General features: G+C 61.8%; 110 protein-coding genes and 2 tRNA genes. 54 read left to right on the top strand and 58 right to left on the bottom strand.

What is annotated here, in order from left to right; all coding sequences use genetic code 11:
• Window positions 1-205: 205 nt before the first annotated feature.
• The 3 genes from X750_RS0133920 to X750_RS136100 all read left to right on the top strand — a co-directional run bounded on the left by X750_RS0133920 (window position 206) and on the right by X750_RS136100 (window position 2435).
• Window positions 206-685 (top strand): MgtC/SapB family protein, encoded by a 480-nt coding sequence (locus X750_RS0133920; RefSeq protein ID WP_027050850.1) that lies wholly within the window; start codon window positions 206-208, stop codon window positions 683-685.
• A 440-nt stretch (window positions 686-1125) separates the two neighbouring features.
• Window positions 1126-1959, top strand: a complete 834-nt coding sequence (locus X750_RS136095; protein WP_023748826.1) for a hypothetical protein — start codon at window positions 1126-1128, stop codon at window positions 1957-1959.
• A 2-nt stretch (window positions 1960-1961) separates the two neighbouring features.
• Entirely contained in the window at window positions 1962-2435 is a 474-nt protein-coding gene (locus X750_RS136100) for a Panacea domain-containing protein (protein WP_023748825.1), read from the top strand.
• Between the two features lie 52 nt (window positions 2436-2487).
• On the opposite strand, the gene X750_RS136105 is transcribed toward X750_RS136100, so the two are convergent.
• The gene (locus tag X750_RS136105; protein WP_023748824.1) at window positions 2488-2703 is read right to left on the bottom strand and encodes a hypothetical protein; all 216 of its coding nucleotides are present in this window, start codon (window positions 2701-2703) and stop codon (window positions 2488-2490) included.
• A 167-nt stretch (window positions 2704-2870) separates the two neighbouring features.
• Between X750_RS136105 and X750_RS136110 the strand changes: the two genes are divergently transcribed.
• Together X750_RS136110 and X750_RS1000000166130 are read left to right on the top strand one after the other, a co-directional pair.
• Window positions 2871-3011 carry a hypothetical protein gene (locus X750_RS136110; protein ID WP_348524495.1) on the top strand — a complete coding sequence of 47 codons (141 nt, stop codon included), beginning with the start codon at window positions 2871-2873 and terminating at the stop codon, window positions 3009-3011.
• A complete protein-coding gene (locus X750_RS1000000166130) occupies window positions 3008-3175 on the top strand; it encodes a hypothetical protein (protein WP_023748822.1) in 168 nt (55 codons plus the stop codon). Before X750_RS136110 ends, X750_RS1000000166130 begins: the two co-directional genes overlap by 4 nt.
• 170 nt (window positions 3176-3345) lie before the next feature.
• On the opposite strand, the gene X750_RS136115 is transcribed toward X750_RS1000000166130, so the two are convergent.
• The 12 genes from X750_RS136115 to X750_RS136165 all read right to left on the bottom strand — a co-directional run bounded on the left by X750_RS136115 (window position 3346) and on the right by X750_RS136165 (window position 12887).
• Window positions 3346-3705, bottom strand: a complete 360-nt coding sequence (locus X750_RS136115) for a hypothetical protein (RefSeq protein ID WP_023748821.1) — start codon at window positions 3703-3705, stop codon at window positions 3346-3348.
• An 82-nt stretch (window positions 3706-3787) separates the two neighbouring features.
• On the bottom strand, window positions 3788-5098 hold the full coding sequence (locus X750_RS136120) for a hypothetical protein (RefSeq protein ID WP_023748820.1): 1311 nt from the start codon (window positions 5096-5098) through the stop codon (window positions 3788-3790).
• Entirely contained in the window at window positions 5095-5412 is a 318-nt protein-coding gene (locus tag X750_RS136125) for a hypothetical protein (protein ID WP_023748819.1), read from the bottom strand. The genes X750_RS136120 and X750_RS136125 overlap by 4 nt, the downstream gene beginning before the upstream one ends.
• Entirely contained in the window at window positions 5409-8399 is a 2991-nt protein-coding gene (locus tag X750_RS01860) for a phage tail tape measure protein (RefSeq protein ID WP_023748818.1), read from the bottom strand. The genes X750_RS136125 and X750_RS01860 overlap by 4 nt, the downstream gene beginning before the upstream one ends.
• Before the next feature lie 2 nt (window positions 8400-8401).
• Window positions 8402-8998 (bottom strand): hypothetical protein, encoded by a 597-nt coding sequence (locus X750_RS136130; RefSeq protein WP_023748817.1) that lies wholly within the window; start codon window positions 8996-8998, stop codon window positions 8402-8404.
• The gene (locus X750_RS136135; protein ID WP_031243673.1) at window positions 8998-9498 is read right to left on the bottom strand and encodes a hypothetical protein; all 501 of its coding nucleotides are present in this window, start codon (window positions 9496-9498) and stop codon (window positions 8998-9000) included. Before X750_RS136135 ends, X750_RS136130 begins: the two co-directional genes overlap by 1 nt.
• Before the next feature lie 204 nt (window positions 9499-9702).
• Window positions 9703-10920: a hypothetical protein gene (locus X750_RS136140; protein WP_023667641.1), complete on the bottom strand. Its 1218-nt coding sequence runs from the start codon at window positions 10918-10920 to the stop codon at window positions 9703-9705.
• Window positions 10921-10979: 59 nt separating this feature from the next.
• Entirely contained in the window at window positions 10980-11351 is a 372-nt protein-coding gene (locus tag X750_RS136145; protein ID WP_023748815.1) for a hypothetical protein, read from the bottom strand.
• 28 nt (window positions 11352-11379) lie between these two features.
• Window positions 11380-12036, bottom strand: coding sequence for a helix-turn-helix domain-containing protein (locus X750_RS136150; RefSeq protein ID WP_023748814.1), 657 nt, complete (start codon window positions 12034-12036; stop codon window positions 11380-11382).
• Window positions 12014-12232, bottom strand: coding sequence for a hypothetical protein (locus X750_RS136155; protein ID WP_023748813.1), 219 nt, complete (start codon window positions 12230-12232; stop codon window positions 12014-12016). Before X750_RS136155 ends, X750_RS136150 begins: the two co-directional genes overlap by 23 nt.
• Window positions 12233-12507: 275 nt before the next feature.
• Window positions 12508-12705, bottom strand: a complete 198-nt coding sequence (locus tag X750_RS136160) for a hypothetical protein (protein ID WP_023748812.1) — start codon at window positions 12703-12705, stop codon at window positions 12508-12510.
• Entirely contained in the window at window positions 12705-12887 is a 183-nt protein-coding gene (locus X750_RS136165) for a helix-turn-helix domain-containing protein (protein WP_023748811.1), read from the bottom strand. Before X750_RS136165 ends, X750_RS136160 begins: the two co-directional genes overlap by 1 nt.
• A 164-nt stretch (window positions 12888-13051) precedes the next feature.
• Here X750_RS136165 and X750_RS136170 point away from each other — a divergent pair, with 164 nt between their 5' ends.
• From X750_RS136170 to X750_RS136180, 3 genes are all read left to right on the top strand, one after another.
• A complete protein-coding gene (locus X750_RS136170; protein WP_023748810.1) occupies window positions 13052-13567 on the top strand; it encodes a hypothetical protein in 516 nt (171 codons plus the stop codon).
• Window positions 13557-14714: a site-specific integrase gene (locus tag X750_RS136175; protein ID WP_023748809.1), complete on the top strand. Its 1158-nt coding sequence runs from the start codon at window positions 13557-13559 to the stop codon at window positions 14712-14714. The genes X750_RS136170 and X750_RS136175 overlap by 11 nt, the downstream gene beginning before the upstream one ends.
• Before the next feature lie 97 nt (window positions 14715-14811).
• Window positions 14812-14901 (top strand) — tRNA-Ser (locus tag X750_RS136180).
• Window positions 14902-15048: 147 nt separating this feature from the next.
• Here the strand turns inward: X750_RS136180 and X750_RS1000000166585 are convergent.
• Window positions 15049-15210, bottom strand: coding sequence for a hypothetical protein (locus X750_RS1000000166585; protein WP_084567205.1), 162 nt, complete (start codon window positions 15208-15210; stop codon window positions 15049-15051).
• Window positions 15211-15396: 186 nt separating this feature from the next.
• Between X750_RS1000000166585 and X750_RS136185 the strand changes: the two genes are divergently transcribed.
• A complete protein-coding gene (locus X750_RS136185) occupies window positions 15397-15588 on the top strand; it encodes a DUF3606 domain-containing protein (protein ID WP_023668952.1) in 192 nt (63 codons plus the stop codon).
• Window positions 15589-15935: 347 nt separating this feature from the next.
• On the opposite strand, the gene X750_RS136190 is transcribed toward X750_RS136185, so the two are convergent.
• Window positions 15936-16667 carry a hypothetical protein gene (locus X750_RS136190; protein WP_023730597.1) on the bottom strand — a complete coding sequence of 244 codons (732 nt, stop codon included), beginning with the start codon at window positions 16665-16667 and terminating at the stop codon, window positions 15936-15938.
• Window positions 16668-17098: 431 nt separating this feature from the next.
• On the opposite strand from X750_RS136190, the gene X750_RS1000000163890 reads away from it, so the two are divergent.
• From X750_RS1000000163890 to rimO, 6 genes are all read left to right on the top strand, one after another.
• Entirely contained in the window at window positions 17099-17488 is a 390-nt protein-coding gene (locus X750_RS1000000163890; RefSeq protein WP_023748808.1) for an FdtA/QdtA family cupin domain-containing protein, read from the top strand.
• 43 nt (window positions 17489-17531) lie between these two features.
• Window positions 17532-18752, top strand: a complete 1221-nt coding sequence (locus X750_RS136195; protein WP_198021020.1) for an FAD-dependent oxidoreductase — start codon at window positions 17532-17534, stop codon at window positions 18750-18752.
• The gene (locus X750_RS136200) at window positions 18752-19678 is read left to right on the top strand and encodes a glycosyltransferase family 2 protein (protein ID WP_031243667.1); all 927 of its coding nucleotides are present in this window, start codon (window positions 18752-18754) and stop codon (window positions 19676-19678) included. Before X750_RS136195 ends, X750_RS136200 begins: the two co-directional genes overlap by 1 nt.
• Window positions 19679-19797: 119 nt before the next feature.
• On the top strand, window positions 19798-20205 hold the full coding sequence (locus tag X750_RS136205; RefSeq protein ID WP_032904882.1) for a DUF930 domain-containing protein: 408 nt from the start codon (window positions 19798-19800) through the stop codon (window positions 20203-20205).
• Between the two features lie 263 nt (window positions 20206-20468).
• Window positions 20469-21128, top strand: coding sequence for a TerC family protein (locus X750_RS136210; RefSeq protein WP_023668959.1), 660 nt, complete (start codon window positions 20469-20471; stop codon window positions 21126-21128).
• Between the two features lie 141 nt (window positions 21129-21269).
• Entirely contained in the window at window positions 21270-22583 is a 1314-nt protein-coding gene (gene rimO, locus X750_RS136215) for a 30S ribosomal protein S12 methylthiotransferase RimO (protein ID WP_023691314.1), read from the top strand.
• Window positions 22584-22721: 138 nt separating this feature from the next.
• On the opposite strand, the gene X750_RS136220 is transcribed toward rimO, so the two are convergent.
• From X750_RS136220 to X750_RS136255, 8 genes are all read right to left on the bottom strand, one after another.
• Window positions 22722-23789, bottom strand: a complete 1068-nt coding sequence (locus X750_RS136220) for a BMP family ABC transporter substrate-binding protein (RefSeq protein ID WP_023682527.1) — start codon at window positions 23787-23789, stop codon at window positions 22722-22724.
• 50 nt (window positions 23790-23839) lie between these two features.
• Window positions 23840-24760 (bottom strand): ABC transporter permease, encoded by a 921-nt coding sequence (locus X750_RS136225; protein ID WP_023748805.1) that lies wholly within the window; start codon window positions 24758-24760, stop codon window positions 23840-23842.
• Complete coding sequence (locus X750_RS136230) at window positions 24760-25884, bottom strand: ABC transporter permease (protein ID WP_031243665.1); 1125 nt, start codon at window positions 25882-25884, stop codon at window positions 24760-24762. Before X750_RS136230 ends, X750_RS136225 begins: the two co-directional genes overlap by 1 nt.
• Entirely contained in the window at window positions 25881-27458 is a 1578-nt protein-coding gene (locus tag X750_RS136235; RefSeq protein ID WP_023668964.1) for an ABC transporter ATP-binding protein, read from the bottom strand. The genes X750_RS136230 and X750_RS136235 overlap by 4 nt, the downstream gene beginning before the upstream one ends.
• A gap of 210 nt (window positions 27459-27668) precedes the next feature.
• Entirely contained in the window at window positions 27669-28646 is a 978-nt protein-coding gene (locus tag X750_RS136240) for a quinone oxidoreductase (protein WP_023748803.1), read from the bottom strand.
• Between the two features lie 17 nt (window positions 28647-28663).
• A complete protein-coding gene (gene pcsA / locus X750_RS136245) occupies window positions 28664-29494 on the bottom strand; it encodes a phosphatidylcholine synthase (RefSeq protein WP_023668966.1) in 831 nt (276 codons plus the stop codon).
• The gene (locus X750_RS136250) at window positions 29491-30105 is read right to left on the bottom strand and encodes a DUF1326 domain-containing protein (protein ID WP_023691317.1); all 615 of its coding nucleotides are present in this window, start codon (window positions 30103-30105) and stop codon (window positions 29491-29493) included. The genes pcsA and X750_RS136250 overlap by 4 nt, the downstream gene beginning before the upstream one ends.
• Before the next feature lie 14 nt (window positions 30106-30119).
• A complete protein-coding gene (locus X750_RS136255; RefSeq protein WP_023748802.1) occupies window positions 30120-31007 on the bottom strand; it encodes a DUF2182 domain-containing protein in 888 nt (295 codons plus the stop codon).
• Window positions 31008-31102: 95 nt separating this feature from the next.
• On the opposite strand from X750_RS136255, the gene X750_RS136260 reads away from it, so the two are divergent.
• The gene (locus X750_RS136260; RefSeq protein WP_023748801.1) at window positions 31103-32314 is read left to right on the top strand and encodes a UbiH/UbiF family hydroxylase; all 1212 of its coding nucleotides are present in this window, start codon (window positions 31103-31105) and stop codon (window positions 32312-32314) included.
• Here the strand turns inward: X750_RS136260 and X750_RS136265 are convergent.
• Window positions 32291-33253, bottom strand: coding sequence for an AEC family transporter (locus X750_RS136265; protein WP_023730586.1), 963 nt, complete (start codon window positions 33251-33253; stop codon window positions 32291-32293). The two genes, X750_RS136260 and X750_RS136265, sit on opposite strands and share 24 nt — an antisense overlap.
• A 224-nt stretch (window positions 33254-33477) precedes the next feature.
• On the opposite strand from X750_RS136265, the gene hspQ reads away from it, so the two are divergent.
• Window positions 33478-33801 (top strand): heat shock protein HspQ, encoded by a 324-nt coding sequence (hspQ, locus tag X750_RS136270; protein ID WP_023668971.1) that lies wholly within the window; start codon window positions 33478-33480, stop codon window positions 33799-33801.
• Between the two features lie 81 nt (window positions 33802-33882).
• Here the strand turns inward: hspQ and X750_RS136275 are convergent, their stop codons facing one another.
• Window positions 33883-34506 carry an invasion associated locus B family protein gene (locus X750_RS136275; RefSeq protein ID WP_023668972.1) on the bottom strand — a complete coding sequence of 208 codons (624 nt, stop codon included), beginning with the start codon at window positions 34504-34506 and terminating at the stop codon, window positions 33883-33885.
• Window positions 34507-34767: 261 nt separating this feature from the next.
• Between X750_RS136275 and X750_RS136280 the strand changes: the two genes are divergently transcribed.
• Window positions 34768-36588 (top strand): extracellular solute-binding protein, encoded by a 1821-nt coding sequence (locus tag X750_RS136280; protein ID WP_023748800.1) that lies wholly within the window; start codon window positions 34768-34770, stop codon window positions 36586-36588.
• A gap of 49 nt (window positions 36589-36637) precedes the next feature.
• Entirely contained in the window at window positions 36638-37318 is a 681-nt protein-coding gene (locus X750_RS136285) for a DsbA family protein (RefSeq protein ID WP_023730583.1), read from the top strand.
• Between the two features lie 6 nt (window positions 37319-37324).
• Here the strand turns inward: X750_RS136285 and X750_RS136290 are convergent, their stop codons facing one another.
• Complete coding sequence (locus X750_RS136290; protein ID WP_023748799.1) at window positions 37325-37759, bottom strand: hypothetical protein; 435 nt, start codon at window positions 37757-37759, stop codon at window positions 37325-37327.
• A gap of 601 nt (window positions 37760-38360) precedes the next feature.
• On the opposite strand from X750_RS136290, the gene X750_RS136295 reads away from it, so the two are divergent.
• Both X750_RS136295 and mgtE read left to right on the top strand, forming a co-directional pair.
• A complete protein-coding gene (locus X750_RS136295) occupies window positions 38361-40247 on the top strand; it encodes an ABC transporter ATP-binding protein/permease (protein ID WP_023696128.1) in 1887 nt (628 codons plus the stop codon).
• Window positions 40248-40536: 289 nt separating this feature from the next.
• Entirely contained in the window at window positions 40537-41904 is a 1368-nt protein-coding gene (gene mgtE / locus X750_RS136300; RefSeq protein WP_023748798.1) for a magnesium transporter, read from the top strand.
• Window positions 41905-41978: 74 nt separating this feature from the next.
• On the opposite strand, the gene gor is transcribed toward mgtE, so the two are convergent.
• The 3 genes from gor to rpiA all read right to left on the bottom strand — a co-directional run bounded on the left by gor (window position 41979) and on the right by rpiA (window position 44830).
• Entirely contained in the window at window positions 41979-43370 is a 1392-nt protein-coding gene (gene gor, locus X750_RS136305; protein WP_023748797.1) for a glutathione-disulfide reductase, read from the bottom strand.
• Window positions 43371-43494: 124 nt separating this feature from the next.
• A complete protein-coding gene (locus X750_RS136310) occupies window positions 43495-44112 on the bottom strand; it encodes a DUF2059 domain-containing protein (RefSeq protein WP_023668979.1) in 618 nt (205 codons plus the stop codon).
• On the bottom strand, window positions 44099-44830 hold the full coding sequence (gene rpiA, locus X750_RS136315; protein ID WP_023748796.1) for a ribose-5-phosphate isomerase RpiA: 732 nt from the start codon (window positions 44828-44830) through the stop codon (window positions 44099-44101). The genes X750_RS136310 and rpiA overlap by 14 nt, the downstream gene beginning before the upstream one ends.
• A 155-nt stretch (window positions 44831-44985) precedes the next feature.
• Between rpiA and X750_RS136320 the strand changes: the two genes are divergently transcribed.
• Together X750_RS136320 and X750_RS136325 are read left to right on the top strand one after the other, a co-directional pair.
• The gene (locus X750_RS136320) at window positions 44986-45669 is read left to right on the top strand and encodes a phosphoglycolate phosphatase (RefSeq protein ID WP_023736611.1); all 684 of its coding nucleotides are present in this window, start codon (window positions 44986-44988) and stop codon (window positions 45667-45669) included.
• A gap of 128 nt (window positions 45670-45797) precedes the next feature.
• A tRNA-Val gene (locus tag X750_RS136325) sits at window positions 45798-45872 on the top strand.
• A 38-nt stretch (window positions 45873-45910) separates the two neighbouring features.
• Here X750_RS136325 and X750_RS0133905 read toward each other — a convergent pair.
• Together X750_RS0133905 and X750_RS1000000163885 are read right to left on the bottom strand one after the other, a co-directional pair.
• Window positions 45911-46183, bottom strand: coding sequence for a hypothetical protein (locus X750_RS0133905; protein ID WP_023748795.1), 273 nt, complete (start codon window positions 46181-46183; stop codon window positions 45911-45913).
• A gap of 248 nt (window positions 46184-46431) precedes the next feature.
• On the bottom strand, window positions 46432-48612 hold the full coding sequence (locus tag X750_RS1000000163885) for a DNA/RNA non-specific endonuclease (RefSeq protein ID WP_023748794.1): 2181 nt from the start codon (window positions 48610-48612) through the stop codon (window positions 46432-46434).
• 621 nt (window positions 48613-49233) lie between these two features.
• Here X750_RS1000000163885 and X750_RS136330 point away from each other — a divergent pair.
• Window positions 49234-49920 carry a Crp/Fnr family transcriptional regulator gene (locus X750_RS136330; RefSeq protein WP_023706835.1) on the top strand — a complete coding sequence of 229 codons (687 nt, stop codon included), beginning with the start codon at window positions 49234-49236 and terminating at the stop codon, window positions 49918-49920.
• A gap of 7 nt (window positions 49921-49927) precedes the next feature.
• On the opposite strand, the gene X750_RS136335 is transcribed toward X750_RS136330, so the two are convergent.
• Both X750_RS136335 and X750_RS136340 read right to left on the bottom strand, forming a co-directional pair.
• The gene (locus X750_RS136335) at window positions 49928-54250 is read right to left on the bottom strand and encodes a cytochrome P450 (RefSeq protein ID WP_023748793.1); all 4323 of its coding nucleotides are present in this window, start codon (window positions 54248-54250) and stop codon (window positions 49928-49930) included.
• A gap of 129 nt (window positions 54251-54379) precedes the next feature.
• Window positions 54380-56152 (bottom strand): adenylate/guanylate cyclase domain-containing protein, encoded by a 1773-nt coding sequence (locus X750_RS136340; RefSeq protein ID WP_023726586.1) that lies wholly within the window; start codon window positions 56150-56152, stop codon window positions 54380-54382.
• A 356-nt stretch (window positions 56153-56508) separates the two neighbouring features.
• Between X750_RS136340 and X750_RS136345 the strand changes: the two genes are divergently transcribed.
• The 3 genes from X750_RS136345 (at window position 56509) to X750_RS136355 (ending at window position 58150) form a co-directional block, all read left to right on the top strand.
• Complete coding sequence (locus X750_RS136345; protein WP_023726587.1) at window positions 56509-56766, top strand: PepSY domain-containing protein; 258 nt, start codon at window positions 56509-56511, stop codon at window positions 56764-56766.
• Between the two features lie 207 nt (window positions 56767-56973).
• Window positions 56974-57588, top strand: coding sequence for a lysozyme inhibitor LprI family protein (locus X750_RS136350; protein ID WP_023748792.1), 615 nt, complete (start codon window positions 56974-56976; stop codon window positions 57586-57588).
• 91 nt (window positions 57589-57679) lie between these two features.
• Window positions 57680-58150, top strand: coding sequence for a hypothetical protein (locus tag X750_RS136355; RefSeq protein WP_023668992.1), 471 nt, complete (start codon window positions 57680-57682; stop codon window positions 58148-58150).
• Window positions 58151-58246: 96 nt separating this feature from the next.
• Here X750_RS136355 and X750_RS136360 read toward each other — a convergent pair whose 3' ends face one another.
• Both X750_RS136360 and X750_RS136365 read right to left on the bottom strand, forming a co-directional pair.
• Complete coding sequence (locus X750_RS136360) at window positions 58247-60127, bottom strand: murein L,D-transpeptidase (RefSeq protein ID WP_023745073.1); 1881 nt, start codon at window positions 60125-60127, stop codon at window positions 58247-58249.
• 212 nt (window positions 60128-60339) lie between these two features.
• Window positions 60340-61086, bottom strand: a complete 747-nt coding sequence (locus tag X750_RS136365) for a 3-oxoacyl-ACP reductase family protein (protein WP_023748791.1) — start codon at window positions 61084-61086, stop codon at window positions 60340-60342.
• 99 nt (window positions 61087-61185) lie between these two features.
• Between X750_RS136365 and X750_RS136370 the strand changes: the two genes are divergently transcribed.
• On the top strand, window positions 61186-61794 hold the full coding sequence (locus tag X750_RS136370) for a TetR/AcrR family transcriptional regulator (protein WP_023748790.1): 609 nt from the start codon (window positions 61186-61188) through the stop codon (window positions 61792-61794).
• Window positions 61795-61856: 62 nt separating this feature from the next.
• Window positions 61857-62255, top strand: coding sequence for a rhodanese-like domain-containing protein (locus X750_RS136375; RefSeq protein ID WP_023688500.1), 399 nt, complete (start codon window positions 61857-61859; stop codon window positions 62253-62255).
• A gap of 45 nt (window positions 62256-62300) precedes the next feature.
• Here the strand turns inward: X750_RS136375 and X750_RS136380 are convergent, their stop codons facing one another.
• Entirely contained in the window at window positions 62301-63209 is a 909-nt protein-coding gene (locus X750_RS136380) for an alpha/beta fold hydrolase (protein WP_023702270.1), read from the bottom strand.
• Between the two features lie 48 nt (window positions 63210-63257).
• Here X750_RS136380 and X750_RS136385 point away from each other — a divergent pair, with 48 nt between their 5' ends.
• Window positions 63258-63710 (top strand): MarR family transcriptional regulator, encoded by a 453-nt coding sequence (locus X750_RS136385; RefSeq protein ID WP_023748789.1) that lies wholly within the window; start codon window positions 63258-63260, stop codon window positions 63708-63710.
• Between the two features lie 26 nt (window positions 63711-63736).
• On the opposite strand, the gene X750_RS136390 is transcribed toward X750_RS136385, so the two are convergent.
• Window positions 63737-64348 carry a pyridoxamine 5'-phosphate oxidase family protein gene (locus tag X750_RS136390; protein ID WP_023696145.1) on the bottom strand — a complete coding sequence of 204 codons (612 nt, stop codon included), beginning with the start codon at window positions 64346-64348 and terminating at the stop codon, window positions 63737-63739.
• Window positions 64349-64413: 65 nt separating this feature from the next.
• Window positions 64414-64767, bottom strand: coding sequence for a DUF971 domain-containing protein (locus tag X750_RS136395; protein ID WP_023668999.1), 354 nt, complete (start codon window positions 64765-64767; stop codon window positions 64414-64416).
• A gap of 200 nt (window positions 64768-64967) precedes the next feature.
• On the opposite strand from X750_RS136395, the gene moaA reads away from it, so the two are divergent.
• From moaA to X750_RS136460, 13 genes are all read left to right on the top strand, one after another.
• Window positions 64968-65963, top strand: coding sequence for a GTP 3',8-cyclase MoaA (gene moaA, locus X750_RS136400; protein WP_031214771.1), 996 nt, complete (start codon window positions 64968-64970; stop codon window positions 65961-65963).
• A gap of 52 nt (window positions 65964-66015) precedes the next feature.
• Window positions 66016-66516, top strand: coding sequence for a hypothetical protein (locus X750_RS136405; protein WP_023696147.1), 501 nt, complete (start codon window positions 66016-66018; stop codon window positions 66514-66516).
• Window positions 66517-66612: 96 nt separating this feature from the next.
• Window positions 66613-66969, top strand: coding sequence for a hypothetical protein (locus X750_RS136410; protein ID WP_023696148.1), 357 nt, complete (start codon window positions 66613-66615; stop codon window positions 66967-66969).
• A gap of 227 nt (window positions 66970-67196) precedes the next feature.
• Window positions 67197-68117, top strand: coding sequence for a DMT family transporter (locus X750_RS136415; protein ID WP_023696149.1), 921 nt, complete (start codon window positions 67197-67199; stop codon window positions 68115-68117).
• Between the two features lie 7 nt (window positions 68118-68124).
• A complete protein-coding gene (gene mobA, locus X750_RS136420; protein WP_023702271.1) occupies window positions 68125-68754 on the top strand; it encodes a molybdenum cofactor guanylyltransferase MobA in 630 nt (209 codons plus the stop codon).
• Window positions 68751-69254 (top strand): molybdopterin-guanine dinucleotide biosynthesis protein B, encoded by a 504-nt coding sequence (gene mobB, locus X750_RS136425; protein WP_023682492.1) that lies wholly within the window; start codon window positions 68751-68753, stop codon window positions 69252-69254. The genes mobA and mobB overlap by 4 nt, the downstream gene beginning before the upstream one ends.
• Before the next feature lie 318 nt (window positions 69255-69572).
• Window positions 69573-70358: an ABC transporter substrate-binding protein gene (locus tag X750_RS136430; RefSeq protein ID WP_023682491.1), complete on the top strand. Its 786-nt coding sequence runs from the start codon at window positions 69573-69575 to the stop codon at window positions 70356-70358.
• 75 nt (window positions 70359-70433) lie between these two features.
• Window positions 70434-71150 carry an ABC transporter permease gene (locus tag X750_RS136435; RefSeq protein WP_023669007.1) on the top strand — a complete coding sequence of 239 codons (717 nt, stop codon included), beginning with the start codon at window positions 70434-70436 and terminating at the stop codon, window positions 71148-71150.
• A 71-nt stretch (window positions 71151-71221) separates the two neighbouring features.
• The gene (locus tag X750_RS136440) at window positions 71222-72052 is read left to right on the top strand and encodes an ABC transporter permease (RefSeq protein ID WP_023696151.1); all 831 of its coding nucleotides are present in this window, start codon (window positions 71222-71224) and stop codon (window positions 72050-72052) included.
• A 104-nt stretch (window positions 72053-72156) separates the two neighbouring features.
• A complete protein-coding gene (locus X750_RS136445; protein ID WP_023682488.1) occupies window positions 72157-73026 on the top strand; it encodes an NAD(P)-dependent oxidoreductase in 870 nt (289 codons plus the stop codon).
• A gap of 9 nt (window positions 73027-73035) precedes the next feature.
• Entirely contained in the window at window positions 73036-73740 is a 705-nt protein-coding gene (locus X750_RS136450; protein ID WP_023682487.1) for a DNA alkylation repair protein, read from the top strand.
• Window positions 73700-74284 carry a GNAT family N-acetyltransferase gene (locus X750_RS136455; RefSeq protein WP_023682486.1) on the top strand — a complete coding sequence of 195 codons (585 nt, stop codon included), beginning with the start codon at window positions 73700-73702 and terminating at the stop codon, window positions 74282-74284. Before X750_RS136450 ends, X750_RS136455 begins: the two co-directional genes overlap by 41 nt.
• A 46-nt stretch (window positions 74285-74330) precedes the next feature.
• Entirely contained in the window at window positions 74331-74900 is a 570-nt protein-coding gene (locus X750_RS136460) for a DUF3299 domain-containing protein (protein WP_023682485.1), read from the top strand.
• 48 nt (window positions 74901-74948) lie between these two features.
• Here X750_RS136460 and X750_RS136465 read toward each other — a convergent pair whose 3' ends face one another.
• The 4 genes from X750_RS136465 to X750_RS136480 all read right to left on the bottom strand — a co-directional run bounded on the left by X750_RS136465 (window position 74949) and on the right by X750_RS136480 (window position 77475).
• Window positions 74949-75440, bottom strand: a complete 492-nt coding sequence (locus X750_RS136465) for an Lrp/AsnC family transcriptional regulator (RefSeq protein ID WP_023669013.1) — start codon at window positions 75438-75440, stop codon at window positions 74949-74951.
• A 143-nt stretch (window positions 75441-75583) separates the two neighbouring features.
• Window positions 75584-76201 (bottom strand): uracil-DNA glycosylase family protein, encoded by a 618-nt coding sequence (locus X750_RS136470; protein ID WP_023682484.1) that lies wholly within the window; start codon window positions 76199-76201, stop codon window positions 75584-75586.
• Window positions 76201-76812: a glutathione S-transferase gene (locus tag X750_RS136475; protein WP_023682483.1), complete on the bottom strand. Its 612-nt coding sequence runs from the start codon at window positions 76810-76812 to the stop codon at window positions 76201-76203. The genes X750_RS136470 and X750_RS136475 overlap by 1 nt, the downstream gene beginning before the upstream one ends.
• A 39-nt stretch (window positions 76813-76851) precedes the next feature.
• The gene (locus X750_RS136480; protein ID WP_023682482.1) at window positions 76852-77475 is read right to left on the bottom strand and encodes a thermonuclease family protein; all 624 of its coding nucleotides are present in this window, start codon (window positions 77473-77475) and stop codon (window positions 76852-76854) included.
• Window positions 77476-77550: 75 nt separating this feature from the next.
• Between X750_RS136480 and X750_RS136485 the strand changes: the two genes are divergently transcribed.
• Window positions 77551-79074, top strand: coding sequence for a HAMP domain-containing sensor histidine kinase (locus tag X750_RS136485; RefSeq protein WP_023682481.1), 1524 nt, complete (start codon window positions 77551-77553; stop codon window positions 79072-79074).
• A gap of 9 nt (window positions 79075-79083) precedes the next feature.
• Here X750_RS136485 and X750_RS136490 read toward each other — a convergent pair whose 3' ends face one another.
• A complete protein-coding gene (locus tag X750_RS136490; RefSeq protein WP_023682480.1) occupies window positions 79084-80082 on the bottom strand; it encodes a nicotinate-nucleotide--dimethylbenzimidazole phosphoribosyltransferase in 999 nt (332 codons plus the stop codon).
• A 186-nt stretch (window positions 80083-80268) separates the two neighbouring features.
• On the opposite strand from X750_RS136490, the gene X750_RS136495 reads away from it, so the two are divergent.
• Both X750_RS136495 and X750_RS136500 read left to right on the top strand, forming a co-directional pair.
• Complete coding sequence (locus X750_RS136495; protein WP_023824914.1) at window positions 80269-80502, top strand: DUF1289 domain-containing protein; 234 nt, start codon at window positions 80269-80271, stop codon at window positions 80500-80502.
• A 13-nt stretch (window positions 80503-80515) separates the two neighbouring features.
• On the top strand, window positions 80516-81220 hold the full coding sequence (locus X750_RS136500) for a TIGR02281 family clan AA aspartic protease (RefSeq protein WP_023682479.1): 705 nt from the start codon (window positions 80516-80518) through the stop codon (window positions 81218-81220).
• 5 nt (window positions 81221-81225) lie between these two features.
• Here X750_RS136500 and dusA read toward each other — a convergent pair whose 3' ends face one another.
• Both dusA and X750_RS1000000167205 read right to left on the bottom strand, forming a co-directional pair.
• Window positions 81226-82221, bottom strand: a complete 996-nt coding sequence (gene dusA / locus X750_RS136505; protein ID WP_023748788.1) for a tRNA dihydrouridine(20/20a) synthase DusA — start codon at window positions 82219-82221, stop codon at window positions 81226-81228.
• 175 nt (window positions 82222-82396) lie between these two features.
• Window positions 82397-82612, bottom strand: a complete 216-nt coding sequence (locus X750_RS1000000167205; RefSeq protein WP_245271250.1) for a hypothetical protein — start codon at window positions 82610-82612, stop codon at window positions 82397-82399.
• A gap of 84 nt (window positions 82613-82696) precedes the next feature.
• On the opposite strand from X750_RS1000000167205, the gene X750_RS01000000163425 reads away from it, so the two are divergent.
• Together X750_RS01000000163425 and X750_RS01000000163420 are read left to right on the top strand one after the other, a co-directional pair.
• A complete protein-coding gene (locus X750_RS01000000163425) occupies window positions 82697-83395 on the top strand; it encodes a site-specific integrase (protein WP_245271251.1) in 699 nt (232 codons plus the stop codon).
• Between the two features lie 158 nt (window positions 83396-83553).
• Complete coding sequence (locus X750_RS01000000163420; RefSeq protein ID WP_050587745.1) at window positions 83554-84261, top strand: CapA family protein; 708 nt, start codon at window positions 83554-83556, stop codon at window positions 84259-84261.
• Window positions 84262-85031: 770 nt separating this feature from the next.
• On the opposite strand, the gene X750_RS1000000163880 is transcribed toward X750_RS01000000163420, so the two are convergent.
• Complete coding sequence (locus X750_RS1000000163880; RefSeq protein ID WP_023748787.1) at window positions 85032-85889, bottom strand: DUF2066 domain-containing protein; 858 nt, start codon at window positions 85887-85889, stop codon at window positions 85032-85034.
• On the opposite strand from X750_RS1000000163880, the gene X750_RS1000000163875 reads away from it, so the two are divergent.
• Entirely contained in the window at window positions 85880-86518 is a 639-nt protein-coding gene (locus tag X750_RS1000000163875) for a CGNR zinc finger domain-containing protein (protein WP_245271255.1), read from the top strand. The genes X750_RS1000000163880 and X750_RS1000000163875 overlap by 10 nt on opposite strands.
• 709 nt (window positions 86519-87227) lie before the next feature.
• Here X750_RS1000000163875 and X750_RS136510 read toward each other — a convergent pair.
• Genes X750_RS136510 through X750_RS01000000163410 form a run of 3 tightly spaced genes read right to left on the bottom strand, consistent with a single transcriptional unit; the run spans window position 87228 to window position 91190 of the window.
• Entirely contained in the window at window positions 87228-87488 is a 261-nt protein-coding gene (locus tag X750_RS136510; protein ID WP_023706858.1) for a DUF4242 domain-containing protein, read from the bottom strand.
• A gap of 49 nt (window positions 87489-87537) precedes the next feature.
• Complete coding sequence (locus X750_RS1000000167200) at window positions 87538-88263, bottom strand: hypothetical protein (RefSeq protein WP_031243659.1); 726 nt, start codon at window positions 88261-88263, stop codon at window positions 87538-87540.
• A 5-nt stretch (window positions 88264-88268) separates the two neighbouring features.
• A complete protein-coding gene (locus X750_RS01000000163410; protein ID WP_245271916.1) occupies window positions 88269-91190 on the bottom strand; it encodes an adenylate/guanylate cyclase domain-containing protein in 2922 nt (973 codons plus the stop codon).
• A 277-nt stretch (window positions 91191-91467) separates the two neighbouring features.
• Here X750_RS01000000163410 and X750_RS136515 point away from each other — a divergent pair, with 277 nt between their 5' ends.
• From X750_RS136515 to X750_RS136530, 4 genes are all read left to right on the top strand, one after another.
• Window positions 91468-92841: an FAD-binding oxidoreductase gene (locus X750_RS136515; protein WP_023748786.1), complete on the top strand. Its 1374-nt coding sequence runs from the start codon at window positions 91468-91470 to the stop codon at window positions 92839-92841.
• Window positions 92842-93331: 490 nt separating this feature from the next.
• Window positions 93332-93913 (top strand): EF-hand domain-containing protein, encoded by a 582-nt coding sequence (locus X750_RS136520; RefSeq protein WP_023748785.1) that lies wholly within the window; start codon window positions 93332-93334, stop codon window positions 93911-93913.
• Between the two features lie 1211 nt (window positions 93914-95124).
• A complete protein-coding gene (locus tag X750_RS136525) occupies window positions 95125-95784 on the top strand; it encodes a L,D-transpeptidase (protein WP_023748784.1) in 660 nt (219 codons plus the stop codon).
• A gap of 10 nt (window positions 95785-95794) precedes the next feature.
• Window positions 95795-96307, top strand: coding sequence for an OmpA family protein (locus tag X750_RS136530; RefSeq protein WP_023667764.1), 513 nt, complete (start codon window positions 95795-95797; stop codon window positions 96305-96307).
• 306 nt (window positions 96308-96613) lie between these two features.
• On the opposite strand, the gene X750_RS136535 is transcribed toward X750_RS136530, so the two are convergent.
• The 9 genes from X750_RS136535 to X750_RS136575 all read right to left on the bottom strand — a co-directional run bounded on the left by X750_RS136535 (window position 96614) and on the right by X750_RS136575 (window position 104414).
• Complete coding sequence (locus X750_RS136535) at window positions 96614-97483, bottom strand: SDR family oxidoreductase (protein ID WP_023748783.1); 870 nt, start codon at window positions 97481-97483, stop codon at window positions 96614-96616.
• A 1-nt stretch (window position 97484) separates the two neighbouring features.
• Window positions 97485-97649, bottom strand: coding sequence for a hypothetical protein (locus X750_RS1000000166580; RefSeq protein WP_023695159.1), 165 nt, complete (start codon window positions 97647-97649; stop codon window positions 97485-97487).
• Window positions 97650-97672: 23 nt separating this feature from the next.
• Window positions 97673-99439 (bottom strand): thiamine pyrophosphate-dependent enzyme, encoded by a 1767-nt coding sequence (locus X750_RS136545; RefSeq protein WP_023695158.1) that lies wholly within the window; start codon window positions 99437-99439, stop codon window positions 97673-97675.
• A 10-nt stretch (window positions 99440-99449) separates the two neighbouring features.
• Window positions 99450-99611, bottom strand: coding sequence for a hypothetical protein (locus X750_RS1000000166125; protein WP_023695157.1), 162 nt, complete (start codon window positions 99609-99611; stop codon window positions 99450-99452).
• Window positions 99612-100092: 481 nt separating this feature from the next.
• Complete coding sequence (locus X750_RS136555; protein ID WP_023686880.1) at window positions 100093-100338, bottom strand: hypothetical protein; 246 nt, start codon at window positions 100336-100338, stop codon at window positions 100093-100095.
• Between the two features lie 13 nt (window positions 100339-100351).
• Window positions 100352-100567, bottom strand: coding sequence for a hypothetical protein (locus X750_RS136560; RefSeq protein WP_023686879.1), 216 nt, complete (start codon window positions 100565-100567; stop codon window positions 100352-100354).
• A 180-nt stretch (window positions 100568-100747) separates the two neighbouring features.
• Window positions 100748-101875: an FAD-binding oxidoreductase gene (locus X750_RS136565; protein WP_023695155.1), complete on the bottom strand. Its 1128-nt coding sequence runs from the start codon at window positions 101873-101875 to the stop codon at window positions 100748-100750.
• Window positions 101876-101935: 60 nt separating this feature from the next.
• On the bottom strand, window positions 101936-103477 hold the full coding sequence (locus X750_RS1000000167455) for an amino acid ABC transporter permease/ATP-binding protein (RefSeq protein ID WP_023695154.1): 1542 nt from the start codon (window positions 103475-103477) through the stop codon (window positions 101936-101938).
• A 94-nt stretch (window positions 103478-103571) separates the two neighbouring features.
• Window positions 103572-104414, bottom strand: coding sequence for an ABC transporter substrate-binding protein (locus tag X750_RS136575; protein ID WP_023748782.1), 843 nt, complete (start codon window positions 104412-104414; stop codon window positions 103572-103574).
• A 212-nt stretch (window positions 104415-104626) separates the two neighbouring features.
• Between X750_RS136575 and X750_RS136580 the strand changes: the two genes are divergently transcribed.
• Window positions 104627-105721, top strand: coding sequence for a LacI family DNA-binding transcriptional regulator (locus X750_RS136580; protein WP_023667753.1), 1095 nt, complete (start codon window positions 104627-104629; stop codon window positions 105719-105721).
• The last annotated feature ends 132 nt before the right edge of the window (window positions 105722-105853 follow it).

Here is a 105853-nt window from a genome sequence, read left to right as displayed (position 1 = left end):
ATACATCAACATGGACGACCTGCGCGAGCACAAGAAGCTCGCTCTGCGCCAAGCCGCATGACCAGCATCATGGCTGCCCCATTTTGCAGAACTTGACGCACACAACCTTCGAGACCTAGCCCAGGCCCTTGGAGTCTGAATGTGAATCTATGGCACGAAGCGCGGCTGCCTGGAACCGACCGACCCGAGATACGTTCTGCGCCTCATGGATGAATTCATTGAACGTTTTGGGCAACAGACGTGGCTGCCTTTTTCCGTAATTTCAGCCAGGCTTTTGCTCGCGGCCGTCCTTGGCTCCATCGTTGGCATCGAACGCGAATGGCGCAACCGGCCGGCCGGATTGAGGACACACATCCTCGTCTGTGTTGCGACGGCTCTAATTGCCATCCTCACGATCGAGATTACTCACCTTCACGTCTTCGACGGTCAGGAAATCGCCATTGATCCTATCCGCTTGATCGAAGCCACGACTGCCGGCGTGGCATTTCTGGCCGCCGGCTTGATCTTCTTCTCCAAGGGCGAGGTTCAAGGGCTTACCACTGGGGCGGGCATGTGGCTGGCAGGCGCCATAGGCCTGGCGGTTGGGCTCGGGTTCTGGCAGATCGCGGCTTTGGCTACCTTGCTCGCACTTGTCGTGCTGGGTCTTCTGCAACTTGTGCAGGTCGGCAGCAAGGATCGTAATTAGATCCCGGCTCCTTCGAAAACGGGTTCGCAGCTCCGTTCGGGTAACGAACGCCACCCCCTATTATCCATGGCAGCGCCGATGGTTGACTTGGCGATGGGCAACGCTCTAGAGAAATGAACCGCAAGCTGGTCCGGAAGGACAGGTATCATTCGATACCAACTGTCGTTCACTGGGTCGGTTGATGTTCCTAGATGATTGAAAAGTCACGTTGGAGGGATGGCCGAGCGGTTTAAGGCACCGGTCTTGAAACGTGGTGAAAGCCATCCCGACTTGTCGTTGACCGTCCCGAATAGCCCGGTTTTCCGGGCTTTTTCTTTGGCGCAATCCATCTGCCGTCCTACCCAGTCCCTGCCCTTCCCTCGCCGTCCGGTGCCAATTGCGGTGCCAATCCTTTCCTGCAAGGATTGGTAGCTGCACGACTCAGAACATTCGAGGGGTTGATGGGTGGAATTGAGCGGGCTCTTAGGAGGGTTGGGCGCTATCTCGATCGCAACCTACTCACCGTTGCTCTGGCGGTGTCTGCTGTCGGACTGACGTTCGCCACCGATCTCTTGGACATCGTCCCCGATCCCACCCTAGCTTGGCATACAAGAGCACTTGCTGGTCTAGCTTTATTCGTTACGGTCTTCGGTGTCGTATATAGTACCAGCCGGCAAGGGTCTCTAGAACACGGGCTCGCGGCTTCCAAAGACGAGGTCGTTAAGCTTCAAAGTTTGATCGCCAGTTTTGGTACCGACTATTTCGATACATGGACGAAGCGCCTGCAGGCTTTGGCTGAAGAGCTCAAATTCGACGGCCAAGATCGCATCAGCGTTTACCGATATGCTGATGACGCGTTCATGATGGTCGGTCGGTTCTCCATTAGGCCAGAACTCGCCAAACCCGGCCGCAGCGTTTATCCGGCCAACCAGGGCGTAATCGGTGCAGCATGGCGATCGGGCGATGGAAAATGTGTTGTCACTGATCTTCCCGATCCTGAGGCCGATTCTCAAGCTTATCTCGCTAGGTGCGAAGCTGATTGGCAACTCCCTAGTGCGATTGTCCAAGCAATGACAATGAAGCCCCGTTCTATAGCCGCTTTTGCCCTCAATAATTCGCAGAAGACAGGCAGAAATGCTATAGTCGTTTTTGAAAGCACGGCTGCGGACCGCTTTTCCGCAGCTACATTGGATCGGCGCATGCGCGGCGGCTCTGGGAAGGAACTCGTGCTCTTACTCGAGGTGCTCCAGGTGCACGAACCGTCACTTGAATATGCTCATGGGAAGGGGTTCTGAGGATGGCTGACCTTCGCAACGTCATGACTTATCTGATACGCAACTATCCTCATAAGCATGAGCTGTCCAAAGCTCGTCTGACTAAGATGATCTACTTGGCCGACTGGAAATCTGCGATCGAGTATCAGCAGCAGATGACCGATATCGCCTGGCAGTTTAATCATTTCGGTCCTTACGTTGATGACGTCCATAAGACTGCACTCGAAGACCCGGCCTTTGCCGTGAAATCTGAATACAATATGTTCGGCAAACCCAAGGAAACCATCGTTCTAGCTGACAAGCAGGCCGATGATCGGGTCTCGAATGCCGAAGCGCAAATACTTGACCACGTCATCGAGCAGACGAAACGCTTGCACTGGGATCCCTTCATTAAACTCGTCTATTCGACTTATCCCGTGTTGACAGGTGTACGCGGTGCACGGCTGAACCTGGTGAAGTCGGCAGAGATTTACCGGGACATCGAGGGTATTCTTTAGGCAAGAGCCCCGCCACAATCGGCAGCTGGCCAATGGGTTGGGGCCCCCGGACCTATTGGATGCAAGAGCCCGGCGGGTAATGCTCCGGGTCGTAGCTGGTCGGCGAGACGAGCATTAAATGCCGGTCGGTGTGGACAGGGATCATGCCGAAGTCGTTGCTGTAAGCGTGGTGGAACGGCATAACGATCATGTCGTTGCTCGGCGCTGTCGCTGCTGAGACGGCGCCAGGCATAGCTTCGCCGGCCGCCAGAACAGTGGTGTTCGGCATTGTAAATCCCCTTTGGGTTCGATATGCTGTTTACAGTGTAAACATGCCATCGCCTGTATACAGTGTCAACAGGGGCACGAATGATCACACCATCACAGTGCCGAATGGCTAGAGCCGCGCTTCAGATCGGCGTGCGCCAATTGGCTCACAAAGCCGGCATCTCATCCATGACGGTGACTCGCTTCGAAAACGGCCATTCTGCCGGCGCACCTGAGACGATCGAGGCACTGCGCGCCGCCCTCGAATCTGCCGGCGTCGAATTCATCCCCGAGAACGGCGGCGGCGCTGGTGTCAGACTGCGGAAATGAAGAAGTGGGCCTGGCGCGTCGCATTCCGTGCAGCCAAGATCATTGATGGGGTTCCTGGCTTCGTCGCCGCAAGTCTCGTCATTCTGTGGCTCGCCGGTGGCGCCTTTGGCGTTCTTTGGGTTTTGGTCTGGGCCTTGCGATCGGCATACGACGCTGCCTTCTAACCGCGGTTCAGAATACCCCGGTTTGAGTTCCGATGCCACCTTCTGAAAACTGGTACCGGTGGCGGCACCGGTTAGCGCGAGTTTCCGGTTCCGCACCGATCTTGGACCAAGCGCAAATTTGCGCTTATTGGCCGCGCTTCGAGAGTTTCCGTAATTGCGGAAACATGCCGTCAAAAGGCTGGCGTAGGGCGGCTCTCCAAGAGCTTCAGCACCCTTGCCCTGTTCAGGGCCTGCTTTGCACGGAAGCGCTCCAGTGCGGCCTCCTGCTCCTCCTCACGGGCCACACGATAGGCCTCCGGCAACGGCTGCCAGCCCTTGGGCTTGGTCTTCATCGTCCACTTCGGCCGGCGGAATCCCCAATGCTCGATCGCGACGAGATCGGACCCGTCAAACCAGCAGGACACGTTGAGCTTGGCGAAGTGCAGAGATCGAGCCGCCCACCAGACCTTGTCGATCTCGACATCGACCGGGCCTTCCTTCCATGGCGTCCAACCCTTGCCAGGTCGCTCGATAAGCTCGTGGTCTTGCAAGGGCGCACCTCATCGCTGGGAAAGGTGCTTCGATATTGCATAAGCCGCAGCTTATAGGCAACCCGCGCGCGCTGTCTCGCAGCTACTGGAACGAGATGCCCACAGCCTTGATGATCGAGCCGGACAGGGTGACGGTGAAATCCCTGGTCGCATCGTTCTCTGTTGTGGGTATCGACCATGCGTCAGTCGCAACAGGCCGATCGTTGGTCAAAGCAGTCTCATCATGAATTGGACTATCGGCGCCGGTCCATGAGCCGACCGCGCCACTGCCGGTGATCGAGCCCGACAGGAAGAAGGCCGCCCCGGACGTTTTGACTTCGAGGTCGGACAGGGTTTGTGGTGTGCCTCCACTGATGCTTGCGGTGTCTACAGGCGTGCCGCTGACCGGAAAGAGCCTGTAGACGGCAATCGTGCAATTGCTCGGAGCCGCGCCAGCGAATGTGACGACAAACGTGGCAGTGGTCCCCGCAGCGATTGGCAGATAGAACCATGAGACAGAGCCATGGCCTGTGGCGCCAACGACTTCCGGTCCCTTGGTCATGGCATTGCCATTAGCGGTGACGCCGCTCACCGCTCTGGAAGTCCCGACATTACTAACGTTGCCATTGACACCAACCAGGACTAGGCGTCCCGCGCCAGCGGCTCCAATGTTCTTGGCAGTGAACGTATAGGTCGTTGCGTTGGTGTTATCGACGGTCGCGCCTTCGTAACTGTAGACCATCTCGACCGGTGCCGCCGCGTCGGCGAACTGGTCGATGTCGATCGAGAATGGCCCGGCGTCGGCATTGTTGAACCACAAGGCCATGCCGAAGGTGGTGACGCCAGAGACGTTGGTGAATGGGGTGATCGCGGCACCCGAATATTCGGTGTTCCAGGACGTTCCGTTGGTGCTGGTCTGGAACTTGTAGGTCGTGCCGTCCGCCGAGGTGACCAGCCTGATATAATTCGGCCCCGCCTGTGTTCCAGCGGCCGCAGCGCCACCGTCCGAAGTCGTATGCCCGGTCTGCACGTTCCAGCCGTTCGGCGGCGTGCCATTGACCTTGTATTTGTTGAGCCCTGTGGCGCCGTCTCCACGAAGCCCGACGATGTGGAAGTCGTTGCTGGTCTTCAGCCCGAAGCCGACCATCGCCAGCTTGCCCTGCTGGGCGAGCTGCGAGAAATGCGGCGTGTAACGGAAGGTGTATTGCCGGCCGGCGGCGATCGTCGCCAGCGGAAACACGAACTTGCCGAACGAGCCCGGCTTGACCTTGCCCTTGACCGTGGCGTCACCGGTCGATGTGACGGTAACGACAGGATCGTCGACAAAGCCGCCGTCGCTATCCCCGGCCCCGCCGCCGATGACAATGGCGCGGCCTCGTGGAGATCCGCCGAGCATATATGGTGCGAGCATCATGCGGCTCCCTCATGCCCATAGGCAGCTTGGATGATCTGGCCCGCCGACATCATGGCGAGCACGTATTCGTTGCCGAAGGCTTGCCAGAGGGTGATTGGAACCGACACGTTGACGGTCGTGCCGTCTTCCATGTCGAAGCGCATCCCGACCCACTCGCCTTTCGGCGCCGGCCCCATGCGGAAGCCCGCGATATGGCGGCTCTGGAAGTCGCCGAACTCCTTTTGAAATTCAGCCTGGTTTGCCCGCACCAGAGGATTCTGCGGATCATAGGCCTCCGGGATGGTGGCCGGATCGAAGTCGGGAAAATCGCTCATTTGCCTCCCGGCCTCCTGCCTGCACTGGTGCTTGCTTGCCTCAACGAGAATTGCTGCAACCGGGTGGCGGTGAAGGTGTCAGTCACCAAGTCGAAGACATCACCAACGCCGAGGCCGAAGTCGAGCTTGACGTTCATCGTCCCACCGGAACCGGCAGGAGCCCCTGCAAGTTTGAGGTCGGCGAAGCCGCCACCGGCAAAGCGCGGAATGGCCATGCCACGAGTGAGACCGTCGGCGATCCCGCCCAGGCTGAAGCCTTTCGACAGGCTGCGGAAGGCGTCGATGTCGGGCATGACACCGGCATTGAGCGCAGCGAAGAAATCAGCACCGAGAGCCTTCACGACCTTCGCCCGGATCACGAACTCGCCGACGCTGAGCCGGGCCAGGATGCTGTCGCTGGTGCCGGTGCCAGGACCGTGGGAGAGATGGCCGCCACGGGCGAAGCCACCATGCGAACCGCCGCCGTCGGAAGATGAACTCGAGCTGGCAGCCGCGCGGAGAGACTGCGCCGCCGCCGCTGCTGCCCGGAGCGAGGCCAGGATCCGAGCGATCGCCGCCTCGACCTGGGCCGCCAAACTGTTGACGATGCCTGCGAGACCGGAGAACCCGCCCTGCAGCAAGGCACGCATTCCAGATAGGATGGCAGACAGCTTGCCCGGAAGTGTCTCGAACGGCGCCACGATGGCCTCTGCGGCCGCTTGGGCTGCGCCGGAGTCGAGATTGCCGAGCGAACTGTTGAAGGCGCCAGCGGCCTCCTGTGCGGCCGGCGCGATCGTGCTGATGCTGTTTGTGATTTCGTTGCTGACGCCATCCACGGCGCCGCTGGTGGCGTCGACGCTGCCTTTCAGGCCGTCGAGAGCTTGCTTGCCCTCCTCGGCCCTCTTGGCTACGCCGTCGACCACGTCGAACACTTCCTTGGTGAGTTTTCCGCCAGCACCGCCGCCGCGGAAAACGGTGATCTGACGATTGAGCTCGCCAACCTTTTTGGCATTCTCATCGACGGCAGCAGACGCTTTGGCCCCCGCCGTTGCGGCATCGTCACCATAGCCAGCAATGCCAAGGGCCGCCTGCCTGGATTGGAACTCGGAATCGGATATCGACTTGGTAAGGAGGTCTAATTCGTTTTTGGTCGGCTTGATCTTGTCGTTGAGCGCCGCGGCGCCGGCAGCCAAGTTGAGCCATTCGGTCGCGGCATCGTTCAGCTCCGGGTTAGACGCCCCGATAGACTTGACCGCTGCGATATAGGCCTCGAAACTCCCGCCTGCTGCGAATTCCTTGAGCGCCTCTGCGAACGGGCTTTTGATGCCCTGCTCACCACTTAGGCGGGCAAGATCGCGCAGTTGCGTCAGTTCAGACTCAAACGCCGACGTGAGGTCTTTCAGGGCGTCGCGGTTCTTGATGATCAGCCCGTTGACGACTTCGGCCGACATGTTGGCGACGGCACGCCCAGCCTTGTCGTAGGCATTCCTCACCTCGTCGACCAAGCCCTCATGGCGTTGGAGTGCTGCCGTCGCGGCGTCGGCGCGCGTTGCCCAAAGTCCAAGCCCTGTCGCTATGACGCCGATGGCGATCACGATCGGGTTCGCAGAGATGAATAGCAGGGCCGCCCGAAGGCGCACCAGACCGCCGATAACTCCGCCGACGCCTTCAAGCATAATGCCAAACGCGCGCGTCGCCAGACCCATGCCGAACAGCAGCGGGCCAATTGATGCCACGATACCGCCGATGATGGTTCCGAACCTCAACATCTCGGGGCTCACCGTGGCGAGCGCTGTCGTCCAGTCGGTGAGCTTGATAACGATGTCGGTGGCGAACTTGAGGAAGCCGGAATCGCCTATCGCGATGCCAAGATTGCTAAGAGCCTCCCCCAGCTTATTGAGCTCGCCGTTGAAGCCTTTGACGCGGGTTGCGGCGATATCGGCCGAATCCGTGTTCTTCAGATGCGCCATCATGGAGTCGATGCCCTTGCCGCCTTGCGCCATGAGAGCAATGGCGGTGCGGAGTGCGTCGGTGCCGAAGATGGTGGAGACTGCGTCGTTCAAATCCTCCTGCGACAGTTTGCCGAGCTTGTCCTGCAATTCCTGGGCGATCTCCGACATCGACTTCATTTTGCCGGATGCGTCGAAGAATTTCAGGCCGAGTTTGTCCATCATCGCCGCAGCCTGCTTGGACTGCGGGACAAGGCGCGTCAGGAAGGTTTTGAAGGACGTGCCGGCGTCCGACCCGGAGCTGAAGCTGGAAGCCGTCGCCGCCAGCACGGCGTTCATATCCTCGAACGACACGCCAAGCGCGCCGGCCGCGCCGCCTGCCTGGCCAATGGCCAGGCGGTAGTCGTCAAAACTGAGCTTGGACTGAATAGTCGCGCCGGTGATCTGGTCGACGATGCCGGGCAACTGCGCCGCGCTCAACTTGAATTGGTTGATGACGTCGCCGATCACGCCAGCCGATGCGGTCAGTCCTGTATCGTTGGCCGCCGCCAGATCGACCATAGCCTTGGCCGCACCGCCCATGACGGTCTGGAAATCGACGCCGACCTTCACCAACTCGGTCATGCCTTGGGCGGCTTCAGTGGTCGAGAACACCGACGCAACACCGAGTTCCTTGGCCTTGGCCTTGGCCTCCTCCAGCGCCGCACCGGCAACGCCAGCATTGACGGCGAAATTGTTCATCGCCTTTTGGAAGTCGCCGGACACCTTGAGAACGCCAGCGCCAATCCCAACGATCGGAAGGGTCAGCGATGTCGTCAGTGACCTGCCAACATCCTGGATCTGTTTGCCTGTCTTTGCGAATTGAACGCCGAGCGCCTTGATCTGAACTTCGGCCTGCTTCAGCGAGTTGAAAAACCCGGGCGAAAGCCCTTTCGTCTGCGCAGCGGCAGTTTGCAAGTCCCTGAACGCCTTGCGGCCGGCGGCGCCGAACTCTTCAAGCTCGCGCTTGAGTTCTTTCCCGCCGTCCAGCTGAATTCTTTGTTTGATGGTTGCGGCCATGGCTATGCCCCAGCGAGTTGAGATTTTGCGATTGCCAGGCTGTCCGGCAGCGAATCGCGATTTGCCAGCGAGGCAGAGCCCGTCCCGCGGCTGAAATGCTTGCCCGCCATGTCGATGCAGCCTTCCGCTGTGATCTGCGGGAACTCGAGCGCCAGGTTGAGCGCCGCGAACAAGCGCGCGTCGTTGTGCTTGCAGCCGTGGACGATGTCCATGAAGCGCTTGCCCTCCGCAGCGGCGCCGGCCTTGCGGCTCTCGGCCAGGCCTTGGGCGAAACCCTGGGACCGGGCCGCTGCGCACGCGCGCTGGTGCTCGGCCGGGGTGACGAATTGTTCGGCGAGAGAGGCTTCATGGTGGCGGCGATTGTGTGCTGACCAGGCGTTCGGATCGGGCAGGCCCATTTTCGCGAGGCTGGTCCGCTCGGCATAATACTCGGCGAGGTCGGCATAGACGCCGTCCGTCGTAACGTAGCTGCCGGCCTCTTCCTCGGCCTGGCTTCTGGCTACCTCCTCGGCGCGAAGCTCCTCCGCGATAGCAGCGTTGATCTCGATGTCGGTTTTTTGGATGTACCGGACTGGCCGGCCGAATTGGTCCAAGAGCATCAGGCGGCCTCCAGTTTCTTGGCAACTTGCTCGGGTGAAAGTCCGGTCCGATCGCCCATGATTTCACAGGCCCGCCACAAGAGCGGCTGCATGGCGGCGCGTTGCTCGCGCTGCCATATGCCCATGACGAAATCCCGCTCGGCTTGCGTGCCTGACTTGGCCGCGACCATGAAAAAGATATCTGAGAACATGCTCTCGACGGCGTGAACCGCCTTCTGCAAATCGGCTTGAGATCCCTTCGGCTTCAGAGCCGCATTACAGAAGCGATCGGCATTCGTCGTATCCTCGGCGACACGGTCAAAGAACCGGTTCCAAGCCGGTGATTCCCTGTCGCTGTACAGATCATAGCGCTGGCGGCAACGGTCGAGATCGTAGAGATCGTCAGTCGGCTCAATGCTGAAAATCTTGGCCGCAGTGAGTTGCCGGATGCGACGAGCGGTCAGCCCCAGGTCGGTTGCCAAAGCCTTTGCCGTCACGTTCTCAGGGGAAGCGGAAATCATGATTTTGAAATCCCCAAAAATCCGCGAAGATCGCCCTGTGACGCCCCGCATACACTGGGGAAATGACCGTTCGGAACCTTAATGGGGGGTGGGGTGGTGGTCGGCGACCGGAGAACACAGTCGCCGACCACAGGACGGCCAACCTCGCGAGCCCGCCGTCCGTTCAGCATCACGAAACCCAGCAAGGAAGCGTGAAGCATTGGCTTAGTCCTGTCTCGGCTCTGGTCCGTCTATCCCGAGCACGGCACGCGGGTCACAGTCGGCCGGCCAGCGATCATGCGCGTCTTCCCGCCATACGATCTCGGCAATCAGCCGTTGCTCGGCGAGGATGTTGCTGTTGAGCTTGGACAGAGCGCTGTTGCGCTGGTCGGCTGTTAGGGCGCGCGCATCATCGGCGAAGGCGTCGATCTCTTCGAAGAGTTTGGCGAGCAGCGCGTCGCGGTGCAGCCATGTGACGATGGCGACGTCCGCGCTGACCTCGAACTCGTTGTAGTTGTCCGAGCGGCCGAGAGCGTCCAATCGACCGAACCCGCGCAAGATCGTCTTCTCACTCGGCCAATGCAACTGCTGCCCGTGATCGATGGATTGCGAAACCCGGATGCGCCCGCGGCTGGCGAGTGTGTCGACCTCCAGCGTTGCGCGGCGCTTGGCATCATCCGCCGGCCACGGTGCACTGGTCGTCTCGGTGATGTCGGCTCGGAACTGAGCGATGCGCTCGGCAACAACGTCGATGGTGTCCGACTTGCCGGGCTTTAGCTTGGGACCAGCGGTCAGCCTGCCAGCATTCGGAAGGATGTACTTCTCAGCGGCGCGAAGCACGCGATCGATCCCTTGCGATCTCTCGACATATGGACGACGGCGCTCAAGGAGACGTTCATGCGTTTCGTTCACCTGGTCGAACTTGGCTTGTGCCGCGTCGACGATCGGGAAAGGCTCGCCGGCCGCCTTCCGTTCTGCATAGCGATGGGTGAACTCGGCATCGGCTATTGCCTGGGAAAGATTGGCGCGCTGCTTCTGCACCTCGATTCTTGCCTCGTCAGCGTCATTGCCGATGAGGGTCGAGACCGCGTGACTATCAGCCTTCAGTTCCCGCAAGCGCCGAAGGCGTTCAGCTGCATCCGGAGGAAGAACCTTTTCGAAGTCGATTGGCTTGGTCAGCCTGGACATCGGGTTGCTGACGAGATCGGGCATGATACCGGCAGCAAGATCTGCGGCTCGGCCAGCTACTCCGGCATCATGGCCGCCTGCGGCTGGGATGTTGGCGGCAGCCAGGCTGTCTTGGCCAGGCGCGCGGGCTGCGGGTTGCGGGCTCGGCGAATGCTTTGCACGGAAGTCCGCCCAGGCCGATGCGTGCGGCTGAGTGCTTTCCGGGTGGCTCTGGCCGAGCATGGCGGCGCCGAGTTGGTCGTGCGGGTGAGACATCTCAAAGCTCCTTCGTTGCGACAATCATCGCCGAGGGGCCTGCAGGAAAAAACACGAATTTACTTGCGGGTGACCTCAATCATTTCAAGGGCTTCGGCGACACCCTGCCGGGTCAGCGGGTGCGGCCGCGCCATAAAGGCCAGCCAAATCATGGCCGCCGGCCAACCGTAGCTTTCAGGGCAGTCGCCCTTCGTTCGATCCCGTTTCCAGCCATTGCCGGCATAGCGGCTCATCTCGGCAGCGATTGCCGCGTCCGAGTATCCCTCGCTGCGCAGTTCGTTGAGGGCTCTGGCGCGCACCAGGCGCACGGCCCGTTTCTCCAGCGCTGGCGAATACTGCCTTGCAAATGCCGCTTGGGCCTCAAGGTCGCCGCGCCGGAACGCTTCACGTGCTGCCGGCGACAGCTTGGCCAGCATCAGGTCGACGATCATCTCGGCGAGTAGCACCTGGAACAATTGGTCAGCCACCCTTGGCTAAGGCGTAGGCGTTGGGAGGGGTCGCGCCTGTAGACACTGAACCTTCCTCGTTCCCTGCCGTCTTTTCACTGATCTCTTCTGTTCCCTCCTGATAAGGCGCTCTACCGTAGGGCGGTGTATGGCGCTCTACCGTAGAGCGGTCGTTGCGCTCTACCGTAGAGCGGTCAAGCTGTTCGTCCGGCGTCGATCCCGTCTTGGCCGCCTTGCCGTCCCTCAGCTGCTTCGGCATCGCTCGCAATGGTTTTTGCGCAGCTTCGAAGGTCTCAAACGCCCAGAATAAATTCAGCCGATACGCCACGCCGCGCCTGTTGCGCGTCACCTTGGCCTGGTCCTGTTCGCAAAGGCTTGATATTCGGCCGCGGCCGATCGAACCGGAGTCGCATAGCGCCACTATGGCACGGCGAATCTGGCTCTCGCTGGCGACGCCGGCATACTGCGCGAGTGTCTGCTGAGAGGGCCAGGCGACCATCGTCTCCGGGTCGGCATGCTGCATCAGTCCGATCGCAACGCGCAGTTGCAGCGGGCTATGCTTGTGCCAGTGAGACAGCCCGACGGCAGTCAACCAATCGAACTTGTTGAGGTCGACGAGTTCCTTCTCCCATGGCAGCCGCTTGCGCTCAGGTTTTGCCATCGGCGCCATCAAGCCTCATCGCAACGACCTGGAAAAGGCGATCGACGAACGCCCGGTTTAGGTCGGGCATCACGTCATCGAAGTCGATGGTGCCAGCCATGATGCCGGCTTCCAGATCGGGCCGCAGGCGAAGCAGAGCCGCTGCCATACCGACGCCGGCAGGATCGGCGCCAGTCACAGCCGCAGCGCGCTTGCGGCGCTCCATGGCACCGTTGCGATGCGCTTTGACGCGGCAGGTTCCAGAACACGTCATCTGGTCTCGCCGTCCAGTCTGAAACATGTCGTCAGCCGACACAGACCGTGACGTAACACTTCGATGAATACGTTACATGGCTGTTCGGTATTTGTTGACGCTCGTTGGAAATTCCGCCGCTTTCTTGAACAATGTTCGCGGACGTGGTATGGTCCTGATCGTCGATCCGGTCCCCCGTCGACACTCCCGATGAGCCCGCCGCCTGATCCGCGGCGGGTTTTCGCTTGTTAGGCGGCTGCATCGACACCTCCTGCCCTGATCAGGTTGGCCAGGCGGATCGCAGCGCAGGCGTCCTGCGCATCGAGCGGGTACCGGCTCCTGATCTCGACGATGGCCGCGCCAGGGCGCTGCGCCTTGGGGGTCTCGACGATGAAGCGCGCTGCCTCTTGGATGACAAAGTTCGGGTCGAGGTCGGTCTGGCCCATTATGCCGCCTCCCCCTTGAGCAACTTGTCCAAGGCAGCGCGCGGAACGAGGATCCGCTTCCCGATCTTGATTGTGGGGATCTCGCCCCTGTGGGCGGCCTCGTAACCGGCGTTACGCCCAATGCCCAGTACCTTCGCCGCTTCGGCGATCGTGACGGTCTGGCGCGTAGTGACTTCGACCATTGCGAAAGTCTCCTTTTCCAAGGTGCTCCAATCGGGACCATCCCGAACGGTTAGTGCACCAATACACTAATCAATACCGGACGGGGTTTACAATCGTCAAGTGCACACTTACACTACTCACAGGGATTAGGCGGAATGGTCCGCTATCAACGGGGATTTTTGAGATGTTGACGTATGCCGCTGCCGAAGCCGTGCTGGCCGGGATGTACGGCTTGGGGTCGGAAATTCAGGGGAAAGCGTTCCGCGCTAGGTTGAAGCACCTCAAGCGGCTCGGAGTGCCGCTAGGCTCAAACCCAGGGCGCGGCACCAAAATCTGGTACCACGATGAGCAGATCTTCCAATGGGCCTTCTGTCTCGAGTTGGCTGAGTTCGGAATTGATCCGACGACTGTGGTAACTTTCATCCGTGAGGCATGGCCCGACATCCTCAAGCATTTCGAGGAAGCCCGTCGCGGGCGCACTGCTGCTAACGAAATTTGTTTCTGTTCTGAACCACGATTGATGACGGGACCGCTGAGCGGCGAAGGCCTTGGCTTTGCGTACAATTGGCGGAACGCCGCCATGGTGCGCGTCGACGGCGTTAGGCGCAGCCTTGTAATCAACCTATCGGCTATGGTCCGCCAGATCGACATCCTGCGCGTCCGGGCCGACAGCACGAGGAGCGACGACGATGCGCGGTAACATCACGCGGCGGGGCAAGGCTTCATGGCGCCTGAAATTCGACCTCGGCACTGATCCAGTCACGGGCAAGCGGCTGACGCAATTCGCTACTGTGCGAGGCACGAAGAAGGAAGCCGAGGCCGAGCTTTCGAAGCGGCTCAACCAGATCGATGAAGGCACGTTCGTCGAGCGGGCGATGTCCACGGTCGCCGAATATGCGCGCCACTGGTTGAAGGCGATCGCCCCATCCAAGACGTCGGCCAAGACGCTGGAGCGGTACGGCGAGATTGTCGAGCAGCACATCATCCCGCAGATCGGCGCCGTCGGTCTGCAGAAGCTCGACGGCACCCGGATCGATCAGTTCTATGAGCACCTGCGCACTGCTGGCCGACGGGATGGCAAGGGCGGATTGGCCGCGCAAACCATCCAGCATGTACATCGGCTGCTTTCGCAGATCCTGTCATCGGCCGTAAAGGCGAGGAAGCTTCGCCAGTCCCCCATGTCGGCCGTGCAGACCACGCCCAAGGTGCGCCGTGAGGAAATCCAGGTGCTGGACGATGACGAGTTGAAAGCCCTCTTAGGCCACCTCAAGGGCCGCTCGATCTACATGCCGGTGCTCATGGCTGCGTCGACCGGAATGCGCCGTGGCGAGGTACTGGCGTTGCGGTGGAAGGATATCGATCTTGACCGAGCAACGCTCCAAGTCGTCCAGGTGGTCGAGGAAACGAAGGTCGGCCTCGCGATTAAGGAACCGAAAACCGATCGCAGCCGCCGCACGATCGCCCTGCCCGCGCGGTTGGTGGTCGAGCTCCGCCGGCATCGGAAGGAATTGGCCGAGCATCGCCTGAAACTCGGCATGGGCAAGGATGAGAAGGATCTGGCTTTCCCTACATGGGATGGGCGCATTCGAACCCCTCGCCCGTTCTCGAAAGAGTTCGCTCGAGAAGCCGGAACCGCAGGCGTTCCCCAGGTCACTTTTCATGGCCTCCGGCATACGCACATCACGCACCTGTTGCGCAGCGGCGTTCCGGTGCATGTCGTGTCGGCTCGCGCCGGCCATGCCAATCCATCAGTCACCCTGAACATTTACGCGCACTTGCTGCCAGGACAGCAGGAAGGCGCCGCAGCGGTGGTTGACGCGGCCCTCAATGCCGCTTTACAGGAATGAAGCGCGAACCGGTCGGGAACGCCTTCGGTGCCAATCCGGTGCCAACAGGTCAAAATGGGCCGACTGCGTAGCGCCTAAGTGATTGAAAAATCACGACGGAGGGATGGCCGAGCGGTTTAAGGCACCGGTCTTGAAAACCGGCGTGGGTGCAAGCCCACCGTGGGTTCGAATCCCACTCCCTCCGCCAGATATTTGGCTACCGTGCTGAATTGCCTCTGTATTTTCAAAGAGGGCCAAATCTTTCCTAAGTTATTCCTAACTTCCTAAAACGAAGAAGCCTGCCACCGTGAGGCAGCGGGCCAGCGTGAGCGCAAACGTTGCGCCAGCCTAAGGATCAACGTTCGTCCTGGCTATAGAGCCGTTTGGTCGCGCGGTCGCTTTCCATGCGTTCTGCAGGACCACGGTGGCGTCGGGTCATAAGAACGTATGCCATCAATAGGGCCAGCAACAGTGGCCCACCAGCAACGACGATCAACCACATCACACTTTCAAACATGAGGCATCTCCTTCACGTCACAACCGTCAAGGAGAAGAACCGTTCCGTTCAAAGTTACAGCAACACCAGCACCTCCTGCGACTGAGGGTCGTTTTCCCATGTGACCGTTTCGGAAATCCGGGCTCCGCTGCAACAAAAGGCTGCGGCTGCACGTTGCGGTTGATCATTCAACCAGGAGCAAAGCAAATGGCCGACGACAAAACGAAGACGGACTTCCGCGATCGGGACCGCGTCTCTGCCGATGAGGATTATGAAGTCGAGTATTTCGCCACCAAGGCCGGCATCACCCCGCAGCAGGTCAAGGAATTGATCGCGAAGCACGGCAACCGACGCGAGACGCTGGAGCGGGAAGCGAAGGCTCTGGGGAGCGGTAGGTAGGCCGGCATGCCAGAGTACCAGGTGGAAGAGTGGCATGGAGAGGAGTGTGTCTCATCTCAGGCCACGAACGCCGATGATCCGTTATCTGCGGTAGAGAAGGTCACGGGCCAAAGGGTGTCGCCTAGAGCGCTTCAGGAGCATTGGTTTCGTGTGGTCGATGAAGATGCGCGAAGCACGCATGAATTCAGCCTTGAGGACGGCGGCCCGGCTGGAGATTTCGCAAAATAGCCATGACCAGAATCTCGGACCTGCATTGGGACCAACGCTGCAGATAGGCGAGAAAGGTGCAGCCGCCGGGCGGACCCGACGGCTTATCGTCGATTGGATCGCTGCCGCCGCATGGGGCCTTAAGGCGCGGCCGGCGCCAGCTTGGCGGCTACTTGGTCGATCTTGTCGGCAAGTACGCTATTGGCCCAATCTGTCACCTCAGGGTCAACGGGCTTGTTGGCCATTTGGGCAAGGGCTGCATCGATCGATGGGACGTTGGCAGCGGCAGCTGTGGCGGCGGTCTGAGCAGCGGCCGCATCCTGGGTGGCGTCATCGAGCGCTGCCTGTGCTGCATCGAGGTCGGCCTGCGTCGGGACATCTTCGGGCAGGGTATTCGGGTCAGCCGCTTTCGCATTCAGCGCGTCGAGCGCCGCTTTGGCGTCGGTAACCGCCTGATTGGCGGCGTCGAGCGCCGATTGAGCGTTCTTGGCTATTGCCGACTGTGTCACAAAAGCCTGCACGCCAGCGAAGTTCTTGCTCTTGGAGTGCATAAAGGCGTTGGCGTTGCGCTGAAGCGAGTTCAACCGGCCGAGCTTGGCATGGATATTCTTTTCCTTGGACACAGAAGGGGTAGCGGCCTTGGCGACCTGGCCCTTAGGGGCCTGGCCCTTGGCGGATGCCGACTTGCCGACCGAACCGCCGCCTCCGCCATTGCCGCCAGCATTACCGTTTCCTCCGCTATTGCCATTGCCATTGCCGTTACCATTGCCATGGCCGTTACCATGGCCGTTGCCACCAGCAGCAGCCAGGGCCGGCGACACCAGAAGCGAGAACACTGCAAATGCAGCAAAAAGGGTCTTTCGGGATGTCATAACTACCTCCGAGATTGCCACCGCCACTAACCGCTATACCGGGCAACATGAGGAATCGCTAACACAAAGGGTAAACTTGGATATAGATGTGCTTTCATTGCGAGAACGAAGCGGCCGGCCGGCGAAACGCCAACCAGCATAACTCTTTGAAATTGCTGAAGTAGATCACCCTCCTTGGAACCGGGCGGCCTTCCGAACTCAAAGGTCCTAGACCGCTCAGACCAAGGTCTTAAGCCGTGGTTTCGGCCGCGACTCAGAAGTCGTGACGGCGCGGCGACCTTCGGTAGTCGGCACCTATCGGCCTGAGGCCGAGCTCGACATCGATCCGCTGCAGTGTTCCCAAACACCGCCTAAGTGGTTGTATTACCTGTCTTTTGATATAAGCGCTAGTCTGAGGTAAAATTTCGACCGGCATCTGGCGGGCTTACGTTATGCAGCATCGAACGTTCTTTGGCGGCAAGGTCACCGAGATCCCCACTTCGTTACATAACGATCCAAGGGGAATGCTGACCGCTATCGAGTTCAGCGGTTACAATTTCCAAGCCGTGCGGGCGTTCGTCGTCACCGCGCCGCGCGGCACGTCGCGGGGCGGACATGCACACGGCTCGGGCCGGCAATTGATGATGCAGCTGTCGGGCGAGATCGGCATCGAATTTCGCTACCAGGAACAGGTCGAACGGCTGACGCTCACCGCATCGAACCGCGCGGTGCTGGTCGATGCCGCGGTGTGGGCGCTGCAGACCTATGAAGGCGAGAACCCGGCTTTGCTGGTTTTCTGCGATACCGTATACGACCCTGAAAACTACGTATCGAACCCCTGATGACACTCATCGGGAAAGGAGAGGCCGCGATGCGCGCCAGGACATGACAGCGCCTCGCGGCAGAATGGCTATTCTCGGCGCAGGCATCATGGGCGCCAGCCTCGCTCTCATGATGGCACGCAGAGGCTACGCGGTGTCCCTCTTCGACAAGGAGAGCGAGCCGATGGCCTGCGCCAGCCGTTGGAACGAGGGCAAGATTCATCTCGGCTATCTCTACGGGAACGATCCCTCGCTGCTGACCGCCCGGCATCTGCTTTCGGGAGGACTGTGTTTCGGCAGGCTTGTTTCCGAGCTGATCGGAAGCAATCTGGAAGCGCACACGACCTTTTCGGAAGACCTTTATCTGGTCCATCGCAACTCGATCGTCGCTGCCGAGGCGCTGGGGGCAATCTTTGAACGTGTGGATGTATTGGTGCGCAGCCACGCTGACGCCACCAGCTACCTTGCCGACGTATCGGCGGCGCGGTCGAAACGGCTTTCCAGAACTGAATTGGCCGATGTCACCAACTCGGACCAGATCGTCGGCGGCTTCCAGGTGCCGGAGCGATCCATCAACACGCGATGGGTTGCCGACCGGCTTTGCGCCGTGCTTCGGGGTGAACCCAACATCAGCTTGCGAATGGCGGCCAAAGTCCTGTCGGCAAAGCCGGTGGACGGAATTGACGGGAAATGGCGCGTGGCGGTCGCAGGCGAGAAAAGCGAGGCGTTCGACATTGTCGTCAATTGCCTATGGGAGGGGCGGCTGGCTGTCGACCGCACGGCCGGCATCGAGCCGGTTCCCGGATGGTCGCACCGCTACCGGCTTTGCCTGTTCGGCCGCACCAGGCAGCCTGTCGATGTGCCGTGCGCGGTCGTCGCCCTTGGCCCGTTCGGCGACATAAAAAACTATGACGGGCGTAACTTCTATCTCTCCTGGTATCCGAGCGGGTTGCTTGCGGAGAATGGCGTATTGTCGATCGAAACGCCACAAGCGCTCGATGCCGACGCACGACAGCGGTTCATCGGCAACGTTCGCGCCACGCTCACCCGGTTGGTGCCCAGTGTTTCCAGCATGTTCGACGATGCCGAGGAGCTTGAGGCGCGCGGCGGCTTCGTGTTTGCGCAAGGGCGTGGTTCGCTCAGCGACCCGAAAGCCACGATCCATCGCCGCGACCAATTCGGGATCAACCGCTTCGGCAACTACATCTCGGTCGACACAGGTAAATATTCGACGGCGCCGTGGCTTGCCGACAGGCTGGCGCGGCAAATCTGCGGGATCGGATGATGGGTGAGACAGAACAGGGCGGCGCGAAGCAGGTAGCGCAGAAACAAATCCAGCTTCGATCCGGCTGGCGGCCGAAGGTCACCGCGCTGGTGCCATGCTACAATTCGGCTGCATTCATTTCGCGTACGCTGGACAGCCTCGCCGCGCAGACCTGGGACAATATCGAGATCCTGGTCGGCGAGGACAATTCGACCGACGCGACATTCGAGATCGTTTCGGCCTTCGCCGGCGGCCGCGACGATGTCCGTATCCTGCGCCGGGACAAAAACCTGGGATGGCTGAAGAATTCCAACGATCTGATGGCCAATGCCCGCGGCGAATTGATGTTCTTTGCCTTCCATGACGACGTCATCGATCCAACCTATATCGAGGCGTTGGTGCGGGCGCTCGATGCCAATCCCGAGGCCGTACTGTCGTTCAGCGATGTCGAAGTGATCGAAGTAAGCGGCGAAAGTGCCACGTGGAAGTTCGACCTGCTGGAGGGCTTGCAGGACGGTTTTGCGCGTGGCCGGGCGATGGCGCGCCAGCCGCATGGATGGTGGGTTCCCAATCGTGGGATATTCAGGGCCTGGGCGTTCCACCGTAGCGGCGGGATCAAGCCCAACAGCCAAGGCGAATTCAGCGCCGACTGGACCTGGCTTCTGCATCTGTCGCTGCTCGGCGGCTTTGTCCGCGTGCCGCAAGTGCTCTGCCACAAATACTATCGGGCGGGCAGCATCAGCCGGCGCTGGGAACGCAACAGCACCCAACGAAGGGCATTGAGGGCGGCGGGGATAAGGGAGGTCTGGCACAGCGAGGCCGGCCTGGCACAGAGAACCTTCCTCGCTGCCTATATCGCCTTGCGGCCGTGGCGGTGGCTGCCGCGATCGCGAGAAGCGGAAAGACGGGGAAACAGGCAATCGGTGCATGGCAGCCCGGACAATTAAGAATGGCGCCGGCGACGTGTCAAAGCGGCTGCGTCAAGACACCCTGCCCGGCCAACGACGATTTCCGCGCATATCCGGCTGCCCCAAAATGGCACTCCGGTTGATTTTTCACGCGAGTTATGGTCGTTCTCCCGCCCATGAAAAAACTATTCCTTGCGGCGCTGGCCTCGGTGACGCTGGCCTGGCCCGCCCACGCGATGGACGCCGCCCTGCGCGCCGGCCTGCTGAAACTCGACCCGGAGACCCGGCTGGAGCAGAGATGCGACGCCGAAGTGCTCGACCGCATCAGCCATGACGACCACAAGTACAAGGCAGACCGCGTCGTCGCCTATGCCTTCGCGACGCCGGAAATGAAAGCCGATGTCATCCGCAGCCCGGGTGCTGCCTTCCGCAGCAAGGGACAGTGGTACCGGCTGAAGTTCAAATGCGAGACGGCGCCGGACCATATGGAGGTCCTGCAGTTCCGTTACCGCATCGGCGACGAGATTCCGGAAGCCGACTGGGCCAAGTACAATCTCTACGACTGAATTCGCTGCGACCAGAATTCTCTCTGGCAGAACGACCTTCCCTATTCCCGTGGCTTTCAGCGTCGGCGGTTAGAGCGGTTCAGCCTTTTTATGGAGCAGCTGACCCACTGTAACTCTTTGTTTTTGCGTAATTCCGGACGGAAAACCGCTACGCACTTTTCCTGGAATTGCGCCGGCAGTCTCTTGACGCGCGGGAACCATACACGTTAGGGCGTCGGCATATCCGACGACGAACACGCCGATACAGCAAGGGGCTCCGGTCGATGGACATTTTCAGCGCTGCAAGCATGACGGCCCTCCTCCAGGTCATCGCCATCGATCTGGTGCTTGCCGGCGACAATGCCATCGTCATCGGCCTTGCCGCCGCCGGCCTGCCGGTCGAGCAGCGCAAGAAAGCCATCCTGATCGGCGTTTTGGCGGCGACTGTGCTGCGCATCCTGTTTGCCGCCGTCACCGTCAAGCTTCTTGCCATTGTCGGCCTGCTGCTGGCCGGCGGCATCCTTTTGTTGTGGGTGTGCTGGAAGATGTGGCGCGAGCTGCGGACGTCGCATGCCGACGAGTTCGAGGCGACCGAGGCCCTGTCCGATTCCGACCTCAACAGCGACAGAACGGTGGGGGGCAAGGCGCCGCGCAAGACGCTCGGCCAGGCGGCCCTGCAGATCGTCGTCGCCGATGTTTCGATGTCGCTGGACAATGTGCTGGCGGTCGCAGGTGCGGCGCGCGATCATTTTCCGGTGCTTGTCATAGGCCTGGTGCTGTCAATCGCCTTGATGGGCTTGGCCGCGAGCTTCATTGCCAAGCTGCTGCATCGCCACCGCTGGATCGCCTATGTCGGCTTGCTGATCATTCTCTACGTCGCGATCGATATGGTCTATCGCGGCGTTGTCGAGGTCTGGCCGCATGTCAGTCCTGTGGTGAGCTGACGCTGCCGGTCCCACAGCTTCTGTAGCAGCATGGGTATCTGCCGGAGGCAGTGGTCGCGTTCGCCGCAGCCGCTGCCCATACCAATGCCGCAATAAGTGTGGTACTGGCCGCCGATCCCGAAAAACCCGGAATGTCTTCTCATGTCTGCGCCTCGCGTCAGTTTCGTCAGCCTTGGATGCCCGAAGGCGCTTGTGGATTCCGAGCGCATCATCACGCGCCTGCGCGCCGAAGGCTATGAGATCGCACGCAAGCATGACGGCGCCGACCTTGTCGTCGTCAACACCTGCGGCTTTCTCGATTCGGCCCGCGACGAATCGCTCAACGCCATTGGTTCGGCGCTTTCGGAAAACGGCCGGGTGATCGTCACTGGCTGCCTCGGCGCCGAGCCGGACGTCATCCGAGAGAAGCACCCCAACGTCCTCGCCATCACCGGCCCGCAGGCCTATGAGAGCGTGATGGCCGCGGTGCATGAGGCGGCGCCGCCCAGCCACGATCCCTATATCGACCTTCTGCCGCCGCAAGGCGTCAAGCTGACGCCGCGCCACTACGCCTATCTCAAGATTTCCGAAGGCTGCAACAACCGCTGCACCTTCTGCATCATTCCCGCACTGCGCGGCGACCTCGTCTCGCGCCCGGCGGCCGATGTGCTGCGCGAGGCCGAGAAGCTGGCCAAGGCCGGGGTCAAGGAATTGCTGGTCATCTCGCAGGACACCAGCGCCTACGGCATCGACATCAAGTACCAGACGTCGATGTTCGGCGACCGCGAAGTGCGGGCGAAATTCCTCGACCTGTCGGAGGAGCTGGGCAAGCTCGGCATCTGGGTACGCATGCACTATGTCTACCCCTACCCGCATGTCGCCGATGTCATCCCGCTGATGGCGGATGGAAAAATCCTTCCCTATCTGGACATCCCCTTCCAGCACGCCTCGCCGCAGGTGCTGAAGAACATGCGCCGTCCAGCCCATGGCGAAAAGACGCTGGAGCGCATTCGCGGCTGGCGCGAGGTGTGCCCGGATCTGGCGATACGCTCGACATTCATCGTCGGTTTCCCCGGCGAGACCGACGAGGATTTCGAGATGCTGCTCGACTGGCTGGACGAGGCCAGGATCGATCGCGCCGGCTGCTTTAAATACGAGCCGGTCCGCGGCGCCCGCTCCAACGATCTCGGCCTCGAACAGGTGCCGCAGGAGATCAAGGAAGCGCGCTGGCATCGCTTCATGCAGCGCCAGCAGAAGATCTCGGCGACGCAGCTGGCCAAGAAGGTCGGCAAGCGCCTGCCGGTGCTGATCGACGAGGCGCATGGCACGTCTGCCAAGGGCCGGACAAAATACGACGCGCCCGAGATCGACGGTTCGGTGCATATCCAGTCGCGCCGCCCGCTGCGCCAAGGCGACATCGTCACGGTCAAGATCGACCGCGCCGACGCCTACGACCTTTACGGCTCGGCGGTTTAGAAATTACCAAAAAGGGCGCCTCCCGGCGCCCTCGGATTTTTGGCACAGCCCTCGGCGCGGTTTCGCAGTCGAAGCGTGCAGCCCGGGAAATGAAAAAGGGCGCTGCGCGGCGCCCCTTCTCCTTTGCGTTTCCGATATTTACTGCGGCAACTTGTCGTCGACGCCCTTCACATAGAAGTTCATGCCGAGCAGCGTGCCGTCGTCGGCGACTTCGCCGTCCTTGAGCCACGGCGTGCCGTCCTGCTTGGCGACCGGTCCGGTGAAGGGGTTCCAGCCATCTGCGATTTTCTTGGCGGTTGCCTCGGCCATCGCCTTCACATCGTCCGGCATGTTGGTGAAGGGCGCCAGCTTGACGGCGCCGTCCTTGATGCCGAGCCAGACATTGTCCGGCTTCCAGGTGCCGTCGAGCGCCGCCTGGACGCGGCTGATGTAGTACGGCCCCCATTCGTCCGTCAGCGAGGTCAGCTGCGCGTTCGGCGCGAACTTGATCATGTCGGAGGACTGGCCGAAGCCGTGCAGCTTGCGCTCTTCAGCGACCTGCAAGGCAGCGGTGGAATCGGTGTGCTGAACGATGATGTCGGCGCCCTGGTCGAACAGTGCCTTGGCCGCGTCAGCTTCCTTGCCCGGATCGAACCAGGAGTTCACCCAGACGATCTTGGCCTTGAAGTTCGGGTTGACCGACTGCGCGCCGAGCATGAAGGAGTTGATACCCATCACCACTTCGGGGATCGGGAAGGAAACGATATAGCCGGCGACCCCTGCCTTCGATTCCTTGGCGGCGATCTGGCCGAGCACGTAGCGGCCTTCATAGAAGCGCGCATTGTAGATGCCGAGATTGTCAGCGGTCTTGTAGCCGGTGGCGTGCTCGAACATCACTTTGGGGAACTTCTTGGCGACCTTCACTTCCGGGTCCATGAAGCCGAAAGAGGTGCCGAAGATGATCTTGCAGCCTTCGCGCGCCAGACGCTCGAAAGCGCGGTCGGCATCGGGACCTTCCGAGACGTTCTCGAGATAGGCGGTTTCGACCTTGTCGCCGAGCGCCTTTTCCACCTCGAGGCGGCCCTGGTCGTGCTGGTAGGAATAGCCGAAATCGCCGATCGGGCCGGTGTAGACCCAGCATGCCTTCAACTTGTCGGCGGCCTGCGCGGACGCCGCCAGTGACATGGCGGCGGTCGTGGTCATCAACGCGATAAGCAGTTTTTTCATTGTGTTACCTCTCTGAGTTTAGCCTTGGAGCTTCCCGTTTGTTTTTGTTGTCAACGATCCGGAACGAATGGCTGCCCCAAGGAAGCCGGCGTGTTCATCATCGTCAGACGCTTGTTGCGCGAGATTAGAACGAGAACCACGACGGTTGCCAGATAGGGCAGAGAAGAAAGCAGCTGCGAAGGCACCGGAATGCCAAATGCCTGTGCATGAAGCTGGCCGATCCACACCGCGCCGAAGATGTAGGCGCCGGCCAGCACGCGCCACGGACGCCAGGAGGCGAAGACGACCAGCGCCAGCGCGATCCAGCCGCGGCCCGCGCTCATGTTCTCTACCCATTGCGGCGTGTAGACCAGCGACAGGTGGCCGCCCGCAAGGCCGGCGCAGGCGCCGCCGAAGATGACCGCGAGATAGCGGTAGCGGATGACCTTGATGCCGAGTGCATGCGCCGATGTGTGGCTGTCGCCGATCGAGCGCAGGGTGAGGCCGGTGCGGGTCTTGAACAGGAACCACATGACGGCCGCCGTCACCGCGATCGAGATGTAGAAGATCGGGTCCTGGCCGAACAGCAACCTGCCGACCACGGGAATGTCGGTGAGCACCGGAACGTAGAGGTTTGGCAGCCTCTCGCCGGGCTGGCCGACGAAGCTGGTTCCCATCATGCCGGACAGGCCGAGGCCGAGCAGCGTCAACGACAGGCCGGTCGCCACCTGGTTGGTGGCGAGCGACAGCGTCATCACCGCAAACAGCAGCGAGAACACCGCGCCCATGGCGATTGCCGCCAACAGGCCGATCCAGGGCGATCCCGTGAGATAGCCGGCTCCGAAGCCGCCGACGGCGCCCATGATCATCATGCCTTCGACGCCGAGGTTGAGCACGCCGGAGCGCTCGACCACCAGTTCGCCGATGGCCGCTATTAAAAGCGGCGTCGCCGCCGTGGCGATGGTCAAAAGGATGTTGACGGCGATGTCCATCAGCGGGCTTCCTTCAACTTCGGCGCGGCTTCAAGCTTCGCCGCGCTTTTCGTCAGCGCCATGCCGACCATGCGAATGCGGTAATGGATGAGCGTGTCGCAACCGAGCACGAAGAACAAAAGCATGCCCTGGAACACACGCGCCACCTTGTCGGAGATGCCGAGCGCGCTTTGCACCGCCTCGCCGCCGAGATAGGTCAGCGCCAGCACCAGGCCGGCGGCGACGATGCCGAGCGGATTGAGCCGGCCGAGGAACGCGACAATGATCGCTGTGAAGCCGTAGCCGGGCGAGATCACCGGTTGGAGCTGGCCGATGGCGCCGGAGACTTCCGAAATGCCGGCAAGCCCGGCCAGCGCGCCTGACAGCAGGAAGGCGAAGAAGACCATGCGGTTGAGGCCGAAGCCGGCGAACCGCCCTGCCCTCGGGCTGGAGCCGAGCACGCGGACCTCAAAACCCTTGAGCAGGCGGCTCATCAGCACCCAGATCAGCACGGCTGCGATGAGAGCGAAGACAAAACCCCAATTGGCGCGGCCGGCATCCGGCATCAGCTCCGGCAGCACCGCCGAGTCGTTGAACTGGATCGTCTGCGGGAAGCCGTGGCCCTGCGGATCGCGCCAGGGACCGCGCACCAGCCAGTCGAGGAAAAGCTGGGCGACATAGACCAGCATCAGGCTGGTCAGGATTTCGTTGGTGCCGAAGCGCGTCTTTAGGAGAGCAGGGATTGCCGCGTAGGCGGCGCCGCCGACCATGCCGAACAACAGCATCAGCGGCAGCACCAGCGGGCCTTCGAACCCGGGAAACAGCACCGGAATGGCCGAGCCGAAAATGCCGCCGAGGATGAACTGTCCCTCGGCGCCGATGTTCCAGATGTTGGCCTTGTAGCAGACGGACAGGCCGACCGCGATCAGGATCAACGGCGCGGCCTTGATCGCCAGTTCATGCAACTGCCAGACCTGGCTGATCGGCTCGATGAAATAGATCTCGAATGCGCTCAGCGGGTTGACGCCGAGCAACGCGAACAGAACCGCGCCGGCGATGATCGTCAGAGCGAAGGCGATGAAAGGCGACAGCGCCGAAAACAGCATCGAGCGCTGCGGGCGTTTGACGAGTTCGAGGCGCATCATGCCGTCTCCAGACCATGTTCGGCGTGGCCGGGCTCGGCGCCGCCCATCAACAGGCCGATCTTCTCGAAAGTGGCCTCGGCGATCGGCAGCGGCTTCGACAATTCGCCATTGTGCATGACCGCGATCGCGTCCGAAATCTCGAACAGCTCATCGAGGTCCTGGCTGATGACCAGAACCGCCGAGCCACTGCGCGCCAGTTCGATCAGCGCCTGGCGGATATGAGCGGCGGCGCCGGCGTCGACGCCCCAGGTAGGTTGGTTGACGACCATGACGGCAGGGCTGCGGTCGAGTTCGCGACCGACGATGAATTTCTGCAGATTGCCGCCCGACAGGGCCGCGGCTTCCGGATCGGGCGCGCTCTTGCGCACATCCATCGCCACGATGATGCGCTGGGCGGCGGCATAGACCGCACCGCTTTTGACGGCGCCGCCGGCGCCGACAAAAACCTTGCCGTCGGTGGCGTGCCGCGACAGAAGCAGATTTTCCGAAAGCTTCATGCGTGGCGCGGCGCCATGGCCGAGGCGTTCTTCCGGCACGAAGGCAGCGCCCATCAGCCGCCGGCCTGTGATCGAGAGCGAGCCGGCATCCTTGCCGCGGATGCGCACGGATGCGGCGTCCTGCTGCAGCACCTCGCCGGAGACGGATTCGAAGAACTCGCCCTGGCCGTTGCCGGCGACACCGGCAATGCCGATCACTTCGCCGGCGCGCACAGTGAGGGTTATGTTCTTCAGCGGGATCGAAAACGGGGTTGCCGGCTTGCGGCTGAGGGCGCGGATTTCGAGCAATGGCTGCGCGGTCTCGATGCCTTCGGCCGGCGCACGCACCACGGCCTTCACCTCGCTGCCGACCATCATGCGGGCCAGCGACGAAGCCGTTTCCTCGCGCGGGTTGCAATGGCCGACGACCTTGCCGTGACGCAGCACGGTGGCGCGGTCGCAGATGCGTTTGACCTCTTCCAGCCGGTGCGAAATGTAGAGGATGGATTTGCCCTCGGAGCGCAGGCGCTCCAGCGTCTCGAACAGCTTGTCGGCTTCCTGCGGCGTCAGCACCGAGGTCGGCTCGTCGAGGATGATGAGCTGCGGCGTCTGCAACAGGCAGCGGATGATCTCGATGCGCTGGCGTTCGCCGACCGAGAGATCGCCGACCAGCGAGTCCGGATCGAGCGGCAGGCCATAGCTGAAGGAAAGCGCCCTCGCCTTGGCCGCGATCGAGCTGATCGGTGAGCCGTCATCCAGAGACAGAGCGATATTCTCGGCCGCGGTCAGCGCCTCGAACAGCGAAAAGTGCTGAAACACCATGCCGATGCCGAGCTTCTTCGCCATGCCCGGACTGGTGATCCGCACCGCTTCCCCGTTCCAGAATATCTCGCCGGAATTGGGCTCCAGCGAGCCGAACAGCATCTTGACCAGCGTCGACTTGCCGGCGCCGTTTTCGCCAAGCAGCGCGTGGATCTCGCCCTTGGCGATGTTGAGGTCGATATGATCGCACGCCGTCAGCGTGCCGAATATCTTGGTCAGGCCACGAACCTCAAGCAGGTTCGCTCCATCATGATCTGCACTCACAGTGCCTCCCATCCGGTTCCCGGATATGTTCTGTGTTCCCGCCAACATCGTATGCGCTGGCCGCTCTCGTGCGAAAGCAGCACCCACCTTGAAAGAGCTTCAAGAATTTCAGCGGAAACTCAAGGGGTAAAGATAGACCCGTTTCGCACAACAAACCGACCGACCGGTTTTTCGGGTAAACAGTGCCTGGCGTCGCGGCAAAACGCTGAAAAGCAAGGCAGATCAGGGGATCAGTATGGTCGTGCCAGTGGTCTTGCGCCCTTCGAGATCGGCTTGCGCCTTGCCCGCGTCCTTCAGCGCATAACGCTGGTTGATCTTGATCTCGACCGCACCGCTCAACACCACGTCGAACAATGCCGCGGCGGAGACTTCGAGGTCTTCACGCTTGGCGTTGTAGACGAACAAAGTCGGCCTGGTAGCGAACAGCGAGCCCTTCTGCGCCAGCAGCGACATCGAAAATGGCGGGATCGGTCCAGAGGACTGACCGAAAGAGACGAACATGCCGAGCGGCTTCAGACAGTCGAGCGAGGCCGGGAATGTGTCGTTGCCGACCGAATCGTAGACGACGTCACATTTCTTGCCGCCGGTGATGGCGGCGACCCCGGCGACGAAATCCTGCTCCTTGTAGTTGATGACATGGTCGAAGCCATGCGCCTTGGCGAGCTCGATCTTGTCGGTTGAGCTTGCCGTGCCGATGACGGTGGCGCCGAGATGTTTTGCCCATTGTCCCAGGATCAGCCCGACGCCGCCGGCGGCGGCATGGAACAGGATGGTGTCGCCTGCCTTCACCTTGAAGGTCCGGCGCAACAGATACTCCGCCGTCATGCCTTTAAGCATCATGCCGGCGGCCTGTTCGTCGCTGATGCCGTCCGGCACCTTGACGACGCGGTCGGCGGCGACAATGCGCTGTTCGGCATAGGCGCCGACATTGACGGCATAGGCGATGCGGTCGCCCGGCTTCAGCCAGTCGATGCCTGCGCCGACCTCGAGAACCACACCTGCCGCCTCGCCGCCCGGGATCAGCGGGAAGCCGCCGGGCGGCGGATAGAGGCCGATGCGGTGATAGACATCGATGAAATTGAGGCCGATCGCGGTGTGCCTGACCAGGATCTGCCCGGCGCCGGGTTGTCCCGGATCGGCGTCTTCATAGGTCAGGACTTCCGGACCGCCATGGGCGTGGATACGGACTGCTTTGGACATTGTGGGCTTTCCTGCGGTCAGGCTTTCTTAGTGTCCGGCTTGGCGCCGAGTTTGGGGAAGAACTGCATGATACCGCCGATGCAGGCGAGGTAAAGTCCGGTGATGGTGATGCCGACCTTGGTAAAGACGCTGACCTGTTCGCCCAAAACGCCGATCTGGTCGTAGAAGGCGGCAAGGGCCGCCTGCGCCAGCGCCAGCGCACCGAAAGCGCACCAGAGCAGCGTCATGCCAAGATTGATTGGCCGCAGCCGCACCACCCGCACGGGATGGATGAAGTTGATCGGCACGAAGGTCAGGATGCCGGCCGCCACGACGACGCCGAAGGACACCCACTGTCCGGGCTCGATGACGAACAGCGTGAACACGACCATGTTCCAGACCACCGGAAAGCCTTTGAAGAAGTTCTCCTTCGTCTTCATTCCGGTGTCGGCATAATAGATGGCGCTGGACACCACGATGATGGCCGCCGACAGGAACGACAGCCCTTCGCCCATGAAGCCGCGCTGGTAGAGCGCGAAGGCGGGGATCAGCACATAGGTGACATAGTCGATGATGTTGTCGAGGAGTTCGCCCGACCAGGTCGGCAGGATCTCCTTGACCTCAAGCTTGCGCGCGATCGGCCCGTCTATGCCGTCGACGAACAGCGCCAGCCCCAGCCACCAGAACATCGCCGTCCAGCGTTGCTCGCTTGCCGCCACCAGAGACAGGAAGGCCAGGAACGAGCCAGACGCGGTCAACAGATGCACCGAGAATGCCCGCGCCTGCGGCCAGGTGACCTTTTTCTTCGGCCTGGGTATCCGGTCGGTGATCTTTTTGGCGGCATTCCTGGCGGTTGTGTTCTTGCTCACGGGCCCCGCCAATCCAGTTTGCAGATTTCGGCCGAGCGGCCGGCAAAGTTCCAGTTGTGGCCGAACGCCCGCATCTTGCTTTTGTCGGACCTGGCCACGATGATCTCCGGCGCGATCCAGTATTCCGAGTTGCCGATCACGGTATCCTTCTCGCGATCCTTGCCGGGAATCGGTGTGACCGCCCCGTCGATGATCTTCGGTATCTGGAAAATACGGGTCTTGTCACGCGTCTCGTAGGTGATCGGCACCTGCTCGACACCGAGGAACTTGCCGACAAGGATCGACAACAGCGAGGTTGTTCCGCCGGCCTTCCCGGTGAAGATCCTGGTCAGCGCTTTCACCGCATAGACGGAGGCGCGCTTGTCGATGAACAGGCCTGCGGTCCAGTTGCCGCGGCTCATAAAGCCGGGGATTTCCATGACCAGACCGAGATTGAGGCCGGACAGGTCGACCTCGCCGAAATGGCCTGCGTCGATGCGGAAGCCCGCCCAGGTCTGACAATAACCCTCCGTCGGCGGATGGCTGCCAAGCGACAGCACGCAAGGACAAAAAACCGTGCAATTGCAGGAGAGTACGAGCTCTCCTTTCATTGCCCAGCCTTGCTCTGCCATAGAATTCTCCCCCGTCATGCCGAGACTACTAGCAGGGCGACTACCCAGACAAGCAGTATCGCACCGGCCACTCGGGTTGGAAGGCTGCCGGTGGTCTGTTTTTCGATCAAGGTGAACAGGCCGATCAGCGCCATCCAGAACACGTTCATCGCGCCGACGGCAAACATCACCAGCATCAGCGCCCAGCAGCAGCCGAGGCACCACAGGCCCTGCTTCAGCCCTAGCCGGAAGATGCCACCCGGCTCCGCGCTCCAGTTGGAAAACAGTGTCGAGAACGGGTTCCGGCATTTTGTCAGGCAGGCCTGCTTGAGGCTGCTGAACTGGTAGAGGCCGGCAACCAGCAGCGCGGCCGCCGCGGCAAGGCCGCTCACCGGATCGAGCAATCGAGCGGAGGACGTAAATGCGTGGACGAGCAACGTCAGCACCGCGAGGCCGATAGAGGCGACAAGCCATGTCGAGAGGTAGCCGGCAGCCAGGACCAGCGGGTGGACCACCGGTTCGCCCTTGATGCGGGCGGTGTCGGCGATTTCACAATAGGTACGGATCATCGGCGCCGCCGACGGCAGCATCGTCGCCACGGCCATCGAAAACCACATCACGATCAACGCCAGAAGCTGTGCGCCGCCGGCATCAAGTGGTGCGGGCGTCAGGCACATGCCGAAGAAGCGGTCGAGGACATCCGGCAGCGGCAGTTGCGGCAGATATCGCAGGACCACATCGCCTGGTACGCCGGGGAGCCGGCCTTCGGCGCCGCGGATCGCCATGGCGCCGAGAATGAACCAGGCGAGCAGAATGCCGCCGGCGATGGCGATGTTGACCGTCAGGCGGGGGCTGCGGGCCAGGCTTGCCGTGGCGCGACCGGCGCGGTCGAGATGGCTGAAATCGTCCTGCTGGCCGGTCATGACAACCGAATGAGCCTAATCGCCGCGTTGATCAAGCCGCATGGTCTGACCTATATCCATGGGTAGACACCTGCATCGCAAACTGGAAGTCCAATTTGGATCATCGCGAGACAGCACGGATACTGGTAGCCGGCAGCGGCCCTGCCGGACTGATCGCGGCGCTCGGTTTCGCCGAGGCGGGCTTTCCGGTAACCCTGGTCGGACCCGAAGCAGGCGGGCCCGATGGCCGGACCACGGCGCTGATGAACCCTGCTCTCAAGGTTCTCGATCGGCTGGGCGTGCTGGCCGAACTTGCGCCGAAGGCCGCGCCGCTGAAGGTCATGCGCATCGTTGATGCGACCAGCCGGCTGATCCGCAGCCCGGTGGTGACTTTTCGCGCCATGGAGATCGGCGAGGAGCAGTTCGGGCTCAACCTGCCCAATAGTGCGCTGAACCCGACGCTGGCCAAGTCCGTCGCGGCCCATCCCGGCATCGAATGGCTGACGTCGATGGTCGAGAGTTGGCGTCTGGACGCCGATCAGGCGCATGCCGTCTTGACTGATGGTCGCGAAGTCTCGGCCGCGCTTGCGGTCGCTGCCGATGGGCGCCTGTCGCCGGCGCGCGAGGCGGCAGGCATAGTGGCCTCGGTGCGATCCTACCGCCAAGCGGCGCTGGTGCTGAATTTTGGCCATCGCAGCGAACACGGCCTCACCTCGACCGAGTTCCACACAGAGACCGGGCCGTTCACCCAGGTGCCGCTGCCCGGCAACCGCTCCAGCCTCGTCTGGGTGGTGAAACCGGAGGCGGCGAAGGACCTCGCCGCACTCGATGACGCGACGCTTTCCGAGCGTGTCGAGCAGCAGATGCAGTCGATGCTGGGCCGGGTGTCGGTCGAGCCCGGCCGACAAATTTACCCGCTTTCAGCGGCATCACCGGGGCGCTTCGCGCAAAACCGTGTGGCGCTGGTCGGCGAGGCTGCACATGTGTTCCCGCCGATCGGGGCCCAAGGTCTAAACCTCGGCATCAGGGACGTCGAGGATCTGATTGGAATCGCACGCGAAAATCGCGGCGACCCTGGCGCCGCAAGGGCTTTGGCCGCCTATGATTCCAGGCGCCGTCCCGACATTCTGGCGCGTTCGGGCGCGGTCAACCTGCTTAACATGTCGTTGCTGTCGGACATGTTGCCGGCGCAGATGGCACGCAGCGCCGGCCTCAATGTGCTCGGCAGTTTCGCGCCGCTGCGCGCCTTTTTCATGCGCGAAGGCTTGAGGCCGGGCAGCGGCTTTGCGGCGCTTACCGGCGGTTCAGGGAAACAGGTCCGGCGGTAAGATGCCGTGGCGGATCATGTAGAGCAGCCCGGTCACCGTCAGCACCGAGAGGCAGGTGGTGATCAGCACGCTGGCCGACGCGCGTTGCACCCAGACGCCATATTGCTGGGCGATGACGAAGACGTTGGTTGCGGTCGGTAATGCCGCCAAAAGCACGGCTGAAAAAACCCAGATTTCGGAAAAGTTCCCGATCCAGCTCAGCACGACGTAGCAGAGCGATGGATGCAGGATCAGCTTCAGCGCCGCGATCGACGCCAACTCATGCGGCACGCGGTTGAGGGGCCGGAGCGCAAGCGTCACGCCCATGGCAAACAGGGCGCAAGGGGCGGCCGCCCGAGACAGATATTCGAGCAGGCGATCGACCGGCTGCGGTGGGTGAAAGCCGAGATAGGCGGCGCCGACGCCAAGCGCGGTCGCGATGATGAACGGGTGCAGGACGATTTTCCTGACTACGCCGAGGATGAGCCGCCACGGCGATGTCTTGTCGTCGCCCGACAGCGCCATCATCATCGGCGCGATGGCGAAATGCATGATATTTTCGAAGCAGAAGATCAGCGCAACGGGGACCGCCGCTTGTTCGCCGAAGGCGAGCAGCGCCAGCCCCGGCCCCATATAGCCGATATTGCCGTAGGCCGCGGCCAGCGCCTTGATCGTCGACTGGGCGATCTCGCCGCGCGACGCCGTCACCGACCATACGAACATGATCGAGAAGATCGTGTAGGTGGAAAATACCGAGCCGAAGATGAAGCGCCATTCGGTCAACTGTTCGAACGGCGTGCGGGCCAGCAATTGGAAGAACAGGGCAGGAAGCGCGACATAGACGATGAAGGTGTTCATCCAGCCAAGCGCTTCCAGCGGCTGCCTGGTTATGCGCGCGACCAGAAAGCCGATGAAAATCAGCCCGAAGAACGGAATAACAAGACCGACAATGTCAGACATTTTTGCCCTGGCCCGAAACCCCGGGACCGGGCTAGCCCGTAGCTTCATCGGGCGTCAAGCGCTTCGGCATTGAACTGACACGCTTTCTGCGCCAAATAAAGCCTGATCCCAGACCTAAGTCGGGCTCGATTTTTGGCCAGGGTGTGTGTAAATTCAAAGTCTTAGAGCGCTCTTCGCACATTCGAGGGGACGCCGGGCGCTCTAGAGGCTTAGTGGTGAGTATGATGAAAACGGCCAAATTTTCGATCGGACAGGTGGTTCGTCATCGGCTGTTTCCGTTCCGCGGCATCATTTTCGATGTCGATCCGCAATTTGCCAACACCGACGAATGGTACGAAGCCATCCCGGCCGACGTGCGGCCGCGCAAGGACCAGCCGTTCTACCATCTGCTCGCCGAGAATTCGGAAACCGAATACATCGCCTATGTCTCCGAGCAGAACCTGCTCGAGGATCAATCGGGCGAACCGGTCCGGCATCCACAGATCGGCGAGATGTTCGACAAGCGGCCCGACGGACGCTATGAGCCAAAACGCCAGTCGAGACACTGACATCACCTTGCATCGACGTGACGACAACAAAAAAGCGGGGCATGACCCCGCTTTTTGTCGCTCCGGTATCTGTCCCGGCGATTAGTTGGCGGCTTTGGCCTTGGCCTGCTCGTCCTTGAGCTTCTTGGCGAAGTCCTGGTTGTTCTTGACGACGAAATCCTGAAGTTTTTTCTGCCGATCCTCGATGTCCGACTGCTGCAGCGGCGCGCCGTCAAAGGCGCCGCTGAAGCCGGTCAAGGCAACCTTGATTGGATTTGGCTGACTCTGGAAGTTGATCGAGGTCAGCGTGATCGCCTGTCCCTTCTTGAAGGACGCGACGAGCGCGTCGGTCAGCGGCACTTCGGCAACGCAACGGTCGGCGAAGCAAATGACATAATCCAGCTTCGTCGCCTTGCCGGCGTCTATTTGCAGGGCGATGCCGGGGGGCACCAGGCGACCTGGGGGAACCGTGACCTGGAAGACCTTGCGGTTTACCTTGCCCTTCAACTCGATCAGGCTGACGCCGGTGACGAACTGGCCGTTGCCGGCAGTGATGATGTTCTGGACATTGCAGATGTCGACATCTTCCTGCTTGGTGCAGGCCTTGAACCAACCCTGCGGAATCTGTTGCTGTGCCGAAGCGGTGGGAAGTCCGGCGCCCAGAAAGCCGACCACGCCCGCGGCCAGGACCGAAAGGCGGTATGCGTTGCTGTTCAGGCTCGTCATGTCGTGCATTTCCTCTCAAATGATCCCGGGACCGGCTTCTTCGCGCCGTGTGGTCCTGCTACCTGTTGCCGAATTGAGGCAACAGAATGACTTCGGAGCGCGTGTTACACTGCATGAGCAGCCGAATCCAGCCCGCCGCCTGCAATTCTTGGGCCTCGCAATTTGGGTCGTGCGATTTGGGTTGATGTATCTGGCCGGAGCGCCGCGGCGCCATGTTAGGGTGCACTCCGAATCATCAAGCCGCCCAGTAAGGAGACGGTCATGGGCCGCATTCTTGTTTGGCTGATCGCCGCAATTTCGTTCTTCGCCTTTGCACCCGGCGTGGCGATGTCGGAACCGAAACATGCCATCGCCATGCAGGGCGAGCCGGCGCTGCCAGCCGACTACCAGCATTTCGACTACGTCAATCCCGATGCGCCCAAGGGCGGCAACATCACTTACTGCGTCGTCGGCAGCTTCGACAATCTGAACCCGTTCATCCTGAAGAGCCTGCGCACCACGGCGCGCGGCATGCAGGACCTCATTTTCGGCAATCTCGTCTTCGAGCCGTTGATGATGCGCAACTACGACGAGGCCTTCAGCCTCTATGGCCTGCTCGCAGACACGGCCGATATGGATCCCGAGCGCAAGTGGATCGAGTTCCATCTCAACCCAAATGCAAAGTGGTCCGATGGCGAGCCGGTGACGCCGGATGACGTGCTTTTCACCTACGATGTCTTCACCGACAAGGGCCGCCCGCCCTACAGGGATCGCATGAGCCTGATCGCCAAGCTCGAAAAGACCGGCGATGACAGCGTGCGCTTCACCTTCAACGACAAGGCCAATCGCGAGACTCCCTTGATCATCGCGCTAACGCCGATCATCCCAAAGCACGCCTTCAACAAGGATACCTTCGACAAGACGACGTTGAAGCCGGTGATCGGCAGCGGTCCCTATACCATCGACAAGGTGCAGCCGGGACAGCGCATCGTCTTCAAGCGCAACCCGAATTACTGGGGCAAGGACATCCCTTCCAAGCGCGGCTTCGACAATTACGACCAGATCACCATCGAGTACTTCCTCAACGCCAATGCCAAGACGGAAGCGTTCAAGAAAGGCATCTGCGCCATTTACGATGAGGGCGATCCGGTCAAGCGCGAGCGCGATATCGATTTTCCCGCCTTTCATCGCGGCGAGGTGATCGCCGAGACCTTCGACACCGGCATACCGCCCGTGGTGACCGGCTTCCTGTTCAACACGCGACTGGAGAAGTTTTCCAATCCGGAGGTGCGGCGCGCGCTCGGCATGCTCTACGACTTCGAATGGGCCAACAAGAACCTGTTCGGCGGTAAGTACACGCGCACGATGAGCTACTGGCAGAATTCCGAACTTTCCGCGCTCGGCCATCCCGCCAGTGACAGGGAAAAGGCGCTGCTGGCGCCCTACCCCGGCCGCGTGCCGGCCGATGTCATGGACGGCAGCTGGCGCCCGCCGGTGAATGACGGCACCGGCCAGGACCGCAAGGTGATGAAGGTGGCGTTCGACCTGCTGAAGAGTCAGGGCTACGCCGTTAGGGATGGTGTCCTGCTGGACCCAAAGGGAACTCCGTTCGGTTTCGAGATCCTGACGGCGTCGCAGGACGAGGAACGCTTTGCCGCCATTTATCAGCGCTCGCTGGAAAAGATCGGCATCGCGGTGACCATCCGCAGCCTCGAAGCCGACCAGATCCAGTCGCGCAAGCAGCGTTTCGACTTTGAGGTTCTTGTCGGGTCGAGCGGGTTCAGCAACTCGCTGTCTCCCGGTATGGAGCAGAACCTTCGCTGGGGTTCTTCAGAGGCCCAAAGAGAAGGTTCATTCAATCTGGCCGGCGTCGCCGATCCAGCGGTCGACGCGGCGATCGACGCGATGCTGAGAGCACGGACCAAGGAAGACTATGTCGCCGCCGTGCGCGTGCTCGACCGATTGCTGATCTCCGGCAATTACATGGTGCCGATGCAGTACAACGCGCAGCAATGGCTCGCTTACTGGAATTACCTGGATCATCCCAAAAAGACACCCATATTCGGTTATCAATGGCCGACATGGTGGCGCAAGCCGAACTGAGCGTAGCCGAGATCATGCTCGGTAAAACGCTCGGCTGCAGGAGATCAAGATGAGCGATGACAATTCCATTACGGTCGACGTGGTTTCCGACGTCGTCTGCCCCTGGTGCTTCGTCGGCCAGAAGCGGCTGGATAAAGCGATTGCCGCTGCCGGCGACGTTGAGGTTCATGTGCGCTGGCGGCCGTTCCAGCTCGACCCGACCATCCCGCTCGAGGGCAAGGACCGGCGCGAATACATGCTGGCCAAATTCGGCAGCGACGAGCGCATCCGTCAGATGCATGCCCGCATAGAGCCGCTCGGCGAAGCCGAAGGCATCGATTTCGCTTTCGACGCCATCAAGGTCGCCGCCAACACGCTGGACGCGCATCGTGTCATCCGCTGGGCCGGTGCCGCCGGTGAAGCCGTGCAGAACCGGCTCGTGCGCCGGCTGTTCCAGCTGTATTTCGAGGAAGGCGGCAATATTGGCGACCACGCCGTGCTGGTCGATGCCGCCCGCGAGGCAGGCATGGACGCTGCCGTGGTCGAAACGCTGTTGCCGACCGATGCCGACGTCGAGGAGGTGCGCACAGAAATCGCCACGGCGTCGCGGATGGGGATCACCGGCGTGCCGTGTTTCCTGCTCGAAGGTAAATACGCCGTCATGGGCGCGCAGGACGCCGACACGCTGACTGATGCCATCCGCCAGGTCGCGGCTGCAAAGGCCAAGGGCGAGCTGGAAAAGGCCGGCTGACCGAAGTTATTTCACCGTCACCTTGGCTTTGCTGAGGAAGAATCCGTGGCCGTTGCTGCCCGTGCAGGTCAGTCCCTTGGTTGACGACTGGCAGGTAAACGGCCCTTTGCTCCAGCTGCTTCCGTAAGCCAGCTTCGCCACATCGCTGCAGCAGCCCTGCTCGCCCGGATTCTTGATCAATGTCGCCGGGCCGTTCGGCCCAAGGATCACGGTGACGTAGCTGGGCTCGACGCGCGAACAGCTCAGTTCCGGACCGCCATCCTGTGGCTCGTAGGTGCTGGTGCCACCCTTGGGCGTGTAGATGCAGCCGATGTTGCCGGACGGGGCATTGAACTCGATCTGCCCTTCGGCGCTTGCCGCAATGGTCTGGCTGCCGGCATGCGCCAGAGGCAGCCAGGCAAGGAACGACAGGATTGCGGGAGCGGCGGCGCGTGCAAGCATGGGAGCTTCCTTGTTCAAGAACCGGATATGCATGGGTGCCGACAGTGCCCGGCAAGGTTCATTCCAGCGCGCACGATTGTCAAACGGCATTAAGCTGCAGCTAAAAAGCGCGTGCGGACTCATGAACAGTCGCTGTGCAGGGCGATCTTGCGTGCCCGACATGATGGCCTGTGAGATGATTCGCGCAGCCTTGGAGCGATCACCGATGGCAGTTTTTCGACCGATCCGGTTAGCGCGCACCAGGAAAACCGGCTGACGGGCAAGGCTTTTTGGTCACAAAGCCGTGTATGAGCCTTCCCTCAGGGAATATTTCCGCACATCTGAGCGTTCTCGCAAAGCATTGAAACGAAGGGGATATTTGGCCTAGAAACGGCGGCATCCCAGCACCGACTGTTGCCTCATGGCAACGGCGGGTGGGCTGCCTCACATTCGCCGGGATAAAATTCATAGAAAATGATCAATTGGTGTTACTATCCGTAACAAAACTAAAAAAGGTTTGGGCGGGATTGTGATTCGGGTCGACAGACCGCGACGTTCAATATCGGCACTTTGGAACCGCGACGCCCCCGCCGGGCCGTCGCCCCTGACGCCAGTATCGTCGATGCGGACCTTCTGGGGACTGATGCGGGCCTACTGGTTCTCGGACCGGTGGAGGGAGGCCTGGGCTCTCACCGTCGTCCTCGCACTCATCATAGCCCTGTCGAGCAAGGCCGACGTCTGGTTTACCGTGTTGGCGGGCGAACTGGCAGCCTCAATCGCTTTTTTTCACGACGCCGCGAATACCACGCCCCTTGAATCGGTGCTTACCAATGCCGGCCTGCTTGTCCTGCTGGTCGTGTTCAAGGACATGGGAATCATAGGCGCCTGCAAATTTGTATCGGCGACATTGCATCGCAAATGGCGCGCCTGGCTGAACGCGCGTTTCAATGCGGCGCTGCTCGATACCAACCATACGCACTACCACGCCCAGAATGGCTCGCCAGATGCGCCAGCGCCCGACAACATTGATCAGCGCGTGCAGGAATCCATCAAAGACATGGCGGGCGGTGCCATCGGGCTTGCCCAAGGTGTGTTCGGCGTCTTCACCTCACTTTATTTTGTCGGCGGCGCTTTGCTGGCGAATTCCGTGGAGGTAAAAGGCCTGGATGCCCTCGGCAGCTATGGCAGCGCCGTCCTCGCTCTGCTGGCGGTTGCCATCTACGTGCCCGTCAATACCTGGATCGCGATCAAACTCGGCGGAATGCTGGAGTGGCTCAACGTCAGGATGCAGAAGGCCGAAGGCACCTATCGCAGCGAGCTGATCACTTTGTTGCGCCGCAGTTTCCATGTGTCGGCGTCGCAAGGCGAAGACGTGCAAAAGACGATACATGGACGGCTCTATCTCGATATCGATACCACCTGGTCGAAGCTCAACATCGTCAACACCCTCTATGCGGGATTCGAATCGGTCTATAATTTCGTCGGGGCCAAAGTTGTCGCCTACGGACCTGGTCTGGTGCCGTTCATCCACAACGGCGTCGACCTCAAGGGCTACATAACCGGTTCCGAGCAGGTCAACGCGCTGATCAGCAAATGTTCCTGGTTCATCCATGTTATGCCGAGTCTCGCCACCTTGCGGGCCAACAGCCAGCGCGTCATTGAATTGGCGCACGCCATTGAAAACGTCCAACAGCCGCAGGAATTCTACAGCCAGACCGGCCGTTCCGATTTCCACTATGCCAGCCAGAACCCGGTCTTCGGCCTGACCATCCAGAAGCTTGAACTGGCGCATCAGGGTGAAGACGCCACGCCGTTCCTGAGCGCAGCCAATCTGCGCTTTCGGCGCGGCGAGTGGGCATTCCTCAAGGGCGAATCCGGCTGCGGCAAGACTTCGCTGATCAAGGCGATCAACGGCTTGTGGCCTTATGGCCGCGGCACCATCGTCTTCCCTGACGGTGTGAGGAGCTTCTATGCCGCCCAGGAGGTCAAGCTGCAGCTGGTGTCGCTGAAGCAGCTGGTGTGCCTGCCCGGCTCCGAGGACGACTATGGCGATGCGCAGGTCGCGGCAGCCCTGCACAAGGCCGGCCTTGGCGATTTCATCGAACACATGGCCGATGAAAGCCGCGAGGGAAAGATCTGGGACCAGCTGCTGTCCGGCGGCCAGAAGCAGAAGCTGGTTGTGGCCCGCATCGTGCTGCAGCAACCGGGACTGCTGTTCCTCGACGAAGCGACCGGCGCGCTCGATCCGGATGGCAAGATCGCCTTCCACCAGGCCATCAAGGACAACTGTCCCGATGTCACGGTGATCAGCATCATGCATGAGGCGGTGCCGCCACGTTCGGCCTCGGGCGAGGAATTCTACCATAGCGTGGTCGCGATCGCCGACGGCGTCGCCACCAAGAGGCCGCTTGTTCCGAACCTTCCGCGCGAGCTCACCACCATCCTTACGCAGCCGCGGCCGGTCGAGGACAAATGGATGCGTTTTTCACGCCGGCTGAAGCAGAAATAGCAGCCACGCCGAAGCGCGTTCCGCCACTGGCGGCGGGGCACTCGCTCCCTCCCCCTTCAATAATCATCACAGTCTCGCGATTGGGCCGGCTCCCGGCTGTTTTCCGCCACCCCCGCGATTGACTCGCCAAGATGCGCTCCTATGTTGCGCACGCTCGCTGAATTCCAACTCGAACCCGCGAGCAGAAAGGTCACCGCGCCATGCCTGGCGACAGTAGTCGAACGCAACCGCCGTCCGCCTCGATGTGACTCTAACGGCTCACGTCCCGCCGGACGGCAAGGAGTGAGCCATGAACGAATTTACCCCCGTCGTAGCGGGCGACGATGCCGTCGCTATCGCGCGTATCCTTGCCAATGATCACGTCGCCGATGTCGTCGAGGCCCTGAACCGGGAATCTCGCGATACCGCGATAGAACTGCTTTGCGAAATGCCGTTCGAGCGGCTGGTCGAGATCTTCGACCAGCCTGAACTCGACGGCGCCTCCGATCTGGCCGAGGCGCTGCCGCGCGCCAAGGCGTGCAAGCTGCTGACCGCCATGTCGGTCGACCGCGCCGCCGATATCCTGCGAGAGCTGGATGAGCCGACGCGCTCCGAGCTGCTCGGCGGGTTGGTCCCGCCGCTGCGGGCAACGCTGCTTTCCATTCTCGGCTATCCCGAAGGCAGCGCCGCCTCGATCATGACGACCGAATTCGTCAGCGTGCCGTCGGACTGGTCCGTCGGGCGCACGCTCGACTACATCCGCAAGGTGGAGCGGACGCGGGAGACCGTCTACGCCATCTACATCGTCGATCCAGACACGCATGTGCTGGTGCGCTCGACCGGCCTGCGCCGGCTGATCACCGGCGAGCCGGACGATCCGATCCTGTCGGTGGCGCCGGATCGCGCCCCGGTGACGGTGACGCCGCTGACCGATCGCGAGACACTGGCGCAGACGATCTCCAAATATGACCTGCTCGCGGTTCCCGTCGTCGACCATGGCAAGATCCTCGGCATCGTCACCATCGACGACATCATCGACACCATGATCGAGGAGACGACCGAGGACGCGCATCGCTTCGGCGGCATGGAGGCGCTCGACGAGCCCTACATGAAGATGAGCTTTCTCGCCATGATCAAGAAGCGCGGCGGCTGGCTGTGCGCGCTGTTCATCTCGGAGATGCTGACCGCCAATGCCATGCAAAGCTATGAAGGCGAACTGCAAAAAGCGATCGTGCTCACTCTATTCATCCCGCTGATCATGAGCTCGGGCGGCAATTCCGGTTCGCAGGCGACCTCGCTCGTCATTCGCGCGCTGGCGCTGCGCGAGATCGGCCTTCGCGACTGGTGGCGGGTGGCGTTGCGCGAATTGCCCACCGGCTTCGTGCTCGGCGCCATGCTTGGCGTGGTCGGCATCTGCCGCATCGCGCTCTGGCAATATATGGGCTTCTACGATTATGGGCCGCATTGGCCGCTGATCGCGGCGACCGTGGGGGCAGCACTCGTCGGCATCGTCACGTTCGGCTCGCTGTCGGGGTCGATGCTGCCGTTCGCGCTGAAACGGATCGGCTTCGATCCGGCGAGCGCCTCGGCGCCGTTCGTCGCCACGCTGGTCGATGTCACCGGTCTGGTGATCTATTTCTCGGTGGCGCTGGTCATCCTGCGCGGCACTTTGTTGTAATAAGCTTCAGGCCTCCCATCTCGGTGGCAACAGCGGCTGCCATGGGGGGTTCTTCAAGATCGAGCGCGCGGGCGTCAATCGACCCGCACGCCGTTCTTCACGCGGTAGCTAGGCTTGTACATGGTGACCAGTTCCTCCGCTGCCGTCGGGTGGACGGCCATGGTGCGGTCGAAATCATCCTTGGTGACGCCGGCCTTCAGCGGAATGCCGAGCAACTGCGCCATCTCGCCGGCGTCCGGCCCGAGGATGTGCGCGCCGAGCACTTTTCGCGTGGCGCCATCGACCACCAGCTTCGTCAGCATCCTTTCGTCGCGGCCCGACAGCGTGTGCCGCATCGGCCGGAATGTGGCGCGGTAGATTTCGATATCGGAGTAGCGCTTGACGGCATCGTCCTCGGACAGCCCGACGGTGCCGATCTCCGGCTGTGAGAAGACGGCGGTCGGGATGGTGTCGTGGTCGGGCGCGGTCGGATTGCCTTTGAATGCGGTCTCGATGAAACACATGGCCTCGTGGATCGCCACCGGTGTCAACTGCACGCGGTTGGTGACGTCGCCGATCGCCCAGATGTTGTCGATGTTGGTGCGGGAATACTGGTCGACAACGATGGCGCCGGTTATGCCGAGTTCGATGCCGACGCCTTCCAGGCCCATATTCTCGGTGTTGGGGAGGCGGCCGATGGCGAGCATGACCTGGTCGACGGTCAGCACCTTGCCGCCGGTGACCAACGCATCCAGCCTGCCGTCCGGCCGCTTGCGGACCCATTCCGACACGGCGTGGCAGAGGATCTTGATCCCCTTCTTTTCCATGGTCTCGTGCAGCATGCGCCGCAGGTCCATGTCGAAGCGCGACAGTATCTCCTTGCCGCGATAGACCAGCGTGGTGTCGACGCCCAAGCCATGGAAGATATTGGCGAATTCGACGGCGATGTAGCCGCCGCCCTCGATCATGATCGCCTTCGGCAGTTGCTTGAGGTCGAAAACCTCATTGGAAAAGATGCAATGCTCGTGACCGGGCAGCGCCGGGTGCGGCGCCGGCCGGCCGCCGGTGGCGATCAGGATCTGGTCGGCGGTGACGGTGCGGTCATCGCCCAGGAGATGCACGACATGCGGGTCGACCAGCATGGCGCGCGAGTGGAACGTCTCGCCGCCGGCGCCTTTCACGTTCTTTTCGTAGATCGCTTCCAGACGGGCGATCTCGCGGTCCTTGTTGGCGACCAGCGTCGGCCAGTCGAAGCTCGCCTCCGGCACCGTCCAGCCATAGCCGGCGGCGTCGGCAAAATGCTCGGGAAATTGCGAGGCATAGACATAGAGTTTTTTCGGCACGCAGCCACGGATGACGCAGGTGCCGCCATAGCGGTATTCCTCGGCGATGCCGACACGCTTGCCGAGCGCTGCCGCCACGCGCGCCGCCCTCACCCCGCCGGAGCCGCCGCCGATGACGAAGAGATCGTAGTCGTAACCGGCCATGCTGCTGTTCCTTGCCCCAAGAAATGTTTGAGACAGGTAGGCTGCATGAAGCCAAAAGAAAAGCCCGGTTTCCACCGGGCTTTCTGGTCCAGCGGCAAGGATGCCGGTGGCGAAATCAGACGTCTTAGTTCTTCGGCGCTTCCGGCTGGTCACCGTCTGCGGGCGCATCGCCGTCGGCAGGTGCAGCGCCATCGGCGGGGGCAGTTGCGTTATCCGGCGCAGGCGCGGCCGGAGCAGCGGCCTTCGCGGCGGCTGCCAGCGTTTCGCCGACCTGCTGGGCGAGATCGCGCGCCAGGCCGTTCTGCCAGATGTCGGCGGCCTTGACCAGTTCGCGCGTCACGTTGGGGCCGTTGTCGAGCAGCTTCTTGCCGGCATCGGAATTGTAGAAGGCGGCGATGTCGGTGAGATCCTTCTCGGAGAACACCTTGGCATAGGCGAGCGCTGCTTCCTTCTCCAGATCGGCACGGCGCGAGGCCAGCGCCAGTGCCTTTTCGCTGACGGTCTTGCCGATCAGCTCCTGCATATCAGGGTTCTTCTGGATAAGCTGCTGCTCGAGCGAGGCCGCCGCTTGCGGCAGGATGTTGTCGAACGAGTCGGTCGCGTGGATTGCCGTGACCGCCGCCCGTGCCGCCTTCAGATGCGATTCCGTGATCTCCTGCGAGAACGCCGGGGAGGAGAAGGCGAAAACGGCCGAAGCCGCCAGAACGGCGCAAAGATTGCGAACCCGGTTATGCAACATCATGATCGGTAGAACTCCCTGGTTTTCGGGCGGCATGGACGGTTTGGATGCCGTCGCCGCCGGCGATGATGGCCGCTGACGCCAGCCCGATGAAAAGACCATGCTCGACCACACCAGGAATGGCATGGAGAGCATTCGAAAGCGCTCTTGTATCCGGAATGCGGCCAAAAGATGCATCGAGGATAAAATGGCCGCCGTCTGTAACAAAAGGCTGGCCCCCCGTCATCCTCAATGTAACCGGGCCGGAAAGGCCGAGACTTTTGGCCGCTGCCGCGACCGCGATTTCGGTCGCGCGCAGGCCGAACCGGTTGACTTCGATCGGCAAGGGAAACCGGCCAAGGGTGTCGACCATCTTCGAGCGATCGGCAATGACGATCATGCGCTGAGATGCCGCCGCGACGATCTTCTCGCGCAGCAGCGCGCCGCCGCCGCCCTTGATCAGTGTCAGCGCCGCGTCGATCTCGTCGGCGCCGTCGACGGTAAGGTCGAGCTCGGGCGTTTCCTCAAGCGTCGACAGCGGCACGCCAAGTTCGCGGCAAAGGGCTGCGGTGCGCTCCGACGTCGGCACGCCGATGACGGACAAGCCGGTGGCGATCTTTTCGGCCAGCAGCCGCACGAATTCGTCGGCCGTCGTCCCGGTGCCGATGCCGATGCGCATGCCGTCGCTGACATGGGCAAGGGCTGCCCGCGCGGCCTCGACTTTCAACTGCCTCGCATCCATGCTCGCCCCGGGGGTTTGGCTTGGTTCTGATTTTTCTGGATGCGCGCTCCTAGCACTTTTGCCCGCAGGGTCAAAGACTTTGGCTCGCACCGGCTTGCCTGAAAGAAGCGCAGCCGCTATCGCCTGCCTGCAATGCATCAGCCACAGGACAGGCCATGACCCAACCGATCATCGTGTTCGACCTCGACGGGACGCTGATCGACACGGCGCCGGATCTGCTCGACAGCCTGAACCACAGCCTTGCCGCCAGCGAGCTTGCGGCTGTCGACGAGGCAGGCTTCCGGCGTTTTGTCGGCCAGGGCGGACGCGTGATGATCGAGCGCGCGCATACCGCGCAGCAGAAATCGTTGGCAGTGGACGAGCACGACCGGCTGCTGAAACTGTTCCTCGATCACTACACGGTCAACATTCCCGGCAAGTCGCGCCCCTACCCCGGCGTGGTCGAGGCGATCGCCCGCTTCGAGGCGGCCGGCTATCTGCTTGCCATCTGCACCAACAAATATGAGGCGAATTCGAAAGCGCTGATCGAGGCGCTCGGCCTGACAAAGCATTTCGCCGCGATCGCCGGCCAGGACACGTTCGCCTTCCGCAAGCCCGACCCGCGCCATCTGACCGAGACCATCCGGCTCGCCGGCGGCGATCCGCATCATGCGCTGATGGTCGGCGATTCGCAGACCGACATCGACACCGCCAAGGCAGCCGGCATTCCGGTGGTCGCCGTCGATTTCGGCTACACCGACCGCCATGTCAGAGAATTCGAGCCGTCGGCGGTGATTTCGCATTTCGACGCGCTGACGCTCGACCTGGCGGAACGGCTGATTGCAGCTGCGGCCGGCTGAGCGAAACGGGCGATTGCGCGGCAGCGCCTACCCTCGCCTATTTCAGGCATAGAAGGCGGGCGCATCGCCTTGACTTCACAACCCTGCCTCCCTTATATCGCGGCTCGCTTGGCCTTCGGGCAACGAGCGGGCGATTAGCTCAGCGGGAGAGCACACCCTTCACACGGGTGGGGTCGCAGGTTCAATCCCTGCATCGCCCACCATCTTCTTCCCCTGAACAGCACACTCCAAGCCAGCACTCCTAGCAGCTGCAACTCGCCCCTTCCCCACCAAAATTCTTCTGCGCAAAGTTCAACGCGCTTGAGTAGCTCGTATAGCTCTGGAACTGGCAGACATCAGAGCCGTTGCGCACCTTCATCTGCTCGATATCCCAGAACGAAACCTCGATGTGATCGTTGGCGCAGTAGACCGTGTATTTTTCAGGCTCCAGCGCGCTGGCTTTCTGCAGCGGCATGGAGACGGCTGGAATGGAAAGCGCGGAAAGTGCAAGCATGATGGCGTGACGTGTGCGCATGTAAAAACCCCGAATGAAAACCAGCCCGTATTATTGCCGCTATCTTGAAGCGCTGCATCACGGCTTTTTGACGAACGACTTCTTTCCGGTGCCCGGCTCGCCGTCAGCTATGTGCTGATCCAGATCTCCGCTGTGTTGGCGCTAATTGGTACCGCTCGGGGGCGCGTGGCCGGCAGCAGGGAGGTCGGCTTGGATTGCGTCCATTCGGTCATGGTGTTCCCTGCAAGGCATCGCAGCGCCGCGCGAGCCTAAGCCTTCTTCTTTCGTCTCCGTGATCCCGCCCGCATCGCAATTTCGGTGCCGCGAACCGTTTCGTACTGGTCGGCATCGACCAGCGACTGGTCGAAGGTGACGCCGGTCATTTCGGAGATTTCGGTCAGCGGGTACATGGCGCCGATGAACTCGTCGGAGACGGCAAACTCCAGCTCCGTGTCCGAAAGATCCTGTTCGAGGACGAAGCCATAGCTGGCGAGCCCGTCTGTGACGCGCGCCACGATCACCTTCCAGAAACGGCGCGGCACCGGCGCGCGAAGACTTGTTCCCTTGGGTCCTTTGCCGGCAAAGGTTCGGTCGTCATCGGCGAGCACCGGGCCAGCGAAGACACACAGCCGTTCGCTCGCCGCCTCCGACAGGACGTGGTTCTCAAGATCGCCCCAGTTCTTCTCACCGCTGTCGGAGCGGTTGTAGCCCTCGACCTGGGGCGAGCAATTGGTGACATGGAAGGAGCAGACATTGCCCCTGAGCAGCAGCTCGAAGGTGCTGCCCCAGGCCACGTCATCGCGCCTGACGATATGGCCCTTGTCGAAGGCGCCCTGATCCTGGGCGTAGAAGACATCGGGGATCTGATACTTGTCATCGAGCCGCAGATCCGGGAACCAGCGCTCGCTGAACAGGCCGCCGCGCGAATAGTTGCGGCCCTTTTCCGGCTCGCGCAGATTGCTCTCCTCGGTGACGTTGGAGGCGGTGAACAGCGCCAGCCGCCGCTTGGCGTGCATATTGAGCGAAAAATTCTGGTAGTCGAGTTGCGTGCCGCCGGCCTTAAGCGGCGCCAGCACTGAGAGGTCGGTGGCCTCAGGCATCGGCACAACGACCGGCGCGAGTTTAGTGCCGCCAGAGAGAAATTTCTCGTCGTAGCCCTTATAGCCGGCATAGTCCGCGACCGTTTTGGGAACGAATGCGCCGCCTGGAGGGGTCGGCTTGGCCGCTTCGAGATCGACCGATTCCGTGACCGCTTCATGGGCAGGCGTTGCGCCGAGCGAGACGGTGATGCGCAACGGCACTTCGAAGGTGACGCTGCCGCCCGGCGAAACGACGACACCTCCGGATGGAGGCGTCTGAGTGGCGACGCCCGGGATCTGCTGGACGCCGCCGACTTCAACCAGGTTTACGCCCTCGGCCGGCGACCCGCTGTCCGCCTTGTTCCACCATGCGCCCCAATCGTTTGGGCCGCCGCTGGCGGCGCCGGCGAAATTGAGGCCGAGGTCGACGACACGCTGGTCCTTGGCGAGCGCGCCGGTGGGCACGGCGTAGTTGCGCTCGAGATAGCGGCCGGCGAAATGCAGCGCCACGACCTCGCCGGTGGCGAGGTTGATCATGGCGGTGCCGGAGTTGCCGCCAGTGGTCGAGCAATCATGTGTCGCCGCGCTGACGATCTTGCCGAAACTCTCCGTATCGAAGCCGCCCTGCAGCATGCCCGGTTGCAGGCGCTTGACCTGGAAACGATTGCGCATGAGCTCGTTCTGGACATCGACCGCGTTGCGATTGTCGAACGCGGGATAGCCGATGGCGACGACTTCCTGGCGCAGCATATCGCGCGCGTCGGCGACCGCGAGCGACAGCGGCGTGATGTTGTCGGGCAGGCCTTCGACTTCGAGTATCGCCATGTCCCAATAGGGATGGATCATCCGGACATTGCGGATCTTGAAGACGTTTCCTGCCGCCGAATCGCGCTTGAAGTCGATGCCGGCGGCGCGGCCGTTGATGAATTGCAGATTGCGGTCGCCAAGGCCGTCCGCAAATATCTGCGCCACATGACGGTTGGTCATCAACAGGTTGCGGCCGACGACGAAGCCCGTGCCGCCGTAAGGGATATTGGTGTCCCACAACAGTTCGATACGCCCGATCGCCGGCAGGGCGGCTTCGATGCGCTGCTTCAATGCGGCCTCGCTGGTAAGCTTCGTCCACAGCGAATGGCCAGGTGTCGGAGCGCCGTCGAAAGTCAGCGTCGTAAAGGTGCCATCCTTGATGTCATAGACCGGCCGCAACTCCGGGATGATTATGGCTTCCAGATCGGAAAGCTGCTCGGGCGCGACTTCGGCGCCCCGCGCAAGGCTCTCCATGCCAGCGCGCGCCGATTCAAACGCCGCCTCCGTCTTGCCGGCTTCCGCAGGCGCAAGGGATTCCAGGCCGCCGCCTGCCATCGTCTCCATGTTGCCGAGGACCGATTCAGTCCCCTCGCCCCCGGTGACGAGATCGAGATATNGAGATATTGACGGATTCGCTGCTCTCTGCTGACCGGCATAGTCGCCCCCCAAGATTCTGTCGAAGTAAAGAAGTGTATTGCCCCATTTTAGACTGGTGCAATTCTGACCGGCAGGCAAGGAAACAAATCAACTTGCGTCGAATATGACCGGGGCGCAACGTCGGCATGTCTCTTTGCCCGCAGTCGCTCGCGCGATGTATGACGCTCGCATTATTTCAGCGATGCTGTATGTGATCTCCGTCACAGACGCTCACGCTGTTTGCGCCCAGCTATCGCAACAGGCGGAAAGGCCATTGCGGCCGCTCGGTTTTACAGAAATTTTATCACCTAACCATTTTAATCATCACCTAACCATTTTAATCAGTTGGCGCCTGCACGCGCGGCTCCTCTCGCCGCGCGTGCAGGCGGCTTTCCGCCCGGCACGAGCCAGGCACTGGGCGCGACCACTGCGCCAAGCCTTTACAAGGCGTAATCGCAAGGGATGAACGCCGGCCTTTGACGCGGTGCACTCTTGCCTTAGACTTCGGCCCTTAAACTTCGCCGATTGCGGCAATTGGGAATTTGGAACATGGCTTTTGGCGGCCCAAACGACAGAAACGATCTGCCGCGCCTAGCACGCATCGATCCAAAGCTGTTCGATATCCTGTTCAGCGGCTGCAAGGCCGAGCGCTACGCCGCCGGCCAGCATCTGTTCGTCCAGGAAGACGCCGCCGACCGGATCTACGGGGTGATGAGCGGCACGGTGGAAATCTCGATCTATTCGCCTGGCGGGCAGAAGCTGGTGGCCAATATCGAGCTGTCGCGCAGCCTCGTCGGCGAGATCGGCGCGCTTGACGGGCGGCCACGCACCGCCACCGCCATCTGCCTGACCGCTTGCGAGCTGGTTTCGCTCAGCAGGACACAACTCTTTGATCGCATTGAGAGAAATCCACCGCTGGCACGCGCGATGATCGAACTTCTGTGCGCCCGGCTGCGCTGGGTCAGCGGCGAACTCGGCGACCAGGCCTTCTTCGGCATCGAGGCGAGGCTCGCCAAACGCCTGGTCTTCCTGGCCAAGGTGATGGCCGACAGCGCCGGCTGGATCCCGATCTCGCAATCGGAACTCGGAGAGTTCCTCGGCGCCACGCGCGAGTCCGTCAACAAGACGCTCAACGACTGGCGCAACCGCTCGTTCATTGCCATCAAACGCGGCGGCCTGCGCATCACCGACACCGGGGCACTGCGCCACATCGCCGAGTCGCAGGACGACGACTGACGCCGAATCAGAGCCGCGAAATCAGGTAGCGCAGCGCCGAGCGGCTGGGCATGAAGAAATATCCACCCCCCTTGGTGGTGACGAATTGCGGCATGTCACGGAGCGTCGTGACCTTTTCCCATGACGGAATGGTGAACCTGCCATCGCCGCCGCGCGAACCAATCGTCGGGTCCTTTTCAGCGACGAGGCCCTGGAACGTGGCCGACGAAACCCAGGTCTGCTGAATGAATTCGTACTGGCGCTCTATGTCGGCGTTGAGGCACATGAACAGCAGCCCCTTTTCGACCTTGCCATTCTTGCCGTCCTGCTTCTGATAGGTGCGGCCGACCCGCAGGATACGATGGCGCTTGCCGATATTGATCTGCGTATCGCGGTCCTCACCCAGCGAGTCGCGTGGGTTGGAACGGCGAATGTGGGCACCAAGCGGGCAGCGATGGCCTTGCGGATCCTCGGCGCCAGCGGCGAAGTTGTTGTCGATGACGCGTCCCGGATGATCGGGGTTGCGCACCAGCGAGCTACCGTTCTGCCAGCGGCCGAGCATCTTGGCGGCAATCCAGTCTTGCGTGATGGCTTGGTTGCCGAGTTGGCTCGCGACCAAGGCTGCAGCCTTTTTGCAGTAGTTGTTGAAGACGTCGACGTGCTGCTCGAACTGGCGAATAACCAGGAATGAACCGTTGCGCCCGAAATCGCGCGGCGGTGGCGGCAGGCCCGGAATCAGCCGGCTACGGCGCACCTGCGAAAGGATTCCAGTCCGATCGCGTGATGCGCTTACCGAGGGCGAGGCTGGATAGAACCCATGCTCATCACGATAGCCGAACAGGAACTCGCCGGGCGCGACCAGATGCATGGGCGCGGCGCCCCTGCTGGCGCGGGTCGTGCCCCGGACAATCGGCTGCGAAATCCCGTCCGCGAAACCGAAATGCTCGTAGGCTGGCCCACGTTCCGACCGATCGTCACGCTTTGCCCCGTCGGACGATTTCGTCTTCGTGTCGGTCGGACCCCGGTTTACGGCGAGCGGCAGTTCGGCAACGACCTTCATGCCTGCACCGGTCGTCTTTCGTCTCACGGTGGCAATCTCGGTCTTCAACCGTCCCGGGTCTTCAGCATAGCAGACGATGACCAGGTCCACAGGGTTCTCCAGCGACCCCCACTCCCATTCGTCCGGGCCGTCGCGGCCTCGGTCGTCCAGTATGCGCCCACGCTCGGGGTTGCCCATGCCATGGCGAAAGGCGATCGGAAATGTTTCCAGTGGATCGCCCTCCACACCCTCGTCGAGCCCAAACTGCCGCAGGCCACCGGGACCAAAGGCGACTATCATAGCGCGCCCGGCGGGCCTGCCTTCGCCGAAACTCGTCTGCTCGACAACGAAATCGAGCCAGGCTCTGCGCTTGGGCGCCGGCAACTTGTCCGGCACCCGGATCGCAAGCATATGCGAATAAGCGAGCGGGCCGAGCGGGCCGAAGAAGATGGACTGGATCTCGCCGGTTTCCAGCTGCTGTTCGAGAGGCGCCGGAAAGGCAGAGCTGATATTGGCCAGCAGCGAAGTGGTCTTTTGAACGGTGGTTGTTTCGCTCGCCGGGCGCCGTAGCGAACCGAACAAGCTCAGCCAGTCGCGCGCCTCGTTGCCGACGGCGGAAGCAATGCCGCGCCTGACCCGGGAATTGATCCGGATGCGCTCTGTGTTGATTTGCGGATAGGCGGAGTACCAGAACAGGGTCGGCACCTGCTGGCGCCGCGCCCAGCGCTTGAAACGATCGCCGTCGCGCGCGCCGTCCAGGAACAGCCATCGTGTGCGTGGATAGCCCACGGTGTTGCTCCACACGCCGGTCAGGCCAGCGGACGCCTTGGCGATGAAGTCCTCAAGATAGCTTTCCCAGCTGCCGCCGTAGTTGGAGAAGAACATCAATCGGTTGGAGCCGGGCAGCAGTATCCAGCGGGCGAAATGGATGGTGTTGATGGTGTTGAGGAAGCCTGGCTTGAATACCTTCTGGGCAGCTATCGAGATCAGGTAGAAAGAAAACCTGAGCGCCAGCCGCCGCAGAATGCCGGCCTTCATCGTCGAAATCGCAGTCAGATGGTTTTGTGCCGCGTGGCCCTCCTTGACGAGTATCGCGTTCAATTCAGATATGCCGATCGATGTGCTTTCCGGCCGATCCCTGTCCTCGCGGCGTCGCAGTGCCAGCAAGCACGAAAACGCCAGCAGCGCCGCTGCCACCAACACTCCAAGTCCCGACAACAGAAGTGAGGTGATTGCTACCGCTATGGCGGTGAAGGAGATTTCCTGGGAACTGATGTCGATAGATCTGCCGAACACCACACTGTAGGTCATGTACCAGCAAGCAGCCCAGATGATCGCCACCGTGACGAAGACCGGTGGTACCAGCAACGTCGTCATCAGGGCACGGCCCCAATGACCCGGCGGCTTTTCGAGCAGGCTTTCGGCCGGCTCGAACGCCCAGGCAAACGTCCCTAATGACTGGACACGCTGGCGAACTTCAGCGAGCACGGCAGGAGCGTTGCCGGCCCCTTTGCGTGGCCGCTCGACGATGTCGCGCACGGCTTCGAAAAGCTGCTGCTCGGCCTTGATACGCTGGACCGAGTGCCCCGGCGTGCCCGAAAACACCAGTCCGGCATTGCTGCCGAAGGACGGCGATATGTCGACATTGTGCTTGCGCAGGAAATCGTTCAATGCGCCGCCATCGCGCAGATCGCAGACATCCTTGAAGATCGGCCGCAGCCGGTGCCCGATGGCGTGCGTGACCGCATCGATGACATCGTCGATGCTGCCGTCACCGGAAATCTCGAGAACCAGAGCTCCTTTTTCCTGACCGGAATCAGCGCCGATCTCGCCGGTGCCGACCACGGTCAGGCTGGTGAAGTGGACGGTGCCGGCAATGTCGAGCGCGGTGCGGATCTCTTCGACGGCCGGGTTGCCGAGGCTGGCAACCTTGTCGCGGACAGCATCCAGCGACGCGGACCGGGTGACCGGGCAGACCACCGTCACCATAGACTGCGTTACGGTGCGGCAGAGTTCTGCCCGTTCGAAATCGACCTTGAGGGTTTCGGGATAGGCGCCGATGCGGGTCATGCGCCCGGCCTTGCCGGGCATGCGGCGCACGCCCTGCTTCTGGAACAGGGCGCGCAGGCTTTCGCCGATCTGGATCCTGGCGATCTCGGCGCCGATGCACTGATGAATGCCGTGGCCGAACACCATGTAGTCGCGATGCGGGCGCGATGTGTCGAACTGGTCCGGGTTCTGCACGGCGTCGGCATCGAACATCGCCGACAGCGTCGCCGGCATCACCACCGTGCCGGCCTTCACCAGGCGCTCGCGGCGCGTACCCTTGCCGATGATCGCGTCGCGGGCCGTGTAGCGCCAGGGGCCGACCCAGATCGGCTTGAAGCGCATGGCTTCAAGGACGGCCCTGTCGAGCTTGGCGGTATCGTTTTCGGCCAATGCGGCATCGATAGCCTGCCGTGCGTCGGGCCGCGACAGGATCACGTCGAGGCAATTGCCGGCGGCCAACACATTGGTCGGGACGAAGCCGGCGATCATGCCCAGCATGATCGAATTGAGGTCGTCCCGCGACAGGCGGCCCTGATCCATCTGGACAACCAGCCTCGCCAGCGGTTGCTCGGCCTTCAAGCCCCGGTCCCTGGCCGACTGGATGGAGCGATCGATGACTTTGAGAAGACGGTCGCCCGCCACCACTGCGAGTTCGCGCATGACGGGGCTCGCCGTCGGGTCCGAAAAGAACAGCGCACTCAGCGCGATCGCCCAGTCGGCGAATTCGGATTCATCGTCGATCTCGACGCCGAAATAATCTCGACAGATGTGCACCGGGACGATCTTCATCAACCTGGAGATCGCATCGAAGCCGGGGCTAGCGCGCATCATGATCTCTTGCGAATGACGCGCCGCGATCGGCCTGACGGCGGCTTCGACCTCGGCCGGCGGGAATGCACTCAGCACCGACGATTTCATGCGCCGGTAGTCGGCGCCGTCCTGCATGCCGAGGATGAAGTTGGATCCCCGGGCAAGCTCGGTCATTTCCGGGCCGTATGGGGTCTGGAATTCGTCGCCGCGCTCCAATATGTCGCGGACATCGGCGTTCTTGGTGACCACGAGAACACCGAAGAGCTTGCCGGTCGGCCGGAAACGCCGCAACAAGGAAAGCGCCCAGCGGGGGTCTTCGGCCAGAGACCCGACGATGCGCGCAATCAGCCCTGTCTTCCGGATCCGGCCGAGATCGAAGGGCGGCATTTCCGACAGCGGGCGCTGGTTTTTCTGGGCCGCGCGAATAGCGTCGAAATACTTCAGTTCGGTCATGCGCGTTCAAGCCCCCCGGCTATCCACGTTATTGCGATGCCGGCCGTTCAACGCCTAGGTTTGCATCGGTTGCACGTATGTGAATCTTTTCACAGTTGGTCCATGTTCCAGCCAGCATTGACGCCATGTTCATTTGGCCAGTCGGAAATTGGCGACGAGGATCTCGTTCGCGGCCTTGTCGGTGAACGGTATCCAGCGCACACGCTGTTCTGAAAAATCGGGATGCCGGGTGGTGAAAATGGTCATCTCGCGCCGCGCCTGTTCCGGCCGGCCGCTTCGCATCAGCGCGCCGATCTTCAGGAACCTGGAATAGAAATAGCCGGGAGACAGGTTGAGCGAGCGGTCAGCGGCAGCGATCGCCGCCGGCCAGTTCTCGACCAAACAATAGGCCGCCGTCAGTTCCCCCAGATTGTGGAAGCGGTAGAGGTCGAACGGGCTCAATCGCTCGGTATCGAGAAAGAACGGTATCGCGGTCGCGGCATTGCCGAGCAGCAGCTGGGCGCTGCCCATGGCCGAGCGCGCGAAGGCAAAGCTCGGATTGATGTGGATCGCTTCCTCGAGATGGTCGACGGCCGACCGCGGTTCGCCGCGCATGATGTCGACGGCGCCGAGATGGGCGTGCGGGCGCGCATCCAGGCTGTCCACCAGCAACGCCTTGCGGGCAAACTGCTCGACCTTGTTCAAATCGTCGCTGTCGCCGAAACGCAGCCATGCCCGCCAGAAATACCACCACGCCAGTTCGTTGAGCACGGCGCTCGAGTTGGCGTCCTCGCGGTAGGCCTTCTGGAAGAACTCGAGTGCGGTTTCGGTGTCGCCGCGGGTGCGCCGGTTCATGTGCCAGCGGCCCCGTCGCACCAGTTGCCAGGTCTCCAGGCTTTCCCAGGGAACCTGGAAGGTGCGTGCCTGTTCCGCCCGGTCGACCTCCTTGTCGAGGATCGAAACGATCTCAGCGCCGATCTGGTCGCGCAGGTTGAAGATGTCGACCAGATCGCGATCGAAGCGCTGCGACCACACCAGCCGCCCGTTGGACGCGTCGGCCAGCGAGGTGTTGAGGCGGATCTGACCACCATTGCGCATCAGCGTGCCGCTGACGATGTAGCGCGCGCCGAGCGCGTTGCCGATCACCCGCGTGCCCAGCGTGTCGTCGCGGAACTGGAAGCTGGAGCCCTTGGCGATGACCGAGAGCCATCTGGTGTTGGATAGACCATAGATGATGTCCTCGGCGATGCCGTCGGCCATGTAGCCGATGTCATGCTCGCCGCCATCGGCGTGGAAGGGCAGGACGGCGATCGCCGGCGGCCCCTTGGATGACAGCTTCTGCTGCGCATTGGCCTGGGGAATGGCCGCGAACGACGCCGCCGGCGAGGATCCGTTGCCGCTGCGGCCGGCGATCAGAACGCGCACCGGCAAGGCGATGTTCTTCAGCATGAATTCGCCGAGATCGGTGAAATCGGCCGCCGTCTTGTCCTTCACATGGTGCCAGGTCGTCTCCGAAACGGCGAGACCGTTGCCCGGCGCGAATTCCTGGATTCTCGCCGCGATGTTGACGTCGTCGCCGTAGAGGCGGCCACCACGCACGATGACGTCGCCGGTGTTGATGCCGGCGCGAAACGGCATGCGCATATCGTCGGCAACCTCGGCGTTGAGGGCGACGATGCGGCCCTGGAAATCAAAGGCTGCGCGCAACGCCTCGATCGGATTGCCGAACTCGGCCATGATGCTGTCGCCGGCGTCGCCGAACGTGCGGCCGCCAAATGTGCCACAGCTGTCGGCGATGATGTCGCGCCGTTCCTCGAATGCCGCGACAGCAGACTCGTCGTCGATGCCCATCAGCCTCGAGAACCCGACGGCATCGATAGAAATGATTGTCGCCAGCTGACGGGTGTAGTTCCGTACAGCCATGTTCGAGCCCCCGCTCCCTTTCTGGTTCTGGTCCAGCACAGGCGACGACCCGTTCCTGAAACACTTCGCCGCGCGCTGAGAGATGAAGATTCCGGCGGGGTTGGCGCGCCATGCCACCCCGCCAGGACCAGAAGTCTAGCAGGGTCTTTGGCAAAGCTCTACCACCATCGGGTTGTCCAGCGCGGGCCGTGGCAGCACTCATGGTTGGCCGGCCGTTGGCGCAAATATGGGCGTGCCGTCGCTCTGATCGCCGCTATCCAGGGCTTCACGGAACCTGCGCGACGTCAGCTATCGGAACAAACTGTGCTGCCTGCGAGTTTCCGGTGCGGTTCAGCCAACGTGAAATGAGGGTAATCATGCGAAATCTTGTTCTGGCGACCGGTGTCGTCGTTGTTCTGGCCGGCTCGACGGCCTTTGCCGCGGATGACAGCCCGCTGCCGCCGACGAATGCCCAGAAACTGTCGGCAATCATCGCCAAGGTCGAGCAGCGCGACGGCTTTCGCTATGTGAAGGAGGTCGACTGGGACAAGGACGGCTACACCGTGACCTATTACACCGCCGACAAGGCGAAAGTCGAAATCACCTTCGATCCCGTGACCGCCGAACCGAAATAGCGCCGATACCGCACCGCTTCGGCAATTCCGTCCGCCGCGTTTTTTGCCTACGATGGTGGCAGTTGTCGGACAACGGGGCGACCATGCTTTCTTTGAATCGATGCCAACTCGCTTGCGCTTGTCGTTGCACTGGCTGGCGCGGCGGTCTGCCTTGGTCCAGCGCGTGCCGACGGGCCATCCTTCGACTGCCGCAAAGCCAGCCTGCCGGTGGAAAAGGCGATCTGTGCCGACCCGCAACTGTCGGCAATTGATGCCTTGGTGGCCGAGGCCTTTACGGGTTTCGAGCCAGCCTTTGGCGGCGACAAGCGCAAGATCGCCCGTGCGCTCATCGACGACAGGAACGCCTGTGGGCAGGATGCCGCCTGCATCGTCAGCGCCCAGAACAATGCGCTGCAGACCTACGGCAATGCGCCGTCCTGGGTGCAGGATTACAACATCGCCCTGATCGGCAAGAAGGCGCTCGACACCGCGGCCCGCCATCCGGGCAGCCCCGACCAGCCCCTGCCCTCGTCGATCGGCCAATGCGCCTTGACCCACATCACCGCGCTGACGACGCGGCTCGGCGACGACCCGCTGGAAACCGCCGGCCCTGAAGCCGGCAGCCTGGCGCGGTTCAGCAATGGCGGCGCCGGGGTTTCCTACGAGCGGGAGCCTGGCCTTGCCAGTTCGAAAGCCGGCGATCCTGTCGTCATGTGCCTGATTTCGATCCCGAGGGATTGTCCGCAGGCCGACGAGCGCGGGCGGGTCTATTACGGCGTCGACCTCACGATAAAAGGCACATGGGTTTTGCCGGATTCACAACATCTATGCGGCGGCGCCTGAAGATTTGCCGCAAAGCACTGCTGGATGCACTCTTGCGCCGGTCCGCCTTTGATGGCTGAGTGCGCGTAACAGTTGCAGGGCACGGGGGTGCATGGCCATGGTTAAGCATGTTTTGAAGCGCATCCTGATGATGCTTGCCGGCTATTTCGTTTCGGTGCTGATCGGATTGTTCGCGGTCGTGGCGATATATTGCGCACTCGCCGTATTGCCCAACGCGCCGGACTATTTCGGCGCCATGCAATTTTCGCCCATTGTCGTGCTGCTGTGGCCGCCGCTCGGCATGGTCGTCTATTTCCTGACGATCGTGCTGACCGGCCTGCAGACGCTGATCTTCGCGCTGCTCGCCGAATTCTTTGCCCTGCGCAATTTCCTGGTGCACATGCTGTTTGGCGCCGCTGCCGCTGCAGCCGGCTTCTTCCTGGTCTGGCCGGCCGCGGAAGAGGATGCCGGACGCTGGGCCGATATCGGCATCATCGCCGCCGCCGGCCTCGTAGCCGGTCTGGTCTATTGGCTGATCGCGGGCCGCGACGCCGGCTTCCGGCGTCCGCTCATCCAGCGCTGATCGCAGGAAACGGGCGACCGTCCATCGGCCAAAAATCTAATTAAACCAGAGAGATAAAGTGAGTTCCTCGTTCGTTGAACGAGGAACTCCGCTGGTTCAGCTCGTCGGCGAGCGCACCGCTTCAGTCGCGTCCAGCGCCTGCATCAGCCGCGTGTCGCGGTCGTAGACGTCGTTGAAATATTCGACTTTGCCGGACAGGTCCGGCCAGGCAGTGAAGTAGGAGACATAGACGGGAATCGTGCGTGTCACGTCTTCGCTGGCATGGCCGTGCTTGAGCTTTTCGGCGATGTCGTCGACCGAGACGCCGAGCACCGCCGCCGCCATCCCACGCGGATCCTGAAGGCGAATACAGCCATGGCTGAGCGCCCGCATATCGCGCTGGAAGAAGGATTTTTGCGGCGTGTCGTGCATGTAGATGGCGTGCTTGTTGGGGAACAGGATCTTCAGTTCGCCCAGCGCATTGGCTTCGCTCGGCTGCTGGCGCACGCTGTAGGGAATGTTGGCGCCGTAGGCGCCCCAATTGACCGAGGAAGAGGGAACCCGCCTGCCGCGCGAATCGGTCACCTCGTAGCCGGCACGGTCGAGATAGCCCGGATCGCTACGCAGCCTTGGCAGCATCTCGTTGACGATGATCGACTGCGGCACGCCCCAATAGGGATGGAAATCGACCTGCTTGATCTCCTTGAAGAAGAAGGCGGTCTGGTTGGTGGTCCGGCCTATGACGACGCGGGTCTTCAGCTTCTCCTCGCCATTGTCGATATAGCTGGCGGTGAAGGCGGGCTGGTTGATGAAGACCCGCGGGCTACCAAGATCGGACGGCAGCCAGCGCAACTCTTCCAGCGCAACCTGCACCTTCTGCAGCCTGTCTGCCTTGGATGCGCCGGCGAGCGAGGCGACGGTGCGCGGGCCGATGACCCCATCGCCCTTCATGCCGGCCTTCACCTGCACGGCCTTGATGATCGGAACCAGTTCGGGAACATAGACATCGCTGGTGCCGAGACGAGACAGGATCTCGCCATAGGCGCCGCCCATCTCGTCGTCGAGATTGCGCGCGATCAGCGTCAGCAGCTTCGGCAGTTCGGCGCTGGTCTCGCCGGGCTTCAGCAACAGCTTGGGATCGACGACTATTTCGTTTTCGGCGCTCGCCTGCAGCGATTCAAGTTCGACGCGCAGCGCCTGATATTCCGCGTTCTGCGGGTGCCGCGATTCGAGGTAGGTGCGCACTTCCTGGGTGTGGGCCAGCGTCTTGAGCGCGCCTTCCATGTCGACCGGCTTCGGCGGAAATTCATAGTAGCCGGTGATGCGATTGGGATCGACGCGCCCGCTCTGGGCGTCACGGGCATAGCGCAGTACGCGCGCCGACAGCGCCATCTCGAAGCGGACGAGTTCCTTCAGATGGGCGTCGGCATCGACTGCCGATGCGTTGGCTGCCGGCACCTCGAGCGTGTAGTCGGCCGACGTGAGACCATAGCTTGCGGCTTCGCCGAGCACCCGCACCGCATCCTGGGCGCGGGCATTGGGATTGCCCTCGTTCACCCAGATGAAATCAGGATTGGCAGAGTAATAGGCAATCAGTGCCTTGGCGATATCGGGCTCGGCATAGAGTTCATAGTCACTAAGGCCTGCAACGGCTTCGCGGAAGGCAGTGCTGGTCGCCGACGGCACAAAGGCGGCGTCTTCAGCTGTTGCCACCTGGGGAGGTGCTGCCACCAACGCGGCAAAGTCGACGCGCACCAGCCGGTCGGCCTTGTAGGTGTAGTAGGACGGGCTGCTGATCCTGGTGCCGCCGCCGCCCGATACGGCGGGCTTCGGCTTGCGCTTTGGCGGCGGCGGGAATTCGCCTTGCGGCCTGTGCTTGACGCCACCGCCGAACAGCATGTCGAACAGGCCCTGCGCGCTTGCCTGCGGCACACCGAAGGCCAGTGCTGCCGCCACTGCAAGCGGCATCACGGTGGCTTTATTTCCGAGGAATTTCATTAATCACCCGCTCCGGCTGCAAGCCGGCTCCCGTTCCGCGCCGCTCGACGATCTTGCCAACCGCATGGCGGATGTAAGGCGCTACTATACCGATTCATACCGATTTCGTTAAGCTTCCATAAATTTCCGCAGGCCTGTTGCAGAACGGTTTCACAACATCGTGACGTCTGGAGCGGCGTTGCCGCTCCAGACCGGTCAAAGCGGCTGCTGCTTCAGGCGTTGGCGCCACCGTCGATGGTGAGCGCGGCGCCGGTGACGAAGTGCCCTTCTGGACCGGCGAGCCAGGCAACCATGCCGGCGATCTCGTCAGCCTTGCCGAAGCGGGGCGTCGCCATCTTCCGCCGCTGGTGTTCGGCATGCGGGCCTTCGGCCGGGTTCATGTCGGTGTCGGTCGAACCGGGATGAACGACGTTGGCGGTGATGCCGCGCGGACCGAGGTCTCGCGCCAGCGCCTTGGTCAGGCCGACCAGCGCAGCCTTGCTGGTCGAATAGGCGCTGAGGCTGGTGTCGGTGACGCGCTCGGCCAGATTGCTGCCGATCGAAATGATGCGGCCGCCCTCGCCCATGTGAGCCGCTGCCGCCTTCGAGGCCACGAACGGCGCTCTCAGATTGACCTCAATGGTCTCGTCAAAGTCGGCCAGCGACATCTGTTCGATCGGCGCCGCGCGCCAGATGCCGGCGCTGTTGACCAGGATGTCGAGCCGGCCGAAGGCATTCACCGCCTCGGTGACCGAATTTTCGATGGCGGCAGCGTCGCGATTGTCGGCTTGGATGGAGATCGCGCGACCACCTGCCGCTATAATCTCGGCGACGACAGCTTGGGCCGGCGCCGAGCTGTTGACGTAGGTGATGGCGACGTCGGCGCCATCGGCCGCAAGCCGTTTTGCTATCGCAGCACCTATGCCGCGGCTGCCGCCGGTGACCAGTGCTGCCTTGCCGTTCAATCCGTTCGCTGACATGTCATTCTCCGTTATGTAACGATCGATACATAAATATCTGGCAACCTTGCCTGGCGACGTCAAGTGAATTATGTATCGATCAACACAGAAAAGATCGTCATGCCGGAAAGAGGCCGTCCCCGCACCTTCGATCGAACCGCCGCCTTGCGGCAGGCGATGGAGCTGTTCTGGGCCAAAGGCTATGAGGGCACCTCGATCGCCGAACTGACCGCGGCGATGGGGATCAGCTCGCCCAGCCTCTATGCCGCCTTCGGCAGCAAGGAGGCGCTGTTTCTGGAAGCGACCGAGTATTACACCCGCAACGAAGGCACCGAGATCTGGAGCGCGCTGGACGAAGCGCCGACGGCATGCCAGGCGATCGAGAATTTCCTGCGCCAGACGGCAAAAGCGTACTCTCAGGACGACCGCCCGCAGGGCTGTCTCATCGCGCTGGGCGCACTGCACCAGGATTCAAGCAGCGGCGCGATCTGCGATGATTTGCGCCGCCGCCGCGCCGAAAACCACACCCTCTTGCTGAGACGGCTGGAACGCGGTGTGGCGGAAGGCGAATTGCCGGCGGGCTTCGACAGCAACGCGGCGGCGACCTTCTATGCGACGGTCCAGCACGGCATGTCGATCCAGGCCCGCGACGGCGCCTCGTGCGAAGCGCTGATGGCCACAGTGGCCGGAGCGATGGCGGCGTGGCAGGGGCTGGTCGGAACAGCGTGACAAAGCGCGGAGCTTGTGCTGGAAATCCAGTCGGCGGCGAAATGCGCCGGGAGGGATCATCCGTGAAAAAAGGGTATCGCGAGTTGCTCGACGAGGCCAATGCCGAGATCGAGGTGGTCTCGCCCGAGGAAGCGGCCGGGCTGCTCGACGACGAGGACACCATCTTCGTCGACCTGCGCGATCCACGCGAGATCGAGCGGGACGGCCAGATCCCCGGCGCCAAACATGTCACTCGCGGCATGCTGGAATTCTGGATCGATCCCGAAAGCCCTTACCACAAGCCGTTCTTTGCCTCGGGCAAAAGCTTCGTCTTCTTTTGCGCCGGCGGCTGGCGCTCGGCGCTGGCCACCAAGACGGCGCAGGATATGGGGCTGTCGCCGGTCAAGCACATCCTTGGCGGCTATACCGCCTGGAAGGCGGCCGGATTGCCCGTCGAGCCGGGCGGCAAGAAGAACGGTTAGCTCACCGCTCCGGCGTTGTCGGAGTCGACAATACACCCATTGGAATCAATGCAGTATCGGCTCGCGCTCGTTTTTGACAAAAGTCACAGCGCGTTCGACAACACCTTTGTCGGCGAGAATGCGACGGTGGCCGAGCCCATCGGCCCAGTGCAGCCGCACATGGCTGCCGGCGCCGGCATAACGTGTGGCATGATCGGCGGGGACTTCGCGGTCGTCCGGCGCGTGGATGACCAGCGTCGGCACCGGCGCCTCAGCCAACTGGCGGTCGCCGGTGAATTCATGCAGCGGCCGGCCCGACAGCCTTTTCACCTGATCGGCCATGGAAACCTGCGAACGCGGACCGACATTGAGCATGCGGCTGAAGTCGGCGAAGATCGCCGGCAGGGAACTTGGCGCGGCGACCAGCACCAGCCGCTCGGCCGCGACGGGCTGGATACCCTTGATCGAACCGGCAATGGCATTGGCGGCGACGGCGCCACCGAAGGAATGGCCGACGATCGCCTTGAACGGACCGAACCATTCGCCGGCGACCCTGACCGCCTCGACCGCATTGACCATATTGAGATGACGGCCCAGCGACTGGCCATGGCCCGGCAGGTCGAGCGAGGCGACCCGGTAGCTCGCATCGCGAAAGCCTTCGATCAGCGCCCGCATATATTCCGTGCGCGAACGCCAGCCATGGACCACCAGCACCGTGCCGGCGGACGCCCTGCCCGGCTCGGGCCGGAATTCGTGCACCATGACGCAGCCGGCCTTGGTCGTCAGCCGATGATGGCGCGCCTCGGCCATGAAGCCGGCGGCGCGGTCGACCGCACGCCGCTCGCCGTCGCTGAGCGCCTTCACGCTCGGCGTGCGGCAGAACAGTTCGAAGGCGGCGCGCCCGCTCAGGCGGGGCGCCACATGCTCGGCGGCGCGGAACACGCCCCGGATGACCTTCAGTCCAAATGATGCCATAGTGGCGATCCATCCATTCCGTTCAAGCATGAACATAATAGTTCAAACATGAACATTAAACAAGAGCTGCCCTGGGACAACCCGCGCTTTCGCAACTGGGTCGCGGTGGCGCGCGCCTGCCATGTGCTGGAGCGTACGCTGGTGGTAAAGCTGGCGCCGCTGGATCTCAAGCCGGCGCAGCTCGACGTGCTGATGAACCTCTATCGCCATCCCGGCATGTCGCAGCACGATCTCGCCCGCAAACTGCTGGTCGGCCGCTCCAACATCACCATGCTGTTGCCGCAGCTCGAGGCGCGCGGCCTGCTGCGCCGCGAAGGCGATGAGAAGGACAAGCGCGTGCTGCGGCTGACGCTTACCGAGGCCGGCACGGAGCTCCTGATGAAAGCGCTGAAGGTGCATATGGCGCTGATCGAAAAGGCGATGAGCCAGTCGACAGCGGAACAGTGCGACATGATCGGCGAACAGATGCGCAAGATCTATGACGTGCTGAAGGATACCTGAGCCGTTCGATCCACGCGCCTCCCACCTCACCACATCGTCTTCTTCGCCCGCTCCGGCCATTCCTTGTCGTAAGTACCGGCATCGATATTCTTGCGGCTGGTGACTTCCAGGATTGTTCCGGGTGTCGGCAGCGATTTCGGGTCGACGTGCTTTGCCGGGTTCCACAGCTCCGAGCGAACGATGGCGCGGGCGCACTGGAAATAGACCGAATCGACATCGACCACGGTGACCGAGCGCGCCGGCTTGCCTTCGACGGCGAAGGAGGCGCAAAGCGCGGCGTCGGTGGTGATGCGGGCGCGGCCGTTGACGCGCAGCGTCGTGCCCGAACCCGGCACAAGAAACAGCAGCCCGACGCGAGGATCGCGGATGATGTTCTTAAGCGAATCGGCGCGGTTGTTGCCGCGCCTGTCCGGCATCATCAGCGTTTTCGGGTCATGCATGCGCACAAAGCCGGCGAGATCGCCGCGCGGCGAACAGTCCAGCCCTTCCGGCCCGCTCGTCGCCAGGGCGACAAAAGGCGAGGCTTCGATGAAGGCGGCATATTCGGGAATGACGTGGTCGAGTTCCTTGACCGTCGACGCTTCGCCGGGCAGGCCGTAGAGGGCTTCGAGCTGTTCGACCGTGGTGATGTCAGACATTTTCCCGTCTCCGAACCGTTGCCAGCGTTACCCCCAGTCAATGACGTTTTGCCGACAGTGCCGAACTAGCGGTCGCGGCTCAGTCCCTTCTCCTGGAGCTCGGCGAGATAGGCATTCCAGCGCGCGTCCTTTTCGTGGCCAAGCGTGTGCAGGTAATTCCAGGTGAAGATGCCGGTGTCGTGGAAATCGTCGAAGGTGATGCGCACGGCGTAGTTGCCGACCGGCTCGATCTTCAGGATAGCAACGTTACGCTTGCCGGGAACCGTCACCCGCTGGTCCGGCGAATGGCCCTGCACCTCGGCCGAGGGTGAAGCGACGCGCAGCAGTTCGGCCGGCAGTTCGAACGGCCGATGATCGGGAAAGGTGACGGACAGCAGTTTTCTGTCCTTCGAGACCCTGAGTTCCTTCGGCGCCGTCATTGTTCTGCATCCCGCATCAATCCGCCCTTCCCTACGCTGCTTCGCGCGAGCGGAAAAGGCCATTTGGACCCGGCCGACATCGGATGTCGGCCAGGGAATGTCACCAAAGATCGAGAGCGGCTATCTTGAATGGCGGGTTGGATCGTATCACATAGCCGTATATAACGGCACCACTCGCAGCATTGGAAACGCTTGAACGCATGGACATGATCGATCCCTTCGGTCGCACGATCAGCTACTTGCGCGTGTCGGTCACCGACCGCTGCGATTTCCGCTGCACCTATTGCATGGCCGAGGACATGGCGTTCCTGCCCAAGAAGGACCTGCTGTCACTCGAGGAACTCGACCGGCTCTGCACCGTCTTCATCGAAAAGGGCGTGCGCAAACTGCGCCTCACCGGCGGCGAGCCGCTGGTGCGCAAGAACATCATGCATCTGGTGCGCCAGCTGTCGCGGCACCTGAAGAGCGGCGCGCTGGAAGAGTTGACGCTGACCACCAATGGCTCGCAGCTGTCGCGCTTTGCCGCCGAGCTTGCCGATTGCGGTGTCGAGCGCATCAATGTCTCGCTGGATACGCTCGATGCCGACAAGTTCCACGCCATCACCCGCTGGGGCCATCTCGGCAAGGTCATGCAAGGCATCGATGCCGCGCAGGCGGCGGGGCTGAAGGTGAAGCTCAACGCCGTTGCGCTGAAGGACTTCAACGACGTCGAGCTGCCGGAGATGATGCGCTGGGCGCATGGCCGCGGCATGGACTTGACCGTCATCGAAACCATGCCGATGGGCGAGATCGACGCCGACCGGACCGACCAGTATCTGCCGCTATCGCTGCTGCGCGCTTCGCTCGAGCGCCAGTTCACGCTGAGCGACATCCCCTACAAGACCGGCGGTCCGGCCCGCTACGTCCATGTCGCAGAGACCGGCGGCAGGCTGGGCTTCATCACGCCGATGACGCATAATTTCTGCGAAAGCTGCAACCGCGTGCGGCTGACCTGCACCGGCACGCTCTATATGTGCCTGGGTCAGGAGGATGCCGCCGACCTGCGCGCGCCGTTGCGTACCTCGGAAGGCAACGAGCTGGTCGCTGCTGCCATCGACGAAGCGATCGGCCGCAAGCCGAAAGGCCATGATTTCATCATCGACCGCCGCACCAGCCGCCCGTCGGTGTCGAGACATATGAGCGTCACCGGCGGCTGATTTTCTCCGCGATTGGTGCAGAATGCTTCCGTTGGAAGCGAGGGGGATTTCCATGCAGCGTGTTTGCCAAACCGGGCTGTCAGCGCTGGTCGTGGCCCTATCATTGGCGACCACAGTGGCGCTCGCAAAGCCGTTCACCTACATCAATGCGCGCTATGGCACGGTGTGCACGTTCCCGAGCCAGATTTTCAGCAAGCCGATGGCTGAGTCCCTCAATGGCGACGGTCGAAAATGGCTTAGCCCCGATGGTGCGAGCTTGTCCTGTTACGGCGGATACAAGCTGACGGAAGATACGCCCGACAGTCTGGTTGAAAAGGAAAAAGCCGACCCTGACTCTGGGGAAAAGGTCACTTACAGCAAAACCGGTAAGAACTGGGCAGTGGTCTCAGGCACCAAAGGCGACAAGATCTTCTATACCCGAATCGTCTTCGAAAAAGAGGATGCAATCCATACAGTCTGGATCGAATATCCCGCCTCGCTCAAGGCCAAGTACGACCCACTGGTCGGCGCTATCGGCGACAGCCTGCATGGGGCTGAGCAACACTGGGAATAAATCGCTCTCGACGCTGCAAACCCGATTTACCGCCATCGCGTTCCGCCCTAAATTTCGGCCTATAGCGGCTCGTCGCTCGGTTTGGGGGAATACGACATGCGCACATTCTTACTTTCTCTTGCAATGCTTGGGTTTGCCGTCGCGCCGGCAGCAGCACAGTCCATCGGTGGCAGCTACACCGTTGCGGGCACCAATTTCGACGGCTCGAAATATGGCGGCGAAGCCACCATCACACTGACCAGCGAGACCACCTGCACCATCCATTGGGAGACGGGCGGATCATCGTCGGACGGCATCTGCATGCGCAACGACGATGCCTTCTCCGCCGGCTATGTCATGGGCAAGGAAATCGGTCTCGTCGTCTACAAGGTAGAAGATGACGGCTCGCTGCACGGCCTGTGGACCATCGCCGGTAAGAACGGCAGCGGCACCGAGGTGCTGACGCCGAAATGAGCCTGCCGGTCATCGGCCAGCCCTCTCAGGGATTTCTATGGGTCACGGGTGAAAATCCGTGGCCTATTTCTTTGACGTTGCTGTCTTGCCGCCGGCTGCTACAGGCTTGAGCGGTTCACCGTTTCGCCGAAACGTCGAACCGCTTTATTCTTTGTTTTCACGCAATTCCGGACGGAAAACCGTTTCACACTTTTCCTGGAATTGCTCTTGCAAAACCGGTAACGCCCTTGCCTCTTTCCCCAAACATTCGCGGCGCGCTGTGCATGATGGTGGCCATGATCGGCTTCACCCTCAACGACGCCATCACCAAGTTCTCGTCGGAATCGATGAACATGGCGCAGGTGATGCTGGTGCGCGGCGCCTTTGCGTCGCTGCTCGTCGGCCTGCTCGCCTGGCAGCAAGGCGCGCTCGCGCGACCGAGGTCGATGCTGCAGCCGCTGGTGGCGCTTCGCGTGGTCGCCGAGGCCGGCGCCACCGTCGCCTTCCTTGTGGCATTAGCGCATCTGCCGATCGCCAATGTCTCGGCGGTGCTGCAGGCGCTGCCGCTGGCGGTGACGATGGGGGCGGCACTCGTATTCAACGAAGCGGTCGGCTGGCGGCGCTGGCTGGCGATCGCGGTCGGCTTCGGCGGCGTGCTGATCATCGTGCGGCCAGGCTTCGAAGGCTTCAGCGTCTATTCGCTGTACGCACTCGTCAGCGTCGCCTGTTGCGCAGTACGTGACCTCGCCACCAAGCGCATCCCGAGCGCTATCCCGACCTTGCTGGTGTCGACGGCAACGGCAATCGCCATGACCATCGTTGGCGCCGTGCTCCTGTCGCCGATGGGCGGCTGGACGCCGATGTCCGGCAAAGGCACGGCACTTTTGGCATTGGCGGCGGTGCTGGTGCTGATCGGCTACCAGTTCATCATCATGGCAATGCGGGCCGGCGACATCTCCTTCATTGCGCCATTCCGCTACACCGCCCTCTTTTGGTCGATGCTGCTTGGCCTCATCATCTTCGGCGATGTCCCCGACCTGCCGATGATCGTTGGCTCCGCAATCATCATCGGCTCCGGCCTCTACGCGCTCTATCGCGAGCGGGTCGTCGGCCGGCAGAAGCCGGCGGCCGAAAGCGCTGGACCCGACATGGCGCCGGACGGCATATAGGTTGGCCATGAGCCAAGACATTGCAGGAATTATCCTGGCCGGAGGCCTGTCACGGCGCATGGGCGGCGGCGACAAGACTTTGCTGGCGCTTGGCGGGCGTCCGCTTCTCGACCATGTCGTTGCCCGCCTGGCGCCGCAGGTCGGATCGCTGGCGCTCAGCGCCAATGGTGACCCGGCGCGCTTCGCCGCGGCCGGTCTTCCGGTTCTCGCCGATGCGGTCGAAGGCTATGCCGGACCGCTTGCCGGAATCCTCACCGGCCTCGAATGGGCGGCAGCGAACACCGCTTGCACGGCATTGGCGACGGCCGCCGGCGACACGCCGTTTCTGCCGGTGGATCTGGTCGAGAGGCTGGCTGCGGCTGTTGACGAGCGACCAGGCTCCATCGCTGTTGCCAGTTCCGGCGGCAGGCGGCATCCGACCTTTGCGCTGTGGCCGCTCGGGCTGCGTGAGGCCTTGCGCCATTTCCTGATCGAGGACAACAGGCGCGTCTCCGCCTTCATCGAGCGGCACGACTGTGTCAAAGTGGCATTTCCGTTGCTGACCCACGGCAGTGACGAGATCGACCCGTTCTTCAACATCAACACACCGCCCGACCTTGCGGTGGCCGAGCGTCTGTTGCAGAGCATCGGCCCATGAACATCTTCGGCATCACCGGCTGGAAGAATTCCGGCAAGACCACACTGACCGAGAAGCTGGTCACAGAGCTCGTCCGGCGCGGCTGGACAGTGTCGACGGTCAAACACGCCCATCATGAGTTCGACATCGACAAGCCTGGCGCCGACAGCTTTCGTCACCGCCAGGCGGGCGCCACCGAAGTCGCGGTGGTGTCGGGCAAACGCTGGGCGCTGATGCATGAATTGCGCGGTGAGGACGAGCCGACGCTGGAGACGGTCCTGTCGCGGTTGGCCCCGTGCGACATCGTGCTGGTCGAAGGCTACAAGCGCGAGGCGCACAAAAAGATCGAGACCCGGCGGCGGGAGGCCAAGGACCGCTCGCCGCTGTCGGCGAACGACGGACATATCGTGGCGATTGCCGCCGACTTCGCGGTTACCGGCGAAAGCCTGCCTGTGTTCGATCTCGACGACACGGAAGGGATAGCCGACTTCATCGAGCGCATGACCGGCCTCAAACCTTGAGGCCCCTGCCCTCGCCCGGGTCAGCCGCCCTCTTCAGCCGTTGCATTGTCTAAGCGCGTCGCGCCTGAACGGCCTCATGCGACGCCTTCAGGTTGTTTTATTTATGCATGTCGTCGTCCCAAAACCGCTGCGCACTTTTGGGCGACATGCATTAACCCGGCGTCGGCATTGGCTGGACCCGCAAATCCCGCAAGCAACGGTTTTACAGTTGCTTTTCTCCCGAAAACAGTGGGAGTATCGCGCCAGCGGGCGGTCAAAAGCACCGCCCCACAGAGCCGTTCCGGAACGACGGCCGGGAGCCATAAAGAGAGGACTATCATGCGTATTGCACTGCGTATCGCGCTCGCCGCATCGGCTGCGCTGCTGACGCTCGGCGTCGCCCAGGCTCAGGAAACGACCCTGAGAATCGGCACCGAAGGCGCGTACCCCCCATTCAACAACCTGACCTCCGACGGCCAGCTCGTGGGCTTCGACATCGACATCGCCAAGGCGCTCTGCGACGAGATGAAGGTCAAGTGCACCTTCGTCGCCCAGGATTGGGACGGCATCATTCCGGCCCTGCAGGCCGGCAAGTTCGACGCCATCGTCGCCTCGATGTCGATCACGCCGGAGCGCGCCGAGAAGGTCGACTTCACCCACAAATACTACAACACGCCGTCGGCGATCGCGGTACCCAAGGATTCGACCCTCAAGGGCGTGACCAAGGAAGACCTGGCCGGCAAGACCATCGGCGTCGCAACCACCACGACGCATTTCAATTATGCCTCGAAAACCTATACGGACAGCACGGTCAAGGGCTATCCGAGCAGCCCCGAAGAGCAGGCCGATCTCGCCAATGGCCGTCTCGACGCGATCGAGGACGATATCGTCGTGTTGCAACAGTTCCTGGATTCGCCTGATGGCGCCTGCTGCAAGATTCTCGGCCAGCCTTCGCCGCAGCCGGTCGATATCTTTGGACCGGGCGCCGGCATCGCCGTGCGCAAGGGCGAGACGGATCTGGTCAACAAGTTGAACAGCGCCATCGACGCAATCCGCGCCAACGGAAAGTACAAGGCAATCAACGACAAGTACTTCAAGTTCGACGTCTTCGGCGCCGAGTCCTGATCGTCTGAAACAAGGCGGCAGGGGAAGTTTCCTGCTGCCGCCTTGGCCTGACAGAAGTGGAGACAAGACCCGTCAATGCCAAGCCAGAACATATGGATACTTCTCACTTGGGGACCCGATGGCTGGATTGACGATATTGCCTATGGCGCACTGGTCACGATTGCGCTCGCGCTGGCGACACTGCCGATCGGCCTGACGATCGGCTTTTTCGTCGCCTGGGCAAAACAATCCGAAGAGCCGTCGCTTCGCGTGGCTGCCAACATCTACACCACGGTGTTTCGCGGACTGCCGGAACTGGTGACGCTTTTCCTGTTCTTCTTCGGCATGCCGATCCTCTTGCAGTATGTCATCCGTCTGTTCAGGCCGGAAGCGACGGTCGATGTCGACAGCTTCCTCGCCGGCATGATCGTGCTGTCGCTGATCTTTTCGTCGTATTCCAGCGAAGTCTTCCTGTCGGCCTTTCGCGCCATTCCGAAGGGCCAGTACGAGGGCGGCTATGCGATCGGGCTGTCGAAATGGCAGACGATGCGCAAGGTGATCCTGCCGCAGCTGCTGCGCATCGCCTTCCCCGGCCTTGAGAATTGCTGGCTGAGCCTGCTCAAGGACACGGCCCTGGTGTCGGTCGTCAACCTGGCTGAAACCTTGCGCAACGCCGGCGTGGCGGCCCGTGTCACCAAACATTCCTTCCTGTTCTACAGTGTCGCGGCGATGGTGTTTCTCATCCTTGCCATCCTGTCGTCGATCGCCACCGGCTTCATCCTGCGTTCGCTCGGGCGGAGGGAGGCACGATGAGCGTCGTGACGCGCGCCGCCGTCGACATCGAGAAGCCACCACCACGGGCGCGGGGCTNGGAGGGAGGCACGATGAGCGTCGTGACGCGCGCCGCCGTCGACATCGAGAAGCCACCACCACGGGCGCGGGGCTGGCCGCGGGCCCGTGTCGTCGGCTATGCACTGGTCGGCTTCTGGATCCTGTTCGGCATCGGCATCGCCGTCTATCTGGTTTACGCCTGGAATGGCGAGTTCTTCGCCAGATACGCGCCTGCCTATCTGCAGGGCTTGGGAACCACGCTTGCGTTGGTGGCCATCTCGATGGTGCTCGGCGCGCTCTTTTCGCTGCCCGTCACCTATGCCCGCATGTCAACGAACCGCTATTTGTCTGTCCTGGCCTATTGCTACGTCTATTTCTTCCGCGGCACGCCACTGCTCGTCCAGGTCTATCTCGTCTATTACGGCCTGGGCTCATTCCGGGTGCAGCTCGAATCCGTCGGACTGTGGTGGTTCTTCCGCGACGCCTTCAATTGCGGTGTGTTCGCCTTCGCGCTCAACACCGCCGCCTACCAGGCCGAAATCCTGCGCGGCGCCATAGAAAGTGTTCCGAGGGGCCAATGGGAGGGCGCTGCTTCGCTCGGCCTGCACAAATTGCAGACGCTGCGCAAGGTCGTCCTGCCGCAGGCCTTTATCGTCGCGCTCCGGCCCTACGGCAATGAACTCGTCTTGATGATCAAGGCTTCCGCCATCGTTGCCATCATCACCGTCTATGATTTGATGGGCAACGCGAAGCTGGCCTACGCCAAGTCCTTCGACTTCCAGGCCTATGTCTGGGTCGCCATCGTCTATCTGGTGATGGTCGAGATCCTGCGCCACGGCGTCGAATGGATCGAGCGACGGATCACCATTCATCTGATCCGCTGAGCGGTCGGCTGTACCAGTCGATCGGCTCATGCGCGTCTTGACGAATTGTGTGCAGTGCCTAGAGCTTGCGCTGACAATTTCGCTTTCATCTGAAGGGCAAACTCATGGCATCTGTGGCATTTCTCGGTCTTGGCGTGATGGGCTATCCCATGGCCGGGCACCTCAGGAACAAAGGCGGCCACGACGTCACCGTCTACAACCGCACCGCGGCGAAAGCCGAGCAATGGGTTGCCCAGCATGGCGGCAAGTCTGCCGCGACGCCGGCGGAGGCCGCAGAGGGCCAGGACTTCGTCTTCTCCTGCGTCGGCAATGACGACGATCTGCGCTCGGTGACGACCGGGGCCCATGGCGCCTTCGCCGCGATGAAAAAAGGCTCCGTCTTCATCGACAACACCACGGCTTCGGCCGAAGTGGCGCGCGAACTGGCCGACGCCGCCGAAAAGGCCGGTTTTTCCTTCCTCGACGCCCCGGTTTCCGGCGGCCAGGCGGGCGCCGAGAACGGCGTGCTGACGGTGATGGTCGGCGGCGAGCAGGCTGCCTTCGACAAGGCCAGGCCGGTCATCGACGCCTTCGCCCGCATGGTCGGGCTGATGGGTCCGTCGGGCGCCGGCCAGCTCACGAAAATGATCAATCAGATTACCATTGCCGGGCTGGTTCAGGGACTGGCCGAAGGCATCCATTTCGGCAAAAAGGCCGGGCTCGACATCGAGAAGGTCATCGAGGTGATTTCCAAGGGCGCTGCCGGGTCCTGGCAGATGGAGAACCGCCACAAGACGATGAATGCCGGTAAATATGATTTCGGCTTTGCCGTCGACTGGATGCGCAAGGATCTCGGCATCTGCCTCGATGAAGCCGACCGCAATGGCGCGAGACTGCCGGTGACCGCCCTTGTCGACCAGTTCTACAAGGATGTGCAGGCGATGGGCGGCAAGCGCTGGGACACCTCGTCCCTGCTGGCGCGCCTGGAAAAATAGGCGTTCGCAATGGCCGAGCTTTCGCCCCAATCGAGCGCCGATGAGATCGTCGCCCATTTGCGCTCGATCGGCTCGGAGGACAATCGCCGCGGTATGCTGCGCTACGGCATCAAGATCGAGCGCGCGCTCGGCATCTCGCATGGCATGCAGCGGCAGATCGCCAAAAAGATCAAGCGCAACCACGAGCGTGCTTTCGAGCTTTGGCAGACCGGCATCATGGAGGCGCAGTTCATCGCTTCCGTCACGGCCGACCCGAAGCGCTTCTCAGCCGCGGATGCACGACAATGGGCCGCGTCCTTCGATTCCTGGGATATCGTCGACGGCGTCTCCGATCTCTTCGTCGACACGGACGCCTGGAAGGAGCTGATCGAAGAGTTCGCGGCGGACGAGCGCGAGTTCGTTCGACGCACGGCCTTTGCCATGATGGCGTGGTCCGTCGTGCACCGGAAGCAGGAGCCGGTGGCGACTTTCCTCGGCTTCCTGCCGATCATCGAAGGGCATGCCGCCGACAGCCGCAATTTCGTGAAGAAGGCGGCAAACTGGGCGCTTCGTTCGATCGGCAAGCGATCGTTGGAGATGCACGGTGCTGCCCTTGCCGTGGCCGAACGGCTGGCCCAGTCGACCGACAAGACGGCTCGCTGGATTGGCAAGGACGCCGTACGGGAACTCACCAATGCCAAGATCATCGAGCGGATCGCCGCCAGAAAAGGCTGACCTGGCCAACGTCCGGTTCACCGAGGTGACGCGGCAGACGCGCGCCGATTTCGAAGGCCTCTTCGAAGCGCAAGGCGGTCCGAAGTATTGCTGGTGCATGGTCTGGCGGCCCCTGCCCGGCCGCCGCGAGCATGTTCAGCACGCCGAGTTGAAACGGGCCATGATGGCGCTTGTCGAGGCCGGCACGCCGGTCGGAATCTTGGCCCAGATTGACGGCAAGACCGTCGGCTGGTGCTCGGTCGCGCCGCGCCAGACATATCGGAAGCTGACGTCGCAACAGGACGATGACGAGACCGGCATCTGGTCGATCGTCTGCTTCTATGTGCCAAGGGCGCTGCGCGGCGGCGGGCTGGCGGCAGCGCTGCTTGACGCTGCCATAGATCACGCCTTTGCCAAGGGCGCCGGCGTGATCGAGGCCTACCCGGTCGGCGAGGCATCGCCGAGCTACCGTTTCATGGGGTTTCGCGACATGTTCATCGCTCGCGGGTTCCATGAGGTCGGCATGGCCGGCTCTCGCAGACATGTGATGCGGCTCGAGCGTTGACGCGATCGGCCGCGGCGTCTTTACTCCTGCACAAAGGAAGCGGCCGATGAGCAGTCCTCTCAAATCGACCTTGGCGCTTGCAGCCGCGTTGTTGGTGTTCACCGCTACCAACGCCTCAGGCCAAACCGCGCGCATCTTCTGGAAAGATCTGCGTCCTGCGACGCAGGCGGTGGCCGAAGATGCCGGTCTGCCGATGATTGCGGCAAAACTGCCCGATCGTGGCGAGACATTGTCGCTCAACCTGCAAGACAAGATAGTACAATTAGCCGGCTACGCATTGCCGGTCGACCGTGATGGCGATCTCGTCTACCAATTCCTGCTGGTGCCGTGGACAGGCGCTTGCAGCCACATGCCGACGCCGCCGCCCAACCAGATCGTGCTGGTGACGCCGGCCCGTCCCTACAAGATGTCGCAGTCCTATGAGTCGGTTGCCGTGACCGGCGCTTTGCGGCCCGGCTTGGAGAAGAGCCAGTTGTTCATTCTCGACGGCGTCAGCATCATCCAGTCCGGCTACACCGTACGCAAAGCCGATGTGGTGGCAGTCGACACGGTGCCGGACACGATCACGCTGCCGGTCAACTCGCCCTGGAGTTTCCTCAACAAAAAGAAGAACTAAACGGCGCCTGCTTGTGCAGCGTCACCGCCCAGTCACGGACAACCGCGCTCAGGCCGCGTTGGCGCCGGATTCCTTGTCCAGCAGCATGTAGTCGAGCGGCATTTCGGTCGTGTACTTGATCTGCTCCATGGCGAAGGACGACGATACGTCGCGGATCTCGATCTTGGCGATCAGCCGCTTGTAGAAGGCGTCATAGGCGGCGATATCGGGCACCACGACGCGCAAGAGATAATCGACGTCGCCGCTCATGCGGTAGAATTCGACCACCTCGGGAAATTCCTGGATGACTTCCGAGAAACGCCGCAGCCATTCATGGCTGTGCGAATTGGTGCGGATCGACACGAAGACGGTGACGCGCACATTGACCTTTTCGTGGTCGAGAATGGCGACGCGCCGCTTGATGACTCCCTCTTCCTCCAGCTTCTGGATGCGGCGCCAGCACGGCGTCGTCGACAGGCCGACTTTCTTGGCGACATCGGCAACCGCGAGCGTCGCGTCCTCCTGCAGGAGGCGGAGAATTTTTCTGTCGAGGCGATCCATTGAGGTGCTCCTGGTGCAGGCCGCGTTCCCTCGAGCGCGACGCGCTTTGGGAATAGATTGGCTATACTCCCTCTTATTTCGACCTTTCACAAGAAAGAAATTCTGCCGGATGGCACAAAAGCGAGTGATATCTTGCTTAAAGTCTAATCTATGCGATAGCGGATTTCCGATCTCAGAAACGGCAGCAAATCCATTTCAAACCATGGATTCTGCTTCAGCCATCCTGAGTTGCGCCATGACGGGTGTGGCAGCGGCAGCACTTTCAGGCTGGCCGGCGCATCCCAGATGGTGCGCCAGTCCTTCACGGTTTCGGTCAGCGACGGCCGGCGCGTGGCGCCCATATGCCAGGATTGCGCGTAGGAGCCGATTGTCAAAACGAGGTCGATCTGCGGCATCAGCGCCATCAGCGGCGCGCGCCAGGCCAGCGCGCATTCTCGGCGCGGCGGCAGGTCGCCGCCCTTGGCGTCCTGGCCGGGGAAGCAGAACCCCATTGGCACGATGGCGAATTTATCCGTGTCGTAGAATTCCTCGCTTGTCACGCCCAGCCAGCTTCGCAAGCGGTCGCCGGAGGCGTCGGTGAACGGCATGCCCGACAAATGCACCTTTGTACCTGGCGCCTGGCCGGCGAGCAGGATGCGGGCGCTGGATGATGGCAGCAGCACCGGGCGCGGCTCGTGCGGCAGTGGCCTGCCGACCGGAGTGTCGACGCAGATGCGGCAGGCGCGGACCTTTGCCGTCAAGCGTTCGAGTTCCGCCTCCATCAGGCGGAAGCGCTCGGACGGCTGGAGACGGCGCTGTACCAGCGCAGCACGTTGGTGCACTCGTCCGGCACTTTGATGCGCGCCGGTTTCATGAAATCCATGGCGATCATGCCGGTGATATCGGCGATCGAATAGGCGTCGCCGGCGGCGAATTCGCGGTTTGCCAGTTCGGGCTCGAGCAGTTTCAGGAATTCAACCGCTTTCGCCTTGTTGGCCTCGCCCCATTCGGGGATCTGCGGAATTTCCCATTCCTTCATCGCCGGATGGATGTGGCGAAAAGCCTGGGCGACGCAGCTGAGCAGATTGAACTCCATGCGCCTTTGCCACATCTCGACCTTGGCCTTGCCGAGCGCGCCTTGCCCGAACAGCGCCGGTTCGGGATGCAGTTCCTCGAAATAGCGGCAGATGGCGACGGATTCGGTGAGGATGGTACCGTCGTCGAGCTCGAGCACCGGCAGCCGCTGCAGCGGGTTGCGCGACCTGACCGGCTCCTGCTTGTGCCCCATCGCACCCATGTCGACCGGCACCAGCGGCACTGCGATGCCCTTTTCGGCGAGGAAAACCCGCACGCGCCGCGGATTGGGGGCGCGGCCGCCGTCGAACAGTTTCATGCTTATCCTCCCGATCTGGTCCTTCAACTATAGTGCTCGTCACCAGAAGCGAAACATCTCTCGCAAGGCGTCACCGACCGAAGCCAGGGTGCCGTGCTTTCTTTCGAGCGGGCCGCCGTGGTGGCTTTCGCGCCAGTCTTGCGGCTGATCGAACGTGCCGGCCCAGATGCCAACCTTGCCGGCGCGGGCAATGGCCTGCTCGGTGTCGAAATCGCCATAGGCAATTGCCCAGCCGGCCTCAACCTGGGCCCGGTTGAGATCCTTTCCACCGGCCTTGCAATCGCCGAGCAGGCGGCCGTAGCGGTCGCGCTGCCAGCCGCTGCAGGTCACCGGATTGCCTGATATCAGCCGCACCAGCGCCTGGCGCGCCAGCCTGCCGCAAGCATAGTCCGCGCCATCCCTACGGCAGATCTGCTGGTATTCCGGAGCGTCGATGCCGCGCATGCGGATACGTTCGGTGCCAAGAGTGAGTGAATCGCCATCGTTGACGATCGCCGCCCCTTGCGCCTTGCGCGTCTCGAAACGGTCGAGGCGTGCGGCGAGCAGGATCAGCAGGCCGAGCAGAATGACCGTCAGCGCGTAGTCCAGCAGCTTGCGCCACAGGCTTCGCGGCGGCGGCGGATAGTATCGCCGGCGCGGCCTTGGCGACCACGAACGGCTCATATGGCAAACAGTCTCTTAATCATTCGAACGTAGCTTAACGAATTGAGATCGCTGCGCGCATAAATCGAAGTTTCCATGCCTCTGCTACGCTCGAACACAGCGGATAAATTCATTGTGGACCGCCGGAAACCGCACCGCAACAGCGATGTGGCGCGCGCGGTGCGCAAGACGCGCGACCGTCTTTCGCAGCAGGTCGGCAATCTCGACTTCGACCGCGAGCTGCTGAAGCTGCACGCCGGGACCATGGTGGGCGGCGCAGCCGTCATCCCACTGCTGGTGTTGGCGGTCGCGGCGGCCGGGCTGCTGGCCGGTGTGGACAAACAGATCAGCGTCTGGGCGCTGTTCACCCTGATCTGCTATTCGATCGTCGCCTTCATGGCGCGGCGCGTCGGCCGCACCGAAGCTGCCGAGCTCAACCCTGTTCGCACCCGCAGGGATTTTCTGATCGGCCATTCGCTGTGCGGCCTCGGCTGGGCGTGGTTCGCCTGGCTCGGCTGCGCCACCTGCCAGATCGACCAGTTCCAGGTGGCCAAGGCGGTGGTGCTGCTGCTGGCCATGGCGACCACCGCTATCATGGCGTCGTCCTTGCGCGGCTCGCTGCTTGCCACCTTCGTCGTTCCGGTGGCGGTCTATGCCTATGCCGAAACGAAATTTTGGGTGCCGGTCGGGACGATCATGGTCGCCCTGCTGGTCGCGGCATTGCCGTTCTTTGCCTATATCGCGCGCCATCTCAACCGCTCGTCGCTGATACTTCTGTCCTTCCGCTCCGAAAAGGACGCGCTGCTAGCAGAGGTGGAGACAGCGAAATCGATGTCGGACGAAGCTCGTCGGCGGGCCGAAGACGCCAATCTGGCGAAGTCGCGCTTCCTTGCTTCGATGAGCCATGAGCTGAGGACGCCCCTCAACGCCATTCTCGGGTTTTCCGAGGTGATGGCCAATGAAGTGCTCGGGCCGATGAGCAATCCGACCTATCGCGACTACGCCCGCGACGTGCACGATTCCGGCCAGCATCTGCTCGACCTGATCAACGAAATCCTTGATCTGTCGCGCATCGAGGCCGGCCGCTATCAGCTCAACGAAGAGCCGGTGATGCTGCTCAACATCGCCGAAGATTGCTGCCACATGATGGAATTGAAGGCGCGCAACAAGGACATCCGCATCGTCCAGGATTTCGAAAGTGCCCTGCCGCGGCTGTTCGCCGACGAGCGCGCGGTGCGGCAGATCACGCTCAACCTCCTGTCCAACGCCATCAAATTCACCGCCACCGGCGGCGAAGTTCGCGTGCGCGTCGGCTGGACGGCGGGCGGCGGCCAGTACATTTCGGTCAAGGACAATGGGCCGGGCATACCGGAAGACGAAATCCCGATCGTGCTGTCCGCCTTCGGCCAGGGCTCGATCGCCATCAAGAGCGCCGAACAGGGCACCGGGCTCGGACTGCCGATCGTGCAGGGCCTGCTCGCCATGCATGGCGGCGAATTCGAACTTCAGTCGAAATTGCGCGAAGGCACCGAGGCAATCGCCATCTTCCCGCTCGCCCGAGTGATGGAGGAACTGCCGGCGCTGCCGACAAAGGCGGTCGCGGCGGCTCGCCGACGCTGACAGCTTGTTCTAGGCTTTGACCGCCGCCGCCATGCCCGAACTGGTAAGCGCCGCCGCCTTGACCAGACCGGCGGCAAGGGCGGCCCCTGCCCCTTCGCCGTGGCTGATGCCGAGATCGAACAGCGGCCTGAGGCCGAGCCGCTCGGCGGCAAGCCTTTGGCCGGGCTCCGGCGACAGACTGGCCAGCAGGCAATGATCGAGCGCACCTGGGTTGGCGGCATGCAGCACGGCAGCGGCGGCGGTCGCGGCGAAGCCATCGAGCAGCACCGGGATTTTTTGCATCCGGGCGGCGAGGATGGCGCCGGCAATCGCCGCAAACTCGCGGCCACCGACCCGGCGCAGTGCTTCCAACGGGTCCTTAAGAGCCGCACCATGGAAGGCGACGGCTTTATCGATTACATTAGCCTTGCGCGCCTGCATGGCCGCGTCCGCACCGGAGCCGGGGCCGACCCAGTCGGCGCCGCTGCCACCGAACAGGGCGGCGCACAAGGCCGCCGCAACGGTTGAGTTGCCGACGCCGAGATCGCCGAGGCAAATCAGATCGGCGCCACCGGCGATGGCTTCCATGCCGAAGGCCATGGTGGCGGCGCAGCCGCGTTCGTCGAGGGCGGCGTCCTCGGTGATGTCGGCGGTCGCAATGTGCAGCGCCAGATCGAACACCTTGAGGCCAAGATTGTTGGCGACGCAGATCTGGTTGATTGCCGCACCGCCGGCGGCGCACAGCTCAACGGCGTTTGCGGTCGCAGCGACAGGGCGCGGCGAGATGCCGTGGCGGGTCACGCCATGGTTACCGGCGAAGATCGCCACCAGGGGCCGGTTCACCGCCGGCGGGGCGCGCCCGCTCCAGACAGCAAGCCAGGCGGCGATGTCCTCGATACGTCCAAGCGAGGCTTTCGGCTTGTCGGCCTTGGAAAACAGGGTGCGCACCCTGTTTTCCGCGACTGTATCGGCAGGCGGCAGGCTCGCCAGCAGATTGCGAAAGTCGTCGAAGGGCAGCGCGCTGGTCATGTCGGTCCTGATCATCCCTGGGATTGATCAGCGGCATAACCGCCTTGCCCGGCCGGCACAACTCCCCTCGATATTGGCGCGAAAGCGGTTGCCCGCGCCGCATTCCGAAGGGCTTGCATTGGCTTTGCCGTTGCACCATGTGGAGATGAAACGAGGGATTCCGGAAGGAACCTTCAAGAGAAAGTCATGACGGCCATCGAATCCCCGTGCATCCTGGTCTGTTCGATCGACATGAAAACCGGCTTCTGCTTCGGCTGTGGCCGCACGCGCGATGAAATCGGCGCCTGGATGGGGATGACGCCGGAGGTACGCCGCAGCGTCATGGCCGAGTTGCCGGCCCGATTGGAAACGGTCGAGCGCCGGCCGCGCCGGGAAACACGCCGCAGCCGCATGGCGCGCGAGCGCGACGTCCTCTCTTGAAACGGCAGGTCCAATGAACCGACTGTTCTGGATCGTGATGGCGGCAATCGGCCTCGGGCTGGTGCTGCTGATGATCAACAACGACGCCGGCAGCACGTTCGGCATCGAGAATTACGATTTCAGCCGTCTGGTCTGGCTGGGGGCGATCGGCTTGCTGGTCAGCGCCGGCCTTGTCCGGTCCGGCAGGCCGCTGGGCGTCATGGCCCGCAGTCTCGGCACGTGGGCCGTGATCGTGTTGGCGCTCGTCGCCGGCTACCAGTACCGCTACGAGTTGCAGGATTTCGCCAGCCGGGTGACGGCGGGCCTCGTTCCCGGCAGCCCGCTGGCGCTCGGCGTCGAGGACGGCCATGCCACCGTGACCCTGGACAAGGCCGACAGCGGCCATTTCGAGGCCCGCATCACGATCAACGGCGCACCGATCCGCACCGTCGTCGATACCGGCGCGACCAGTACAGTGCTCACCGCCGAAGACGCGCAGGCCGCCGGCTTCAATCCGGCCGCGCTGAGCTTCACCGTCCCGGTCTCGACCGCCAATGGCATGGCGCGCGCCGCTTCGGTGCGCACCGACGAACTGGCGATCGGCGGCATCGTGCGCAAGAACATGCAGGTCATGGTCGCCGCGCCCGGCGCGCTCAGCCAGAGCCTGCTCGGCATGAATTTCATCGGTTCGCTGTCGGGTTTCGACGTGCGCGGCAACCGGATGATTCTGCGCGACTGAACTGCTTAAGCGGCCTTTTCAACACGGTCGAAATCGACGGCAGCGAACGCTGCCTTCAGCACATCCGGTCCGGCGCCGGGTTTCGTCGCGTCGGTGGACAGTATCTGCCGGAAGCGGCGCGCGCCCGGCAGGCCGTGGAACAGCCCGACCATGTGGCGAGTGACGTGGCCGAGCCGCCCGCCCTGCTCGATATGCCGCGCCGCATAGTCGGCCATCGTGTGGATCAGCGCGGCAAAATCGTAGGCGCCGGCCTTGCCGCCGTAGAATGCCGCGTCGACGCCGGCCAGGATGCCTGGCGTGTGGTAGGCGGCGCGGCCAAGCATGGCGCCATCGACATGATCGAGGTGGCGAGCCGCCTCTTCGAGCGATTGAACGCCGCCATTGATGCCGATGAATTTGTTCGATTTTCCCGCCTTGAGGCGATAGACCCTGTCATAGTCGAGCGGCGGGATGTCGCGATTTTCCTTCGGGCTCAGACCCTCCAGCCAGGCCTTGCGCGCATGCACCCACAGCGCGTCGGCGCCGGCCGCGAAGACGCCGTCGGCCAGCGCGTCGAGCGCGGGCTCCGGATTCTGCTCGTCGACGCCGATGCGGCATTTGACCGTCACCGGGATTGTCACCGCCGCCTTCATCGCCGCCACACAATCGGCGACGAGGTCAGGCACTTTCATCAGGCAGGCGCCGAACGTGCCGGACTGGACGCGGTCGGACGGACAGCCGACATTGAGATTGATCTCGTCGTAACCGAAGCCCTCGCCGATGCGCGCCGCCTCGGCCAGCTTTTGCGGATCGGAGCCGCCGAGCTGCAGTGCCACCGGATGTTCGGTCTCGTCAAAACCAAGCAGCCGCTCGCGCGCACCATGGATGACGGCGTCCGCCACCACCATTTCGGTGTAGAGCAGCGCACGCCGCGTCAGCTGGCGGTGGAAGAACCGGCAATGCCGGTCGGTCCAATCCATCATCGGCGCAACGGCCAGTCTATGCTCTTGATTTTTCAGCATCTGTTTAACATCAGAACCTTAGAACCTACCGAGTGCACACGAATTTACGCCAGAATACGACCCGTTTTTGCCACGTTTCGATCTCTCAGTGCACACGGAGCGCACACGAAGAAATGGCCACCTACACAAAGCTCTCGTCCGGTTCCTGGCGTGTCCAAGTCCGTCGCAAAGGTCGCTACGTCAGCGAGACCTTCCTGCGCCGAGACGACGCCCGGCGTTGGGCCACCGAAACCGAGCGCCAGGTCGATCGAGGTGAGACGCCGACCAGTCCCGCATAGCGCGCCTCAAAACCTTCGGCGAACTGATAGACCTTCATATCGACGACATGTGCGATGTAGGCAAGTCCCCTCGCCGCTCCAAGGCCGCGGCCCTCGATATGCTCCAACGGCATTTGGGGAAGTGCAACCTAGCAGCGCTCGATCGCGAACGGCTCATTCGTTTTGGTCGTGACCGCGCCGCCCAAGGTGCCGGACCGATGACTCTCGGTATCGACATCGGCTTTATAAAACTTGTTCTTACTCACGCCGCTGCGGTCCACGGCCTGCCCGTCAAGGTCGAACCGGTTGATTTCGCGCGTGTCGCCCTCACGAGGCTCGGTCTCGTTGGCAAAGGCCTACAGCGAGATAGACGACCGACACAGGATGAACTCGACAAGCTCATCGCTCACTTCGAGGCAAACGCTCGCCAGATTGCACCGATTAGCCAGATCATTCGGTTCGCTATCGCAACCGCGATGCGCCAGGAAGATATCTGCAAGGCGCGTTGGTCCGATTTGGAATCCCGCACGCGGATGCTCCTTGTCCGCGACAGGAAGGACCCTCGAAACAAGAACGGTAACAACCAGCGCATACCGCTGTTTGCAGCCACTGGCTATGATGCGTGGGCCATTGTTGAAGAGCGGCTGAGAAAGCGTAGCAATGACGACGATCGAATTTTCCCGTTCAACCATCGGTCAGTTGGAACTGCGTTCCGTCGAGGATGTGCTGACTTGGGAATCCACGATCTTCATTTTCATGACTTGCGGCACGAAGGGACAAGCCGCCTTTTCGAGGCCGGATCCACGATCGAACAGGTTGCGCTGGTAACTGGGCACAAGGACTGGAAAATGTTGAAGCGCTACACCCATCTGAAGCCGGAGGCTCTCCACGCGCTGTTGGCAGCGCGCGCCGCATAGATGTGAGTATCAAAAGGTTTCGGCGCCGGCGGTATCCTCTCGACGCTGGAGGAGGTGGAAGGGCGCGGTGTCCTGCATGCCGGCATCGGGGCCGACGAGACTGACGCGAGGAAACCTGGGGCCGCCGGCTGGGCGCGCGCGACCTCGCGCTTCTTGCGATGGATGCAGGTCTCGGCCCGACCAACATGTATGCCGAAGACCGCACGGCCTTCCGGCCGGCTCGGCCCGGCGTCAATCGTCTGAACACCGTCCGCAAGATAGGGGTGCCGGACGGACATTTCAGCAGACTGGCAAGGCTGAGCGCTCAATTGCAAAGCTCCCCCTTCGAACTGGCCAACTATGCGCAACCGGAGGACCCTGTTGAGGCGTCGGCCGGCACGGAGATCAATTTCTACGGAACCGTCTTCGCGCAGGCCGCCGATTTCGGCCGTCTGATAGAAGTCGACCAGCGGAGCGCGGCCATACACCTGTCCGACATCCGGCACGCGGCTGCACAGGGCGATTTCGTCATTGCCTATCTGCACCACCATCATTGGGAGCCAGGTTGGCAGGACGTACCGCGCTGGGTGCAGAGCTTTGCCCGTATGTGCATCGACGCCGGCGCGAACCTTTTCGTCAGCCACGGCGCGCCGGTGCTGCAGGCCGTGGAAATCTACAATGGCGCGCCGATCTTCTACGGCCTTGGAAATTTCCTATTTCACGTCCACCCCGCGCCGCGCTTCCCGTTACGGCGATGGGTACCAATCTGGCCGTTGCTGATCCGGGAGACTGTGCCTCCGCGCCGATCACGACCGGCAGGAGGTCTATGGCTGCCAGGTTTCCGCCCGCATCATAGCGGCACGCGGCGAAACGAAGCACGTCATTGAAAGGCCGAAATGGGGCCGGAACCGGCCGGTCGCTATCGGGGCGAGCTCGGCGGATAGCTGCCATTCGGCAGACGACCTCTGAGTGGACGTTGATGCGAGTTGCATGCATACAGATGCCCGGGGCCCTGAGGAGGGATTCTCAGACAGCGCTGTCTGTACGGAGAGCTTCATGAGCGTCTATCGGCCTGACATCGCGCCAAACAGGCAGGGTGGGGTGTTCATCAATAAAAGTGCGGCGAGGAACCCAAGCTCCAGAATATCCGCGCCACAAATTGTAGGCAGCGCTTATAGCGGCGATATTGCCGACGAGCGGACGCATTTCTACAGCTGCCCTACCAGCAATTCACCCTTCAGAACGGTGATGTCGAGTTGGCAGAGGGGGTGATAACGCGATGTCTTCCTGCTGCTGGAGCAGGCTCCCCTTTTCGGCCAGTCGCTTGCGCAAGTGCGGATAGTCGGGCAGCAGTCGTAAAACCCAGGCTGAGAACGGGGCATAGTTTTGTACTGAGTTGAATGGGCATTCCGCCAACCCTACGTTGGGCGCCCGTTTTTTCGGCTCCTGCGCGGCGCGCCACGGGCCGGCGGGCTTCTAAAGTGGCAGCATTTCTTACCTCAACAGCGCCCAGGACCAATACGCAACAATTCAGAGGTGGTCCCAACACAGCTGACGACCCACCCGGTCCTGACTCGCTGACCCGTGTCACCGCACGCGGGCACAGTTGAACCCTGAGTTGGGGGCATCTTCAGCCCCGGGAATAGTGGTGAGTGAGCTATCTTGTCGGTCGCATGCGTTTGGCGGCACCTCCGATTGCGTTGCGGAAGGCAGCATCGAAATTTACGCCTGCGATCTCCCACTTTGTACCTTCTGGTCCAAGTGGCAGGCGCCAAACCGCATGCCAGCCCGGCTCGTTGGTTTTCCAATGGAGGTGCCCGACCAAGATCACGTCAGCCCCCAATCTGGATTTCAGTCTGGCCAGGCGCTCATGAGGTATTGCATCGACGTTTTCCTGCGCGACCGCCGACAGATCGGCTTCTTTTGCGAAAATGATCGGTATGGCGAATAGCGCCGAAGCATCTTCAAAGCTTGCGCGCAGGTCCGATCCGTGGACGCCATCGGCGGCGAGTACATAGCTACGCGCCATATCGGTAACCTCGATGACAAGCGCCAGCTTCGGGCGCGGCCCCAACCACGGTCTCTCACCCAGCAGCGCCATCGCATGGTCCATTCGCGTCCGGTCGAACTGGAAGGTGAGATCGAAAGGGCGATCGCGTGTGCCCTGCTCGTCGTGAATTGGCCTGCCGAACATGCGGTCATGGTAGGTGTAGGACCAAACCATGGCAGGTGCCCCGGTCGCCAGCGAAGCGAAGGTCAGATTGTGCACGACGTCGGGATTTCCGGTCAGCTTTTGCGCTGCCAGTGCGAAACCCTCAGGGATGGCAGGGACGCGCGTTTCCTCGCGATCTCCGGTGACGATCACGCTTGAGCGATAAAGGACATCGTCGTTTGCCTGGCCAGTGACTGCAAACGCAAACCAGGACAGACCGTCAACAGAGGCTTCTTCATTTAACCCGCCCTGCCCTCTTGAGTAACTGTTTAGGAGGTTACATATTGACAGCGATGGAATCAACAGAATTTCTACGGACCTACGTCTCGCCGCGCGGGCCTATGCGCATGCTGGGTGGTGCGCCCGCACTTGATCTTGCCAACACATTGCACTGGCGCCAGGGAGCAGAGATCGATTGCATAACGAGCTATCAGGATCTGTTGGCCTTTTGCATTCCGGCCCTATTGTTGTCGGAAACTGAAAGGCGGGTCCTCGACCGTCATGCCGTAAATCGCCCACGGGTCGCTCGCGAGGTACATCTCGAGGTGCTAAAACTGCGCGCCGCCCTCAAATCGTGGCTCGGTGTCTGTGCAAAAAACCTCGGCCGTGGTGTCGCCTCGAAACGCGTTGCCCTGCGCAGCTTTCACAAAGCGATAGGGCACGCTGGCGGCTCGGCGGGCCTTGGCGACATCTTGAACCTCCAATCCACGTCGACAAACGAAGGGCTATACCTGCCGCTGCGCCGGTCAGCAGCAGCCGCTGCCATCCTGGTGCTCTTTCCATCAGGAAACGACATCCGGCAATGTGAGGCTGACAATTGCGGTGGCTTTTTCATCGACGACAGCCGCTCCAAACCGAGGCGCTGGTGCTCGATGGACAGTTGCGGCAACCGCGCCAAGGCCGCCCGCTACCGCCTGGCACATCGGAAGTAGCGCGGTCGAAGCGCAGAATGAAAAGGCCAGTAGCCAGTCCGCGCAACGCCATCGGACATTCAGGGGGACTGTGTCGCTAGTCGCGATGGTACAGATTGTTGGAGGTGGGTCCGACTGTCTCTATCGGTCGAGGCATGTCCGCCGTGGCGGGGGCACGCAGCAAGCGTTGCGTGACCTGGAGATATTGAACTGATGTGATCGATTTGTTCGTCCGAAAGAAGCGATCAAATCGGCGCACTCGTCCCTTTGACTCGCCCCGGCCGGGTTGAGGCAGGCAGATAGCGAAATCAACGGCGCTGACGGTAAGTCGCCTTAGGTTTGCTGTGACCGGTTGCTAATGATTCGCCGGACTATGCACGAGATATTTCAGTGACAATCATCCGTCTTTGGATAGCGGCGACGTGCCGAGGGTCAGGTGTAGTCGGGCTGTAGTGCGTAGGAATCGGGGGAAGATGTCCGCTTGCAGGCGATGGCGAAGCTGATTCAAATGGCAGACTTTGGGCGCATAGCCGCCCGGCAGCCTTGGGGCCGGAAAATGACCGAGTGGTTGTTTTAGGTCAACGGTCTAAGAAGCGGACATTCGGCTGAGATGCCACCTAGGGCATATTCCTTCCGGTCAATCGGCCGGGAAGCGGATGCTTAGGTGCATTACCAAAGCGGCCTCCGGCTTTTTGGCGTACTCGCGACGGTTTTGCCGGTCAGGATTGTGCTACGAGAACATATTCGGACCGATCTCTCCACCAATTTCAATGATGGCATCTGCGGGGATGTTGTTCCTTCGTGCCGCAACCCGAATAGCCTCCGGGTTAGGCGCCTCGTAAAGGCAATAGCTCTTTTTCTTGTCGGCGCTGAGGAACGAGAAAATCCACTGCACGCCTTCCTGGTCATTGATCAAATTGACACTCTCAACGCCCTCCTTTGTGAGGTTGAGCTGTTCCGCGAACTCCCTTTCGATTACGTAGCGTGGCATAAGCATGCTCCTTCTCAACGTGGTGATGCAGTGAGGCATGAGAGCCTACCTAGTGAACCGTTGTCTCCAGCCTCTTCTGCAAACGGACCATACCCAGTTCAGCCGCGGTCACCGAGGCTTGCTCCGAAAGTGACATTGCCCTCTCAATCGCTTTCTTGCTACCTTTTTTCATAAGCAAGTTCGCATATTCAGCCTGGGAATGCGCCAGCCAAGGTCGTGATTCGCTGGCTGCGTTCATATCCATCGCATGCTCGAAGTGCTCGGCGGCCTTCCCAAAATCGCCCAGCGATGCCGACAACATTCCCAGATAGCGACTTGCCGCTCCAAAGCAGACCGTTGCGACTCCTGCCGTGATCGTCATATCCTTGTAGGCGAGCATAAGGTTGTAGATTGTCCGAGCCGCCTCCGTGTCGCCCAGACTAACAGCAACCTCAGCCACGAATGAGAGGGATGCGCTTCGCTTTCCATCCAGCGGCATTGCGAAATTAGCACTCGCTAGTTCACTCAACCTGCGTTGCGCTGCGTCCCGGTATCCCAAATCGGCCGCAACCAGCGCAAACCCTGGCAACCATGTGGTCTCATCCGGATTTTCATCGATAAGATTCTTCATCACCGGAGCCACCTCCGACAGGCGATTCTGTTCGCGTCGGATCGTGAACATCTGCATGCCATAGACGCCCTCGACTTCCGCGCCATGCGTCTGTCTGCCCAGACCCAACGCTTCTCCAGCCAGCTTCTCGGCGGTGGTGAACCTTCCATCGAGGATGGCCATCATTGCCCTTAGATCGGAAGAGCACACGTCTGAANCAGACCCAACGCTTCTCCAGCCAGCTTCTCGGCGGTGGTGAACCTTCCATCGAGGATGGCCATCATTGCCCTTGCGTTCCACGCAAGCCATAGAATGTTGAGCCGTTGTCGCAACGTTCCCAACTCTTCCAGCCCGTCCACGGCTTGATCGGCGCGCGCGCGGTCGCCAAGCTCAGTCGAGACGTAGACGTCAAGCGCGAGAGCGCGGCCGCGCAGGTCATCGTCGTTGATGCCGGCCGCGAGGCGCTTTATCTCATCTACCCGCGCCATCAGTTGAGTTGCCTCTGCCGCGGACTTCACGGTCCGGGGCGTTAAGAAAGGCAGGACAGAAAGTTCAAAAAGCGAAGCTTGGTCGCCTAGTTGCCGAGCCAATTCAACCCCTTCTGCGTGACATTTGGCGCTGTTCTTACTGTCGCTAAGGTAAAAGTATGCACGCGTGAGGCGGCTGAGGAGTTGGCTCCGCGACCTCTGATCCTCGGGATCGAGCATACCCATTGCTTCAGTGAGCAGCTGAAGCGATTCGTCTAGCAGCTTCGAAGACAGGAACTGGGCGCCGTCAAAACCAAGAGCAGAACGAACGAAGGCCTTCGTGTCATGGGTCTCGCGAGCCAAGTGCGCGGTCAGCTTGTATTTTGCAACTGAGTCCGACAAGCGACCTGCGGCACTCAGTGCCTCCCCGAGCTTTAGGGTCGCCTCGAGCACTTCCTTTTGCCGAGCCGGTCCTCCCGGCAGGTGCTCCGCGATGGCGACAGCGTTCTGAAAGTGATCAACCGCCTCATAGTTGGCTGATTGCCCTAGCGCCCGTTCGCCGGCCTTCATCCAGTATGGCAGCGCGAGCGCACCTTGCTGTGCCTTGACATAATGCTGGGCAATGAGCTCGGGTTGGGTCACGATGAGATCCGGATATGCGTCGATGAGCGCATTAGCGATGGCTTCATGATATTGACGGCGCCTTTTGCTGAGCAGCGATTGGTATGCCGTATCCTGAATGAGCGCATGTCGGAATACCAGCGCGTCTCGCACCACACCGCCGACGACAACGAGCTGGGTAGACATGAGCTCATTGAGCGCTTCGCCGAGAGTTGGGTCATCGAGACCGGCAACCTTGGAAAGTAAGCCGCGGTCAAATTCCCGGCCTATGACAGAGGCGATTTGCGCCACCTCCTTGGCTGCCGCTGTCAAACGGTCAAGTCGAGCCATGAGAGATCCCTGCAGACTGTCGGGAATCTCAACATTGAGAGACGCCGCCTTTCCGCTTTCCAGAATCGAACGTGTCAATTCTTCCACAAACAGCGGCACACCGTCAGTTCGCTCCACGATCCTGTCGGCAAGCTGATCCGGAACGTCTGCGAGCATCGAGTCGATCATCTCGCGCATCTGTTGCTTCGTCAGCCGACCAATGGCCAGCGTCGTCACGTGGACCAGCCCCGTGGGCCAGGTCGGCGTCCATTCGGGCCGGTGTGATACGACCACAAGGACGGCCGCGCCATGCATGCGACGGACAACCTCTGTGAGAAATTCATTGGTCGACGGATCGATCCAGTGAGCATCCTCAACAACAAACAAAACGGGCGCCATCTTTGCCGCGAGCAGCACCCGGTTCGCCAGTGTGCGGACGATCAGTTCTTTGCGCTGTTGGGCGGAGAGATCGGGCGGCGTGAATTCACTGGCCAGATCCAGCGAGAGCAGCTCGGCATATGTGGAGCCGACTTCTGAGGGATCTTCGCCGTAACGCTGAACAATTGCGCGCAGCTTGTCTGCTCGCATCAGAGGTTCGTCGGCGGCTGAAAGACCTGCCAGCCGGCTCAGGCGCTGAATGATGGGATAAAAGGCCGAGGTGGAGTGATAGGGCGAACATTGCAGTCGTATTAACTCGGGCTGGTTCTCATGCAACCGTTCCTCAAGCGCGTCGACGAGACGCGATTTCCCGATTCCCGCCTCTCCCGATACAAAGACTGCTTGGCCTTGTCCGTTTTTAGCCAATTCCCAGCGATCCAGCAGCATTCCAATTTCACTGCTGCGGCCAACGAATTTTGAGAGTGCACTAGTTTGCGCGGCATCGAAACGGCTTTCCACTTCTCGTTCCCCGTGGACCGCAAACAGCGCAATAGGCAGTCGAAAGCCTTTCAATTCCTGCGCGCCGAGGCTCTCGATCTCGAAGGATTGCCCCGCGAGCCGCCGCGTGGCGTCTGCCACCACGATCTGGCCAGGCGCAGCAGCAGCTTGCAGGCGAGCCGCGAGATTCGGAGTATCTCCTGCGATTGAGGCCCGCTCGTTTGCACTGCTGCCGGCGATATCACCGACGACCACGTGACCCGATGCAATGCCGATCCGCGCCTTCAATTGCTCGCCGCTGGGGGACTGAAAGGCCTCGACTGCAGCGAGGGCCTCAAGGCCTGCACGAATCGCACGCTCGGCATGGTCCTCGTAAGCCATGGGCCATCCAAAATATGCAAGCACGCCGTCGCCTAGATATTTCGCGACGTAGCCTCCAAAGCGCGTGATCGCGCCTGCAACACTGTCCTGATAGCGTCGCGTAAGCTCGTGCATGTCTTCGGGGTCGAGTTGGGCAGATATCGCAGTCGACCCGACCAAGTCACAAAAGAGCACACTAAGCAGCCGTCGGTCTGCAGTCGGTTCTTGAGCGAGGTCGCTGGCCTGAAGTTCCGAACCCGCAGGAGAAGGTGAAGGGACCAGGGACCCGGCGAGATTTGGCTGAGCAAGTCCGGCGACAGCAGCCATGATAATTTTGCGATGCCCAAGTGAGACACCAAGCTCCTGGAGGTCGCGTTCAGTGACATGAGGGAGCGCTCGCAGGTCCACGTCGTTTTGGACGAACGCCTCCAGGTATTTGCCGAGGCCGAGCTGGCTCAGCCAGTGTTCGATCGTCTGCATCGCGTTTTTGCCGATGTCACCATGCTAAACTAGCGCGAAGTTAGCCATAGCACCATGCCGCACTGAGGGTCAGCTTAGTTGCGATGAGGCCTCATTTCAGGATTCCCTTGGACCAAGGGCTCATTTTCGGGCAAAGTAGGCGTTGTTCTTAAGTGATGGCTGCCGGTCAACATTGTCAGCTAGGCGGCCCGTGCCGGGAGGCGGCGCGCCAGAAACTATCTGATCAACCTTCGATCCGAACTCGGAAACTCGGTATCGCGATTTCTCGGGGGGTGGAATGAACAGCGGCGCCATTGCCAAATTCGCGCAGGATATCCGAGGCACGCTAATCGGTCGCGATCACGCTGACTATGATGAAGCTCGCAAACTCTATAATGGCATGATCGACAAGCGGCCTCTTCTAATTGCGCGCTGCATGGACGTCGCCGATGTGATTGCTGCGGTGAACTTCGGCCGCGACAGCCAACTCCCCATAGCAATCCGCGGCGGCGGGCACAACGGACCGGGGTTCGGCGGTGTCGACGATGGCCTCGTCATCGACCTCTCGACTATGAAGGGCGTTCGCGTCGATCCACAGAACCGCACGGTGCGGGTCGGGCCTGGTTGCACTACAGGCGACGTGGATCATGCTACCCACGCCTTTGGCCAGGCAGTGCCGTTCGGCCTCATCTCGACCACCGGGGTCGCCGGTCTGACGCTGAGCGGCGGCCACGGCTACCTCAGCCGGCAATATGGGCTTGCCGTCGACAATCTCATCCAAGCCGACGTGGTGTTGGCGAACGGGAGTTTCATGACCGCCAGCGAAACCGAGAATGCGGATCTCTTGTGGGCGCTTCGCGGCGGCGGAGGAAACTTCGGCGTCGTGACCAGTTTCTTATTTCGCACGCACCCGGCGAAAATGCTCTATGGCGGGCCGATCATCTTCGATGTTGGCGATGCCGCTGAGGTGATGCGCTGGTATCGTGATTTCCAGGCGAATGCTCCGGAGGATTTCTACATCTTCCTCGGACTGCAATCCGTGCCCGGCGGCGATCCATTTCCGCAGGAGCACTGGAACAAGAAGATGTGCGTCCTCCTTGTCGCGCATAACGGCGAGGGTGGAGAAGCGGCTGTCAATGCCATCCGGGCGGCTCTCCCCAAGCCACTCATCGACTGGGCGGGCCCGATTCCTTACACAGGGTTGCAGACCTTATTCGACGCGCTCTATCCGGCCGGGCAGCAATGGTATTGGAAGGGCGACTTTGTCCGAGCGCTGCCAGATGCCGCCATCCACGCGCATCTCCTGCATGCAAGCAGGGCCGGCCCGGCGTCGTGCATGCATCTTTACCCAATCGACGGGGCGGTGCATCGCCTAGGCAAGGGCGACAGCGCCTGGAACGCTCGTGATGTGACTTGGTCCATGGTGATCGCCGGGATAGATCCAGATCCGGGAATGGCGCCGGTCCTCAAGGAATGGGCCACCGACTACTGGAAAGCTGTGCATCCGTTCGACGTCGGAGGCGCGTATCCCAACTTCATGATGGATGACGAAGGCGAAGAGCGCGTCCAGGCGAGCTTCGGCGACAATTACCCGCGACTCGCCGCGCTAAAGGGCAAGTTCGACCCTACCAACCTTTTCCACATCAACCAGAACATCCGCCCGGCCAGCTAGTGGTCAAATCTAACGCTAGGTACCCGACACGAAAGACAGGATCACAACGTGAACAGGGCAAACTCATAACGGGGCCAACTGCGGAGCACGCTCACAGCACATCATCGGACGCAGCCTCGCAACAATCTGTGCAGTTCCCTAACCAGTCTGCATTCAGGAATGCGAAAGCTGATGAAAGCTAACTGTGGCCTCCGAAAACATCAATGTCCGCTTCTGGTGATGGACGGGAGCGTCGCAATGGCCGAAATTGGGCGCAAAGCTGTCCGGCAGATTTGGGACAGGAACCGGAATGACAGCGCTAAGGCCCGCAAGAAATAGGCGGGCTTCCCTCCTGTGCCGAGGGGAGAAGAAATTATTCCCTGACGAAGTCCCTGATCTACCTCAGACAGGGGCATGCCATGTAACTTCGCCGTGACCTGATCCCGTTCGGGGAACAATCAGATCGAGCTCCAGTTTGGCCTTCCAAGCGAAGGCACTGATGGAGCATGCCATGAGATTTCCACACAGCACGACGGCCGCGGCCGCCGTTTTCATAGTCCTGACCTCCCCCGCGCTCGCCCAGACAAGCGGAACACCATCACCCTCGACACCTGCACCCGCTCCGGCAACCGAACCGCCGGCCGCCGGACAGTTGCCGGATGCGACCGGACAAGCGGATGGACCAACACGCGAAATGATCCGCCAGATGGTTGAGCAAGCTGTCCGGGAGAGAATGCAGCAGGATCGCGGTTCCGAAGAAGGTTTCCGCGAGGAAGATAGTCGCAACTATCAAGGCGGTCGCAACGAGGGTGCTGACCGCCACGATGAAGATGGCGGCCGTTGGCAGAACCACGGTGGCCGCGATCGTGGACNGCATCATCAGCTGATGCGCGGTGCCGGCATGCGACTGATGTTCGGGCTGTTGGACACCGATGGCGACGGATCGGTTTCCGAGGACGAGGTTCAACGCGCGGTGGGCAGGATGTTCAGTAGCATTGACGAGAATGGTGACGGCAAGATCGATGCGGACGAGATCCAGTCCTTCATGCATGGCTCCAGCATGCATGGCACTGATAGCGAGGACACGCCGTAGCTGCCTTCAAAGTGAATGCCCTCCCTCGGACAAAGCGGGCGAGCGCCTGGCGGTCGAATTCGAAGCGGTGTCTCTTGGCTGTTAGGCGCGGCGGCCCTAACAGCACCCTCCAGCCTTGCGCTATTCCCGCGGTCCCGGAGACGCCGGCCGTGACAAAAAAACGGCTGCGCAGTGCTGATCAAGGAACGATCGAAGCCGACCAACGCAGGGTCACTCGGGCGCCCGGTCCTCCTCGCAATTCGACATGATTAGTCATCCTTTGCCTTGGGGTTTCACGCTGCCGAACGCAATGCTTCAGCGGATGTTCCGAATTTGGCCATCAGTCTTATGGGATAGGACTTGCGTCTGATGGCGGTTGGAAGAAGCCCGAACGGCGGAACACGCAGCCGGACGCCGAATTGGAAACCGACCGTCGATCGAAGTCCCTTGTCGCCGGTTGATATTCCGCCATCTCACTGTCGAGAGGGTGGCGGGATCGCCTTCCGAGGAGCGAGCACATATGAGAGTAATAGTATTCGCAGATGTACTCACGGCCATCCTGCTCGCTTCTTTTGTCTGCGCATGTTCATTCTTTTCGGGAAACCCCATCTCTCCAACAACACGCAACACCGCGTTGCTACCCATGATGATGCGATGACAACTGCATCAACAAGCAAGGCGTCTTCGCCTAAGGTGCGATTGCCGGGGGCTTTCGACTTGAACGTCGTCCAACGGGTCCCGGTGGTCAGGCGGTGGCGTTCAGCAGGAGCTAGGTAGACTCATCGCGAAAATCCCGCAGCGAGGCATGTCGCAAGTCCTCCTCGCCGCGTGCGGAGACCGAGCGCGGAAACCGCCTGGTTCGTTGTAACAGGCATGCGAAGATGAGTGTCGGCGCATGGACGCGGAAAAACCCGCCAGCGTGAGCCAGCGGGCCTTGTGATGGGATGGCCCGCGCGTGCGGTCAAGGCTGCGCGGGCCGACCATGATGAATGAGGGGACATCTTGGTCACCGGCACGACCGATGAAGAACGAGCCGGGTGTGACAAAACACCCTTGGAGCGAGGATGTTCCCGTCCGCACAAAAAAGCCCGCCGGCGTGAGCCGGCGGGCAGCCGCTATTTTGCCGTCAAGCGGACAGACCGCTTGCGGCCCACCCACTGCAGCATTTTCCACTTTGAGCCGAAATCATTCTCAACTATGGTTCGCCAGGCTTAAGGCATGGGGGATTGCCGATGGTTTTATCACGCAGGGGTGTCGTGCTCGGCGGTCTGGCGCTGGTCGCGGTCGGTGGAACCGGCAATATTGTTCAAGCCGCGGGGGCAAAATCCTTTTTCGCCGGTACCGCCAGCGATAACGATTTCGTCTATCGCAAGACCAACTTCGCCAAGATCGACAAGAGATGGCATCGCCAGATCGTCAAGTATTTCAGCAGCGAGCCGGTCGGCACCGTCGTGGTTGATACCCGCCACCACTTCCTCTACCTCATCATGGAAAACAAGACTGCCATCCGCTACGGCGTCGGCGTCGGCAAGGAAGGCTTCAAATGGTACGGCCGCGCGACGATCGATCGCCGCGCGCTGTGGCCGCAATGGGTCCCGCCCCCCGAAATGCGTGAGCGCAAACCGGACTTACCGCCCATGATCGCAGGCGGCGCGTCCAACAATCCGCTCGGGCCGCGCGCGCTCTATCTGTACCGCGACGGCGCCGACATCGGCTACCGCCTGCATGGCACGCTGGAGCCATGGAGCATCGGCACCGACGCTTCCAGCGGCTGCATCCGCATGTTCCCCGAAGACATCATCGACCTCTACCAGCGGTGCCCGATCGGCACCGCGGTGGAGGTCCTGCCGCACATCGCCGACCAGGCGCCCGCTTCCACCACTGTCGAATGATTGGCGCATCATGAACCGCATGATTGAAAACACGCGCCGGCTGCTCGCCGCCGGCCTGCTGGTTGTGGCCACATCCTGCTCGACCAGCAACACGCTGGCCCCGTCGACGCCCGACGTCACCAACGCCGAGATTGCCGGCTTCCAGAACGTGCAGCCGGGCAGCGAGGAGGATTTTATCCTCAATGTCGGCCGCCGCACCTACTTCACGAAAGGTTCGGCCGCGCTCGATTCTGTCGCCAAGGCCACCCTCGACACCCAGATCGCCTGGTTGACAAAGCATCCGCGCTGGCTGCTCAAGCTGCAGGGTTTCGCCGACGATCCCGGCGCAAGCGAAACGGCGCTGTCACAGCAGCGCGCCGATGCGGTGATGGACTACCTCGCCGCCGGCGGCATAGACCGGAACCGCATGTGGGCCAAGGGCTACGGCAAGGACAGGCTGGTCCGCGACTGCCCCGACTCCGCCTGCAGGTCGCAGAACCGCCGCGTTGTGTCTAATTTGCGCGATGAGAGGGACGAGTCGTAGAGGCTGCTGTTTTGCTGGTCGCCAAATCAGTCTCACAACGCGACGGCGGCATGGCTGCAATGCGCCTATCGGGGACATTCACCCAGCGTTTGCCCCTCCCCGAAAGCTGACGCTCCGGTTGAACCCGGAGTGAAGTCAGCTTCCCGTCTACCAACCTCCGGTTCAGGGTCTGGTGGGAGGCTTCGGCATCCGCCTCGACCAGTTTGCGGACGTGGCGGTTGTCCGCGATCCTGATCGCGCATGAGCCTCGCCACATGTCGGTGTGCTACCGGGAGTGGGCGCCGTGGAGCTGGCAGGTACGCTCGCTCAAAGCATCGGCCGTCCACCGGTGACCTCGTAGAGTGCGCCGGTGGTGTAGCTCGATCCTTCCGAGGCAAGCAGCACATAGGTCGCTGCAAGCTCTGCCGGTTGCCCGGGACGCTTGAGCGGTGTGTTCTTCCCGAACTCCTTGACCTTCTCAGAGGGCATTGTCGACGGGATCAGCGGCGTCCAAATCGGCCCGGGAGCGACCGCGTTTACCCGAATGCCGCGTTCAGCTACCAGTCCTGCAAGTCCGGCGGTGAAGTTGGCGATCGCTCCTTTGGTAGTGGCGTAGGCAAGCAGTGCCGGCGAGGGACTGGTCGCGTTGATCGAGGATGTGTTGATGATGGTCGAGCCGGGTTCCATGTGCTTCACTGCTTCCTGGGACAGATAGAACATCGCATAGACATTGGTGCGAAAGGTGAGATCCCATTCCTCCGCGCTGATGTCCTCCAGCTTCTCGAACGACGCCTGGTGGGCTGCATTGTTGACGAGGATGTCCAGGCGCCCGCATTCATCGATAGCTCGCTGCACAAGCGACCGCGCGAAGATTTCGTCCGAGATGTCGCCGCGTGCGAGCACCGCCTTGCGCCCCGCTTCCTCGACCAAGCGCGCCGTCTCCTGCGCATCTTCGTCCTCTTCAAGGTAGGAGATGATGACGTCGGCGCCTTCGCGTGCAAACGCGATCGCCACCGCCCGGCCGATGCCCGAGTCCGCGCCGGTGATCAGCGCGACGCGGTCCGTCAGCTTACCGCTGCCGCGATAGCTCTCCTCTCCGTGGTCGGGCCGTGGATCCATCTCGTCGGTATAGCCGGGCATGTCCTGCTGCTGTTCGGGAAGCGGCGGCCGAGGATATTTCTGCTGGGCATCCTGCATGTCAGCTCCTTTTTTGGCTGGAGTTGCGGTTGTGTCGATCCGGTTCCGTGATCGGTCCCTTGGCGGCTTTCGAGCCACCGCCCCATTCCTCGGCCTTGCACGCTTGGTCGCCGCCCATGAGGTCCGGCGAACTGCGATTTGCGGTGCCGCTGTCGGTCTTGTTCAACTCGTGCTCCTTCTTGCGTGTCGTCAGTCTTTCTCGCCGGCGGTAATCATCGACCTCAGCGGCTCTTGCGCCACATTCGCCTCGATTTCCGCGCGTCCGGGAGTGTCCGGTAGCGCCTTGCGGAAATTTTTCGCATAATCCGGTGGCATCTTCGGTGGCATCATCGGTTCGTACGGGTCGACCACGGCCTCGATGACCACCGGACCCTCAGCAGCCAGGGCAGCGTCGAGAACACCTTCCACCTCCTCGGCGCGAGAGACGCTGTAACCAATGCCGCCCATGGCTTCGGCGGCCATGGCGAAGTCGATGGGCTGGAGTTCGCAGGCGAATTGCGGGTTGCCGAGGAACATCATCTGCTCCCAGGCGATCTGATTGAGCATGCCGTTCTTGAGCACGAGCACCTTGAGTGGGACCCGGTACCGAACTGCCGTCGAGAACTCGCCGAGTTGCATCGCGAGACCGCCGTCGCCGACGACCGCGAAGACCGGCCGGCCGGGAAAGGCCAGGCCCGCGGCGATCGCATAGGGCAGTCCGCATGCCATCGAGGCCAGCGCGCCCGAGACGCCGAAGGCCTGCCCGTCACGCAGCTCGATATGGCGGGCCGCCATCTCGGTGTTCTGGCCGGAATCGGCAACCAGGATCGCATCATCGGGCAATCGTTTCCCAAATGCGCGTGTGACCACCTGGGGCTTGAGCGAAGTGGCGGCCTTTTGCTCCGACTGCGCCATCATCTCGCGCCAGCGTCGCATGCCCGCCTGCGCCTTCTCGAGGAAGCTGCGATCATCCTTGCGCTTCAGGCGCTTGTTCAGCAGTCGCAGCGTCACGGCGGCATCGCCGGCAAGGCCGGCCTCAATGGGATAGCGCAGGCCGATGCGCTGCGGGTCGCGCTCGATCTGCACCCCGCGCGCCTGTCCCGGCTTCGGGTAGTATTCGATGTAGGGAAAGGTCGAGCCGACGACGAGCAGCGCGTCACATTCCTCCATGATTTCCTGCGACGGCAGCGTGCCGAGAATCCCGATGCCGCCGGTCGTCAGCGGGTGATCGTCGGGCAAGGCAGCCTTACCGAGCAAGGCCTTTGCGACGGGGGCACCAAGCAGCTCCGCCGTCTCTTCCAACTCGTGCCTGGCACCAAGCGCGCCCCGACCGGCGAGGATCGCGACCTTTGTCGCCCCGTTCAGGATCTCGGCGGCTTTCGCAAGTTGTTCTTCGTCGGGAAGCCTGCTTCCTTCGAACCAACGATCCGGCGTATGCGACGGTTTGTTGCGCTTCGAGCGCTTGGCTTGGTCGAGCGTGTGCTCCTGCACATCGCTGGCGATCGACAGATGCGCAACGCCGCGACGTGCCAGCGCCGACCTGCAGGCGAGACCGGCCAGGCTTTCCATATGCGCCGCGTCGGAGACCTGCGCGTTGAAGACGGCGACATCGCTGAAGACGCGCGTCAAGTCGACATCCTGCTGGGTGAAGGTCTCGATAAGGTCGTGGAACTGCATGCCGGTAATGGCGAGCACCGGCGCTTGGTCGAGCTTGGCATCGTAGAGTCCCGTCAGGAGGTGTGTGCCGCCAGGGCCGGAAGTTGCGAGGCAGACACCGAGCTTGCCTGTCCATTTTGAGTAGGCGCACGCCATGAACGCCGCGGATTCCTCGTGCCGCACCTGAATGAAGCGGATGCGGTCCTGCCGCCCGCGCAGCGCCTCCATGATGCCATTGATGCCGTCGCCCGGCAGGCCAAAGATGATATCGACGTTCCAGTCGATCAGCGTCTCGATGAGGATGTCCGCGGCGGTCGGCATGTCTCAGTCCTTACCGCGATGCGGATCCCGCCGCCTGGCTGCTCTTGTTCGCGGTCTTGTCAGTCTTACGCTGGTCTTTGTTGCCGCCGCGATTGCCGCCATGCAACTGGTCGGAAGATTGAGCGGTCTTGCCGTCTTCCAAATTAGTGGCCATGCGCAAAGCTCCCTTCATCCGGCCTGCCTAACCAGAAAGTCGGTGAGATGTTCCGTGCCCGAAGGCAATGCCGCCTACTCAGGTGCCCAAGGGAAACGTGTCAGGTATTACCCTCGATGAGGCGTGTTCGGCAGTTAGCGGCTGAACAGGCGAGGTGCGATCGAACCAGACGAAGGCATCGAACTGCTGCGAGGCCGAGGATTGCACGTAGTGGCCGAGGCTGCCTGATCGCCAAAAGCGCTCGCGGCAGAGCTGGCCGATGTTCAGGTCGCGTCTTCGCAGGTCCCTATAGCCAGAGCGCAACGCCGCCCGCACCGTCCCCATAGGCGAACTCCTCGCACCCCTCGTCGACGAATTTCCCGCGCGGGATTCCGCCTCAGTGGCGAAAGGACTCGTTCGTCGCGCACACCGCGGCGGGCGATGTGCGCTTCGACCATGCGGTGCCTGGCGTGCCGGTAGTCTGGCATGGCTCCTCGATAGCTTTAAAAAGACGGCAGGCTTAGTCGTCCTGCCTGCGCTTGTGGTGCTCGCTCTCCTGGTTTTCGCCGCGGATCATCTGGCGATCGTCCTTGTCGGTCAATTCCACGCCCTCGTCGCGTAGATTGGCGCCGTCTTGCCGCGCCTCGCGCTCCTGCTTGGATCTCTTCAGCTCATCCTCGGCATTGAAATCGTCGCCGGCATTGCTGGAGTTCTCGCGCTTTTCGATGATGCGCAGCTGCTGCTCGTGGGTCTTCCGGCCGGCCATGGCAAGGTGCCTCCTACTTGTTCGTGCGTCCGGTCTGGTCAGGGTTGATGCCGCCCTGAGGCGTGACGTCGTTCTCGACATCGCCTTCGAACGTATTGTCCCCATCGAGAGCATCGCTCTCGTCGAGCATATCGCCGCCCTTGACCGCGCCCTTCGAGGTGCCGATTCCCGGGTTGTCTCGCAGATCCTTGTCCGTGGGCTGTTTAGTCTTGGGGTGTTGGTTGGTCATGGAATTTCTCAGCGCTGGTTGAGCTTGGACGAAAGACGGTCCTGGCGCTGTCCAACTTCAACGTGGAGAAAATGTTCCGGTGTCAGGTTCGGTGCGCGTAAGCGGCCAGGCGGCCGCCGTCTCGGCTAGCGAAACTCCAGGCATGCCACATTACATCCCATTCCGAGGCGAATTGGCGGGCTAAAGTGAAAATCGAGACGGTCGAAAGCTTGCAAGGAGTGGGTGCTCTGTTCCGGTGGCGATCTCGGTTGCAAGCAGTTCGCCGGCAATCAAGCCAAGTGTTGCGCCGCTGTGGCTGAAGGCGACGTAATACCCCTCGATCTCCCGCAACTGGCCGAAGACCGGCTCGCCGTCTCCGGGGATTGGCTTGGGCCCGACACCGTAGCTCTCCAATTCCAATTTCGGATGACCGTCGAGAACATTCGACGCTTCGTCGAGAAGGCCCTGGATGGTCGATGCTTTTACGCGATAAGTCCCGTCCGGATTGACTACCACCTCTTCTTCCGACCAGGCAGAATCGAGCGCGAGGGCGCCATCAGGCGTCGGCCGGATGGCGACGCGCGGCGTGTTGAGCACGGCGCGTAGAGGCAAGTCGACTGGCTTGGTCCTGACCAGCAGCGCGATTGGTGTCCCATCGGCAATACGCTGACCGGCCACGGCGACCATTCGCGGCACATCCGCACCGGTCGCCAGAAGCACCGCGTTGGCGGCGAAGCTGATCCCGCTGGTGGTGGTGACGCCGGTGGCCCGGCCGTTGGCGACGGTGACGGTAGCGCTTCCGGCCTCGGTGACCACCTGGCCGCCCCGCTCCACGAATTCCGCGATCAATATTTCGATCAGCGACGGCAGGTCGACCCAGCCCTCGCCCGCGTTGAAGATCGCGCCTTGAGGCGTGACAGCGCTTGCGCAGACACCCGGCGTGACCAACCTTATGGCGTCCGCGGACAGATGCTGCGCATCATAGCCGAGACGTTTTTCGTGAGCGAAGACATCGGCGATCTCGTTTGAGGCATCGTCCGCATCCCACGTCAGGCCACCGTCGAAACGCAGCCAGGCGGCATCCGGGCATCGCGCCGACAAACTGCGGTAGCGGTCGATACCGATCATGCGCAGGCGATGATACTCAGCCGAGCGCCTGCGCGCCGAATTGATCCAGGCGAGCGAGCGGCCGGAAGCTCCCTTGGCGAGCGGTCCATCATTGACCAGCACGGTCTCGATGCCGAGCCTTGCAAGATGAACGGCCGAGGAGACGCCAAAAATGCCGCCGCCGACAACAACGACCTTGGAAACCTGATGTGATGCAGCCATGAGATATCTTTCACTGGTGGAGGTTGGTTTGCGCGGCCGTCTTGAAGGGCTCATGCGTGATCAAAGCACTTCGGCAAGGAAGTGCTTCAGACGCGGGCTTTTCGGCGTATCGAAAATCGCGGCAGGCGTGCCGGCCTCGATGATGCGGCCTTCATCCATGAAGACGACCTGATCGGCGACCTTGCGGGCGAAGCCCATTTCATGCGTCACCACGACCATTGTCATGCCGCGCCGGCCGAGATCCGCCATGAGGTTGAGCACACCCTTCACCAGTTCTGGATCGAGTGCGCTCGTTACCTCATCGAACAAGATGACCTCCGGGTCCATCGCCAATGCACGAGCGATTGCCACACGCTGCTGCTGGCCACCGGAAAGGCTCCCTGGACGATGGTGTTTGCGGGTCGCAAGCCCGACGTCGGCAAGGCGCGCCTCGGCGATGCGCTCAGCTTCCTGTACAGGGAGCCCCTTTACCTTGGTCAGCGACAGCATGACGTTTTCGAGCGCGGTGTGGTCGGGAAACAGATTGAACTGCTGGAAAACCATGCCGACACGCCGGCGCAGTTTTTCAGGCTTCATCGCCAGGATGCTCGCACCATCGAGCAACACCTCACCGCCCTTGGGCTCGACCAGGCGGTTGAGGCAGCGCAGCAGGGTCGACTTGCCCGAACCTGATGGGCCGATCACGCATGTGACCGTGCCAGGCTTGACTGCCAGGCTGACGCCTTTGAGAACATCGAGGTCGCCATAGGCCATGTCGAGATCGGTAATGGCGAGACTGCCGCCCTTGAAGCGGGGCAGCGCTGAGCGGGCATCAGAGCCGGCCTCCGAAAGTGCACTGCCGGTGGCGCCCTCCAGTTCGCTCACTTCGGCCAGGCCGCTGATGACGAGGCCGGCCTTTTGCTTTCCGACCCGCAGCGAGTTGTCGATGTAGTTGACCACATGGGTCAACGGCACGGTGATGACGAGATAGAACACGCCGGCCAGAAGCAATGGCGAGAGGTTTCCGGTGACCACTGCCTGGTCCTGACCGACACGGAAGATCTCGCGCTCCGAGGCGAGCAGACCGAGGAAGTAGACAAGGCTTGAATCCTTGACGTTGCCGATGAACTGGTTGACGAGGGCCGGCAAGACGCGGCGGATGCCTTGCGGGATCACGATCAGGCGCATGCCTTGGCCGTAGCTCATGCTGAGCGCCCTGCAGGCCTCCATCTGCCCGCGCTCGACGCTCTGGATGCCCGAGCGGAAGATTTCGCCGATATAGGCGCCGGCGATCAGGCTCAGCGCAAGAATGCCGAGCGGGAAGGGCGAAGGGCCGAAGATTTCACGGCCGATGCGGGCAAAGCCCTGGCCTATCAGCAGGATGGTGACGATCGCCGGCAGCCCACGGAATATATCCGTGTAGACCCGCGCCGGAATGCGCAGCCAGCGCGATTGCGAGATGCCCATGACCGCCAGGATCATGCCGAGAATGACACCCAGCACCGTCGACGCGGCGGCGAGGATCAACGTGTTCTTCAATCCGATGGTGATCATGCTGGGCAGCACGTCCGCCATGGCCTGCCAGTCGAGGAAACTGCGCCGCAGGTTTTCGAGCCAGTTCATTCGCCCCCCTTTCGGTTGCGCTATTCACATCGTCCGCATCAAGGACGGCGGCGTAATCCGGCCGCCGGCATGAGAGCCAGCGGCCGGGTACGGTCTACTTCTTGGGAAGATACTGGTCGGGCATCGGCGAGCCGGGGAACCACTTTTCATAAAGCGTTTTCCAGGTGCCGTCCTGCATGGCCGCATGAAGGGCGGTGTTCAGCGCATTGCGGAGCTTGTCGTTGCCCTTGCGCAGGACGAAGCCGGCCGGCGCGTCAAAGGAAGGAATATTGACCGCGATCTTCAGGTTCGGGTAGCGAAGGCCATAGTCCTTGGCGGCCTCGTAATCGAGGAAGTGGGCATCCACGGTTCCGTTGTTAAGCGCCGAAACGGCGGAGTTGTTGTCGGGGAATTTGACGAGATCGGTTCCGACAAAATTCTTCGCCGCGTAGATTTCCTGGAGCGTGCCTTGCACGACGCCGAGACGTTTGCCCTTGAGCCCGTCCGCCGACGTGATCGACTTGTCTGCGGTAAGCACGGAGAGATAGCCTGCGATATACCCGTCGGAAAAGTCGACGGTCTTTTTGCGTGCTTCCGTCGTGCCGATTGCCGCGACCGCGACATCGAAACGCTCGTTTGCAACCGAAGGCATCAGCGCCGAGAATTCCTGGCCGGTGAAGATCACCTGGTCGGGCTTGAAGCCAAGGCGGCTCGCGACGTTGCGGAACAATTCGATGTCGAAGCCGGTGAACGACCCATCGGCCTGGGTGAAAGCGTAGGGTTTGGCATCGCCCATGGTTCCGACGCTGATGACCTTCGCATCAATGAGGCCATAGGGATTGTCATCCGCGGCGGCCGCTCCTGAAACCAGCGCGGCGCCGACGCACATCGCCATAAGAGCCATTGCGCCGGTTCTGACCGGGCACATCAACGACTTGAGAATTTCTTTGCTGCTCATGTCTTTCTCCACTCTGAAGGTCTGTTCTTCTTGGTATTCCGTCGAGCCGCCATCTGGCGCCCCGACATGCCGTTGACGAGATTACGGTCCGTCACGCCTCTCGGCTCCACTCCTTTTAAAGAGACCGGTCTCATATTGCGTGAGACCGGTCTCTTTGTTAATCGTTATCGCCACGTTGACCTCCCGTCAACAACTCTTGTAGTCGTCATCCGATGAAAAGAACCGCCCCCAAGACCCCGTCGATAACGGTCAGCGACGTCGCCCGCGCGGCCAACGTTTCGAAAGCGACAGCCGCGCGCGTGCTCGGCGGATACGGCGTCGTCAGCGACATGATCCGCGCGGAAGTCATGGCCGCGGCCAAGGCCTTGGACTATCGTGCGAACGAGCTCGCCCGCAGCATGACGACCGGCCGCTCCGGCATCATCGGCGTGGTTGTCGGCGACATCGAGAACCCGTTCTTCAGCCTCGCGGTACGCGGCATCAGCGACGCGGCAAAGGCAGCCGGGTTCAACGTCATCCTGGCCAATTCCGGCGAGAAGATCGAGGCGGAAAAGGCGGCCGTGAAACTGCTCATCGGCAAGCGCGTCGACGGGCTGATCGTCACGCCGTCGGAATCGCGCGACATCGCGCACCTGCGCGATATCCACCGCTCGGGCCGACCGCTTGCCCTGCTGGATAGGGCGCTGGCAGATCTGGATGTCGATACGGTCACGACCGACGATCGCGGCATCGCCATGCTGGCGACCCGCTTTCTAGCCGATGCCGGCCACCGCAACATCGCCTATGTGACCGCGGTCGACGCCGAAGGGCACGAGTACCGCGATCTCGGGCAGATCTACACCTCGTCGGTCCGTGAGCGCATCGACGGTTTCCTCACCGTGTGCCGAGAGGCCGGACTTGATCGGCCAGAACGCTTTGTTCGCCTTGGCGCGACAAGCCCCACCGAAACGCGCAGGGTTGCCGGCGAGATGCTGTCGGCGCCGGATCGGCCGACGGCGATCCTCGCCTCCGACAGCGTCATTGCGCTGGAGATCTTCAAGGTGACCCGCGAGCGCGGCCTGCGGGTTCCCGACGACATTTCGCTCATCACTTTCCATGATGCGGACTGGACGAGCGTCACCACGCCGCCCATCACCGTTATCGACCAGCCCGTCTACGCGCTTGGCAAGAGCGTCGCGGAATTGCTCATCCGGCGATTGAAGGGAGATTCCCGCCCGGCGGAAAGGCTCGTTTTGCCGACCGCCATCATTGCACGCGGATCCGTTGGCCCGCCCTCGGATGGAAAGCCGCAAGTGCGCCAAGCATAGGCCTGGCGGCGGTACGGCCCACATGAATACGTTAGAACAAGGTCGACGCACTCCGCTTGGTAGTGTGCTGAGAGTTCTGCAAATTCGCTGAGAGAGGGCGGTCATGGCAGGCTGGTGATGTTCAACGTCACC

The organism is Mesorhizobium sp. LNJC391B00 (assembly GCF_000502535.1).
Classification (GTDB): Bacteria; Pseudomonadota; Alphaproteobacteria; order Rhizobiales; family Rhizobiaceae; genus Mesorhizobium.
Note: the sequence above shows the minus strand (reverse complement) of the source record. Positions and strands in the feature narration are given on the sequence as shown.

What these genes read in the sequence shown, in the direction of transcription:
- X750_RS01000000163420 (WP_050587745.1), top strand. Translation starts at nt 83,554, where the DNA reads ATGGATGCAGGTCTCGGCCCGACCAACATGTATGCCGAAGACCGCACG.
- X750_RS136295 (WP_023696128.1), top strand. Translation starts at nt 38,361, where the DNA reads ATGCGGACCTTCTGGGGACTGATGCGGGCCTACTGGTTCTCGGACCGG.
- X750_RS0133905 (WP_023748795.1), bottom strand. Translation starts at nt 46,183, where the DNA reads ATGCGCACACGTCACGCCATCATGCTTGCACTTTCCGCGCTTTCCATT.
- X750_RS136195 (WP_198021020.1), top strand. Translation starts at nt 17,532, where the DNA reads ATGACAGCGCCTCGCGGCAGAATGGCTATTCTCGGCGCAGGCATCATG.
- X750_RS136220 (WP_023682527.1), bottom strand. Translation starts at nt 23,789, where the DNA reads ATGAAAAAACTGCTTATCGCGTTGATGACCACGACCGCCGCCATGTCA.
- X750_RS136275 (WP_023668972.1), bottom strand. Translation starts at nt 34,506, where the DNA reads ATGACGAGCCTGAACAGCAACGCATACCGCCTTTCGGTCCTGGCCGCG.
- X750_RS136475 (WP_023682483.1), bottom strand. Translation starts at nt 76,812, where the DNA reads ATGAAACTGTTCGACGGCGGCCGCGCCCCCAATCCGCGGCGCGTGCGG.
- X750_RS136240 (WP_023748803.1), bottom strand. Translation starts at nt 28,646, where the DNA reads ATGTCCAAAGCAGTCCGTATCCACGCCCATGGCGGTCCGGAAGTCCTG.
- X750_RS136165 (WP_023748811.1), bottom strand. Translation starts at nt 12,887, where the DNA reads ATGGTCGAAGTCACTACGCGCCAGACCGTCACGATCGCCGAAGCGGCG.
- X750_RS136525 (WP_023748784.1), top strand. Translation starts at nt 95,125, where the DNA reads ATGGTTTTATCACGCAGGGGTGTCGTGCTCGGCGGTCTGGCGCTGGTC.
- X750_RS136330 (WP_023706835.1), top strand. Translation starts at nt 49,234, where the DNA reads ATGGCTTTTGGCGGCCCAAACGACAGAAACGATCTGCCGCGCCTAGCA.
- X750_RS136130 (WP_023748817.1), bottom strand. Translation starts at nt 8,998, where the DNA reads ATGCTCTTGGACCAATTCGGCCGGCCAGTCCGGTACATCCAAAAAACC.
- X750_RS136145 (WP_023748815.1), bottom strand. Translation starts at nt 11,351, where the DNA reads ATGATCGTCGACCTGATGCTGGCCAAGCTGTCGCCGGCAGCACGTGAA.
- X750_RS136565 (WP_023695155.1), bottom strand. Translation starts at nt 101,875, where the DNA reads ATGGCTGCATCACATCAGGTTTCCAAGGTCGTTGTTGTCGGCGGCGGC.
- X750_RS1000000166585 (WP_084567205.1), bottom strand. Translation starts at nt 15,210, where the DNA reads ATGTTTGAAAGTGTGATGTGGTTGATCGTCGTTGCTGGTGGGCCACTG.
- mgtE (WP_023748798.1), top strand. Translation starts at nt 40,537, where the DNA reads ATGAACGAATTTACCCCCGTCGTAGCGGGCGACGATGCCGTCGCTATC.
- moaA (WP_031214771.1), top strand. Translation starts at nt 64,968, where the DNA reads ATGGACATGATCGATCCCTTCGGTCGCACGATCAGCTACTTGCGCGTG.
- X750_RS136560 (WP_023686879.1), bottom strand. Translation starts at nt 100,567, where the DNA reads ATGACCAACCAACACCCCAAGACTAAACAGCCCACGGACAAGGATCTG.
- X750_RS136170 (WP_023748810.1), top strand. Translation starts at nt 13,052, where the DNA reads ATGTTGACGTATGCCGCTGCCGAAGCCGTGCTGGCCGGGATGTACGGC.
- X750_RS136355 (WP_023668992.1), top strand. Translation starts at nt 57,680, where the DNA reads ATGGCCATGGTTAAGCATGTTTTGAAGCGCATCCTGATGATGCTTGCC.
- X750_RS136155 (WP_023748813.1), bottom strand. Translation starts at nt 12,232, where the DNA reads ATGGAGCGCCGCAAGCGCGCTGCGGCTGTGACTGGCGCCGATCCTGCC.
- X750_RS136485 (WP_023682481.1), top strand. Translation starts at nt 77,551, where the DNA reads ATGCCTCTGCTACGCTCGAACACAGCGGATAAATTCATTGTGGACCGC.
- X750_RS136465 (WP_023669013.1), bottom strand. Translation starts at nt 75,440, where the DNA reads ATGGATCGCCTCGACAGAAAAATTCTCCGCCTCCTGCAGGAGGACGCG.
- X750_RS136380 (WP_023702270.1), bottom strand. Translation starts at nt 63,209, where the DNA reads ATGGCATCATTTGGACTGAAGGTCATCCGGGGCGTGTTCCGCGCCGCC.
- X750_RS136185 (WP_023668952.1), top strand. Translation starts at nt 15,397, where the DNA reads ATGGCCGACGACAAAACGAAGACGGACTTCCGCGATCGGGACCGCGTC.
- mobB (WP_023682492.1), top strand. Translation starts at nt 68,751, where the DNA reads ATGAACATCTTCGGCATCACCGGCTGGAAGAATTCCGGCAAGACCACA.
- X750_RS1000000167455 (WP_023695154.1), bottom strand. Translation starts at nt 103,477, where the DNA reads ATGAACTGGCTCGAAAACCTGCGGCGCAGTTTCCTCGACTGGCAGGCC.
- X750_RS136230 (WP_031243665.1), bottom strand. Translation starts at nt 25,884, where the DNA reads ATGATGCGCCTCGAACTCGTCAAACGCCCGCAGCGCTCGATGCTGTTT.
- X750_RS136100 (WP_023748825.1), top strand. Translation starts at nt 1,962, where the DNA reads ATGGCTGACCTTCGCAACGTCATGACTTATCTGATACGCAACTATCCT.
- X750_RS1000000167205 (WP_245271250.1), bottom strand. Translation starts at nt 82,612, where the DNA reads ATGCCGTTGGAGCATATCGAGGGCCGCGGCCTTGGAGCGGCGAGGGGA.
- X750_RS136445 (WP_023682488.1), top strand. Translation starts at nt 72,157, where the DNA reads ATGGCATCTGTGGCATTTCTCGGTCTTGGCGTGATGGGCTATCCCATG.
- X750_RS1000000166125 (WP_023695157.1), bottom strand. Translation starts at nt 99,611, where the DNA reads ATGAAGGGAGCTTTGCGCATGGCCACTAATTTGGAAGACGGCAAGACC.
- X750_RS136255 (WP_023748802.1), bottom strand. Translation starts at nt 31,007, where the DNA reads ATGACCGGCCAGCAGGACGATTTCAGCCATCTCGACCGCGCCGGTCGC.
- X750_RS136410 (WP_023696148.1), top strand. Translation starts at nt 66,613, where the DNA reads ATGCGCACATTCTTACTTTCTCTTGCAATGCTTGGGTTTGCCGTCGCG.
- X750_RS136210 (WP_023668959.1), top strand. Translation starts at nt 20,469, where the DNA reads ATGGACATTTTCAGCGCTGCAAGCATGACGGCCCTCCTCCAGGTCATC.
- X750_RS136575 (WP_023748782.1), bottom strand. Translation starts at nt 104,414, where the DNA reads ATGAGCAGCAAAGAAATTCTCAAGTCGTTGATGTGCCCGGTCAGAACC.
- X750_RS136290 (WP_023748799.1), bottom strand. Translation starts at nt 37,759, where the DNA reads ATGCTTGCACGCGCCGCCGCTCCCGCAATCCTGTCGTTCCTTGCCTGG.
- X750_RS136510 (WP_023706858.1), bottom strand. Translation starts at nt 87,488, where the DNA reads ATGCCACGCTACGTAATCGAAAGGGAGTTCGCGGAACAGCTCAACCTC.
- rimO (WP_023691314.1), top strand. Translation starts at nt 21,270, where the DNA reads ATGTCTGCGCCTCGCGTCAGTTTCGTCAGCCTTGGATGCCCGAAGGCG.
- X750_RS01860 (WP_023748818.1), bottom strand. Translation starts at nt 8,399, where the DNA reads ATGGCCGCAACCATCAAACAAAGAATTCAGCTGGACGGCGGGAAAGAA.
- X750_RS0133920 (WP_027050850.1), top strand. Translation starts at nt 206, where the DNA reads ATGGATGAATTCATTGAACGTTTTGGGCAACAGACGTGGCTGCCTTTT.
- X750_RS136175 (WP_023748809.1), top strand. Translation starts at nt 13,557, where the DNA reads ATGCGCGGTAACATCACGCGGCGGGGCAAGGCTTCATGGCGCCTGAAA.
- X750_RS136365 (WP_023748791.1), bottom strand. Translation starts at nt 61,086, where the DNA reads ATGTCAGCGAACGGATTGAACGGCAAGGCAGCACTGGTCACCGGCGGC.
- X750_RS136535 (WP_023748783.1), bottom strand. Translation starts at nt 97,483, where the DNA reads ATGCAGGATGCCCAGCAGAAATATCCTCGGCCGCCGCTTCCCGAACAG.
- X750_RS136190 (WP_023730597.1), bottom strand. Translation starts at nt 16,667, where the DNA reads ATGACATCCCGAAAGACCCTTTTTGCTGCATTTGCAGTGTTCTCGCTT.
- X750_RS136555 (WP_023686880.1), bottom strand. Translation starts at nt 100,338, where the DNA reads ATGGCCGGCCGGAAGACCCACGAGCAGCAGCTGCGCATCATCGAAAAG.
- X750_RS136205 (WP_032904882.1), top strand. Translation starts at nt 19,798, where the DNA reads ATGGTCGTTCTCCCGCCCATGAAAAAACTATTCCTTGCGGCGCTGGCC.
- X750_RS136120 (WP_023748820.1), bottom strand. Translation starts at nt 5,098, where the DNA reads ATGATGCTCGCACCATATATGCTCGGCGGATCTCCACGAGGCCGCGCC.
- X750_RS136360 (WP_023745073.1), bottom strand. Translation starts at nt 60,127, where the DNA reads ATGAAATTCCTCGGAAATAAAGCCACCGTGATGCCGCTTGCAGTGGCG.
- X750_RS136310 (WP_023668979.1), bottom strand. Translation starts at nt 44,112, where the DNA reads ATGATGTTGCATAACCGGGTTCGCAATCTTTGCGCCGTTCTGGCGGCT.
- X750_RS136105 (WP_023748824.1), bottom strand. Translation starts at nt 2,703, where the DNA reads ATGCCGAACACCACTGTTCTGGCGGCCGGCGAAGCTATGCCTGGCGCC.
- X750_RS136435 (WP_023669007.1), top strand. Translation starts at nt 70,434, where the DNA reads ATGCCAAGCCAGAACATATGGATACTTCTCACTTGGGGACCCGATGGC.
- dusA (WP_023748788.1), bottom strand. Translation starts at nt 82,221, where the DNA reads ATGCTGAAAAATCAAGAGCATAGACTGGCCGTTGCGCCGATGATGGAT.
- X750_RS136530 (WP_023667764.1), top strand. Translation starts at nt 95,795, where the DNA reads ATGAACCGCATGATTGAAAACACGCGCCGGCTGCTCGCCGCCGGCCTG.
- X750_RS136125 (WP_023748819.1), bottom strand. Translation starts at nt 5,412, where the DNA reads ATGAGCGATTTTCCCGACTTCGATCCGGCCACCATCCCGGAGGCCTAT.
- X750_RS136580 (WP_023667753.1), top strand. Translation starts at nt 104,627, where the DNA reads ATGAAAAGAACCGCCCCCAAGACCCCGTCGATAACGGTCAGCGACGTC.
- X750_RS136235 (WP_023668964.1), bottom strand. Translation starts at nt 27,458, where the DNA reads ATGGGAGGCACTGTGAGTGCAGATCATGATGGAGCGAACCTGCTTGAG.
- X750_RS136095 (WP_023748826.1), top strand. Translation starts at nt 1,126, where the DNA reads ATGGGTGGAATTGAGCGGGCTCTTAGGAGGGTTGGGCGCTATCTCGAT.
- X750_RS136265 (WP_023730586.1), bottom strand. Translation starts at nt 33,253, where the DNA reads ATGTCTGACATTGTCGGTCTTGTTATTCCGTTCTTCGGGCTGATTTTC.
- X750_RS136225 (WP_023748805.1), bottom strand. Translation starts at nt 24,760, where the DNA reads ATGGACATCGCCGTCAACATCCTTTTGACCATCGCCACGGCGGCGACG.
- gor (WP_023748797.1), bottom strand. Translation starts at nt 43,370, where the DNA reads ATGGCCGGTTACGACTACGATCTCTTCGTCATCGGCGGCGGCTCCGGC.
- X750_RS136140 (WP_023667641.1), bottom strand. Translation starts at nt 10,920, where the DNA reads ATGTCTCACCCGCACGACCAACTCGGCGCCGCCATGCTCGGCCAGAGC.
- X750_RS136345 (WP_023726587.1), top strand. Translation starts at nt 56,509, where the DNA reads ATGCGAAATCTTGTTCTGGCGACCGGTGTCGTCGTTGTTCTGGCCGGC.
- X750_RS01000000163425 (WP_245271251.1), top strand. Translation starts at nt 82,697, where the DNA reads ATGACTCTCGGTATCGACATCGGCTTTATAAAACTTGTTCTTACTCAC.
- X750_RS1000000163890 (WP_023748808.1), top strand. Translation starts at nt 17,099, where the DNA reads ATGCAGCATCGAACGTTCTTTGGCGGCAAGGTCACCGAGATCCCCACT.
- X750_RS136335 (WP_023748793.1), bottom strand. Translation starts at nt 54,250, where the DNA reads ATGACCGAACTGAAGTATTTCGACGCTATTCGCGCGGCCCAGAAAAAC.
- X750_RS136370 (WP_023748790.1), top strand. Translation starts at nt 61,186, where the DNA reads ATGCCGGAAAGAGGCCGTCCCCGCACCTTCGATCGAACCGCCGCCTTG.
- X750_RS136430 (WP_023682491.1), top strand. Translation starts at nt 69,573, where the DNA reads ATGCGTATTGCACTGCGTATCGCGCTCGCCGCATCGGCTGCGCTGCTG.
- X750_RS1000000167200 (WP_031243659.1), bottom strand. Translation starts at nt 88,263, where the DNA reads ATGATGGCCATCCTCGATGGAAGGTTCACCACCGCCGAGAAGCTGGCT.
- X750_RS1000000166130 (WP_023748822.1), top strand. Translation starts at nt 3,008, where the DNA reads ATGAAGAAGTGGGCCTGGCGCGTCGCATTCCGTGCAGCCAAGATCATT.
- X750_RS136460 (WP_023682485.1), top strand. Translation starts at nt 74,331, where the DNA reads ATGAGCAGTCCTCTCAAATCGACCTTGGCGCTTGCAGCCGCGTTGTTG.
- X750_RS136385 (WP_023748789.1), top strand. Translation starts at nt 63,258, where the DNA reads ATGAACATTAAACAAGAGCTGCCCTGGGACAACCCGCGCTTTCGCAAC.
- X750_RS136450 (WP_023682487.1), top strand. Translation starts at nt 73,036, where the DNA reads ATGGCCGAGCTTTCGCCCCAATCGAGCGCCGATGAGATCGTCGCCCAT.
- X750_RS136340 (WP_023726586.1), bottom strand. Translation starts at nt 56,152, where the DNA reads ATGGCTGTACGGAACTACACCCGTCAGCTGGCGACAATCATTTCTATC.
- X750_RS136500 (WP_023682479.1), top strand. Translation starts at nt 80,516, where the DNA reads ATGAACCGACTGTTCTGGATCGTGATGGCGGCAATCGGCCTCGGGCTG.
- X750_RS1000000163875 (WP_245271255.1), top strand. Translation starts at nt 85,880, where the DNA reads ATGGAATCAACAGAATTTCTACGGACCTACGTCTCGCCGCGCGGGCCT.
- X750_RS136150 (WP_023748814.1), bottom strand. Translation starts at nt 12,036, where the DNA reads ATGGCGCCGATGGCAAAACCTGAGCGCAAGCGGCTGCCATGGGAGAAG.
- X750_RS136390 (WP_023696145.1), bottom strand. Translation starts at nt 64,348, where the DNA reads ATGTCTGACATCACCACGGTCGAACAGCTCGAAGCCCTCTACGGCCTG.
- X750_RS136160 (WP_023748812.1), bottom strand. Translation starts at nt 12,705, where the DNA reads ATGGGCCAGACCGACCTCGACCCGAACTTTGTCATCCAAGAGGCAGCG.
- X750_RS136200 (WP_031243667.1), top strand. Translation starts at nt 18,752, where the DNA reads ATGGGTGAGACAGAACAGGGCGGCGCGAAGCAGGTAGCGCAGAAACAA.
- X750_RS136285 (WP_023730583.1), top strand. Translation starts at nt 36,638, where the DNA reads ATGAGCGATGACAATTCCATTACGGTCGACGTGGTTTCCGACGTCGTC.
- X750_RS136515 (WP_023748786.1), top strand. Translation starts at nt 91,468, where the DNA reads ATGAACAGCGGCGCCATTGCCAAATTCGCGCAGGATATCCGAGGCACG.
- X750_RS136250 (WP_023691317.1), bottom strand. Translation starts at nt 30,105, where the DNA reads ATGGCAGAGCAAGGCTGGGCAATGAAAGGAGAGCTCGTACTCTCCTGC.
- X750_RS136395 (WP_023668999.1), bottom strand. Translation starts at nt 64,767, where the DNA reads ATGACGGCGCCGAAGGAACTCAGGGTCTCGAAGGACAGAAAACTGCTG.
- rpiA (WP_023748796.1), bottom strand. Translation starts at nt 44,830, where the DNA reads ATGGATGCGAGGCAGTTGAAAGTCGAGGCCGCGCGGGCAGCCCTTGCC.
- X750_RS136490 (WP_023682480.1), bottom strand. Translation starts at nt 80,082, where the DNA reads ATGACCAGCGCGCTGCCCTTCGACGACTTTCGCAATCTGCTGGCGAGC.
- X750_RS136440 (WP_023696151.1), top strand. Translation starts at nt 71,222, where the DNA reads ATGAGCGTCGTGACGCGCGCCGCCGTCGACATCGAGAAGCCACCACCA.
- X750_RS136320 (WP_023736611.1), top strand. Translation starts at nt 44,986, where the DNA reads ATGACCCAACCGATCATCGTGTTCGACCTCGACGGGACGCTGATCGAC.
- X750_RS136135 (WP_031243673.1), bottom strand. Translation starts at nt 9,498, where the DNA reads ATGATTTCCGCTTCCCCTGAGAACGTGACGGCAAAGGCTTTGGCAACC.
- X750_RS136280 (WP_023748800.1), top strand. Translation starts at nt 34,768, where the DNA reads ATGGGCCGCATTCTTGTTTGGCTGATCGCCGCAATTTCGTTCTTCGCC.
- X750_RS136470 (WP_023682484.1), bottom strand. Translation starts at nt 76,201, where the DNA reads ATGGAGGCGGAACTCGAACGCTTGACGGCAAAGGTCCGCGCCTGCCGC.
- X750_RS136110 (WP_348524495.1), top strand. Translation starts at nt 2,871, where the DNA reads ATGACGGTGACTCGCTTCGAAAACGGCCATTCTGCCGGCGCACCTGAG.
- X750_RS136545 (WP_023695158.1), bottom strand. Translation starts at nt 99,439, where the DNA reads ATGCCGACCGCCGCGGACATCCTCATCGAGACGCTGATCGACTGGAAC.
- X750_RS136480 (WP_023682482.1), bottom strand. Translation starts at nt 77,475, where the DNA reads ATGAGCCGTTCGTGGTCGCCAAGGCCGCGCCGGCGATACTATCCGCCG.
- X750_RS136405 (WP_023696147.1), top strand. Translation starts at nt 66,016, where the DNA reads ATGCAGCGTGTTTGCCAAACCGGGCTGTCAGCGCTGGTCGTGGCCCTA.
- mobA (WP_023702271.1), top strand. Translation starts at nt 68,125, where the DNA reads ATGAGCCAAGACATTGCAGGAATTATCCTGGCCGGAGGCCTGTCACGG.
- X750_RS1000000163885 (WP_023748794.1), bottom strand. Translation starts at nt 48,612, where the DNA reads ATGGAGACGATGGCAGGCGGCGGCCTGGAATCCCTTGCGCCTGCGGAA.
- hspQ (WP_023668971.1), top strand. Translation starts at nt 33,478, where the DNA reads ATGAAAACGGCCAAATTTTCGATCGGACAGGTGGTTCGTCATCGGCTG.
- X750_RS136455 (WP_023682486.1), top strand. Translation starts at nt 73,700, where the DNA reads ATGCCAAGATCATCGAGCGGATCGCCGCCAGAAAAGGCTGACCTGGCC.
- X750_RS136495 (WP_023824914.1), top strand. Translation starts at nt 80,269, where the DNA reads ATGACGGCCATCGAATCCCCGTGCATCCTGGTCTGTTCGATCGACATG.